Below are 111,185 nucleotides of genomic sequence, written 5' to 3'. Positions count from 1 at the left end.
GGAGACGACCGAAGAGGAAGAACGCGAGGTCGCGACCCAAGAGGCGATCGCCGACGGCGGCACGACCGCCGCCAGCGGCGACGTCGTGACGATGGTCGACGAACCGCCGGTTATCCAGGACAACACCGGCCCCGCGAAACCGTTCGAGTTCCTGCTTCGGCTGATCGATCGACCGAAGTACAGCGAACTCGACCCGACCGTCGTCTTGCTGTTGACGTTCCCGGCGTTCTACGGCTTCATGCTGGGTGACCTCGGCTACGGGATGATCTACACGGCCGCCGGCTTCCTCATGTACAGCCGATTCGACGAGGACATCATCCGCAGTCTGGGTGCGATCGGCATGTGGGCCGGCGGGTTCACGATGCTGTTCGGCGTCCTGTACGGCGAATTCTTCGGGATGCACTTCCTGGGAGACATCGTCTTCGGCGGCAGTCCGCCGCTGCACAAGGGACTCCAACCCGTGTACGCAGAGTACGGCCAGACGTGGCTACTCGTGAGTGTCCTCATCGGACTGGCTCACCTCACAGTCGGGTACATCTTCGGATTTGTCAACGATCTCGATCACGGCGTGGCCGACGCGTACTTCGAGAACGGCTCGTGGGCCCTGCTCATGATCGGCGTCTGGATGTGGATCTTCAGTCGTCAGGGAGCGAGTTCGAAACCGGACTTCCTGTTCGAAACGTTCAGCGAAGGCGGTCCGTATCCGATCGGCTTCAATGGCTTCCCGGTTATGGAAGTGTTCTCGCTACCCGAGGCCATCCCGGGGCTCGGCGGTCTCACAGTTGGCGTTCCGCTGCTGATCGCGCTGTTCGGGCTCGTGACGATGATCTATGGCGAAGTCCAGCACTACGGTGCGCTCGGCATCATCATCGGCGGCCTCGAGAGCTTCAACGTCTTCGGTGACGTACTCTCGTACCTGCGGATCGCCGCAGTCATCCTCGCGAAGGCAGGCATGGCGTTCGTCGTCAACATGCTGTTCTTCGGGGTGTACGTCGTCGAGACCGATCACGGCGCAGAGTGGCACTTCGGTACCAGCCACGCGCCCCAGCACATGCTCGAGCAGGGGACATACCACGGTCACGAAGTGACCGAGGTCATGTTCGGCGGACTGCTTCACGGCGGGATCGGACTGACCCTCCTCGGCGTGATCGTCCTCGTGCTCGGTCACATCGTGGTCCTGCTGCTCGGGATCACGAGCGCCGGGCTGCAGGGGATCCGCCTCGAGTACGTCGAGTTCTTCAATCGGTTCTACGAGGGCGGTGGGCGGACGTTCGAACCCTTCGGGATTCGATCGGACGACGAGAACTGATACTCGTCGCCCACTCTCTTGGCACCCGAAATCCGTGCTAGTTCGACTCGTATTTTCCCACCAGTATCGAAAGTGTAATACCTCCGGACGGCGAGTATCGAGGGTTATAACGGGGAAATCGGCGGTTTGGTTTGGGAAGTTTTAAGAACACGCTGGGGAGTAGTACCACCTGTCCGGTTGCAAAACCACGAGGAAAACTCAAATGACAATCGAAACTCTACCCGAAATGGCGCTCGTGCTGAACAGTCTCGCAGAGAACGCGGTCGCGCTGCAGGAAGGCGGTACTGCTGCCGGTAACGGCGGTCCCGCAATCGAGCAGGGTGCGGCAGCGGCGCTGGGCATCGGTCTGGCGGCCATCGGTGCGGGGTATGCAGAGCGAGCGATCGGTGCGTCGGTCGTCGGCGCGCTCGCCGAGGACTCCATCTCGCCGGGTATCGGGATTCTGCTGACGGTCCTGCCCGAGACGCTCGTGATCTTCGCACTGGTCGCGCTCTTCGTCTAAAGCGTCCCATCGAACTTTCTTACAATGAGTTTGGATACAGTCGTTGAGGACATTCGAGAAGAGGCTCACGCGCGTGCGGAGGACATCCGCGCTGAGGGCGAAACGCGCGCCGAAGAGATCGAATCGGCCGCCCAGGAGGACGCAGACGAGATCGTCGCCGACGCCGAAGCCGACGTCGACCGCGAGATCGAGCAGTTGCGCGAACAGCGACTCTCCAGTGCGAAACTGGAGGCGAAACAGCAGCGCCTGGAGGCACGACGTGACGTCCTCACGGAAGTCCGCGAGGCAGTCGAGGACGAGCTCGCCGCCCTCGAGGGAGACACCCGCGAGGAGCTTACCCGCGACCTGCTCGAGGCGGCGACGGTCGAGTTCGACGAGGGCGACGACGTCGCGGTCTACGGTCGGTCCGACGACGCGGAGTTGATCGAATCGATTCTCGCCGACTACGACGGCTACGAATACGCCGGTGACTACGACTGTCTCGGCGGCGTCGTCGTCGAGAGCGAGGCGTCCCGCGTCCGCGTCAACAACACCTTCGATTCGGTGCTCGAGGACGTCTGGGAAGACAACCTTCAGGAGATCAGTAACCGACTCTTCGAGCAATGAGTACGGGAGCCTCGAATCCGGAGTACGTGAACGCTCGCGTCCGCTCGCGTCGAGCGGCGATGTTGTCCGACGAGGACTACCGCAAGCTGATCCGGATGGGGCCGAGCGAGATCGCGCGGTTCATGGAGGAAACGGAGTACGAACGGGAGATCAACGCGCTCGGAACGCGGTTTTCCGGCGTCGACCTGATCGAGTACGCGCTGAACCGCAACCTCGCAAAGCACTTCGACGACCTCCTCGAGTGGTCCGAAGGGCAACTCTACGACCGCGTCGTTCGGTACCTCCGGAAGTTCGACGTCTGGAACCTGAAGACGATTATCCGCGGCATCTATACGGATTCCGACCCCGAGGAGATCAGCACCGATCTCATTCGGGCGGGCGAACTCGACGACGGCACGATCGACCGGCTGGTCGAGGTCGACTCGATCGAGGACGTCATCGAGATCCTCGAGGGGACGATCTTCGCCGAGCAGCTCGAAGACGCCTACGAGGAGTTCGAAGAGAGCGGCGCGCTGGTTCCTCTGGAGAACGCGCTCGATCGCGCGTTCTACGAGAACCTGCTCGAGGACCTCGGCCGACCCCGAGAGGGGCCGGAAGCGAAGTACGTCGAGTTCCTCGAGGCCGAGATCGACTTCCTGAACGCACGGAACGCGTTGCGCCTCGCACGGAGCGGGGCCGATCTTGACCCCGCCGCCTACTACATCGATGGCGGCGTGTTGTTCGACGAGTCGGACCTGAACCGCTTGGTTGGCGATTACGACGCGCTCGTCGACCACATCGCCGAGAACAAACGCTACGGCGACCGCCTCTCGGGGGCGCTGGATCGGCTGCGCGATGCTGACAGCCTTATCCAGTTCGAGCACGCACTAGACGCTGCGTTGCTCGAGTACGCGGATACGCTCTCGAGTGTCTACCCGACCTCGATATCGCCCGTTCTGTCGTTCATCCTCGCCAAAGAGCGCGAGGTCGAGAACATCCGCGCGATCGCGCGGGGTCGCGAGGTCGGACTCGACGAAAACGAGATCGAAGAGGAGCTGGTGATCCTATGAGCCAGGAAATCGCAGTCGTCGGCAGTCCGGAGTTTACGACCGGCTTCCGCCTTGCGGGAGTGCGACGGTTCGAGAACGTCCCGGACGACGAGAAAGACGAACGCCTCGATGACGCAGCGACGGCGGCCCTCGAAGACGAGGGCGTCGGGATCGTCGTCATGCACGACGACGACCTCGAGCACCTATCGCGGTCGGTCCGCCAAGAGGTCGAGACGAGCGTCGAGCCGGTCGTCGTCACGATCGGCAGCGGCACTGGTGGCGGCGGACTGCGCGACCAGATCAAACGCGCGATCGGTATCGACCTGATGGACGAGGACGAACAAGAGTAAACTATGAGCCAGGCAGAAGACATCGAATCCGTCGACGAAGACGGTGTAATCGAAAGCGTGAGTGGTCCCGTCGTGACCGCCACGGACCTCGACGCCCGGATGAACGACGTCGTCTACGTCGGCGACGAAGGACTGATGGGCGAGGTCATCGAGATCGAAGGGAACCTGACCACGATTCAGGTCTACGAGGAAACCTCCGGCGTCGGCCCGGGCGAACCCGTCCAGAACACGGGCGAGCCCCTGAGCGTCGACCTCGGACCGGGCATGATGGACTCCATATACGACGGCGTCCAGCGCCCGCTCGACGTCCTCGAGGACAAGATGGGGACGGCGTTCCTCGACCGCGGGGTCGACGCCCCCGGGATCGACCTCGAGAAGAAGTGGGAGTTCGAACCCACCGTCGAGGAAGGCGACACGGTCGAACCCGGCGACGCCGTCGGTGTCGTCGAAGAGACCGTCACCATCGACCACAAGGTCATGGTGCCCCCGGACTACGAGGGCGGCGAAGTCACGTCGATCGAGCACGGCGACTTTACCGTCGAGGAGACGGTCGCCGAACTGGACAGCGGCGAAGAGATCCAGATGCACCAGGAGTGGCCGGTCCGAGAGGCCCGTCCCGCCGGTGACAAGGAGACGCCGACCGAGCCGCTGGTGACGGGCCAGCGAGTCCAGGACGGTCTCTTCCCGCTCGCGAAGGGCGGGACGGCGGCGATTCCCGGGCCCTTTGGCTCCGGGAAGACCGTCACCCAGCAGCAACTCGCCAAGTGGTCCGACGCGGACATCGTCGTCTACATCGGCTGTGGCGAGCGCGGCAACGAGATGACCGAGGTTATCGAGGACTTCCCGGAACTGCCGGACCCACAGACCGGGAACCCGCTGATGGCCCGGACCTGCCTCATCGCCAACACGTCGAACATGCCCGTCGCGGCCCGTGAGTCCTGTATCTACACGGGCATCACGATCGCGGAGTACTACCGCGACATGGGCTACGACGTCGCACTGATGGCCGACTCGACCTCGCGGTGGGCAGAGGCCATGCGGGAGATCTCGAGCCGACTCGAGGAGATGCCCGGCGAAGAGGGCTACCCCGCGTATCTGGCCGCTGCGCTCTCGGAGTTCTACGAGCGGGCCGGCAAGTTCCAGCTGATCAACGGCGGCGAAGGATCGATTTCGGTCGTCGGCGCGGTGTCGCCGCCGGGCGGCGACTTCTCCGAGCCGGTCACCCAGAACACGCTGCGTATCGTCAAGACGTTCTGGGCACTCGACGCCGACCTCGCGGAACGTCGGCACTTCCCCTCGATCAACTGGAACGAGTCCTACTCGCTGTACAAGGACCAGCTCGACCCGTGGTGGGCGGACAACGTCGCCGACGACTGGGCCGAGACTCGCCAGTGGGCCGTCGACGTGCTCGACGAGGAGGACGAACTCCAAGAGATCGTTCAGCTCGTCGGGAAGGACGCCCTGCCGGAAGACCAGCAGCTCACGATGGAAGTCGCACGCTACATCCGTGAGGCCTGGCTCCAGCAGAACGCGCTCCACGACGTCGACACCTACTGCGAACCGGACAAGACCTACCGAATGCTCGGTGCGATCAAGACGTTCAACGACGAGGCATTCGACGCACTCGAGGCCGGCGTCCCGGTCGAGGAGATTCAGGACGTCGACGCCGCACCGCGGCTCAACCGGATGGGCACGGCAGAAGAGTGGGGAGAATTCATCGACGAGATCGAGAGCGACCTCGCAGACCAACTGCGCGCACTGTACTAACAATGAAAGAGTACCAGACTATCACGGAAATCAGCGGTCCGCTGGTGTTCGCCGAGGTCGACGAGCCGGTCGGTTACGACGAGATCGTCGAGATCGAGACCGAGGACGGGCGGACGCTGCGCGGCCAGGTGCTGGAATCGAGCGACGGCATCGTCTCGATCCAGGTGTTCGAGGGCACGGGCGGCATCGACCGCAACGCCTCCGTTCGCTTCCTGGGCGAGACGATGAAGATGCCCGTCACCGAGGATCTGCTCGGACGGGTGCTTGACGGCTCCGGGAACCCGATCGACGGCGGCCCGGAGATCGTCCCGGACGAACGACAGGATATCGTCGGCAAAGCGATCAACCCGTACTCGCGGGAGTATCCCGAGGAGTTCATCCAGACCGGCGTCTCCGCTATCGACGGCATGAACACGCTGGTTCGGGGCCAGAAGCTACCGATCTTCTCCGGTTCGGGGCTGCCCCACAACGAACTCGCACTCCAGATCGCCCGTCAGGCGACAGTGCCGGAAGAGGACGAGGAGGGCGAGGGCTCGGAGTTCGCAGTCATCTTCGGCGCGATGGGAATCACGGCCGAAGAGGCAAACGAGTTCATGGACGACTTCGAGCGCACCGGCGCGCTCGAGCGGTCGGTCGTCTTCATGAACCTCGCGGACGACCCCGCGGTCGAGCGGCAGGTCACGCCGCGACTCGCGCTGACCACGGCCGAGTATCTGGCCTTTGAGAAGGATTACCACGTGCTGGTTATCCTCACCGACATGACCAACTACTGTGAGGCACTGCGAGAGATCGGTGCCGCACGTGAGGAGGTCCCGGGCCGTCGTGGCTACCCCGGATACATGTACACCGACCTGGCACAGCTCTACGAGCGTGCCGGTCGAATCGAAGGCAAGGAAGGGTCGGTCACGCAGATCCCGATCCTGACGATGCCCGGCGACGACGACACGCACCCGATTCCGGACCTGACCGGCTACATTACCGAGGGCCAGATCATGATGGATCGGGACCTCAACAGCCAGGGGATCGAGCCGCCGGTCAACGTCCTCCCCAGCCTCTCCCGGCTGATGGACGACGGGATCGGCGAGGGCCTGACCCGCGAGGACCACGGCGACGTCTCCGATCAGATGTACGCCGCCTACGCGGAAGGTGAGGACCTGCGCGACCTCGTGAACATTGTCGGTCGTGAAGCCCTCTCCGAGCGGGACAACAAGTTCCTCGACTTCGCCGACCGCTTCGAGTCTGAGTTCGTCCAGCAGGGGTACGACACCAACCGCTCGATCGACGAGACGCTCGAGCTCGGCTGGGACCTGCTGTCGGCGCTGCCGAAGACGGAACTCAACCGGATCGACGAGGAACTCATCGCGGAACACTACCGCGAAGACGAGACCGAGGCCGCCGAAGTCACGGCCGACGACTAACTCGACAAACGCCTTCGTTCGGCGCGCTTTTCTTCGATCGATTATCGGCCAGCGGCAGTTCGCTCTAGTAGGATATCCGCGTTCGTTGGTCCGGTACGGCGTCGTCGGATTCGTAGTCCGGCTGTCGCGGCCGCAACCGCCCGACGATACCCCCGTTCTCAGCGGACACCGCAAGGCGAGTAACTACGAATGACTCCGAGGAAACGATTCCCCCTATCGAGGCGTTCGATAGCGGTCACGGCACAGTCGTCGTCACCGATTGCCGAACTGTCACTGCGTGCAACTGATGGAAACTATGGTATGGGCCGTCAGCGAAGCGTGGCATGTATGCACAAACCACTGCTCGTGCCGGAGTTCCTCGACCGGGCGCGAACGCACTACGGCGACGACGAGGCGGTCGTCGCCACCACGGGGGAACGGTTTACCTACGACGAACTCGGCGAGCGGGCCGACCGGTTCGCGGCGGCGCTCCAAGATCGGGGGATCGAGAAGGGCGACCGCGTCGCTGTTCTCGACCCGAACACCCACTACCACCTCGAGGCGGCCTACGGAATCATGCAGACGGGCGCGATCCACACACCGCTCAATTACCGGCTCACGCCCGACGACTTCGAGTACATCCTCTCGGATGCGGGCGTGGACGCGATCTACGCCGACTACGACTTCGCCGAGAAGATCGAGGAAATCCGCGATGAGGTGCCGACGGAGACGTTCGTGACGAACGATGCCGACGCCGTCGAGGGGGGTGAGGCCGGCGAAGCCGGGCGATCCTCGTCGGACTCGTCCGACGTAGAGTGGGAGGAGTTCGACGCTGTGCTCAAGGAGGCGGGCACCGACTACCACCGCCCCGAGATGAGCGAGGACGAGATCATCACGATCAACTACACCTCGGGGACGACGGGGGATCCGAAGGGCGTCTGTCGCACCCACCGCTGCGAGACGATCCACGCCTACCTGCTGGTCGGCCATCAGGAGATCACCGACGACGACACCTACCTGTGGACGCTCCCGATGTTCCACGCCAACGGCTGGGGCCATATCTTCGCCGTGACCGGAATCGGCGCGAAACACGTCTGTACGCGCGGGGTCGACGCCGCGGAGATTTTCGAGGCCGTGCGATCCGAAGACGTCTCCTACATGTGCGGCGCGCCGACGGTGCTGAACATGCTGGTCACCTATTACCAAGAACACGACCCAGAGACGACCGGCGAGCGGGACGTTCGGCTCGCGACCGCCGGCAGCGCGCCGCCGGAAGCGACCATCCGAACCGTCGAGGACGAGTTCGACTGGTACCTGAAACACGTCTACGGCGCGACCGAGACGGGGCCGCTGATCACGACCTCCGACGCCCGCCGCCACTTCGAGGACGGCAGCGACGACCGGTTCCGAATCAAGAAGCGACAGGGGCTGGCCTACCTCGGAACCGAAATTCGGGTCGTCGACGAGGACGGCACCGACATCCCGCGGGACGACGAAACGCTCGGTGAGGTCGTCGTCCGCGGCAATCAGATCATGGAGAAGTACTGGGAGAAACCCGACGCGACCGAGGCGGCCTTCAACGACCGCGTCGAGGGCTACTACCACACGGGCGACCTCGCAACGATCGACGACAACGGCATGATCGCCATTCAGGATCGCAAGAAAGACATCATCATCTCCGGCGGCGAGAACATCTCGAGCATCGAACTCGAGGACACCCTGTTCGACCACGATGCGGTCGCGGACGTGGCGGTGATTCCCGCGCCGAGCGACGAGTGGGGTGAGACACCCAAGGCGTACGTCGTCCCCGCGAGCGGCGACCCCGACGATCCAGGCGTGACCGAGAGCGACCTCGAGGCCTTTACGCGCGAGACCCTCGCGGGCTACAAGACCGTTCGCCGGATCGAGTTCGTCGAGGAGCTACCGACGACGGCGACCGGAAAGGTCCAGAAGTACGAACTGAGACAAGAAGAGTGGGCGGACGAAGAGCGGATGGTCGGACAGGGGTGAACAGGTCGGGTATCGGCCGCTTGACCGCCGGCCCTTTCGAAACGCTGGGCTACCGACCTCGCCGACCGGCGGCCGACGTCGCTGTCGGGCGGCCAACAGCAGCGGGTCGGCCTCGCGCGTGCGCTCGCGATCGAACACTCACGTCCCCTGCTCGACGGGGGTGGGTTCACGTCTTCGAGTCAGAGTGATCGGAGAAACGGGACAGATCGCAGCGAGAGAGTGTTACGAGCGCCGACTGCCCCACTCGTCGCGCTCGTCCCAGTCGAATCCCGCCGTCCGGTCGTCTCCCTCGTCGGATCGACCGTTGTCGTCCAAGTTGGTGTCCGTGCGGTCGTCGTCGGTACCCCGCGATGGCGAGTCCGTGGCCGACCGCGACGGATCGCGGCCGCCCTGCGCTTTGGCAATTCGTTCCGCCTCCTCACGGTCGACAACGGTTGGATTCGACGTTTCCTGATTGATCGCCAGCCAGAGGACCAGTGGGATCACGAGAGAGACGACCAAGAGGATAGCGAAGACGACGGACATGGTCGACGCATACTCGAGGGCCCAAACACAAAGAATTTGTGTATTGACAGGAACCGTTCGAGTATGAAAGACGACGATCGCGGCTGTCCGAAGTGCGACCACACGGAGACGGAGATCGACGAAATTTCGACCACCGGAGGCGGTCTCTCGAAGATGTTCGACATCCAAAACCGGAGTTTCATGGTCGTGAGCTGTACGAACTGCGGCTACTCGGAGCTCTACAAGGGCCAGTCGTCGGGCAACATGGTCGATCTGTTCCTCGGGTAGTCTCGGTCGGAAACGAAACCGACGCCGCGGAGTCACGGGAATCCGGCGCGTCGGAGCGGAGAAACTGTAAACAGTTATCCGACTGGGGGCGCTAGCCCCCCACAAGATGGCCAACGACGTCAAGCCCACCCGCAAGAACTTGATGGCGATCGAGGATCGCATCGAGCTTTCCGAGCGGGGACACGGCACGCTCGAGAAGAAACGCGACGGGCTGATCATGGAGTTCATGGACATTCTGGACAAGGCCCAGGATGTCCGCGGCGAGCTCGCCGACGACTACGAGGATGCCCAGAAGAAGATCAACATGGCCCGGGCGATGGAGGGCGACGTCGCGGTCCGCGGTGCCGCATCGGCGCTGCAGGAACACCCCGAAATCACCACCGAGTCCAAGAACATCATGGGCGTCGTCGTCCCGCAGATCGAGTCCTCGAAGGTCACCAAGAGCCTCGACCAGCGCGGCTACGGGATCATGGGCACCTCCGCCCGCATCGACGAGGCCGCCGAGGCCTACGAGGACCTCCTCGAGAGCATCATCCTCGCCGCCGAGGTCGAGACGGCGATGAAGAAGATGCTCCGCGAGATCGAGACCACTAAGCGCCGCGTCAACGCTCTCGAGTTCAAACTCCTGCCGGAGCTGTACGACAATCAGGAGTACATCGAGCAGAAACTCGAGGAACAGGAACGCGAGGAGACGTTCCGTCTAAAGAAGATCAAGGAAAAGAAGGAAGCCGAAGAGAAGGCCGAACGGGAAGCCGAAGCGGCCGCCGAGGCCGAGGCTGCCGAAGCAAAACAAGACGAGCTCGACGACGTACAGCCGGACACCGCCGCACAGTCCCCCGCGGCCAACCAGTAACGCCGTCAACTGTCTCGCGTCGTCCTCAGTCGTCCGCTCTCCCCGACTCGATTCTAATGGCCTGTTCTGCGTGTGGCTCGAGCGCGATTTCGTTTGCTGTCCCGGAGGAACACCGCCCGGATACGCCGTCGGGAGCCGCTGTCGTGTCGTTCTGTCCGCACTGTCTGACCCTCGAGCCGGCTCCTGACGACGAGACCCCCACCGACGACCCGGACTTTGCACGCGTCAGCGATCAGTTCCCGACACAGCCCGAGCGAGCGATTCCCCTCGCACTCACGATCGGTCTCTGCTCGTCGCTGGCGATGAACCGGGCGGCGATCGAATCGCTGCTCGACGCGGTCGAACGAGCCGGCGTCGATCCGTTACTGGTACTCGACCGGCTCAGTGCCGATCCGTCGGTCGAGCCGGCGGTCGACCTCGAGCGACGGCGACACCAGCTCGAGCAACTGCGCTACTGAATTTCGGCGATCGATAAAACGGCGGGTCGAGATCCGTACCCGATGAGACGTGGCGATCGAGAACGGAACGTCGGCGACCGACACGACGGCTGACGATTGACAACCGATGGGCGGTGAGTGGCTTACTTTCCAGTCGGCCGCACGTTGTTGCTGATGGCCTGTTTGACTTGGAGAGCCGCGCTTGCGGCCAGTCCGCGGGCGACTTCGTCGCGTTCGTCCGCCGTGATTACCTCTTCGGCGGCCGCTGCCTCCTCGAGGTCGGGCGTGAAGCCGGCGCTGACGGCGTGTCCCACCGGCGGTCGGACGGCGACGGTGACCTCCGGGCCGGTCATGCCGCTCGAGATATCGGCGTCGACCACGTACTCGTTCGGGAGGAACTCGCGGGTTCGGGCGGCGATCCGCGAGACGTCGCGATGGAGCAGTCGTTTCTGCGCACTCGAGAGGTCAGGAACGTCCGCCGCTGCACGCTGCCCAGCCCCAGTCTCGCCCGGTAGCCCTGCGTACGGCGTATTTCCGTTCATGAGAAGTGTGTACCCGTATCAATGTGCCGCCGGTTCAAAAGGGTTCGCTTTGGGTCAATCCGAGAGGATCGGCTCGCTGTCGCCGTAGACCGCGAGAACGACCGCCGTCGTATGCGTTCCCGACTCGGTCTGCCGGCTCTCGACGGCGGCCCGCGGGTCGGCAAACTCCCAGTCGCGGAGGTCCTGTCCCGCGGCCAGTCCCTCTCGAACTCGGCGTTCGACGTCTTCGCGGTCCATCTCTCCAGCGGTCTCGTAGAACAGGCCCGGCCCGTCGTCGACGGACTGCGCCCACGCGAGCGCCGCGCTCACGCGGCCGGGCTCGGCGGTGGTGGCTCGAGCCTCGACGACGGTCACGCGCTCGCCGGCGGGGCCGAGATCGGGTGCGGTGCCGACGGCCTCGACCTGGGTCTCCGCCGGAATCACGGAGGAAACCGAGACGAGGTTGTAGTTCTCGACGCCGGCCTCCGCGAGCGCGGCGTCGTAGGAAGCCATCGCCGTGGGTGCCGACGCAGAGCCCCAGACGACTCGAATCGTGCTCATATCCGAACTGGGGGACCAGCGGCGTAAGGCGTTGCGATTCGCCAACAGCGACGCGTGGTGTCGAACCCTCCACGCGACCGTCATAGTGAGCGACCGGTATCATTCAGCAGATTAATACGTCTTAACTGCGTTTCTAATTCTAATGAAACGAAGGGCGTACATAGCGGGCACGGTCCCCATTCTAACGGCCGGATGCACGTCATTCGCGAAGACGGATAGCTCCGGTCCGGCGTTCGTCCAGACAGACGAGTGGCCCACTGATGGATATGACTTGGCACGAACGAGTGTGAGCCCGCAGTCCGACCCGGTTTCGCTCTCGTCGGATCGGCGCTGGTCGGTCGAGATCGGCAGCGAGATACGGTCTTCGCCGATCGTCGTCGACGGACGGGTGTACGTCCACGACAGGGGTACGGGGAAAACCGCTTGCCTCGATGAACACACCGGAGAGGTGCTGTGGAAGCGCTCGACCGGCGGGAGAGACCATCTCGCAGCGCCGGCAGTCGACGGCGAGCGCGTGTACCTGAACGGACGCGGCGAGTGGACGGCACTCGCGCTGGATGCAGAGACGGGCGATACGGAATGGGCGTTCCCGACCACGCACGGGTCCCGTTCGATCGCGTGTGCCGACGGGACCGTCTTCGTCGGCAGCGACGACGAGGGAGCGGTGCTCATCGCACTCGAGGCCGAGACCGGGCAGGAGCAGTGGTCGGTCGACGTCGGTAGCGAACTCTTCGGACCGCCGGCAATCGTCGACGGAACCGTCTACGCGGGCTCGACGAACAGCCGTGTGCTCGCGCTGGACGCCGACGACGGCACGGAGCGCTGGCGGTTCGACTCGAGCGGAGGCGTCGTCGCAGCGCCGACCGTTCGCGACGGCACCGTCTACGTCGGGACCCAGAGCGGTATCGTCCACGCACTCGATCGAGAAACCGGGAGGGAGGAGTGGAACAGCGGAGCCGGCGAACTGGGAATGCTGTACCCGTCACCGGCGGTCAACGACGACCTACTGGTTGTCGGAACGTGGAACACGGGCGAGGTTCGAGCGTTCGAGCCGCACTCGGGACGAGAACAGTGGCGGGCGGACGATCTCGAGGGGATCGTGTACGTGACGGCTCCGGTCATCGCCGGCGATCACGTCTACTTCGGGTCCGACGACGGACTGCACGCCGTCGATCGCGACACGGGCGAGCACCGCGAGAAGTTGCAGGCGGATGCCGCGGGTGGAATGCAATCGTCACCTGCGGTCGTCAACGACACGGTATACGTCGGCGACAACGAGGGCACCGTCCACGCGGTCTCGAAAACGGAGTAGGCGAACGGCGACAGTCAGAGCAGAATTCGATTCGACGGGAAACTCGGTCCGGCTTTCGTTACTGATAGAAGTAACCGGCCGACGAGATCACGTCGCTCGAGTCGTCCTCTTCGATCTTCTCGAGAGCGTCGGCGAAGTCCTGATGGGCGACTTCGTTGCGCTCGTTGCGGATGGCGAACATGCCGGCTTCGGTGGCGAGGCTCTCGATTTCGGCACCGGAGTAGCCTTCGGTGTCGTCGGCGAGTGCGCCGAAGTCGACGCCGTCGGCGACGTTCATGTTCCGGGTGTGGATCTGCAGGATCTGTTCGCGGCCGTCGCGGTCGGGTTCGGGGACTTCGATCAGGCGGTCGAACCGGCCGGGGCGGAGGATAGCGCGGTCGAGCATGTCGAAGCGGTTGGTGGCGGCGATGATGCGGATCTCGCCGCGGGCTTCGAAGCCGTCCATTTCGCTCAGGAGTTGCATCATGGTCCGCTGGACCTCGGCGTCGCCGGAGGTCTTGGACTCGGTGCGGCGGGTCGCGATGGCGTCGATTTCGTCGATGAAGATGATGGCGGGCTGGCGCTCGCGGGCCATCTCGAAGAGGTCGCGGACGAGCCGGGAGCCCTCGCCGATGAACTTGCGGACGAGTTCGGAGCCGGCCATCTTGATGAAGGTGGCGTCGGTTTCGTTGGCGACGGCCTTGGCGAGCATCGTCTTGCCGGTGCCCGGCGGGCCGTAGAGCAGGACGCCGCTCGGCGGGTCGATGCCGACCTCGTTGAAGAGTTCGGGCTCGATCAGCGGCTGCTCGACGGCCTCGCGGACCTCGCGGACCTGCTCGTCAATGCCGCCGATGTCGGCGTAGGTGACTTCGGGTTTCTCCGTGATCTCCATCGACTGGGCCCGGGCGTCGGTCTCGGTATCCAAAATCGACTGGATCGCAAAGGAGTCGTTGACCGCGACGCGGTCGCCGGGCTCGACGCTGTCGACGATACGCGAGGAGACGTCGGTCAGCACTTCCTGGTTGTTCCCGTGCTGTTTGACGATGACCTGGTCGTCGTCGAGGACGTCCTCGACGGTGGCGATGTACAGCGACGAACTCTTCAGCGTCTCGTTTTCGCGTTCGACGCGGTCGACTTTCTCCCGGAGACGCTCGCGACGGTCCTCGGCGTCGTCGAGTTGGTCGGTGAGCTGGTCGTTGACGTCGACCAGATCCTCGTAGTGTCCCCGAAGCGCCTCGAGCCGCTCGTCGTCGGGGAGGTCTGAGTCGATATCGCGATGAGGTCGGTCGGGAATAGACGGGCTTCGAGACATCTTGATGTACGCCGATAGGATTTCGATAGTAAATGTGCCTTTGGGTCCCGGAGGGATTTCTCGAGGGCATATCAGCCAGCCCCTTGCATATACGGGGTCGCTCGGCGCGAGATCGGTTCCGCGAACCCAAATACCGGATCGGGCGGCCGGCCGATCAGTCGAGCAGGGACTCGAATTCGTCGAGACGCTGGCCGTAGGTCTCGAGCGCGCGGTCGATCGGGGCCGAGGAACTCATGTCGACGCCGGCGATCCGGAGGAGTTCGAGCGGGTACTCGCGGGAGCCCCGGCGGAGGAACTCGAGGTAATCCTCGGCCGCGGGCTGGCCCCGCTCGAGCACGTCGTCGACGATAGCGAGCGCGGCGGAGATGCCGGTCGCGTACTGGTAGACGTAGAAGGCCCGGTAGAAGTGGGGGATGCGCATCCACTCGCGGGCGATGCGGTCGTCGATGACCGCCGGCTTGTAGTAGTCTTCCTTGAGCCCGCGGTAGAGGTCGTCCAGCCGGTCGGCGGTGAGGGGTTCGCCCGCCTCCTCGAGGCGGTGCGTCTCGTGTTCGAACTCGGCGAAGAGGGTCTGCCGATAGAGGGTCGAGCGCACCCGCTCTAAGAACTCGTTGAGGACGTGCTTTCGGAACTCGGGGTCGTCGACGGTCTCGAGCAGGTGGTTGGTCAGCAGGGCCTCGTTGACCGTGCTGGCGACCTCGGCGACGAAGATCTCGTAGTTCGAGTAGATGTAGGGCTGTTCGTCCTTGGTGAGTTCGGAGTGCATCGAGTGGCCGAGTTCGTGGGCCAGCGTGTACATCGAGGAGATGTCCTGCTGGTAGTTCAGCAGGATGAACGGCTGGGTGTCGTAGGTGCCCCCGGAGTAGGCACCCGACTGTTTGCCTTCGTTCTCGTAGACGTCGACCCAGCGGGACTCGAGGCCTTCGGCCACCTGGGACTGGTACTCCTCGCCGAGTGGCGCGAGGGCGTCGACGACGTACTCGGTCGCCTGGTCGTACTCGAGGTCGGGGCCCTCGTCGCCGGTCAGGGGCATGTAGATGTCCCACATCTGCAGGTCGTCAACGCCGAGCGCCCGCTCTTTGAGTTCGGCGTGGTGGTGGAGCTTGTCGATGTTGTCGTGGACGGTATCGACGAGCGTGTCGTAGACCTCGACGGGGACGTTCGGGCCGTCGAGTGCGGCTTCGCGCGCAGTGTCGTAGTTGCGGGCTCGAGCGGTCTTGACGTCCGCTTTGACGCTGTTCTTGTAGGACGCCGCGACCGTGTTCCGCATCGATTCCCACTCGTCGAAGTAGCCCTCGTAGACCCGCCGCCGGAAGTCGCGCTTGGGGCGCTTGAGCAGGTTCGTGAAGTTGCTCTGGGTGATCTCGACCGCGTCCCCGTCAGGGTCTTCGACGGTCGGGAACTCCATGTCCGCGTTCGAGAGCATGTTGTAGACCTCGCCGGTCGCGCCAGTCACTTCGCTCAGATCGGCGAGCAGCGCCTCGACTTCCGCCGAGCGCGTGTGCGGTTTCATCCGGAGCACGTCGTCGACGTAGTGGTCGTAGGTCTCGAGACCCGGTTCGTCGTCGACCATCGCGTCGAACTCCTCGCGGGTCAGCTCTTGGAGCTCGGGGTCGATGAACGAAGCCGCGGACTGGGCGTCGGCCGCGAGCGACTGCGATCGGGCCGTCAGCGCCTGATACTGCTGGTTCGTCGTGTCCTCGTCACGACGCATCCGGGCGTAGGCCGCGACCGTCGAGACCTCCCGCATGACCTCGTCGCGGAGCTCGAGCACCTCGAGGAGGGTCTCGGCGTCGTCGGTGACCTGTCCCTCGTACGTCTCGAGATCCGCGACGCGCTCGGCGACTGCCTCAGCGGCGGCCTCCCAGTCGTCGTCGGTCGCGTAGATGCTCTCGAGGTCCCACGTGTATTCCTCGTCGACCTCGGAGCGGTCGGGAACGGAACTCATGGCCCGAATTTCGGAACGAAGATGGTAAAGGGTATCGGACGCCGTCACCCGCGGCAGCGAGGCGGTCGGTGTCGAACGGTCGCTACCGCGGTCGGTCCGTCGCTTCGACGCAGGTCGCGTCGGAACCGGAAGAACGAACCGCTTTTCACTCCGATTTCCCGAATCGTCTGCATGGAGAAACTCCTCGAGTCGTTGGACGACGCACCGATCATCGATAAGGACGGCTACGAGTACCTCGTCCACCCGATCAGCAACGGCGTGCCACAGCTCGATCCCACCCTGTTGCGGGAAGTCGTGACTGAGGTGATGCAAACCGCGGATCTGGACGTCGACAAGATCATCGCGCCCGAGGCGATGGGGATCCACCTCGCGACCGCGCTCTCGCTCCAGACTGACATCCCGCTGGTCGTCATCCGCAAGCGCCCCTACGGGCTCGAGGGCGAGGTCTCCTTACACCAGGAGACGGGCTACTCCGAGTCGGAGATGTACATCAACGACGTCGAAGACGGGGACCGCGTCGTGATCGTCGACGACATGCTCTCGACCGGTGGCACGCTGGCGGCGATCTGCGACGCCCTCGACGGCATCGGAGCCGATATCGTCGACATCGTCGTCGTATTGCGGAAGGTCGGCGACTCGGCGCTCGACGACACGAAGTACGACGCGACGAGTCTCGTCGATATCACGGTCGAGAACGGCGAGGTAACGGTCCACTCGAAACCGTAACCGTCCCGCGCGAACCGGGTCGATATCGATAATCGCTCCTCCGAACCGGCCGCAAATCAGCCTCGAGCCATCGGTCGACTGATCGCACCGAAGTAATCACAAACATGCATACTGTGGCCGCGAATAGCGCCGTATTGGGCTCGTTTACGAAACCTTTTATGCACCCCTCTGCAATCAGGCGGCCATACAATGTCGACGGACGAGGACGGGGGCATCCAACTCGAGTACGGAGTGGACGACAAACCGCCGTTACCGAAATCGATTCTGCTCGGCTTGCAACACGTCGCGGTGATGATCGTGCCGGCGACGGCAGTGGCCTACGTCGTCGCGGGCGGGGTCGGACTCGCTCCGGCGGACACGGCCTACATCGTCCAGATGGTCCTCCTGTTCTCCGGGCTGGCGACGATCGTCCAGGCCTACACCGTCGGCCCGGTCGGCGCTCGCCTGCCGATCGTCATGGGCTCGAGTTTCACGTTCGTGGGCGCATCGATCTCGATCGGCGCGGACTTCGGGATGGCCGCGGTGTTCGGCGCGATCCTCGTTACGGGATTCGTCGTCGAAGGCCTCATCGGCTGGCAGTTCAAGCGAATCAAACCCTTCTTCCCGCCGCTGGTGACCGGCCTCGTCGTCGTCATCATCGGCCTCTATCTCGTGCCCGTCGCCATGGACTACGCCGCCGGTGGGGCCGACGCCGCCGACTTCGGCGCGCTCCACCACATCGGTCTCGCCGGGCTCGTCCTCGCGATCGCCGTCGGTCTCAACATGTTCACGCGCGGGGTCACGCGACTGCTTTCGATCCTCGTCGCGATCGTCGTCGGCTACGTCGCCGCGCTCGCTGCCGGGCTCGTCGACTTTGGGGCCGTCGGCGACGCCGCGTGGGTCTCCCTGCCGGCACCCACCCGATTCGGCTTCGAGTTCGAACCGATCGCGATCGTCACCTTCGCCTTCCTCTTTCTCGTCTCCGCGATGGAGACGGTCGGCGACATGTCCGGCGTCACGGCCGCCGAGGGGCGAAATCCGACGAACGAGGAGTTCCGCGGCGGGCTGTTCACCGACGGGCTCCTGAGTTCGATCGGTGCCGTCTTCGCCGCGTTCCCGATCACCTCCTTCTCCCAGAACGTCGGTATCGTCAACTTCACCGGCGTGATGAGCCGGCACGTCGTCGGTATCGGCGGCGTCTTCCTCGCCGTCCTCGGTCTGAGCCCGAAGGTCGGCGCGGCCGTCACGACGATCCCCAGCGCGGTCTTCGGCGGCGCGGTCCTGCTCATGGCCGGCATGGTCGCGGCCAGCGGCTTCCGGCTAGTCATCACGAACGCCGACCTCGACCGCCGGAACACGGTCGTCGTCGCCGTCTCGCTCGGCCTCGGACTCGGCATTGCGACCACGCCTGAAGCGCTCTCGGGGCTTCCGAGCGCGGCTGAAACGTTCTTCGGACAGCCGGTCATCGTCACCGCGCTCTCGGCGCTGCTGCTCAACACGTTCGTTCCCGGCGAGCAGAGCCCGCTGTTCGACGCTCGTGTGCCCGAGGCGGACGCGGACGCAGATACCGATGCCGACGCCGCGGCCGCTGGCCCGACCGACGACTGAGGCGTCTCTACGGCCGCTCGCTCGACCAGACCGGCCGGCCGTCGGCTTGCCGACCCGCTCTTTTGTCGCTCGGCCGCGAACTCGAGAGGCGAGTCATACCGCGGATCGTTGCGGGCGATTTCCGTGGGGGACCGCTGGGGCAGGCGTACGGATCGGGCATGCACGCAGCCGAGAGTTGGCTCGATTCACGGCCGTGGCTGGTGTCGATGCCCGAGACTTTCGGTCGGACTAGTTACCGTTACGGACGTTCTCGACGGGAAACCTTTTAGCGCCGACAGTTCGGTGGCAGGGACATGGGGGACATTTCGCGACGCGCAGTGCTCGGTACGTGCGGGACGGCGCTCACACTCGGTGCCGGCTGTCTCGGTGATTCGACGGGCTCGGGCAACGAGCCGAACTCGACGGACGACGGTGGTTCGTGGGAGTCGTTCCGTGCAGGGCCGTCGAACGCGGGCATCGTCGAAACAGCGGCTCCGCGAGACGAGCCGGCGGAACGGTGGCGCATCGATCTCTCACCGGGCCCGGGGACAGCAGCGGTGTCGGACGGAACGGCCTTCCTCGCCGCTGAGTCGGCGCTACACGCGCTCGAGGTCGAGTCCGGCGAGGAGCTGTGGACGGTCGAGTTCGAGACCGAGCGGACCGGCTCGCCGGCCGTCACGGACGACGCGGTGGTCTGTCCGGTCGGTGACGGGCTGGTCGCAGTCGATCGCGACGGGGCCGAAAAGCGCCGAATTCCGTTCGATAGCGGGGAGACGAACGCGAGTCTGCTGAGCCAGCAACAGGCTCGTCCAGGACCGTCGTCGTCACCGACGGTAGTCGACGGAACGGTGTACGTCGGAACGCCGGACGGAGACCTCGTAGCGGTCTCGCTCGCGGACGAGAGCGTGACGTGGCGCTCGGCCGCGACGGCCGGCTGGACGACGTTTTCACAGGCCCAACAGTCGGAAGCCGTCGTCTCCTCACCGGCCGTGGTCGACGGCCGAGTGATCGTTGGCACCGAGGCGGGCGTCGCAGCGTTCGACGCGGCGGACGGCTCAAGCGAGTGGACCTACGGGACTGAGCGGGCAGTGCGCTCCTCGCCGGCAGTCGCGGACGGCACGGTCTACGTCGGCGGTTCGACCCCGATCGCGATATCGATGGAGAGCGGCGATCTCGAGTGGCAGAGCAACGACGCGTTCGAGACGATGAGCGGACGCCAAACGAGACCATGGGTCGATGCGGCCAACCGGCAGGAACGAACGGGGATGAAGCCCTCGGTCGCCGTCGGCGAGGACATCGTCGTCGGACACGATCCCGACGATCGCCTCGTCGCCCTCGAGCGAAGCGACGGGAGCACGCGGTGGGAAGCTCCGCTCGAGGGCGTCGAATCGATAGCGGCCGCGACTGCCGACTCGACGGCGGCGATGGGCGCGGGGTCATCGGCTCGAGTCGAACCGATGACGACCCAGTTAGCGCCGAGTTGGTCCTCGCCCGCGATCACCGGCGACGTGGTCGTCGTCGGGACCACGCAGGGGATCGTCGCCGTCTCGGTTACGGACGGCGAGGGACTGTGGCGAATCCCGACCGAGAGTCGCGTCGTTGCATCACCGGCGGTCGCCGACGGGACCGTCGTCGTCGGCGACGATAGCGGAGCGTGCTACGCACTCGACGAATCCTAACTCTCCGCGTCGACCGCGGTCCGGACGACCCGAGCGAGGCCGAGTACCGCGACGAACGTCCCGGCGAGGACGAGCATGACGAGCAACACGACGCCGAGGGCGGATGCGCCGATCTCGGGGTGGCTCCGCAGCGGCGACGTGAGGCGGAGTCCGAAGAAGACCACGAGGAGTCCGGCGGAAACGCGGATCGACGCGCGCCAGTAGGCACCGTACTCCTCCGGTGAGAGTTCCATGCGCCGACGTGTGTCCGCGGCCGTGAAAAACGCTCGTCTGCCGTTCGAGTGCGATCTCGCTCGAGTCGGGTTCCGGCCGGTCAGCGAATCCCGTCGGCCATCTGCCCGGCGACGCGAGCCCCTGTCTGCCGATCGACGCGGCGGCGGTCGAACACCGCTCGAGCGCTCGCGGCCGCGTCGTCGTCGATCTCGAAGGCGAGATCGGGGTAGTCCACGTCGGTCAGCACGAGCCGCTCCGGCGGCGCGGGCGCGACTCCCTCGTGACCGGGCAACGGCTCGGGCTCGAGGACGCGGTCGATTTTTTCGAGCGGCGACTCGCCGGTGCCGACCGCGCGAGCCAGCGAGACGAGCCGGCGGACGAGTTCTCGAGCGAAGCCGCCTGCAGCGGCGGTAACGACGAGGTAGTCGCCGTCCCGGCGAGCCCCCAGGGACAGCGAGCGCTCGGTGTTGTGATCGTCCGGCGTCAGATTGTGCAGGTCGTGGGTCCCGGACAACGCCTCGCAGGCCGCGCGGAACCGGTCATCGTCGACGGCGGGTGCGATCGGATCGGCGGCGGAATCGCGCGTCGCTTCGCCGGCAGGCGGCGCGTACAGGTGATACGTGTACTTCCGGCGGCTCGCGTGGTGGGTCGCGTGGAACCCGTCCGGAGCCTCGGCGGCCGCCCACGCCCGGATGTCCGCGGGCAGTTCGGCGTTCAGCGCTCGCGGCGCGAGCCAGTCGGGGGCCTCGAGCGCGATTGTCTGGGCGAGCGCGGATACGCCGGCATCGGTGCGACCGGCAGCCGCGTAGCCCGCGGGCTTGTCGGCATCTTCCTCGAGGACATCGAGCGCGCGGAGCGAATCGAAGATAGCGTCCTCGACGGTCGAAACGTCGGGTTGGCGCTGGAAGCCGTGGTAGTCTCTCCCGTCGTAAGCGATCCGGAACGCGCGCAGTGGCATGGTCTCGAGTCGATCCAGCGGGGCCAGCGTGTTATACGGTTCGCTGTGTCCCGGCGGCGAGCGCGGCGCTCCGTTCGGGTCCGTCTGAAGCGGAGTCCGTTTGCAGCTCCCGGTCGTCGGACCGCCGGAGCTACCGCTCGCGCTCGAGTGCCGCCAACGCGTCGAGCCGTTCGTCCGTCGGCGGGTGCGTTTCGAAGAGGTAGCGCTCGAGTCGGTGGTGCCATTTTCGAAGCACCCAGTACGACGGCTCGGTGTCGCCCTCCGGGCCGAGCATGACCTTTTCGGGCTCGGCGGGCTCGAGCGAGATGATCGACAACGAGGAGACGCTCGACGCGTCGCGGAGGTCTCGAGTCGGCGTGTCGGCGACCTCCCGGTCTAACCGCCGGAGCGCACTGGCGAGCGCGGCGGGCGAGCCGGTCACCGCCGCGGCGGCTCGATCCGCCGCTCGCTCCCTGACTCGGGAGAGGCGGGCCGTGATCGTTCGCCCGACGATCCAGACGCCCGCCGACAGAAATCCGAGCGGCACGGTGATGATCACAGCCCAGCCGGGATCGTCGATCCGATCGATCCGCGATTTCAGCCCGTCGGCGAGCACGACGGGCACGGAGACGGCCGTCATGACCATTGCGTCGCGGTTTCTGACGTGGGCGAGTTCGTGTGCGATCACCGCCTCCAGTTCCGCTTGCCCCTCGAGCGCGTCGAGCGCCCCCAGCGAGAGCACCAGATGCACCGACTCCGGTCGGAAGCCGACGGCCATCGCTTCGGGGACGTCTCTCTCGGAGACGGCGATTGTCGGCACAGGGACGCCGAGCTGGGCCGCGACCCGTGTCGTTGTCTCGTACAGCTCCGGTGCCGTCTCCCGGTCCACGGGGTGGGCGTCCGCGAGCCGCTCGATCGTCTCGAGGTGTCTGTACTCGAGATACCCGATCGTCACCAGCGTCCCGGCGGTGGTGACCGCTGCGACGTGGGACGCGAACGCGAATCCCAGAAACGAGAGCACGCCGTAGAACACGCCCCAGACACCCGCAAGTAGTCCGAGCGTGACGACCGCAAGGCCGAGGACGGCGGCGACCATCCGTGCGCGGAGACCGAACGTGGTGGCGGCCATAGTCGCTGGATTCGGGTGACCGATTAAAATGTTACCGGATCAATACATGCAGCGGCCACCGCTCGAGTCCCTGCGACCGGCATTCGATAGCGAGGCCAATCGTGCCGATAAGGACGGCAAACAGGACGAATCCGACATCAGCCCTCCGAGCTCAGTTCGAGAAAGCCGCCGAACAGCAGCACGAGTATCGCGAATCGCTGGAGGGCAGCACCGACCAGTATCGGGATCGTTGGGCGGCGCTATCGGTGGCGAATCACAGTTCGTCGCCGGTGTCGAACTCGTCGCCCTCGGCGTCGTCGAATTCGGGTTCGTCGATGTCGAACTCGTCGGTCCCGAGTTCCGATCCGGCGACGCCGACGCTGCCCTCCTGAATCTCGATGGTCACGCCCTCGTCCTCGGATGCGGGCGCGGCCCCGAGGAGGTGGGTCGTCGCCGACTCGACTTCCTCGTTGACCGACCAGACGAATCGCAGCACTGACTCGAGTTCGGTGCCGGCCTCGCGGACGCCGCGCTGGGGCGAGATCTCGCCCAGACTCCGCGCGCCCTCCGGATGGAGGAACTGGATCGGGTGGTCGGTCGGGACCTCTTGGAGGTCGACATCGAACGACCAGAGGTAGGGCAGGGCTTGAATGGCGTACCCTTGCGGTTTCGGCGCTCGCCGCCCGGCGGCGGTCAGGGCGACGTTGATCGCCGTCGATTCCGCGTCAGTGTCGAAGTACACGCCCGGAGCACCGGGAACGGAGACTCGCATACTCAAGGGAGGGGGCCCGGGACGGGTGAGTCCAGACCCGGCAGTTCCAACCTCCTTTTACGTGATTTGTGGAGTCCGACAGCCAATCCGTACCACTCAGTGGAAGGTCTCGGCGAACTTCTCTCGCGGGTTGATATCGAGTTCGCTCACGCTCGAGTGGTCCTGACTCGCGGCGAATCGGATCGCGGCGGCGATCTCCGTGGGATCGCTCGCCTCGTCCTCGTCGTACCGGTCGGCGAAGGTCTCGCCGTCGGGCGTCTCGAACTGGGTGCGCACCTCGGCGGGATTGACGATCGTGACTCCGACATCGGCGTCGCCGATCTGAGCCGCGAGGCTCTTGGCGAAGCCCCGAACCCACCACTTCGTAGCCGCGTAGACCGGGTTGGCCGGTCGCGGGTGCCGGCCGGCGAAACTGCCGACGAAGATCAGGTGGCCGTCGCGTTCGCGGACGTGGGGGATCGCCGCCCGCGTCGCGTAGAAGACGCCGTCGACGTTGGTCTCCTGCATCGTCTCGTAGTCGTCGGTCGACAGCGACTCGACCTCGCTGCCCCGGCCCAGTCCCGCGTTGTTCACCAGCACGTCGAACCCGCCGAACGTCTCGACGGTCGCCTCGATGAGCGCGTCGACGTCGTCTTCCTCCCGGACGTTCGTCGGGACGACCAGCGTCTCGACGTCGTGGGTCGCCTCGAGGTCGTCGGCGAGTTCCCGTAGTTGGTCTTCGCTGCGTGCCGCGAGAACGACGTTTGCGCCCTCGGCCGCGAGTTCGCGACAGGTCGCCGCGCCGATGCCGGAACTCGCGCCCGTAACGATCGCCGTTCCCTGCTCGAGTGAGTCGGACATGCCGGCGACTAAGGCGGCATCGACCCTAAAAACGAGGGTCGCGGAACGGTTTCGCCGGTGATCGCGGGCGAAACGAGGTCGATCGAACGGCGCTCAGTAGTCCTCGAGGTCGTACAACTCGCCGTACTTCGACTCGACGTACTCGAGGAAGTAGTCGGCTGTCAGCCCTTCGCCGGTCGCGTTCTCGATCAGGTCAGGGGTGACGTAGCGTTTGCCGTGCTGGTGGATATTCTCGCGGAGCCAGCCGTTGAGGTCGTCGAACTCGCCCTCGCGGATCTGGTCGTCGAAGGGGCCGCGATCGTCCTCGCGGTCGCCGTCGGCTCGCGCTGCGATATCGTCTTCCGCGGCGGCGTACAACTGGGCCCCGAGCACCGATCCCAGCGAGTACGTCGAGAAGTAGCCGAAGTCGCCGTGGGACCAGTGGATGTCCTGCAGGCAGCCCTCCGCGTCCGTCTCGGGGCGCACGCCGAGGTACTCCTCGTACTTGTCGTTCCAGACTTCGGGGACTTCCGCGACCTCGAGGTCGCCTCTGATCAGGTCGCGTTCGATCTCGAAGCGAATCACGATGTGGAGGTGGTAGGTGAGTTCGTCCGCCTCGACCCGAATGAGGTTGTCGTCGTGGACCTGATTCGCGGCCTCGTAGGCCTCTTCGGGGGAGACGGCCTCGAGTTCGGGGAACCGCTCGCGGGCGATCGGCAGGAAGTGCTCCCAGAAGGGGCGGGAGCGGCCGACGTGGTTCTCCCAGAGGCGAGACTGGGACTCGTGGACCGAGAGGTCCCGCGCCTCGCCGAGCGGGGTGCCGTAGCCCTCGTCGGGCAGGCCCTGCGTGTAGTTGGCGTGGCCGAACTCGTGGATGGTCGAGGTGATCGAACCCAAGAGATCGTCCTCCTCGAAGCGGGTCGTCACGCGGGCGTCGAACTGCGTGCCCGAGGAGAACGGATGCGGCGCGGTGTCGAGTCGGCCCCGATCCCAATCGTAGCCCAGCGAGTCCAGCACGTCCCGCGCGAGGGCTTCCTGATCGTCGTCGTCGAACTCGCCGGAAGACGTACCGTCTTCCGAGCCATCCGAGCGTGGCTCGGAGACGCCGGCGAAGGCCTCGGTCTCGAGGTCCGCGTCGCTCTCTTGGACGGCATCGATCAGCGGCACGAGATTCTCGCGCAGGCGCTCTAAGACCCGTTCGGCCGTCTCGAGGTCGATGTAGGGCTCGTAGTCAGCGAAGAGGACGGCGTAGGGGTCGGCGTCGGGATCGATGTGATTCGCGTACTCGCGCTTCAACTCGACCAGTTTCTCGAGGGTCGGCGCGAACTGCTCGAAGTCGTCCTCCTCTCTGGCCTGCTTCCACTTCGGGTGGGCGTTGGAGGCCGTCGCCGAGATTTCCTCGACGAGGGCCTGCGGAACGCTCGTCTCGCGGTCGTATTTCCGGCGGATCTCGCGGACGACCGCGGCCTGCTCGCCCTCGAGGTCGCCGCTCGTGTCCCCCTCTAACTCTTCGAGCAGGTCGCCGGTCTCGTCGGCGGTCAGCAGTTCGTGGCTGATCGAGGACAGCGCCGAGAGCTGCTGTGCGCGGGCCGGGGTGCCGTCGTCGGGCATCACGACCTCCTGATCCCACTGTAGGATGCCGGCGGCGTTCCCGATATTCGAGATGCGGCGCACTCGCTCTTCGAACTGCTCGTAGGTGTCGGCCTCACTCGCATCGCTCTGGGCCTGATCGGTCGCCATAGACGTACCGTTGGCCCGGAAGCGGTATCAACGTCGTGGTTCCGGCGACTCGAGTGCGAGATTACCGCCGGCAGTCACCCGAGTCGCGAAAACTGTCGACCGACGTGATAGTCAATACGCCGTTGTGGCGGCGGCGAACGCGACCCTCCCGCGGTGTCCGCGAGTCGATGAGAGCCAGACAGAACTTGCAAGCACCGGACTGTTCCGCCGATCTGACGTATGTCGTCCCTATGGCACTTACTGGACCAATCGCGTCAGCCGTCGTTTTCGTCGTGAGCCTGCTGATCGGTGCACTCGGCATCTACGCCGGGGCTCGAGTCATCGTCGGGAGAGGGGACTACGACCACGCCATCGTCACCGCCTTGATCGGGGCGATCGTCTGGGCGATCGTCGGCTTCGTCGTCGGCTGGATTCCCCTTGTCGGCCCGCTACTGGCCCTGATCGCCTACATCGGCGTCATCAACTGGCGATATCCCGGCGACTGGACTGCCGCGGCGATGATCGGGCTCGTCGCCTGGGTCACCGTCCTGATCGCGCTCTATGTCCTCGCCGTCCTCGGCGTTACCGGCTTCGAGGCGGTCGGTGTGCCGGGCGTCTGATCGGCGCTGATTCACGAGGCGAGACGGCTGCGGCGGTACTAGCGCGTTGTCGGCCACTCCCGTGCGACCCGCCGGTAGGTCTCGAGACAGCGCTCGAGTACCTCGATGGAGACGCTCTCGTCGTCGGTGTGGGCCTCGCCGGGTTCGGACGGCCCGTAGATCACGCACTCGGTACCGGCCTGTGAGAGCCAGCCTGCGTCGGTCGCGTGAGGTTTCGTCACGAGTTCGGGATCGGCGGTCTGGGCGGCGGTTGCGGCCTCGAGCACCGCGTCGGCGAACGCGTCGTCATCACACCGCATCGGCGGCAAGTCTTGATCGACCATCCACTCGATCCCCTCGAGGTCGGCGACCGACTCGAGGGCGGCGCGTTCGCCCGGTACCGTCCGTTCATCGACGGTGAACTCGCAGCGAGCGGGCACGACGTTCATCGCCGACCCGCCTTCGATTTCCGTGACCGTGAGCCGGCCCTCGAGGGTTTCGCCGGTCACGCCGACCGACGGGGGCTCGAGGTCGCGAACGCGGTCGACGGCCGCGGTGGCGCGGTAGATGGCGTTCTCGCCGGCGTCGGCCTCGCTGGCGTGGGCGGCGGTTCCGCGGGCGGTGATCGTACTCCCCCGGCGGCCCTTGTGGGCGACGGCGACGTCGGTAACGTCCGGTCCCGAGTAGTTCGTCGAGCCCTCTCCGACGACGGCGTAGTCGGGGGCGAACCCCCGCTCGATTGCGTACTGCGCGCCGACGCCGCCGACCTCTTCGCCGACGAAACTCGCGAAAACGAGTTCCCCCGCGGGATCGGCCTCGCGGAAGGCGAGCAAGGCGGCCGCGAGCGCGCCCTTCATGTCCGCCGTTCCGCGGCCGTAGAGCCGGCCATCCCGCTCGTCGACGACGTACTCGGTCGCCTCGGTGTCGTCGCTTCCGTCGGCCACCTGCGATGGGGCCGGTTCGACGACGTCGTGATGGCCGACCAGTGCGAGCGTCTCGGCTCCCGTGCCTTTCCGGGCGATCACGTTTCCGGCGTCGTCTCGCGTCACGTCGGCATCGGTCTCGCGACGGAGCCACCCCTCGAGAAAATCGCCGGCGACGGCCGCGTCGTCGTGGCTCGGGATCGAAACGAGATCGCGCGTCAGCTCGACGAGCGTCGAAGTCATAGACGGGGTATCGACGGCTGTGGTGTTCAGTGCAGCGAAACCCGTGACCGGTGGGTCCGTCGCGATCAGTCGAGTTGTTCGTAGACCGGGACGGTTTCGTCGGTACCGTCCTCGGTCAAGCGCGCGACCGACTCCCGGACCTCGCGGAGGCTGGCCGTCTGCTGTTGGCTGGCCGCCGCGGCCGACTCCGCCGCGCTCGCGACCGTGTCGGCCGACTCCGAGAGGTCGTCGAGCGTCTGTGCGGTCACCTCGACACCGCGGGCCTGCTGGTCGGCTGCCGCCGCCATGTCCTCCATCCCCGAAGCGGTCTCGCGGGCCGACTCGTGGATCTCCTCGAGCGAGTCGACGGTCTCACGGACCCGGTTCGTGCCGGCGTCGACGCGAGCGACCGTCTCCTCGGTCGTTTCGACGGTGGCCGCGGCGTCCTCCCGGACGGCCTCGACGGTGGCTTCGATCTCGGCGAGGTCCGATTTCGTCTGCTCGGCGAACGAGCGGACTTCGCTCGCGATGACGCCCATGGTCTCACCGCCGTCGGCGTCCGATCTGGTCGACTCGATCTTCGCGTTCGCGGCCAGTACCGTCGTCCGCTCGGCGAGATCGTCGAGGCGGTCGACGATTTCGTCGATCTCGTCCGTTCGTTCGGCCAGCGCGTCGGCGGCATCGGCCACGCGATCCGTCGCGTTCTCGATCGCCTCGAGTTCGTCCAACGCGTCGTCGGCCGCGTCGACGCCCTCGGCGGCGAGTCGCTCGGTTCGATCGCTCTCTTCGCTGACCTCATCGGCAACGCTCGCGACCTCCTGGACGGCGGCGCTCACGTCGTTGAGTTCGCTTGCAGCCCGCGTGATGCCGGTCGCCTGTGACTCGGTGTGCTCGCTGATCGCCTCCGCGCGCTTCGCGACGACCTCGCTCGACTCGTGGAGTTCCGCGATCGGCCCCTGCACGTCGTTTTCGACCTCTTGGGCGAGTCGTTTGCGGCGTTCGATCGACTCCTCGAGTCGCTGTGCGTAGGAGTCGACGTACGTGTCGGTCGCGACCTGCATGTCGAGATTGATGATCCGCAACAGCGAGAGGACGTCCATCATCCCGTCGTCGATGGCCTCTCTGACCGCCGTTTCGAACGAGTCCTCGAGGCCGTCGTCGGCTTCTTCGGTGCCGCCGCCGAGTCCCAGCGCGCCGACGACGCGCCCGAGGCCGCCGTCGTCGGCCTCGCGTTCTGCGGCCCACTCCTCGACGGCGTCGATGACCTGTTGCTGGACCCGATCGTTCAGTCGGGACAGGATCAGGTCGTAGTAGACACCGTACTGCCCTACGTACTGTTTCAGGGGCATATCCAGTATCTCGTGGAGTTTCCCGATCCGCGCCCGGTTCTTGAAGAACTCCCGGTCGTACTCTCCCGAGGCCAGCGAGACGAGATACGCCTGCTGGGTTCGCTTGAGGGCGTCGACGTCTTTCGGCGACCGGTCGACGATCGCTCGCGTCTGCTCGTAGTGCAACACGTTCTCGTAGAAGTCGTCGGCGATCGCCTCGGCGTTGTCTTGGACCATGGGCTCGAGGGACGACAGCCGCTGTTCGTCCTCCTCGTCGAAGCCGATGAACTCTTTTCGCCACGCGATTTCGTCCTCGTCGAGCCCGATGCGATCGACGAGGTCGTCGACGTCGAGAAACCCGTTGAGTCCCCCGCGCCCGAACGTCTCCTGCGGTTGCATGCGGGAAACGTGTTCGGGTAGTCCGTTAAGTTTCCGTGAGTGTTCCCATTGAACAGGAACACGAGACCCACATACAGTAAATGACGTGTGCGGGCTGGAACCGATTCCCGTGGATTTGCTGTGAACACCCTTATAGGCGTACGTGAACCAGTTTACGTATGAACGTCGTGCCGGATACGAGCGTGGTCATCGACGGCCGCGTCTCGGCGACTATCGAAGACGGGCAGTTCGAGGGAGCGACGATCTGCGTGCCCGAAGCGGTCGTCGCGGAACTCGAGGCGCAGGCCAACGACGGGATCGACAGCGGCTGGGACGGCTTGGAGGAACTCCAGCGGCTGGCCGACCTCGCCGATGATGGAGTCATCGAACTCCGGTACGTCGGCGAGCGGCCCAACGCCATCGAGCGCGGCCACGCCTCCGAGGGCGAGATCGACGCCTTGATCCGCGACCTCGCGGAGGACCTCGACGCGACTTTCGTCACCAGCGACGTCGTCCAGGCCGAGGTCGCACAGGCGAAGGGCCTCGATGTCGAGCACGTCTCCCCGGAGGTCCGCGAGATCGGAACTCTGGCCGTCGAGGAGTTCTTCGACGACCAGACGATGAGCGTCCACCTCAAAACCGACGCCGTGCCGAAGGCCAAACGCGGCGAACTCGGCGACATGCGCTACGAGACGATCGCCGACGAACCGCTCGACGAGGCGACGATGGACGAGTACGCCCGCGAGGTCGTCGACGGCGCGAAGGAGGCCCCCGACGGCTTCATCGAACTCTCCGAGCCCGGCATGAACATCGTCCAGTTCCGGGACTACCGGATCGCGATCGGTCGGCCGCCGTTCTCCGACGGCATCGAGATCACGGCCGTCCGGCCGATCGCCCAGACCGACATCGAGGACTACGAGCACGCCGACGAGCTGAAAGAACGCCTGCTCGAGCGCCAGCGCGGCGTCCTCATCTCGGGTGCGCCGGGAGCCGGGAAGTCGACGTTCGCACAGGCGGTCGCCCGCTATATCTCCGATCACGACAACTCGGTCAAGACGATGGAGAAACCGCGGGACCTGCAGGTCGGCCCCGACATCACCCAGTACACGGAACTGGGTGGCGAGATGGCAAAGACCGCGGACGCCCTGCTGATGGTCCGGCCGGACTACACGATCTACGACGAGGTCCGCAAGACCGACGACTTCGAGGTCTTCGCGGACATGCGCCTGGCCGGCGTCGGTATGATCGGCGTCGTCCACGCGACGCGGCCGATCGACGCGCTCCAGCGGCTCGTCGGGCGGGTCGAACTCGGGATGATTCCCCAGGTCGTCGACACCGTCGTCTACATCGAGGCCGGCGAGGTCAACACGGTCTATGACGTGAAAACGGAGGTCAAGGTCCCCGCGGGCCTCACCGAAGAGGACCTCGCACGTCCGGTCATTCAGGTCACGAACTTCCAGACCGACGAGCCAGAATACGAGATCTACACGTTCAACCGACAGGTCGTCACCGTCCCGCTGAACGACGAGGACGGCGGCCCCGGCAACGAGTCTGGCGTCGACCGCATCGCCAAACAGGAGATCGAACGGGAGATCCGCTCGATCGCGCAGGGCTACGTCGACGTCGAACTCAAGAGCCAGGACAAGGCTGTCGTCTATGTCGAAGAGAACGACATCTCGACGGTCATCGGCAAGGGCGGCGGTCGCATCACCGACGTCGAGAACCGGCTGGGGATCGATATCGACGTCCGGACCCACGACGAGAACCCCAACTACGGCGCGGGCGGCGGTTCCGGCGGTGCCAGCGCGAACGGCGGCGGCAGCGGCGGCGGTTCACAGCCCGGCCAGATGGTCCAGCCCGAGATCACCTCGCGACACATCGTCATCCCCGTCGATGGCAACCACGGCGAGACGGTCGAAGTGCAGGCCGCCGGCGAGTACCTCTTCACCGCGACGGTGAGCCGCGGCGGCGAAATTCAGGTCTCTCGCGGGAGCGCGATCGCCGAGGAACTCGAGCGAGCGATCGACCGGAAAGACCCGGTGACGATCGTGCCGTCGTAGGCAGTCGACCTGCGAGCGATGTGCGGTTCGGAGCGAACGCGGTGGACGAGAAACTTTTCTGAGTCGGGTTTTCGAGGGGCGACGAGAGCGATGTGCGAACGAATGGTCGAAGCGGAATGTGCGTGGGAGTGGCGGGACTCGAGTCTCGCGCGCGCCGAATCGCAGCGGTCCTCGAGCGGGCCGCTGCGCGCGCGAGGAAATCGGTCCGGCGAAGCGGCAGGCGAACTGAACGGCCTGTCGTATCCGTACAGAAACAGACGGGTTTCGAGCGGGTTCGATGGACGATCTGTCGGAAATAACAGCGACACCCGACCGCATGCGTGTGAACTACTACCAAAATTACAACGTGAACAAGCAATAGCTTCATATACAAGACAATCGTTTGGATGAATCGAGAACAACAGAGTGATTCCAACGTATGAGTGTAGATAGGAAGACGTTCGTCTACTCGAGTATCGAACGTGCGAACGGGCCGTTTCTCACGGACACCCGGTCGCTCGAGGCGCTTCGCGAACAAATCGTGGCCGATATCCAGACGCGGGTCGCCGACGCCGGAGCCGACGGCGTCGTCGTGGCGATGAGCGGCGGGATCGACTCGACGCTGACGGCGGCGCTGGCGGTCGACGCCCTCGGGAGCGACCGCGTGCTCGGGCTGGGACTGCCCAGTACCAAAACCGACGAGGCCCACGTCAGCGACGCCCGCACGATCGCTGAGGGAATGGGCATCGAGTTCGAGGAGGTTCAGTTGCGGCCGCTCCTCGAGGCCTTCGAAGGAACAGTTGCGAGCGCTCTCGAGCCGGACGCCGAGGACGGCACGCCGGACGAGCGGACCCACGAGATCGGGAACGTCACCGCGCGGCTGCGGATGGCCGTCGCCTACTACGCGGCGAATCGTCAGTCCCGGCTCGTCATCGGCACCGCGAATCGCTCGGAGCGACTGCTCGGCTATTTCACCAAGTACGGCGACGGTGCGGCCGACGCCTATCCGATCGGCGACTGCTACAAGACCGAGGTCCGAGCGCTTGCGAAACACATCGGGCTCCCCCGCCGGATCGTCAGCAAGGAGCCGACGGCGGGCTTTTGGGCCACACAGACCGACGCCGACGAACTCGGGGCGCGGTACGACGTCATCGATCCGCTGCTTTATCGACTCGTCGAAGAGGGATTGGCGCTCGAGGACGCCATCGGCGAACTGCGAATCGACCGCGAGACGGCCGCAGACATCGCGGCTCGCTATGCTGACACCGCACACAAACGGACGACGCCGCCGACGCCGGGAATCGCCGGCCGCGACGACGAACGGGTCGGCGATGGCACGGATTCGCTCGGATAATCGGATGGCTCGCAGTCGCGTCGGTCAGGATCGGAATCGCTCGCGGCACGGATCCGGCGGACTCACCGCTCGGCGTCGACGCTGTAGAGATCCGGATTGCGCCACCAGAACAGACCCCACGACAGGAGGAAGCCGCCGGCCATCGCGAGGACGTCCTGCAGAAAGCCGGTGAGACCGAAGCCGACGATGGCGACGAGCGTGATGGCCGAGCCAAGCGTCGCCCCCGCCACGACGAACAGCATATCGCCGACGATTCGGACCCGGGAGTGTGTCCAGTAGTGCTGTTTATCGGCGTCGTACCAGACGCCGACGTAGATCAACACCGGGGACATGGTCGCGATAACCGTAATCGATCGGTAGGCCTCGGGGAGCCCGCTCGGGAGCACGACGAGCCAGTTGAGCAGGTTCGCGATCAACGCCGCCAGAAACAGGCCGACCAGGAGCCAGCCCCACCGCGGCAGCCGCTGTTTGTCCATATCGAAACCCGATCACCGCTAGAAAATAGTCCTGGCGTTCTCGCCGTTATTCAGCGCAGCACGCGTCTTTCTTCGGGGACTCCTCGACGCCGTTCCCGTCGGCCGCGACCGGTTCCTCGAGCCGGTAGAGGCTCTGTCGGGCGTCGGCGAAATAGATATCCTCGTCGACGATCCCGATCTCTTCGAGGCGCTCGAGCGCGTATCGTACCGTTCGGGCCGAGAGCATCGATTCCTCGACGATCTGTTTCTGCGTTAGTGGCCCGTCGTACTCGAGAACCTTGAAGACGAGTTTCGCGCTCGGTGGCAAGTCTTCGATCGCCTCCCCGTCGGTCTCTGCCATATTACGAATCGAAAGGCCCCAGCAGTATAAAAGTTGAGCCTTACCGGATTCGAAATCGTACTAGATTGCGTGATGGTTTTGCCGGTAAAGTGAGCGCTGAGCCGACGAAAAGCCGAATCCGAGTTCCACGTACGATCCGTCGAAACCGGTCAAAAACGACGGGACTCACTACGAACAACCCCTTCGATCAGAATATAGTCAGGTGACTGTTACTGTCACCCTGCCCGACGGCTACGGGGCGATCACCCCTCGCCGATCATCCGATCCTCGTCGGCCCACTCGCGCTGGCGCAACTCGTACTTCTGAGTCTTGCCGGTCGCGGTCTTGGGCAGTTCTTTGACGTACTCGATTCGGCGCACGACCTTGTAGCTCGCGAGGTTCTCACGGGTGAACTCGGTCAATTCCTCCGCCGACACCGGCGGATCGGTCGGATCGCCGTTCGACGGCACGACGAACGCCTTCGGCGTCTCGCCCCACTCGTCGCTCGGCGCGGGAATCACCGCCGCGTCCGCGACCGCGTCGTGGTCGAACAGAGTGTCCTCGAGTTCGATGCTCGAGATGTTCTCGCCGCCGGAGATGATGATGTCTTTCTTGCGGTCGCGAATGGCGATCATGCCGTTGTCGTCGACGGTCGCGAGGTCGCCAGTGTGGTAGTAGCCCTCGACGCGGTCGTTGAAGGCCGCCTCGGTTTCCTCGGGCTTGTTCCAGTAGCGGTCCATGATCTGGTTGCCGCGGACGACGATCTCGCCGAGGGTCTGATCGTCGCGGGGAACGTCCTCGCCGTCCTCGTCGACGACGCGAACGTCGGTGCCCAGCACGCCCATCCCCTGCCGTTTCTTGATCTCGAAGCGGTTGTCGTCGGTCATGAGCCGCTTCGCGTCGGAGATGGTGATCAGCGGTCCCGTCTCGGTCGCGCCGTAGAGGTGTTTCAGGTACCAGCCAAAGCGGTCCTCGACGGCCCGGATCGTCGCCTCCGGCGGCGCGCTGCCGGCGGTCGTGACCCGGACCTGCTTGTCGCCCATCATCTCGGGTTCGCCCTCGCTCTCGTAGTAATCGATCAACTGGTTGAGCACCGCCGGCGCGGCACAGAGGAAGGAGACATCCTCCTCGCGGATCGACGAGACGACCTGGTCGGGGTTGACCCCGCGCGTACAGACGTGGGTGGCACCCATGCCGGTCACCGCGTAGATGTGGCCCCAGCCGTTGACGTGGAACATCGGCAGCGTCCACAGGTAGGTGTCGTCGTCGGTGATCTCGTGGTAGATCGACATCAGGTAGGCGTGGAGCGTCTCGGTCCGGTGGGTGCGACAGACGCCCTTCGGATCCCCCGTCGTCCCCGAGGTGTAGTTAATCGTGATGATCTCGTCTTCGGCCATCTCCGGCTGGTCGAACTCGGTGTCCGCCTCCTCGAGTACCGCGTCGAAGTCTTCCCATTCCCCCTCGACGGCGTTGGGATCGTTCGTCACGAACGTCTCCGTCGGCACCTCGTCGCGGATCGCCTCGATCTTCTCGGCGTACTCGTAATCGGCGAAGATCGCGTCGACGCCCGCGTCCGAGAGGATGTATTCGTAGTCGGCCGGCTCGAGCCGGTAGTTCAGCGGCGTGTGCACCGCGCCGATCTGCATCGCGCCGAAGGCCGCCTCGAGGTGGTAGTGGGTGTTCGGGTCGAGGACGGCGACGCGATCGCCCTTCTCGATGCCGCGGTCCTGCAACGCCGCGGCGAACCGGTCGGCCCGCTCGCCGAACTCGGCGTAGGTGAATCGGTCGCCGTCGGTCCCCACGATCGCTTCCTCCTCCCCGTAGTAGGCGCGTGCCTGCTCGAGGAAATCGGTGACAACGAGTGGCCGTTGCATACATCACGATTTTTGTTTATCACTATTATACCTATGTGATCCGCGGCTGGGAGACACCGGAGGAGACGAGAGTCGAGTTCAGTGGCCATGAGGACACAGCTATCGGCGAGGAAAGATCGTCTCGCTGCTTGACGGACCCGACTCCGATCCGTCCCGCAAAAACCCGCATCCAGCCACACCGTTTAGCACACGTCGCTCCGACGACGCTACAGTTGTTCCCAGACGTCCTCGTCGTCTTCGAACCCGTCCGGATCGTCGGGGGACGCGAACTCGTCTGCCGGGTCGAGTTCCGCGATCTCCTCGACGGACATCTCCCGATCGCCGTCGATGACGGCCGGCTGTTGCTCTAAGTCCATCTCCGGCCACGCGGTCTCCTCCCAGAGCCCGCGGTCGCTGTAGTAGTAGACGACGCCGTCGTTGACGACCGCGAACAGCCCCCGCTGGGTGTCGTGGACGACGCGCTCGTTGGTGTCGATCGCGACGTCGACCACGTCCTCGAGCGTATCGAGCGAGACGTGGTAGTCGCCGATCCACATCGGGATCGATCCCCGCGAGATCCACTCGGCGTACCGCTGTTCGTGGACCGCGCGGCGGGCGGCCTCGAGATCCGTCGGCGACCGGCGGGCGACGAGTATCCCGCCGGCAAGCGAAAGCGTGCCGAGCACCGAGAGCCCGCCGATGAGCGCCGGGCTTCGGGACTCAGTCGTCCGTACCGTGCCGCTCCGATGGCTGTGAGAGCCCGAATCCGACAGCGACCCGCCCAGCCAGTAGGCGTCGTCCGTGATCACCACCGGCGTCGCGGTCGTGAACGTGCCCCGATGATTCCCCGTGTCGTACTCGACGCGGAGCTCCATCGTGAGTTCGACCGAACCGATACCGCCGATTTCGCGCTCGAGTTGGCGCTGTCGCTGCTGGTAGGCCGCCATATCGATCGTCGTCTCCGAGGTCGCGACACCGTCTTCGACCGACGGCGAGTCGCGGAGCACTTGTCGGGACTCGTTCCAGAAGGTCTCGCCGTCGCGGACCGCCTCGAACCGAATCCGCAGTTCGTGGGTCACGTCCCCGTCCTCGATCGGGACGCCGCCGGTTTCGTTTCGCAGCGTCGTCTCCGGTTCGACAGTGAGTTCTGGCGAGGCGTTCAGCACGTAGACCGAACTGTCGGTGAGCCGGTCGCCTTCGGTCCAGAGCGTGCCGTTCTGGGTGACGTACGCGCTCGTCCCCGCCTCGGACGCGACGCGCTCCTCGTCGAACTGCGGCGTGGTCGTCGTCTCCGGGTTCGCGACGGCCCATCCGGTCGCGGCGATCGCGAGGACGCCGATAACGACCAGCGCGATGGCGATCGCCCGCCCCTGCTTGACGAGCAGCAACTCGAGGCGCGGATTGTCGATCATCCGTCGTCCTCCGTGAGCCGGCCGCTCCCGCCGACCGCGCCCCCTGGCCGAACCGTTCGTTTCCGAACTGGTCGGACATCGGGACAATGCATGTGTAAGTGAAAGAAATAGACTCCTATAAGGGTAGTGGCTCGAGCGGCTACTCTCGGTCCCGGAGCCACTTTCGGAGTTTCCGCTCGAGGCGGGTCGAGAGCGGGGCGTTCCCGCCGCTCGAGCGGTACCGGATGTCGCCGCTGCCGAAGAGCACGAGCACGATGGCGACGGCGATTCCGACGATGATGCCGTTGACCGCCGCGATGGCCGCAAGCGGATGCAGGGAATGCAGCCAGCTCAGCACGGACGGCGGCAACACGGCGAGATACCGGTACTCCCCGAGATGGCGCGTGTACTCGCCGGTCTCCTCGGGGGCCGACAGCGTCACCGTCGTCTCTCCGCTGTCACGGATCCCGATCGTCTGCCGCGAGGGATCGGCGCTGATCCCCCCGCTCTCCGCCTCGTGGACGACCACCACCGGGAGGTAGCCCGCGTTGTCGACGGTGCGAGAGAGTTCCGTCGTCGCGCCCGGCGCGACGATCTGCGGATCGTCGTCGGGGTTCTCGGTACTGATGAGTTCGTACTCGGTGGTCCCCGACGGGACGACCATCGCCGCGGTCGCGAACGTGACGAAGACGAGTAAGACGAGTCCCAGCGCGGCCCAGAACGCGATCACGTTCTCCCGGGACCGCGAGCGACGTGTCTCCCGCCGGCCGGGCCCGAGCCGCTCGAGCAGCGTCCCGAAGCCGAGCATGGCGACGCCGACTGCGACGAGCATGGAGCCGAGGCCGTCCGAGGACGCAGTCGTCGTCAGGCCAAGTATCGGCGCGATCGTGCCGTAGGCCCGTTCGGCGAGCCCCTGGACGCCCATGATCGCGCTCCCGAGGTACGGAACGGTCACGACGTTGCCGTTTACCTGCAAGACCTCGGCGACGATCTGGCCCTCGGTGACGTGGGGTTCGCCGCCGTCCTGATCGGTAAACGGGTTCGCGTCGCCTTTCGTGACGTACCCCTCCTCGGTCTCGCCGACGACGCGGTGGGTCGTCAGCCCGCCGTCGTGGAGCTCTCTCGCCTGAAAGACGACCACATCGCCCTCCTCGACATCGCCCGCGGCGATGCTGGGAATCGCGACGAACCCGTCGCCGGCGTCCATCGTCGGCTCCATGCTACCGGTCGCGACGTAGCCCAGCAGGATCGGTTGCCCGAGGAGTTGGCCGACCAGTAGGAGGACGACGACCAGTGCGATCGCGAGCCCGGCCCCTCGCTTTGCGAGCCCGCCAGTCATCGAACGATGGCGAAGACGATCATAGTGTAGAGACTGTTCGTCCGTATTATATCTCTACGTCGGTATAAATCTCGCGAGAGCGACGGTGGGAGCGGACGATCGGCGGAGATTCGCGACGAGGACTACCGAACGAACGCCCACCGCCGGTTCGCAGCCATCGCGAGGAACAACAGCCCCGCCGTCGCCGGTGGCGCGATCGCCGCCGTCGTCGCCGCCGACAGTTCCCGGTTCCGAATCGAGAGCGTCGGCCGCTCGTCGACGGTCACCGTCCCCGCATCGACGCCGCTGACATCGATCTCGTACGTCCCCGCCTCGTCGAACTGCCGTTCGAAGACGACCGTTCGCTCGCCGTTCGCCGGAATCGTGACGGCCCGGCTATCGACGACGATGCCGTCGATCGCGACCTCGAGCGTGCGATCGACCGCCGTGTCGGTCGGGTTCCTGACCGTCGCTCGGATAGCGGTCGATTCGCCAGCCGTGAGTTCCCCGTCGTCGATCGTCGCGTCGACGATGTCGATCGGCGGCCCCTCGACAGTCACTGATTCGGTGCCGACGCCCGCGATGCCGACATCGTAGGTTCCGGGCCACTCCATCTGCCGCTCAAAACTGACTGTCCTCGTCTCTCCCGGCTCGAGGGTGATCGACTGCTGGTCGACGACGGTCCCGTCGACGGTCAGCCGCGGCGTTATCGCCTCGGTCTCGCCGAGATTTCGGTAGGTAGCGTTCACTGTGGTTGTTTCGCCGGTCTCGAGCGTCGTCGGCGAGACAGTGAGATTCGTCCCTTCGATCGTTGGCGAGACCGAGCCACTTGTACCCCCTGACTGATTCGGATCGGTCTCGGTCTCGGTATACTGTACCGTAATTGTGAACGTCTCTGTAGTCTCTTGTACCATCCGAGTGTCGACGGTCACGCCAACAGTCTCAGTGTCACCAGCGGTGAGGGCGAGCCGCGAGTCGTTCGTAATCGCAGCACCGTCAGCATAGAAGGTCACGCCTTCGATATCGTGATCGATCCATATGGCCTCAACGTCATCGACGTTTTCACCCACCTCGACTGTGAACACCTCGGCGAACGTCGTCTCTGCGTGGTCGTTTAGCGCCGCAAACTCGAGGACGAGTTCACCGTCCTCGAGGGTCGCGTAGCCGGCGTCGACCGGCTCCAGGACAACATCGTTACTCGTGGAATCCTCACCAAGTGTGAGCGCTACAGTCGGAGCTGCAAACGCAAAGAGAAAGCAGATTGTAGCAGCAGCAGATAGAATTTTGGGAGATAGCATTCAAATGTGCTTGGAACAGTCAGATACCTGTATTTCTCATTCGATTATGAATGTCAATTTCCAACGGCTACGAGCTATCAGCAACAATTACAATACTTCCATCATCACTAGGGTCAGATACAGAAGTGTCAACGGTGATCTTGACCTTCACAGAAGAATCAGTAGAGTTGCTTCCAGTAGCCGCAGCTAACGTATTACTATCACTAGGCACTGAGAAAGTAACATCCCCTACCCCACTCACACCGATTGTTTGTTCATTACTGGAGGACCCATCTATACTCTCAGCGAATCCAATCGTTATACTATCATCCGAACCCTGGTTAGTGATGGTGAGAACGTCATTTAGAACTGTTTTCGCGTTTTCATTGAACCCATCTCCTTCTTGATCTCCATATGAGCCAAGATCAATGACAAACTCACTGGTATTACTATCTCCGTCTTGAACATAATCGCTATTTCCACTAATGCCAAGGAAGGCGCTATCATCACCAGCAGTCGTCACACTGACGGTTCTTTCTGCCTCTACACTGCTAAACGCGCCCGTTCCGAGCGCTGCTCCGCCGCCTGCGACAATCGTACCCAATCCAACTAATACGTTGCGTCGATTCATTCTCATGGTTATTGTTTCCAGTCTACGCCCCAGCACGGCCTGTAGCGGGTACCGGAGCGCAGTTCCTACTCACATCCACAAACCCCTCCCCCTTTGTATTGAGTAACCGGAACCACAGAAAGACCGGCCATACGGTCGTTCAAGCCGGTCTTGAACGCCTGATTCCAAGTCTCAGGATGAACAAGTACCATGATATAATTGGCTCCAATACCGTGAACCGGTCGACTACTGTCCTCGAGGAGTCAATGTCGAAACGGCAACTGATGAGAATCGCTCTCTGTCCCTCGAGAACTGGGTGTCAATCGCAGTCGACAGCGCATCTGTTGAAGCCGAGTTCCACTGTGCCGCCCCGATTGGAAACCAAAAACGGACAACGCAGTTCTCACGTGCGCTATCGAAAACCAGAACGGCGATATCTCCATCGAACTCTAGCACGAGATTACGATCCAGTGTGAATAGGGATGGTAACGTGCGGTATCGGACTTGTTTCGGTCCCTCGGGTTCCCCTTTCGAAGTGGGCTTTCTTGTGAGATACGAGCGGACTTCCATCGTGCGAGAAGGAACGCAGTATAATTAATCGGTTTGGTAGCGATTACATCACTCACTGGCCGATTCAGTTTTGTCTCCGTAAATTCCCACCATAACCTTCGGAAATCGGTCTCGAACAAACGTTTCAGCCGGCAACAAGCGTTATATATCAACAGCACCGATAATCAACTGAATAGGGAGATGGCGACGACCAGCGAGAGCAAACCGAGTACGGCGGGGACGACAGGTCAGAACGATCAGTCGCGGGAAGGCGAAATTTTCGATCTGTTGAGCAACCAGCGCCGCCGCTACACCATACACTACTGCAAGCAAGAGGACAATCCAGTTACGCTGGGTGACCTCGCCGAACACGTCGCCGCTTGGGAACTCGACAAGGAGGTCGAAGCAATCACCTCTGCGGAACGAAAACGAGTGTACACCTCGTTACAGCAGACACATTTGCCCACACTTGAGCGTGCGGATATAATCAAGTTCGACGACCGGACAATCGAACTCACTGACGAGGCGGCCGAGTTAGATGTCTATCTCGACATCGTCCCCGGCAATTCGGTTTCTTGGGGCATCTACTACTTGGGGCTGACCGCCGTCGGCGCGGTCGTGATAGGTGGCTTGTGGCTTGAAGTGGTTCCGACAGAGACAGTGCCTGAGCTAGGGTGGACGACGCTAGTGTTTTCGCTATTTGCCGTCTCCGCGGCCATCCATGTGGTCCAGAATCGACGGATGCGACTCGGGGAGATGGAACGACCACCATGACGAACACATTCACAAAACTTGGGGTCGTGTTCGTGTTGCTCGGGACAGTAGCAGTGCTTGGACCGGCATTCGGGATAACGTCGCTGACCGCTGACAGAGCAGTACAGGTCAATGCAGCCGAAACGCCAGCAACCGCATATCTTGGGATTGACGAAATTGAGTCTAAGGATGACATTTATCGAGACTGTATTGATACACGTTCCGGGTCCTTTTGTTACCGATATCAGAACTCAGATATAATCACATTAGAGAACAACGCCGACACATCTTTCGATGATGTAACGGTCAAAGTCAAGTCAGTGGATGGAGCTGACAATTCAATTCTGAAGGTTGCAAATAACAATGATTTTTCAGGACTTGACTCAACCGATCAGCCGCAATCAGTCGAACTTGAATGTGGGCCTGGCAGCGGTTCAGCAGATGATACGGAAGTAACACTCGTGATAGATGGATCAGGGTCCACTATTTCGGTAAGAGAAGCAACTTACACAGCAGAAGGGATCTGGTTTGACTGTATGGATGATGGAAATAGTGGCGATGGGCCTGCGAGTGAGGACCCAATTCCGATCACGGACCCGACTATCGACCTCGAGCTCGTCGACGGATCGCCGGAAAGTCGATCTCCTGACGGGTTGGGAAGGCAGGTCGACAGTGAAGTACAGTTTGACATCACTAATGGGGGATCCGACGTGACGATAACGGGTATATCGATAAGCGAGGCCGGCGATGCCGATTACCTCGAAAAGACAGCTAGAGGCTGGGATCCAGACGGGGACGAGGTTCAGATAACAGGCGGAGGTAGTGACGGAAGTCTAAACCGTGATGGACGCCTCTTGGTCGGTCCAGAAGCCCAAAGATACGATTTGGATGAGCAGGCGACGATAGAATCTAGTGAGAATGCGACAGTTGAGCTGAAACGGTTCTACGAAGAGAGACAGTGGTCTTCCGAGCATGATATGAGCGGAAAAACAGTCACGCTTGTCCTGTATACTGATTTAGACCATCCAGATTATCAGGGCAAAACCCCGGTCGAGGTCACGTTTTCCCTTCCTGCATAAGATAACTGGATTGGAGTGAGTCACCGTTGCGCCTGTGAAATCGAACAGAAGAGATCGCGCAGTCAACCCTAAATGCGAACGCCTTTTCACGGCTGATAACAGAATTCACGGTATGTCGACCGAATCGATCAGCGACCGGCGAAAGCACATTCGCTCGGTCAGCGTGACGGCGTTGTCGGCGCTGCTGGGCGTCGGTGCGGCGCTGGCGTCTGCGACCTGGGTCGGCCTATCCGACGCGGCGGCCCAGAACACGCAGGCGCTCGCGTTCGTCCTCGGCGCGATCCTCGTCCAGTACGTCCTCATCAACGCCTCGGGGATCTACGGCGACGACGAGTTCGGGGCGAAACACTACCTGTTCATCGCGTTCATGACCTTCGCGCTCTGGTTCGTGACGTGGGGAATCCTGCTCACCGCGGAGGTCTCGGGCTAACATGGCCGACGACAGCATCGCCGTCGTAGACTTAGACCGGTGCCAGCCGGATCGGTGTAGCTACGAGTGCAAGAACTACTGTCCGCCGAATCGGACGGGCAAGGAGTGTATCCCCCTCCGCGGCGAGGAAGCCGCTGAGGGCCAGCCAGAGCAGATCCACATCTCCGAGGAGATCTGTCTGGGCGAAAGCTGTGGGATCTGCGTCGAGAAGTGTCCCTTCGACGCCATCGAGATCATCAACCTGCCCCAGGAACTTCAAGACGAGCCGGTCCACCGCTACGGCGAGAACGCCTTCTCGCTGTACGGGCTCCCCGCGCCACAGGAGGGCCAGGTCACCGGGATCCTCGGCCCGAACGGAATCGGGAAAACGACCGCCGTGCGCATCCTCGCGGGCGAACTCGAGCCGAACCTCGGCCGCCACGAGGAGTCGCCGGGCTGGGACGAGGTCCTCGAGGCCTACCGCGGGACCGAACTTCAAGATTACATCGCCGACGTGCGAGATGGCGACATCACCATCGCACAGAAGCCCCAGTACGTCGATCAGATTCCGAATCAGTTTGACGGGAATACCCGCCAACTGCTCGAGCGGACCGACGAGCGCGGCGCGTTGGACCACCTGGTCGAGCGGCTCTCAATCGGTCCCGTCATGGACCAGTCGATCGACGACCTCTCGGGCGGGGAGCTCCAGCGGGTCGCCATCGCGGCGACGCTGGCTCGAGACACGGACTTCTACTTCCTCGACGAGGTCACGCCGTATTTGGACATCGGCCAGCGCGTGACCGCGGCACGACTGATCCGCGAACTCGCCGAGGAGGAAGACAAGTCGGTCCTCGTCGTCGAACACGACCTCGCGATTCTGGACCTGCTCGCGGACACGCTTCACGTCGCCTACGGTGAGCCGGGTGCCTACGGTGTCATCACCTCGCCGAAATCGGTCCGCAACGGGATCAACGAGTACCTCTCGGGGTACCTCGACAACGAGAACATGCGGATCCGACCGAACCCGATCGAGTTCGAGGAACACGCCCCGCGAGCCGCGAGCCACGCCGACGCGCTCGTTGAGTACCCCGATCTCACCAAGAGCTACGGCGACGGCGAGTTCAGCCTCGAGATCGAGGGCGGGACGATCCGCGAGAACGAGGTGCTGGGGATCGTTGGGCCGAACGGGATCGGGAAGTCGACGTTCGCGAAGCTGCTGACCGGGAATCTCACGCCCGACGAAGGCGACGCCGATCTCGACCTCGATATTTCCTACAAACCGCAGTACGTCACCATCGACCAGCACATGCGGGTCGACGCCTTCCTCTCCTCGATCACCGACCAGTTCGGCTCCTCGTACTGGAACACCGAGATCGCCCAACCGCTCCAACTCGAGCGGATCATGGAGCAGAACCTCTCGGATCTCTCCGGCGGGGAGCGCCAGCGGGTCGCCATCGCGGCCTGTCTCTCCGATTCGGCGGATCTCTACCTGCTCGACGAGCCGTCGGCCCACCTCGACGTCGAACAGCGGGTTCAGGCCACGAAGGCGATTCGGCGCTACGCCGAACAGCAAGACGCCACCGTGCTGGTCATCGACCACGACATCTACATGATGGACCTGCTTGCCGACCGGCTGATGGTCTTCGACGGCGAACCCGCCGTGCAGGGTCGTGCCGGCCAGCCCCAGTCCATGCGCGACGGCATGAACGAGTTCCTCGCGAACTTGGACGTGACCTTCCGCCGGGACGAGCGCACCTCCCGGCCGCGTATCAACAAGCCCGAGTCGCAACTGGATCGCCAGCAGAAAAGCGACGGCGAGTACTACTACGCGCCGTAAGTCGCCGACTCGAGGCGCTTGAGACTTCCGAGGATCGGTATTTCCTCGGTATCGATTCGAAGCGAAAAACGGGATTCAGCTAATCAGTCGTTGACAGCTCCCACAGAGGTTCTCTTCCTTGATATCGACTTCGCGAACGGTCGGCGAGAAGTTCATGACACAGCGGTTGTTATCGCAGTGCTCGAGGCCGTAGGTGTGGCCGATCTCGTGGACGATCTCCTTGCGGACGCGGTCCTCGAAGATGTCGGCGGCGCTTTGGTTCGAGAAGCCGCCGTCGCTCGAGGTCTGGAGCCGGTAGGTCGAGACGACGCTGCCGCTGCCGTCGAGATAGGCGAGCCCGAAGACGTAGTTGCGGCGGCGATAGAAGAGGTCGTGGGGGGTGATGGCGATGTTTTTCTGCCCGCGGCCGACCCGCTCGGCGAGCTGGATGAACGTCTCCGCTGAGTATTGGTTTCGATCGGAGTCGTAAGCTCCGTTGGGGACCGACTGCGAGTCGTTGATCGACACGTCGCAGTCGTAGACCGATCGCAACGCGGTAGAGGCCGCCCGCTTGACCGCTGCGGGGACGTTGCCGACCGGCACGATATCGACGAGCATGGCAAGGGCTATGGCCGCGGACGGCATAAACGTCCCGCCGTGGCCCACTCTCGCCGGAATCTCGAGACACTCCGTCAGTACCTCACCGAGTACGACCGAGCGGTCGAAATCGGGATCGGCCGACGGACCGAACTGGCTCGAGCGCTCGTAAAACGGGGCGTTTCCGTCACCGCGACGGACGTCCACGAGCGCGACGTGCCGGAGGACGTCCACTTCGTCCGCGACGATATCGTCGATCCCGACCCGTCGGTCTACGCCGACGCGGACGCGGTGTACGCACGGAACCTCCCGCCGGAACTTCACCGCCCGGCGCTCGAGGCGGCGCGGGAAGCCGACGCTGACTTTCTGTTTACGACACTGGGCGGTGATCAGCCGGCGGTGCCGGTCGAACGGGTGACGATCGACTCGGGGACGCTGTACGTGGCTCGCACGCTTTCGGAGTGAGTCATCGAGGTTCGCCAAGACGGTCTCACCGAGAGCTGCCGAGACGGTCGCGCGAATGAATTATCTTCTTTCGAATCATTCCAGCGGACGTGAACGCCGAGCTACTCGCGTCTCCCATCGGGCTCGTGGCTGCCGTCATCGCGCTCACCGTGGTACTCGTCGGCATCAGCACGCTCTTCTGGGGGCTGTTCCGTCTCTTTACCGTCCCCGGCGTCGTCGTCCACGAGTTCGCCCACAAGCAGGCCTGCGATCTCGTGGGCGTTCCCGTCCTCGAGGTCGCGTACTTCCGGTTCGGGGACCCGCCGGGGTACGTCCGTCACGGCCAGCCCGAGCGGTACCGGGAGTCATTCGTCGTCAGCGTCGCGCCGTTTCTGGGCAACACCCTCGTCGCGTTCGCCGCTTTCCTCGGCCTCGCCGCCCTCCTCGAGACGACCGGCGAACTGCGGACGGCGTCTCTCACGACGGTCGCGACGGCGCTCGCGCTCGGCTGGTTCGGCCTCTCGATCGGCATGCATGCGTTTCCGAGCACCGGCGACGCGAACGCGCTCTGGGATCGGTCGCGAGCGGAGTGGCGGCAGTCGCCCCGCGTGTTGCTCGGCGTTCCGTTCGTCGTCGTGATCTACGTCGCGAACCTGCTGTCGTGGCTGTGGGCGGACCTCCTCTACGCGATCGGCCTGTTCGTTCTGGCGGCGTGGGTCGTGGGGATCGGCCCGGTCTGAAATCGGGGCTCTTTATCCCCGCGGCCCCGTTCGAGCGGGTATGAACGCAGACGCCGTCATCCTCGATATCGACGGGGTGCTCGTCGACGTCGCCGACTCCTACCGACGGGCGATCGTCGAGTCCGTCGAGACGGTCTACGATCGGACGATCCGCAAGGACGACATTCAGGAGTTCAAAGACGCGGGCGGGTTCAACAACGACTGGGAACTGACCCACGCCGCCGCCCTCTACATTCTCGCGACCGAGGAGGGTTACGGCGAGTCACTGTCGGCCTTTACCGACGCAATCGCCGCGAACGGCGGCGGCCTCGAGGCGGCCGAAACCGTCGTCCGCGAGGCGATCGGCGCGCGGGCGACCCAGCGCGTGACCGGCCGCTGGGACCGCGAGCGGCTCCGCGACGTCTTCCAGCAACTGTACCTCGGCGACGAACTCTACCGCGGGCTCGAGGGCGGCGAGCCCGACCTCGAGCGCGAGACGATCGGCTTCATCCACGACGAGCCGGTGTTGCTCGAGCCCGAGGCTCGGGACCGACTGCTCGAGGGCTACGACGTGGGCGTCCTGACCGGCCGCCCGGCGGCCGAGGCCGAGATCGCCCTCGACCGGGTGGGCCTCGACGACGCGATCCCGCTCGAGCATCGGTTCACGATGGACGACTGGGAGGAGGGGAAACCACACCCGCGCGCGCTGACGACGCTCGCGGAGCGCTTCGACGCCGAATCCGTCATCTTCGTCGGTGACACGTTAGACGATATTCGGACAGCGGTCAACGCCAGCGACGCCGACCCCGATCGAGAGTATCGGGGGATCGGCGTCCTGACCGGCGGACTGACCGGCGACGAGGGGCGGCAGAAATACGAGCGCGAGGGCGCGACGGCGGTCCTCGAGTCGATCAACGCGTTGCCCGACTGGCTCGACTCGTAGGGCGATCGGAACGAGTCGGGTGGTGGTCGGGCGAGCACGGAGTTAGCGCCGCAGAGAACGGAAATCGCTCTCGTGGAACTACGCGTCGGGGAGACGAACGAACGTCAACCAGAAGTTCTCGAACGAGCGGGCGAGTTCGATGAACTCGTCCGGTTCGACCGGTTTCTGGACGTACGCGTTCGCGTGGAGGTCGTAGGAGCGGGCGATGTCCTCTTCGGTCGCCGAACTCGTCATCACGATGACGGGGATCGAGCGCAGCGTCTCCTCGGACTTGAGTTCGGAGAGCACGTCCGCGCCGTCCACGTCGGGGAGTTGGAAATCGAGCAGGATCATGTCCGGCCGGGGGCTCTCCGAATGCGCCTTGCGCTGGTGGACGAAATCGAGCGCCGCCTCGCCGTCGGTGACCGTGTGGATTCGGCTCGCGATGTTCGCGTCCTCGAACGATTCGGAGAACAGGCGCGCGTCACCGGGGTTGGGTTCGACCAACAGAATGGTAATCGCTTCCTCGATCGGTGGAGACATGCTATTGTTTGGATCGGATCGCAAAAGAACTGCACGGTTAACTCGGGAAAAATACCCAACCGTGGAGTTGGGTCGCGGCCGGCATCTTACGCCCGCCGATCGTCCAATCGGCGACAGGAATCGAACCGGTCGTCGGTCAGGTAGACGGCCCCGTCGCGAACGGTGACCGCGACGGCCTCGAGCGCGTCACCGCGACACGGCCCGGCCGTACAGACGCCGTCATCACACTCGAAGCGCGCGCCGTGTTCGTGACACACCAGTTGGTCGTCGCGGACGATCGCACCGGAGCCGGGATCGAGCCGGACCGTCGGCTTGTGCGGACAGGAGTTGCGCCACGCGGAGACTTCGCTCCCGTCCCGCCGGAGGATCAGTTCGGTTCCGCGGCGGTCGCGTCGGGCTTCACACCGGAGCGTTCCGTCCGCGGGAACGTCCGCGAGCGGCGCGATGTATCGGGGATCATCGCTCTCCGAGTCAGCGTCGGGGGAAGGGTCGTCGGCACTCTCGTCGCTCGAGTCCGCCTCGTTGTCTCCGTCGACGCTGAACCGAAACGTGGCGTCGCCGGTCGAAACGTCGCCCTCGTCGCCGTAGACCCGGGCGGCTGTCGAGTCGTCAGTCCCCTCGAGCGTTACCCGGACGGGATCGGTCATACACCCTCTTTTCGGCCAGCCTAAAAATACGTTCCGGACCGGGCGGGTGCGGGTGCAGTCAGCGAAAGCGCGCGGTATTTCTAAAGGGGAGCCGCGCGAAGAACGTGTATGGACGACGCCGAAGTCACCGTCGACGTGGAGGTCGAAGTCGAAGTGGACACCACCGAACTCGAGATGGAGGTCGGGGACGAACGCGAGTTCGAGGGCGAACTCGAGGCCGGCGGGCTGACGATCGAAGTCGAGGCGGATGTCGAAGTCGAGGGTGAGGAGGACGACCAAGCGGATGCGGAAGACGCCGGCGAAACCGACGGCGAGGAAGAAACCGACGAGACCGAAGAAGACTGAGCGGGCCGTCGAGACGCGACCCAGTGGACTGCGAGCGCTCGAGAACCAACCGCCACAGGGCGGGAGTCGGAGACGGTTTTATACTCTGGCCATGCGAACGCATGGTCATGTACCGCGTCTTGATGCCCGTCGATGCGAACGAAGAGCGCGCGCTGGCACAGGCAAACTACGTCACGTCGTTACCGAACGCCGAGAACGAGGTCGAAGCGTACATTCTGTTCGTCTTTACCGAGGACAGCAACGAACTCCCACAGGAGTTCGAGAAGTTCAAATCGGCCTCCCGGATCAGTTCCGTCCGCCGCGCACGGGAGGCCCTCGAGGACGACGGCGTCGAGGTGACGATCCTCGAGGACAGCGGCGACACGGAAGACGACATCCTCGAGGCGGCCGAGGACTACGACGTCGACTCGATCATCCTCGGCGGCCGGAAGCGCTCGCCGGTCGGGAAGGCGATCTTCGGCAGCACGACGCAGGGGATCATCCTCAGTTCGGACCGCCCGGTGGTCGTCACCGGCAGGGGCGACGCGTAACTCCCGCTCGAGCGGCCCGGTTCACGCGGGGTCGTGGCGAGGCGGCGGCCGGCAGGCCGACGGGGTGGGACCCCCAAATAAGTCCGCATGTCCCCGCCTGCAGCCATCTTATCCGGGACGATACCGAGTATCCGATATGGAGATTCGGGAACCGGAGCCGGACGAGGCCGAGCGGATTCGGGAAGTCATAGACAGTTCGATGACGACGTCGTTCAGACTCAGTCCGGGACAGATCGACGGGATGACCGACGATCAGTTCGGCGATGACACCGTCGCCGACAAGATCGGCGACGAGGGCACGCTGCTCCACGTCGTCGAGACCGGCGACGAGATCGAGGGCACGGTCATCGCCGGGTTCGTCGAAGGCCGACTCGAGGACGAGTGGGGCGAAGTGAACTGGCTCTTCGTCGATCCCGAACACCGAGGGAAGGGGATCGGGACGGAGCTCTACGAGACCGCGAGCGAGACGCTCCGCGATCGGGGGGCCGAGCACGTCTGCGCCACCGTCCTCGAGGCGAACACCGAAGGCCACCAGTTCGTCGAACGGTTCGGCCTCGAGCACAACGGGGACCGGAGCATCGAGGTCGCCGGTGAGTCCCTCGTGAAGTACGTGTACACGGACGCGGACGTCGACGTGGACCTCCCGACGGAGTCGCGAGCGGACAGCGAGGACGCGCAGGCCGACGAGTTCCCCGAGACGGAGACGACGGACGGCCAGTTGACGGCGACGACCGACGACGGCGCGACGGTGTACGTCGCCCGGGAGGAGGAAGCGGAGTCCGGCAACGCGGCACCGTTTTACGTCACCTACGAGGACGAAGCGCACACGGACCAGTACGGCTTCTACTGCGCGAACTGCGGCTCCCTCGACGTCTCGATGGCAGAGATGGATCGCCTCGAGTGCAGCGATTGCGGGAACGAGCACGCGGAACGCTCCGAGGAATCGTACGACGATTCGTACCTCTAGCCGCTCACTGCAGGGTCCTGAAATCGCGTTGGCGCTCTCGAGTCGCCCCCTCGAGCGGACCGATCAGCGACTATTTCGCGAAGATGCTGTCGGCCGTCGCCGCGCCGACGACGCTGAACACCGAGCCGACGCTCACAGCCTTGATCGTCGTCTTCACGGCCACGCTGGTCGTTTCGTCCCCGAGGAACGTATCGGGTGCGTCGAGTAACAACGCGAGCAGCGTTACCGCGCCGAACGAGACGACCATCAGCGAGATAAACCGAAGCGGGATGCCGCCGACCTCCTGTTCGTCGTCTACGTCGCGGGTCGTGTCCGCCGTGTACAGCGCCCCGTAGCCGATGCCGAACACTAGGATCACCGTTCCGATCGCCTGAAAGAGGTTCATGCTCTTCGCGAGGTCCCAGACCTCTTCGGTGACGACGAAGGGACCGGCGAGCAGGAACCCGCCGACGATCTGCTGTGCCGAGTCCGCGAGCCGGAAATCGCGCGGCCGGCGCGGCCGTCGAAGTTTCATAGCGGACGATTACAGCGAAGTAGTAAAACGCTCCCGTTCGAGGGCACCGAAACCGGCTGCAGTCGGCCACGTCGAATAGACTGAGACGACCGCCGACAGTCAGACGAACAGCAACAGCGCGGCGTAGCTTGCCGCCCCGCCCGCGAACGCCCAGAACCGGCTCTCGCGGTCGGATGGCAGTTCGTCCTTGATCGCGTTGAGAATAATGCCACCGGACAGAAACGGCACGAACACCGCGAGGAGGAGTTCGGCGTCCGCGAGGACGTACCCGCCGCCGAATCCGGCGAGTACCGCCGCCGACAACACCCACCGTCCGCGGCGGTGGTACGTCGCGCCGTGATGGGTCCGCAGGCCGTCGTCAGTGACGAGAAAGTGCAGCGCCATCGCGACGGAAACAGGACCAGGCTGCCGAGTTCGCGATCCCACAGGAGGTAGCCGACGATCCCGTTGTAGGCGGCGAACGCTCCAACGTGGACCCAGAACAGCCCCGCTCCGGCGGGCTCGTTCGTTCGTCTCCGCTCGTCGGTGGTCCACTGAGCGAGTTGCTCGAGGCCGTAGAAGACGACGAAGCCGAGGAGGGCGATCAGGTAGCCGTGGCTCTCGGCGACGGCGGTCGCGGGGCCGCGTTCGGCGAGCGTCGCCGCAGCTTCTCGGACCTCGGGGAGGAGGTGGACGAACACGTACGCGACCGAGACGCCGCCGGCGATCGACAGCCACCGGCTCCGGGGAATCCGGCCGCCGACGCCCAGCCGACCGGCGACAAGGTGAACGGCGGCGAGGATGATCGCAGCTGCGAGGGGAAGTGCCGTCTCGGAACGCAACGGACCGCTCGAGAGCATTGACAGGGACAACGACACCGACGAACGTAGCCCTGTGGCCGGCGACGTCAGTCGTCGGCGCTCTGGGGTGTCTCCCCGCCGGGCGACATCGCGTCACCGATCGTGCCCGCGGTTCGACGGACCAGCCGTCCGAACGCTTTCCGGCGGCGGACGAATAGCACCGTCCCGAGCACCATGTAGATCGTGGTGTAGACGAGCAAGAGTTCGGTACTCGAGACCGGGAGCGTGACGAACTCGCGGATGAGGGCGAACTCGAGGAAGACCTGCGAGAGGAACAGGACGAGCAGCGTGATCGCTTCCCGAACCGAGATTTCAAACCGGATCAGGAGCGAGACGGCGAAAAACGACTGCGCGGCAGTGATCCAGATCTCGGCCGACTGCTTGAAGTCGAACGCGAGCACGCCGTACTTGCCCAGCGCGAGGGAGTGGACGACGACGAGCGTTCCGATGAGCAGCGTCCACTGGTTGAGTTTCGACGAGATGAGCGCGTTGAATCCCGCCGTCGAGCGCGCCTTGTTCACCAGGTAGACGACGACGATGAGCTCCGGCGCTTCGGAGGCCAGCGGCGCGATCCACTGAATCATGAAAAAGGAGGGGATGCCGACGCTCTCGCCGAGGTACTCGAGCCCGTGGGCAAAGGGCTCGACGGCGGTGAAGATCAGGACCCCGGAGCAGGCGAAGAGGGCGAAGACGGTCGCGATCCGGCGCGGTTTGGAAAAACTCTGGAGATACGCCGGGACGCCGACGTGGTCCATGTCGGGTTCGACCTCGCCGCGGAGGATCACCGCGATGTAGCAGACGTACAGGCCGACCAGAAACAGCATGTCGTAGATATCGATCCCGCCGTTGAGGGGGACGAGGAACGCCCAGAGCGTCGCGACCAGCAGGAACACGATCTCGAGACCGATCTCCCGGTCGAGGATCACGACATCGGAGAGGAAGCCGGAGCGCTCCTCGACCGCGGGGTCGGTCGATGCGCCCGCTCGGTAGATCGTAAAGAGGGCGACGCCGGCCCAGCCGATCCCGATGAGGATCCGGTTCGCGCCGGTCATGTTGGCGACGGCCAGGTTGCCGGCCTCGATCCCGCGTTCGGTGCCCGCGAACACGCCCGCGTTCCACGCGTAGAGCGCGTCGACGGCGTACTCGGGCGCGACCGCTAACACCGCGAGCACCGCGATCGCAAAGGCCTGTGGGACGTCCTTTTCAGCCGTTTCGGCGGCCCACGTGAGGAGAAACGCCGACCCGAGGACGGCGAGGCCGGTCACGAATACCGTCCCGATGGTCGAGAGGCTGGCGAGCGCGCCCGGCGGTTGATACTCGACCCCGACAGCCGCCGCGAGCCGGGGGAGGAGGTCGGTGGCCCCTGATACGACGACCCAGGGGAGTGTCAATGCGACTGCGGCCGCTATCGCGCCGAGCACTCGTCGTCTCATGGAAATCGTAGTGAAATCCGCACTGATCTGGCGGTCATAAGTGATACGTTGCGATGGCGGTGGTGCCTGCGACTGCCCAGCCTGCGGTCGTCGGGCGGTCGGCGTGGCCGGTGTCGAATTCGGTGCCTGTCATTGGTCCTAAGCCGCGAACCGGCTCTATCGGTGCCGTCGGGCGGATCGAATAAATAGGGGCTAGATAGTGAACAGTCGGTACCGCGAGGAGGCCGACGGCGGGGTCGGACCGAGAGGCGGGACTGCTCGAGACGCTCCGCGTGCCCACTGGTCGCTGTTCGTCGAGCCGTCCTCCGGACAGCCACCCCCCGGACTTCAACGGCTTGAACGTGTAACGCGCGGGTCGAACTACGGCCGCGAAGGGAATTCGATAGATGGGACCAAGCCGCCGGACGTGGACGGTGATTCTCGTCGCGATCGTCCTGCTCGTCGCAGCCGCGGGCTACGGGCTGTTCGCGGTAGACCGACCGCAGGTCGAATCGGTCGACAACGAGTGGGGAACGGTCACGGACGAGCGCACCGAAGTGGAAACCACCGTCACCGTCGATAACCCGCGACTGCTTCGCGTCGGCGACGCCGCGGCGGACATCTCGTATACGGTCCGACTCAACGGCATCGATGTCGCGACGGGGAGCGAGGAGGGCCTGACCGTCACCGGTCGCGAGAGCGAGGTGTCCGTGTCGACGTGGATCGACAACGACGAGATCCCGGACTGGTGGACCTCCCACGTCGCCAACGACGAGACGACGACGGTGCGGATCGACCCCGAGGTCGCCGTCGACTACGCGGGTGTCCAGTATCCAGCGGACCGGTTGACGCGAACCCGGACCGTACAGACGGACCTGCTCGAGCCGTTACGAACCGACGAGCGACGCGAATTTCGAGCCAGCGGGCAGACGTTGTTCGTCGTCGAAGCGACGGACGCCCGGTGGGGCAACGCCACCGAAAACCGAACGCCGATCGACGCGTCGGCCACCGTGACCAATCCGACGGCGCTCCCGATTCCGATCGCGGAGATCGGGTACACCGTCCGGTTGAACGGGATCGTCGTGGGACAGGGCGTCGCCGGCGAACAGGTCGTGCTCTCGCCGGACAGCACCCAGACCCTCGAGGCCGGCGCGGCGATCGACACCGACGACCTCGACGAGTGGTGGGTCACGCACGTCCGAAACGACGAGACCTCGAACCTGAGCGTCGAGTTCAACGCGACCCTCGAGTACGGCGGCACTGAGCGGGAGGTCCCGCTGGACTTTCTCTCCTACGAGCAGTCGTTTCAGACGGACCTGCTCGGATCGGCAGAGACCGGCGCGACTGCCACGGAGAGCGGACGGGAGCCGGCCCAGACGGCTCCCCAGAGCGAGAACAGCAGCGTTGCGGTCCGAGCCGAACCCCGTCGTTAGGTCGGGCTTTTTCAAATTCCGCCCCGAACGGTTCGAGCATGACCGATTTCCGCGGCGCGTGGACCGAGGGCGACATCGAGGACTTCCTGCAGGAAGCAACGATCCCGGTCCGGCTCGCCACCCACAGACCGGACGGCTCGCTCTGGCTCGTCACGCTGTGGTATCGCTACCGCGACGGCTCGCTCGAGTGTGCGACGCAAGCGAACGCCGACGTGGTTCGGTTCCTGCGGAACGACCCGGAGATCGCCTTCGATATCTCGACGAATCGGGTCCCCTACCGTGGGATCAGGGGCAACGGAACCGTCGATATCTCCTCGGAAAACGCCACGGCAGTGCTGCGCGATCTCGTCGAGCGCTACCTCGGCGACACGGACTCGCCGCTCGCCGACCGGTTGCTCGACGACGACCGCGACGAGGTTCGGATCCGAATCGAGCCCCGAGAGATCTACAGTTGGGATTACACCGAGCGGATGGGGAACGGCTCGAGCGAGCGCGGAGAATAGGCTGATCACGTCAGACGGCATCGGCGCGTCCCGGCCCCTTCGAATCGCCCGCTGTCGGGCGAGACACGAGAGAATAGAAACCGATCGAACGGAGTCGACGTGGCGAGTCAGTTAGTCGTCGGCGTCGGGTGCAGCCACTTTCTTGCCGTCCGAGTCGTCGCCGCGCGGGAAGTTGTCGATCGTCTCCGACCGGAAGGCGTCCTCGTCGAACTCGTAGTCGCCGTCGAGGAACTCGAGCAGCGTGTGCGTGTCGCGCATGGCGTTTTTGAGACAGGTCGAGGCACCCGGCGACGGCGTGATGTTGAAGATGATGTCGTCGCCGACGATTTTGGCCTCGCCCATGTCCAGGGACTTGTTCTTCGTATCGACGATCTGGGGGCGAACGCCGCCGTAGCCCTTGGCGCGTTCGATGTCCTCGAGTTCGACGCTCGGGACGACCTTCTGGACGTGGGGCAGGAACTGTTTCCGGCCGACGTTCGGGAGGTCATAGACGAGGTTCCGGAGCACGTACGGCAGGAGGATGCGATCGGAGAGGATGTTGGCGTAGCTCAGGAACGCCGCCGCGTTCAGTCCGAACACGTCGAGGAAGTCCTTGACCGTCGAGATGCGGCCGCGCTCGAGGGTGGGCACGAGTTTCGCGGTCGGTCCGAACCGCGTGACGCTGCCGTCGTGGACGTCGGCGTCTCCGTGGACCGCGGCGAAGGGCAGTTTCTTCATCTGGAGCGTGTAGACCTTGCCGTTCAGGAGGTCGTCCGCGAGGAAGAAGCTCCCGGCGATGGGGAGCAAGACCTTGTCCTGGCCGTAGCCGAGTTCCTTCGCGATCTGGAGGCTGTGCGAGCCGGCGGCGACGACGGCGGCGTCGGAGTCGAACCGGCCGTCGTCGGTCTCGATCGTGTACCCGTCGAGCGTCGGCGTGATGTCCTCGACTTTCGTCCCGGTGTAGATGTCGACGTTTGCCTCCTCGCTTGCCTGCTCGACGAAGGACTTCGTCGTCTCGCCGTAGTCGACGACGTAGCCGTCCGGCGTCTGGAGCGCGAGCATGTCCTTCGAGGGATCGCGGCCCTCGACGACCTTGGGCTCGAGTTCAGCGATCTCCTCGCGTTCGATCGGTCGGAGCTTCGGATAGAGGTCGCCGAAGCCCTCCTCCTCGTATCGCTGCTCGAGTTGGTCGACCTCCTCGTCGCCAACCCCGAGCACCATCTTGCTGCGTTTCGAATGCATCTCCCGGTCGGCGTCGTGGTTCTCCAGATACCCCGCGAGGAGTTCCGCCCCCTCTTTGACCTCTTCGGCCTTCTCGAGCGTGTAATTGGTCTCGATGTCCCCGAAGTGGAGGGTCTGGGAGTTGTTCGTGTGGTGGGAGTTGATCGCTGCGATCTCCGATTCCTTCTCGATCAGCGCGATCGAGTCGATATCAGTGAACTTCGCGGTCGTGTACAGAAGCGACGCGCCACTGATACCACCGCCGACGATTACGAGGTCGTATTTACCAGACATTATTGGAGTGTGTGGGTCGGTAGTACATACGCTCGACTCCAGACTGATAACTCATATTTTTTCGATCGCGTTTTCGACACTCGTCGACATCGCAATCGACGACCGTATATTCGCAATTCACCCGGCGGGAATAAACGAACGCATCGGCTCGTAGAAACCGTCTCTCACGAGGGATTACGGGATTGTATCCCCGCCGTTACGCTAGCGGTCGAGCCCTCGACCCCATCACTGACCCCGTCCGTCTCGGCGGTTTCCGGCCGTTTTGCTATCGACAGTTGACGTACCAGCGAGCGACCGTCCTCGAGCGCGGTGGCGACGAGACATCGATTTACCAAGCCATGGGCCAGACAGTCGTTTTGGGAACAAAAGTAAACCCCCGAGTCGTTTTCGTCCGATTCGGTACTCGACGGGAAGGTGGAAGCGAGGGCGTGTTGGAAACGCCCGCTCGAGTCACTCGTTGGAATCGAACTCCTGATAGATGACGTGACCGCACGCCTTGCAGTGGGACGCGTCGCGGTCGTGCGACGACAGCCCGCAGTTCGGGCACGCGACGGAGACCTTCTCTCTATGGCTCCACTCGCGGACGATCTTGCTGGCCTGCCACGGGAGCACGATAATCCCAGCCAAGATGGCCGCCACCGTGATCCACCGACCTGCGGTCGTCAGCGGGACGATATCGCCGAATCCAACGGTCGACAGCGCGACTACGACGTAGTAGAAGGCGTCGCCGAACGTCGCGACCTCGGGGTTGGCGGCGTGCTCCGCGCTGTAGAACAGGCCGGCGGAGACGAACAGGAGCACCAGCACCGTCAGCAGCAACTTCAGCGCGCGCAAGGCGTTGTCCGAAATCGTCCCGAAGAAGAACTCCGCGTCCCGCGTGAACCGATAGAACCGGAGGACACGGACGACCCGGACCACGCGGAGAAAGCCGACGTTGGCGACCGCCGCGACCCCCGGCAAGCCCGCCGCGAGAAAGGTCGGGAGAATCGCGACCAGATCGACCATCGTATAGACGTCGGTAAACTCCGCGAGGCGATCCGCGGCACCGTACAGTCGCAGGACGTACTCCACCAGAAAGACGGCGGCGATCGCGACCTCGAGGGTCCAGAGGAGCGATCGGAGGTCCTCGGAGAGGGGATAGGTTTCCGCGACGAAGGCGGCGACGAACACGAGGTTCAGCGCCAACAGTGCGATGTCGATCGCCTTTCCCAGCGGCGTCCGGTGATCGAGCAGGTAGAAGCGGACGGTCTCCCGAAGGTCTCGGGTCTCGGGCGACGAGTCTGTAGTCATTCGACAGTGGTACTCCGCGCAGGAGACACGTAGGCCCTCGGATTATCGGTACCGTTTCCCGCCCGAAAACGGGTGCGGGTGGGGTCCTCGGCGCTCGGACCCCGCACGAAAGCAGAAGTGGCGACCGGCGGGGATCGGGCGAGTCGACTAGGCTTTAGGTGTGCGCCGAGAACCACACACGTGAATTCTAACGAGGTCCGCCGTCAGTGGGCAGAACGATCCGGCGCGTACTCGCCGGAGTATTACGCCCACTACGGGCCGGACCAGCGGAGCGAGTCGATCCACGGCATTCTCGATCGGTTCGTCGACCGAGACGCGGCCGTCCTCGAACTCGGCTGTAGCTCGGGCCGTCACCTCGCCCACCTCCACGAACAGGGCTTCGAGAACCTGCACGGCATCGACGTCAACGAGGACGCCTTCGACGTGATGGAAGAGAACTACCCCGACCTCGCCGCTACCGGCACGTTCTATCACGACACAATCGAGGACACCGTCGGCGACTTCGCGGACGACCAGTTCGATGTCGTCTACTCGGTCGAGACACTCCAGCACCTCCACCCGGACGTCGAATGGGTGCTCGAGGACCTGACCCGGATCACCGCCGACCTCCTCATCACGGTCGAAAACGAGGGCGAGAACGATGACGGCGACAGCGACGACAACCAGCCGGACTCGGACGACCTCGACGTGAGCTACGTCAACGACGACTTCCCGCTGTACCACCGCGACTGGAACCAGGTGTTTACCGATCTCGGCCTGCTCGAGGTCGAGGCCGAGTCGGGCAAACGAGATACCGTTCGCGCGTTCCGCACTGCACAGAAGTAGTCCGTCCGCGTCGCGTCTCGAGGCGGGCGCTATAGTCCGAACTCATTCGACACGGGTCCGGGTTACTCCGCGCCCGAACTCGAGGGACGCGGTTCTTCTCGGCCGTCTGAGTCCGAATCGTCCTCGTCCGTCTCGACTGCATTGGCAGCGGATTCGTCGACCGCTTCGCTGACCGTTTTCTCGACCTCCTCGCTGACAGTGTCACTGACCGTCTCCTCGACTTCCTTGGTGACCGTGTCGGTAACCGTCTCTTCGACCTGCTTGGTCACGTCCTCACTGACGGTCTCCCCGACTTTTTCCGCCACGTTGTCGACTTCCTTGCTGACGGTATCGCTGACCGTCTCCTCGACTTCTTTGCTGACGGTATCGCTGACCGTCTCCTCAACCTCTTTGCTGACCGTATCACTAACTGTCTCTTCGACTTCCTTACTGACAGTATCACTGACCGTTTCCTCGACCTCTTTGCTAACTGTCTCTCCGACTTCCTTACTGACGGTATCACTGACCGTCTCTTCGACCTCCTTACTGACCGTGTCGGTGACCGTCTCTTCGACTCGTTCGGCGACCTCGGTCGTCATCCAGTCGGGGTCGAACCGGGCCATCTTCCACACGACGTGGATGACGTAGGAGGCCAGTACTCCGAGCCCGAACGCGACGCCGACGCTGGTCTCGACCGCGACGATGAGCGCGACCGCAGCGAAAATCATAATCCCGTACGCGAGGTCGACCACGAAGTCGACGCGAGTCGGATTCATCGGACAAAACTCTCGAGCAAACTAGTATAATCGGTTTCCGAGTGCATTATCTGGTAGATGGGCTCCAACGGAAAATACCCGTCTACTCGAGTCCGAACTCACGGACGACCGTTCGGCTCGAGGAACCAGCCACTGCGGTTCGGCCGAGAGACGAATTTCCGGGCGGTTCCGTCGACGTTCCGTTCTCGCTTGCTACTGGAACCTACGATCGATCTATTAGTCGAGAATTGACGGATACTACGCGTAAACCGAAGGCCTCGGCACTCATAGGGCTCGTCACCACCGGATGCCGAGTCCGGCTCGGAGCGGGTGCATCGTCATCGGCCACGCGATCCTACCGCCGTCGCTCCAAAGACGGTTTGGGTTCGCCGGCGAAAATCGGGCGCTGTTACGAGCCGTCCGCGCTCTTGTTTGCAAAGGCCGCGTTCCACTCGTCGATCAGGTTCTCGAGTCGCCCCGTGTCTCCATGCGAGAACATCCGCTGGGCGCGATCGGTAGCCGTCCGCGGGTCCTCGAGCGGGCTCGAGCGCGGGGTTCGGATCGTGGTTCGGTCGGGTGTCGGTTCGGCGTCGGTCGTGGACTGCAGGTGTTGGGTACTCATGTCGGTCGGGTGTGGATTTCGTCGAAAAGCGGTACTCGTCGTCGCCAACGGGCTTACGCTACTACGTGTACGACCGACATCTCTACTCCACCCTATCCGCTCCTTGGTTATAAAAGTTCATGATATATAGCGGCCCTGTGGAGTGTTCACTGGAACCAATCACCGCGGGTTTAGGATCATAGTTTAGCTAGTAGAAACAGCATCTCTTTTGGCGAGTATCGACGGCTCGAGCCGTCACTCGACCGATTCACTACCGCACCCCCAACTAACAGACGGCTCTCGTCCGGTCAGCGCCCGCGGGGACGTTGGGACTCCGATAGCTTGAGAACCCGCGGTCGAGTTCTCACCGCTACGACGATGGCGAGCGACGATCGAGCGGGCGACGACGACTGCGACGTGAGTTTCGTAATCCCGGCGCGAAACGAGGCCGACTATCTTCGGGGTACTCTGGCGAGTCTCACCGCACTGGACACGAGCTACGAGTACGAGGTGATCGTCGTCGACGGCTGTTCGACCGACGAAACGCCGGCGATCGCCCGCGAGTACAGCGCGACCGTCGTCCGGGACGCCGGCTCGAGCATCGCTGCCGCTCGGAACCTCGGGGCCGAACGGGCGGCCGGCGAGTGGCTGGCCTTCATCGACGCGGACACGCGGGTGCGGGCGAACTATCTGACCGACCTGCTCGGCTTCGTCGAGGCCAACGGGCTCGCGGCCGCGAGTTCGTCCTGTCGGATCACCGGCCCGCGACGGGCGAAACTGATGGAACTGACGATCAATCACGTCTTCTCGCGGCTCGAGCGCCCGATCCTGCCGGGGTTCAACTGTCTCGTCCACCGGCGAGCGTTCGAGGAAATCGGCGGCTTTCCCCGCGTGTCGAACGAGGACACGGCCTTCAGCCGAGCGCTCGCCGGTCGGTTTCCGACGGCCTACTGTCCGACCGTCTTGGTCGAGAGTTCGGGCCGGCGGATCGCCGATCAGGGGCTGACGGGAACGTTGTGGCACTACCTCGCGCTCGACCTCGAGCGGCTCAGAGCGGACTACTGAGAGCCCCGGGGGCGGCGACGCCGCGATGGTGGCAAAAACTAGACGTTCGCTCACCGGCGCTGCCGCTATCTGTGATGGGAGTGAGAAAAGTGGCTGATCGGCGCGTTACGAGACGATCGTCAGCAGCTGGACCAGCACGCCCAGCAGCACGCCGAACGCGATGACCGTCTTGGGGTCGATACGGATGGCGTTCGAGTCCTCGGAGTCGAAGTACCGAACGAGTCCGGCACTGGACATCAGGCCACCGGTGTTCTGTCCTTTATCCATACCCGTTCCTATGGGCCCCCGAAACTAAACCTTTCGACCGATCGCGTCGCCGATCACGGCAACGTATTGGCAGTGGGAAACCCTTATGCGCGGCGCGTGGCAACTAGCGTTGACCGCATGACTGTCACACTTAAGGACTTCTACGCGGACTGGTGTGGCCCCTGCAAGACCCAGGACCCGATCCTCGAGGAGCTCGAGGACGACTGGGAGGGCCGATTCGAAGTCGAGAAAGTAAACGTCGACGAGAAACAGGACGTGGCAAACGAGTATCAGGTTCGATCGCTGCCGACGCTCATCATCGAGAACGACGACGGCATCGTCGAGCGTTTCGTCGGCGTCACCCAGCGCGACGACATCGAGGACGCCCTCGAGTCGGCCGGCGCGTAACTGACCGGTCGCTTTTCTCCTCGTGATCAGTACCGACGCGGAGCCACGCTTGCGGAGTGGCCACGAGGTGGTCTCGAGATCGAAGGCCGGTTAGAGAAGGCGGGTTGAAGTCAGGAACGGTACGCGACGGCGTCGGGCGCGTTCTCGTCCGCTCAGGTCCACTTCACGCCGACGTCGTGCATGTCCTCGTTGTACTTCGCGATGTTGATGACAAGCGGCGTGACGCTCTCGACTTCGGCCGCGTTGGCCAGCGGCCCCGCCTCGAGCGCGCGCAGCCCGTCGACCTCGTTGGCGATCGTCAGCACCGTGTCGCCGGCCGCGTCGTCGTCAGCGACGACGAGCGTGTCGAGATCGAGTTCGTTGTCGAGGTTCGACAGCGCGTCGGCCGCGAGGTTGTGGAACGCGCCGACGACCGGGACCTCGTCGGGGGCCCGCGCGGCGACGAGTTCGGTGACGCTGCCGGCATCGGGCGGGTGATAGTGTAGGCCGTCCTCGTCGCCCTGCATGCCGACCGCGGGCGTCACCAGCACGGAGTCCGCGTCAAGGCTGTCGGCGACCGCTTCGACGGTGTCGCCGACGTAGTACGGCGGGACGCTGAGGACGACGACATCGGCCCGGTCGGCCGCCATCTCGTTGCCGAAGCCCTTGATGTCGACCTCGTCGGTGCGGTCGGCGAGTTCGCCTTCGTACTCTGCGACGGCGTCACGGGCCTTCTCTGGGTCCCGGGAGCCGATGAGGATCTCGTGGCTCGTGTCGCGGGCAAGTCGGAGCGCGAGCCCCTCGCCGATGTCGCCGGTACCGCCAAGTAGTGCAATTCGCATACCGACTCCTCCGGACGGCACCCGAATAAAAGGGCCGGAGATCGGCCGATATCGCCGGGTTCTCCGACGAGCTGGAATCGGCGATCGGCCGGTTTTCGGTCGGCAGCGCCCGCCCGTACCGCTACGGCGCGTCGTCTTCGGCCGGGTTCATGGCCGCCCCCAAGCCGCTGTCGTAGGCGTCGCGTTCGGACACCTCGCGGATGCGCTGCTCGAGTCGGGTCTCGAGGTCCCGCCGCCGTTCCTCGTCGACGTCCGGGTTCGAGCCCAGATCGGCGAGGTCCTGCTTGGCTGTCCGCAGGACGGCGACGGCCTCCTCGGTCTCGAGGTCGGCCGCACGGTCGAGCGCGCGTTCGACGTCGGCGAGCGTGGTGTCGGTCATAGGGAACGTTTGCTGGACACACGGATGAACAACCGGCCGGGAAACGCCACGTCGCTACCCTGCACGAGGGCGTACTTCCATTACCCGGCCGGCCGTCGCTCCGCTATGGCCCGTCCCGCAGTCATCGCCCACCGCGGCTACGCCGGTATCGCCCCCGAGAACACCGTCGCCGCGATCGAACGCGCCGTCGAGTACGACGAGACCGCGATGATCGAAATCGACGTGCGGCCGGCCGCCTACGGGACGCCGGTGGTCGTCCACGACGACCGTCTCGAGGGAACCCGCGACGGGCGACCGCTCACCGACGGGATCGGTCTCGTCCGGGAGACGCCGCTCGAGGCCCTCCAGGAAACGCGGGTGCTCGGCACCGAGGCGACGGTGCCGACGCTCGCGGACGTGCTCGAGGCGACCCCCGAAACGGTCGGTCTCAACGTCGAACTGAAGGGGGCGGGACGGTCGGATCTCCGCGTCGGCGAGTCGCTCCCGCCGGACGAGCGCGCCGCGCGCCGCGAGGCGTGGCGGCCGTTCGTCGAGCGCGTCGTCGCCGACTGCGACGCCTTCGGCGGCGACCTCCTCTTCTCGTCGTTCTGCGAAGGAGCCATCGCGGCGCTGCGCGACGTGACGGCCGAGTACGCCGCCGCGCCGCTGCTCCGGGACGACCTCGCGGCCGGCCTCGAGATCGCGCGCCGGTACGAGTGCGAGGCGATCCACCCGCCCCAGAGCGCGATCCGTAGTGCCGACGCGGATTCTGAGAGTGCGACCGAGACCGACGACGAAATCGACGTGCTCGAGACCGCTCACGAGGAGGGGCGGGCGGTCAACGCCTGGACGGTGACGAACTGGGTCCAGTTCGACCGGCTCGCGGCCGCTGGGGTCGACGGGATCATCGCCGACTACCCCGGACTGGGCCGGGAGTCGAGTCGCCGATGATGGCGTGAACCGCGAACGGTCGGCTTCGATCGGAATTCAGCCACTGAGTCCTCAGCAGCGGTCGTAAAGCGGGACGAGAATCGCTACGTCTGGCCGTCGAAGTCCGCCATTGGAAATGTACCGCCTGCAGTCGCACCGGACACCTTGATACGGGGAATCGTCGGAGTGTGTCCAGTATGGGTTCCGCCGTCTATTCGAAGGGCCGTCCCGGCAGTCGGCTCGCGAGGGGAGCGGGGGTACCGGCCCGAAGCGACGCCGACTCGAGGCGCGCCCGGTCGGGAGGTGGTACCGAATGAGTGAGCTCCCGCCGCGGACGACCGTCAAGCGGTGGCTGGTCACGACCAATCACAAGGATGTCGGCATCCTCTACTTAGCGACCGCGATCTTCTTCCTGCTGTTCGGCGGCGTCCTCGCGCTGTTGTTCCGCACGCACATGTGGGAGTCCGGCGGGATCGGCCTCCTCGAGAATCAGGAGTTCAATCAGGCGGTGACGAACCACGGGCTGTTGATGGTCTTCTGGTACCTCTCGCCCTTTGCGTTCGGGTTCGCGAACTACCTCGTCCCGCTCCAGATCGGAGCGAAGGACCTCTCGTTCCCGCGGCTGAACGCCATGAGTTACTGGTTTTACCTGTTTTCGGGGATCCTCCTCGCGCTGGCGTTCTTTCAGGGCCGGGCCTTCGCGGGCGGCTGGTACATGTACGCCCCGCTGAACGTGCCGATGTACAACACGGCGATGGCGGCGACGTCCGGTGGGAACCTGACGATCCTCGCACTGGTCCTGTTCGTCATGTCGACGACGATCGCGACGGTCAACTTCCTCACGACGATCCACTACGAGCGCGCGGAGGGGCTCGGCCTGTGGAACATGCCGCTGTTTACGTGGTCGATCCTGCTGACCGTCTGGATGATGCTCTTTGCCTTCGCGGCGCTGCTCGCCGCCCTGCTGTTGCTGGTCAGCGATCGGATCTTACTGACCCAGTACTACGCGACCGATCAGGGCTCAAGCCTGCTATGGGCGCACCTGTTCTGGTTCTTCGGGCATCCGGAGGTGTACATCGTCTTCTTCCCCGCGCTCGGGGTCCTCTTCGAGACGTTCCAGACGTTCTGTGGCCGGCGGCTGGTCGGCCGGAAGTGGGTCATCATCGCAATGGTCCTCGTGGGGGTCCAGTCGTTCCTCGTCTGGATGCACCACATGTTCCTGACGACGATCAATCTCCCCATCAAAACGCTGTTCATGGCGACGACAATCGGGATTTCGCTGCCATTCGATCTGATGGTCTTCTCGCTGATCTACACGATGGTCAAGGGTCGGGTCCGGTTTACGACGCCGTTCCTGTTCAATCTCGGCGCGCTGGTCCTGTTCATTCTCGGGGGGATCACCGGCGTCTTCCTCGGTGCCGTCGTGCTCGACTACGAGTTCCGGGGCACCTACTGGGTCGTCGCCCACTTCCACTACGTGATGGTCGCCGGCTCGACGGCGCTAGTCGGCGCGATCTACTACTGGTGGCCGAAGATCACCGGGCGGATGTACGACGAGACGCTGGGCAAACTCCACTTCGCGGTCTACTTCATCGGGTTCAACCTGCTGTACTTCCCGATGTTCATGGCCTGGGAGACACCGCGTCGCGTCTTCGACTTCAGTTCGGAGCTGACGCTCTATCACCAGCTGGCGACGGTCGGGGCCTTCGTCCTCGGCGCGTCCTACCTCATCATGTTCTACGCGCTCGGCAAGAGTCTCGTCTCCGGTCCCGAGGCCCCCGATAACCCGTGGGCCTACTCCCGGACCGCCGAGTGGGCGACGACCTCCCCGCCGCCGCTCGAGAACTGGCCGGACCGGCCAAGCTACGCCAGCGGCCACCTCGAGTTCGTCGACGACGCGACGCCCGCGGCCGACGGTGGCGCGGCGACACACGAACGCGTCGGACAGACCGACCCGCTCGAGGCGGACCATGAGGATCACGCGAGCATCTGGCCGTTCGGCATCGGGATCGGCATGTTCGTCACGTTCCTCGGGCTGTCGGGGGTGACGCCGTGGGTCGCCACCTTCGCCGCCGAGCGCGGGGCGGAGTTCCCCGACGCCGGATCGACCGATCTCGTCCATCCGGTGCTGTTAGCCGTCGGCGTCGGGGTGCTTGGCTACACGCTCTTCGAGTACGGCCGCGAGGAGTTCGACGCGCCCGAACTGGCGATCGCCGAGCGCTGGCCGTTCGAGAACGTCGGGGGCACGAAACTCGGCGTCTGGTTCTTCCTCGCCTCGGACGTGATCGTCTTCGGTGCCGTCATCGGCGCGTACATCTTCATGCGGCTCCACACGGGCTGGAACGAGTTCGAAACCGTCCCGCCCTCCGAGCTCGTGGGGTTGGGTAACACCTATGTCCTGTTGTCCTCGAGTTTCACGGTCATTCTGGCGCTGGTGATGGCCGAACGCGAGAACAAGCGCGGGCTGCTGGCCTCGATGGGGGCCACGCTGTTGCTCGGGTTCGCGTTCCTCGGTATCAAAGGCTGGGAGTGGAGCTACGAATTCTCGCACGGAATTTACTGGTTTACCGACCTCAACTACTCGATCTACTTCGTGACGACCGGACTGCACGCGTTCCACGTGATCCTCGGCCTGCTCATCGCGGGGTTCATGATCTACCGCACCGCGACCGCCGACGCCTACCTCACGGACAGCCGGCCCGTCGAGTACTTCGGGCTCTACTGGCACTTCGTCGACATCGTCTGGGTGTTCCTGTTCCCGCTGTTCTACCTGATGTAGCGGGTCCGACGCGCGGTTTTTCGATTTGAGCGTTCACGTGTCTCCCGGCCGACTCGAGCCGGAATCACCTGCGGGATCGGTCGGAATCAGCCGGATACAAGGCGATCACCGCCGAACGAACGGCCATGGAACTCTCGACAGTCGTCGATCGACTCGACGAGGAACTGGGAACCGCCGACTACGCCGACCTCGACGCCAGCGCGAACGGCCTGCAGATCGGCCCGGACGAGGCCGAAATCGAGCGCGTCGCCGTCGCCGTCGACGGCGTCCGCGAGACCGTCGACCGCGCCGTCGAGGCCGACGCGGACCTGCTGGTCGTCCACCACGGGCTCTCGTGGGGCGGCTTCGACCGCGTAACCGGGCGGACCTACGACCGCATCGCGCCCTTGATCGACAATGACCTCGCGCTGTACGTCTCCCATCTCCCGCTGGACGGCCAGCAGGAACTGGGCAACGCCGCCGGCGTCGCCGACGTGCTCGGCCTCGAGGACCGCGCCCCCTTCGGCGAACTTGGCCCCAAGTACATCGGCCAGCGCGGGACGGCGGCCGACGCCTACGCCCCCGACGAACTGCGCGAGCAACTCGAGGAAACCCTCGAGACGGGCGGGCAGCCGGTCCAACACCTCGACTTCGGCCCCGACGAGATCGAGGACGTGGCGATCGTCACCGGCAGCGGGGTCGACTGGCTGGACGAGGCCGCCGCAACGGACGCCGACGCGCTGGTGACCGGCGAGGGGAAAGGCAAAGCCTACCACGAGGCCCAGGAGGCCGGCATCCACGTCTTCCTCGCGGGCCACTACGCGACGGAGACCTTCGGCGTGCGATCGCTACAGGAGTTAGTCGCGGAGTGGGGCCTCGAGACGGCATTCCTCGAGGTTCCGACGGGGCTGTGAGGACGGACTCGCGTCTCGATCGTCCGCACTGACGGGACCGGGAACCCGACGCGAGTATCGTCCCGTTTGCTCGGTCTGAGCACTGCGCACCGTGCTAATCAGGGACGTTATTTGTCCGGGCCGTGTTATCTCGCGTGAATGACTGAGTCTGATGGGGAAGACTCACTGACGACTGCCGCCTCGAGCGGCCACGGGGCAGCCGCTCGGTATCAGCACCTCGTCGAAAACGTACAGGACGCGGTCGTCGAGTTCGAATTCGTCGACGGGGAACCGATCGTTCGAAACGTCAACGACGCCTTCGAGGAGACGTTCGGGTACGAAGCGGGGGACATCGGCGGGGAGTCGCTCAACGACTGGATCATTCCGGCGGAGTATGCGGGAGAGGCGAGCGACATCGACGGTGCCACGAAAGACGGCGAAACGACCTCACAGCAGCTCACGCGCCGGACTGCCGACGGGCTCGGGGAGTTCCTTCACAGGAGTATCCCGTGTGACGAGTCAACGTCGATCGACGGCATCGCTCTCTATACCGACATCACCGAGCGCGAACGAGCCAAGGCAAAACGGCGACTCCTGACCGAAACCAGTCGCTGTATCGGAACGGCGGAAACGCTTCAGGACGGCTTCGAGACGACGCTCCAGTCGATCTGTGACTACACCGAGTGGGCATACGGAGAAGTGTGGCAGCCGGCGGCTGCGAGCGACGAACTCGAATTCATCGCTGGCCACACTGACGACGCCGACTGCGATCGGTTCCTCGAACGGAGCGAAGCCGTGACCTTCGCGCCCGGCTCGGGCCTTCCCGGACGCGTCTACGAGTCCGGCCGGCGAGAGTGGATCACCGACGTCTCACGGGAGCCACCGTCCGTCTTCCACCGAACCGAAACGGCCGCCGAATGTGGCCTTCGGGCCGCCCTGAGCGTCCCCGTGAAGACCGAGGACGAGGAGTCCGTCGTCGCGGTCCTCGTGTTCTTCTTACGGGACGCCCGGGACAGCGACGAAGCGCTCGTCAGGGACGTCACCGACGTCGCGAAAAACCTCGGCGGACTGGTCAAACGCAAGCAGGCCGAGGACCTGGTTCGACGCCGGAACGAACAACTCGAGCAGTTCGCACACGTCATCAGCCACGACCTCCGGAACCCGCTGAACGTCGCCTCGGGACATCTTCAGATGCTGTCCGACGACGTTGAGAACCCGCACGTCGATCGAGTGGCGGCGGCCCACGAGCGCATGCGCGAACTCATCGAGGATCTCCTGACGCTGGCTCGCCGAGGGAACGCCATCGAGGACCCGGAGCCGGTCTCGCTTGCGACGTGTGCCGCAAACAGCTGGGAGATGATCGAGACGGACACCGGAGAACTCACCGTCGAGACGACTCGAACGGTACAGGGTGACGCGAGCCGCCTCCAACAGGTGTTCGAGAACCTCTTTCGGAACGCTATCGACCACTGTCCGCCACCGGTGACGATCACGGTCGGTGACTGCGAGGACGGGGTTTACGTGGCCGACGACGGCCCGGGGATTCCCGAGGCGGACCGGGCAGCCGTGTTCGATTTCGGCCGGACGACTCGAGCGGACGGCACCGGCTTCGGCCTGCCGATCGTGAAAGAGATCGCGGAGGCACACGGCTGGTCGATCGGCGTGACCGACAGCGCTCGCGGCGGCGCGCGGTTCGAAATCGTCGGCCTCGATAAGGAGCCCTGAGCCCGGTTGCCGAAGCGACAGCAGTGACCCCGTCGGCGATTCGGTCGGCTCGAGGCGAGAAACGATCCGAACCGCGGCGTTCAAACCGTTGGCTCGCGGATGCGAAAACATGAGCGACGACCACGAGCACGGGAGCGACGACGGCGACAGCGAGGCGACAGGCGGCCACCACGAGCCCGAACGGGAGACGTTCTCGCACGATCCCGTCGGCCACGCGGAGGTCCGCGCGGGCATGACGGTCGGCGAACTCGCAGACGAGTACGGGTCGGCCGGCGTCGGCGCGGCGGACCTCCACGAGGCCGTCGACGTGACCGAGTCGATGTTCGACGACGACGTGACCGTCTTCTTCGGGCTGGCGGGCGCGATGGTCCCGACGGGGATGCGCGCGATCGTCGCCGACCTGATCCGGGACGGCCACATCGACGTCCTCGTCACGACGGGGGCGAACCTCACCCACGATTCCATCGAGGCCATCGGCGGCAAACACCACCACGGCGCGGTCCACGAGGAGGGCAAGACCGAGCGCGAACACGACGAGACCTTACGCGACGAGGAGGTCGACCGCATCTACAACGTCTACCTCCCACAGGAGTTCTTCGCGACCTTCGAGTCCCACCTGCGCGAGGAGGTCTTCCCGGTCCTCGAGGAGGACGGCGTCGTCCCGATCCAGCGGCTCACAGAGGAACTCGGCCGGGCCAACGCCGAGGTCAACGAACGCGACGACGTCGACGAGGACGCCGGCATCGCCGCGGCGGCCTACGAGAACGACGTGCCGATCTACTGCCCCGCGATTCAGGACTCCGTGCTCGGCCTGCAGGCGTGGATGTACTCCCAGACCTCCGACTTTTCGCTCGACGCGCTGGCGGACATGACCCCGCTTACGGACATCGCCTTCGAGGCCGACGAGGCCGGCGCGTTCGTCGTCGGCGGCGGCGTCCCGAAGAACTTCACCCTCCAGACGATGCTGGTCTCGCCCGACGCCTACGACTACGCCGTCCAGCTCACGATGGACCCCAAACAGACCGGCGGTCTCTCCGGCGCGACCTTAGACGAGGCCCGCTCGTGGGGCAAACTCGAGAAAGACGCCGACAACGTCTCGGTCTACGCCGACGCGACGATCACGCTCCCGCTGGTGGTCGCCGCTGCGCGCGAACGGCTCGAGAATTGATTCGCAGCGCTCGAGGTTCTGACACTACTGTTTGCCGACGCCGCATCGGTCAGGATCGACAGCGGCCTGCGGTGGCGCGCGCTGAACCGCAGTGAGCGACCGGCGAACTGCGGTTCGAAGCTGTGCGAGGGATGAGCGACGGAACGGAGTGACTGAGCGAATCGGCTGGGGAGGGTGTGGTGATTCCGTGCCGCCAGCACGAGCAGGACGCTCTTCGTTGGTGAGCATGACACCAAGCGCTCTGCTATCGTGGCAATAGTGATTTCCACGCCCTCCCCAGCCGATTCGCTCGCACGGAGCTTTGGGCTGCGGTTCACTCTTGTTCACCGCTGCCCAGCGCGCGCCACCGCATATCGGTTGCTCGAGCCGGATCGAGACGCTATCCAAACGAACCGACCGCTCACCCGCTCCGATCACGGCCCGACGGCGGTTCGAACTCGTAGCTCTCGCCGTGCTCGAGGTACTCCACCCGGTCCTCGAGCCCCGCCTTCTCCACGGCGGCCTTGAAGTTCGAGAGCGGCGACCGGAACACCTCGTAGTCGTTGTAGTGGATCGGAATCGCGGTGTCGGCGTCGATCAGGTCGACGGCCTCGGCCCCTTGTTCGGCGTCCATCGTCAGGAGGACGCCGAGAATCCGCGTCCCACCCAGATGCAACAGTGCGAGATCGATCTCGGGGTAGCGCTCGGGAATCTCCTCGAGGGCGTCGTAGACGACCGTATCGCCGGAGACGTAGAGCCGCACAAACGGTGGCTCATCCGGACCCACATCACCGGATCGGAACTCGAGCATGCTGCCCATCACCGGCGGCAGCCCCTTCGAGACGACCGGCGGGCCGTGGCGACCGGGCATCGCCGTGATCGTCAGGCGCGCGTCTCCCTTCCGGATATGACACACCTCCCACGTCTCGAGCAGGTGGGTCTCGCGAAAGCCCTTCTCCGAAAGTTCCGCGGCGGCGTGATGGGTCGTGACGATCGGCAAGTCCTTGTCGAGTTTCGCCTCGGCGACGCGGTCGAAGTGGTCGCCGTGGTAGTGTGAGAGCAAGACGAAGTCGATCGGCGGCAGGTCATCGATATCCATCGCCGGGTCGGTCCGCCGCCGGGACGTGATGCCGTAGCCGAGGTGGACGTGATCGCCGCTGTGGAGGAAATTAGGGTCCGTGAGGATCGTGAAGCCGGCGTATTCGAGGATCACCGTCGCGGTGCCGACGAAGAAGATCGAGCCGTGCTCGAGGTCGGCGTCGCCCGATTCCGTCGCGGGGAGCTCGAGGTCGATGTCGCGGAACTGGCTCATACCACCACCGCCACCGCGGACCCGTTTCAACCCCTTTCGGAACCGCGGAGACTACCAGTCCGCCTGATACGAGGAGGGGATCGCGGCCCGCTGTAGCCGCATATTCACGGCCCAGCCTCAACCCGCTGGGGGTCCGAGTGGGCGTGTCATGAGCGATCCCCTCGAGTACGAGGTCGCCGTTATCGGCGGCGGCCCCGCCGGTCTGACGACCGCGCTGTACACGACTCGGCTCGGCCACCGCACGGTCGTCTTCGAGAAGGAGGGCGGCCGTCACGCGGCGGTCACCCACGTCCACAACATGCCGGGCGTCTCGGAGACCGTCTCCGGATCGGAACTGGCAGCCCACGCCGTCGCGCAACTCGAGCACTACGGGGGTGACTTCTATCCGGACGCCGTCGAGTCCGTGACGGAACTGGGCGGCGACGAGGCCGGCACCGCTGACGATCCCCGATTTCGACTCGAGGCGACCCACGCGACGGTCGACGCCGACAGAGTCGTCTTCGCGACCGGCTTCCGCGACCGCAGCCCTGAGGTGCCGGAACTCGAGCGCTTTACCGGCCGCGGCCTGCACTACTGCTTACATTGCGACGCGTACACGCTGGGTGACGGCCCGGTTTTCGTCCTCGGTCACACCGAGAGCGCGGCCCACGTCGCGATGACGATGTGTAACTTCACGGCCGACGTCGACCTCCTGTTGAACGACCGCGAACCGGAGTGGGACGACGAAACCGAGGCGCAACTCGAGGCCCACCCGGTCGATCGGATCGACACGGCCGTCGTCTCCGCGTACGACGACGAGAGCATCGACGCGGACGAGCCGCCGTGGCTCGGCGGTCTCGCGTTGGCCGACGGGACCGAGCGGGACTACCTCGGCGGCTTCGCGATGTACGGCTCCGCGTACAACGCCGACCTCGCCGCCGACCTCGGCTGCGAACTGGACGAGGACGGCGCGATCGATGTCGACGAAAACCGGGAGACCAGTGTCGCGGGCGTCTATGCTGTCGGCGATGTCACCCACGGCCAGAACCAGACCACGATCGCCATCGGCGACGGTGCGTACGCCGGCCTCGCAATCCACAAGGACCTCCGGACGTTCCCGAAACCGGTCGACGAACTCGAGGGCGGCGACGGCGATGACGGGACTGCCGTCGAGCAGTCCGCACCGGGGACCCCCTCGGATCTCCGCGCCCGGATGCGCCGCGTCCGCGAGCTGGGGACCCACCCAGGGCTGCGCGGGCCGTCGCCGGGAAGGGATCGCGAGTAAGGACCGGCGTCGATCGCTCGAGGACGCTGTCGGTCACTCGAGGGCGTCGTCGTAGGTCCGGTAGGTCGCCGACCCGACATCGATCCGAACGAGTGTGTTGTCGGCGTAGGCGTCCGGCTCCGCGTCGTACTTCTCGTTGATCCGGCGGCGGGCTGCGGCCGTCTCCGCCTCGTCCGCGACGACCGTCGCCGTCCCGAGCAGCGACACCATCCACTGCGTCTGTCCGGCGTCGTCTTGCTGTATCGAGAGGGCGACCCGCGGGTTGTCCTTGATGTTGGCCAGTTTCCGACCGGTCGTGACGATCTCGACGACCCCGTCCGCGTACCGGTACCAGACGGCTGCGACGTGGGGCCGGCCCTCGGCACAGGTCCCCAGATGGGCCATCAGCGGCTCGCTCTCGAGCAGGCGTTCAGCCTCGGCTGGAACGGTCGACACGGTCGATTCGGGAACGGGCAGCGACAAAAGCGGCCGCCATGGCGGTGCCGGCGCGGCGGCCGCGCTCGCCGGGGACTGCCACACGGCTTATTACCTCGTCGGCCCTCTTCGCGATACATTCAGTGGTTCTTTCATGACCCGGCCGACCGCGATTCCGAACGGTGCGGACGCGACGACGGACGACAGCACCGTCGCCTACGTCGGTGGCCACCCGCCCGCGGCCGAGATCCCCCGGGCCCTCGAGCGGGCGAGCGATCGCCTTACGGTCGAATCGATCCCCGACGAAGACGCGGTACTCGAGCGGGTTCGGACGGGGCGTCTCNGAGCGATCGCCTTACGGTCGAATCGATCCCCGACGAAGACGCGGTACTCGAGCGGGTTCGGACGGGGCGTCTCGGCTGTCTCGTGAGTCGGTCCACGGCCGGGGACGTCGACGCTCGTTCGCTGCTCGAGCGGGTCCGCGAACTCGATCCCCAGCTCCCCGTGTTCCTGATCGCCGAGGACTGGGACGAGGACGCCGCCAGCGCCGCGCTCGAGGCCGGTGCGACCGGCTGTGTCTCCGTCTCGACCGCGGAACACGGGACTCGTCTCGCGATGCGAATCGAACGCGCGGTCGACGCGGCGACTGAACGCCGCGACCTCGAGGCGGCGACCGCCCGGTTTCGCGCCCTCACCGAGAACGCCTCCTTCGCCGTGATCACGGCCGACGACGACGGACGGATCCGGTACGCCAACGACGCGGTCGAATCGCTGTTCGGGCACGCGGCCGCGGATCTCGTCGGCGAACGGATCTCGACGCTCGTCCCGGGCAAGTACCGGAACAGCCACCGGGACACGATCGCCCACTTCCTGCGGACCGGCGAGCAGACGCTCGACTGGAACTGGGCCGAACTCGATGCGCTTCACGCCGACGGTCACGAGGTGCCCGTCGGGGTCTCTTTCGGCGAGGCCGCGATCGACGGGGACCATCTCTTTACCGCCGTCATCCGAGACCGCACGGATCGCAAGCGACTCGAACGGGAACGCGAGGCGACGTTGGAGCGGATCGCCGACGCCTTCGTCTCGATCGACGCCGACTGGGAGTTCACCTATATCAACGAGCAGGCGGCCGAACTGCTGGACCGTCCCCGCGAGGACCTGCTCGGAGAGTCGCTGGGAACGGCGTTCGAGGCCGTCGCGGGCACCGAGTTCGAGCGCGAACTCGAGCACGCCTTCACCGAGCAGACGACGGTCAGTTTCACGCAGTACTTCGCCGCCCTCGAGCGCTGGTTCGAGGTCCGGGCCTACCCCTCCGCGGACGGCCTCTCGATCTTCTTTACCGACGTGACCGATCGGATGCGCGCCGAGGAGGAACTCGAGGCCAGCGTCACGGCGCTACAGGCCTTATATGACATCTCGACCGGAGCCGACGCGTCGTTGGACGAGAAGATCCCCGAACTGCTGGAGCTGGGGTGTGAGTCGCTGGACCTTCCCTACGGCTTTCTCACCCGGATCAACCTCGACGAGCGGACCCAGACGGTCGTCCAGTCGTGGGGCGATCACACCTTGCTTCAGGCGGGCGAGTCCTGCCCGCTCGCGGAGGCCTACTGCCGGGAGACGATCAAGACCCACGAACTGGTCACCGTCGCGAACGCGCCCGACGAGGGCTGGACCGGCGACCCCGCCTACGAACTGTTCGAACTCGGCAGCTACGTCGGCGCGAAGGTGACCGTCGACGGCACCATCTGGGGCACCCTCTGTTTCGCCTCGAGCGAGCCCCGGGAAGGCGACGGCTTCACCGAGGCCGAGCGGACGCTGGTCAAACTCATGGCCAAATGGGTCAGCTACGAGACCGAGCGCGAGCGGTCCCGCGAAACCCTCGAGCGCCAGAACGATCGCCTCCAGGAGTTTACCAGCGTCGTCAGTCACGACCTGCGGAACCCGTTGAACGTGGCACAGGGCTCGCTGGAACTCGCACAAGAGGGCGATCACGCTCGGCTCGAGGCCTGCGACGAGGCCCTCGATCGGATGGAGCAGTTGATCGAGGAACTCCTGTCGCTCGCCGAGCAGGGCGCGACGACGGTCGACCTCGAGCCGGTTTCGGTTCGGGACTGCGCGACGAAGGCGTGGTCGATGGTCGACACCGGCGACGCCGCCCTCGACCTCGAGGGACAGTGTTGGGCCCGAGCGGATCCCGACCGGCTGCAGCAGTTGCTCGAGAACCTGTTCCGGAACGCGCTCGATCACGGGGTTCCCGACGGCGGGACCAGCGCCGACCTGACGGTGACGGTCGGCGACTGCGAGGGCGGGTTCTACGTGGCCGACACCGGACAGGGGATTCCCGAGGACGAACGCGACGCGGTCTTCGACATCGGCTTTACGACGGCCGAGGACGGAACCGGGTTCGGGCTCGGCATCGTCGAGCGGGTCGCCGAGGCCCACGACTGGGGCCTCGAGGCGACGACCGGCGAGGCGGGCGGCGCGCGCTTCGAACTGACCGGCGTCGCTCGCCCGCGCGACGGGAACTGACGCAGGGACGCGGAGACCAAAGACGACCGCGCCGACCCACGGAACCGCGGCGACTCACCGTCCATCGCTCGGCTCGTGGCGCGAACTTTTTGACGGCACCCTCCCTAGCCGTGGCCATGTCACTGACTGCGGGCGTCGTCGCGGTCCAGGGCGACGTCGAGGAACACGCGGCTGCCATCGAACGCGCCGCGGCGGCCCGTGACCGCGAGGTCACGGTCCGCGAAATTCGAGACGCCGGGATCGTCCCCGACTGCGACCTGCTCGCGATGCCCGGCGGCGAATCGACGACCATCTCCCGACTGCTGCACAGCGAGGGGATCGCCCCCGAAATCCGCGCCCACGTCGCCGACGGCAAACCGCTGCTCGCGACCTGTGCCGGCCTGATCGTCGCCGCGAGCGACGCCGGCGACGACCGGGTCGACGAACTCGAGTTGATCGACGTGGGCGTCGAGCGCAATGCGTTCGGCCGGCAGAAGGACAGCTTCGAAGCGCCCCTCGCGGTCGCGGGCCTCGAGGAGCCGTATCCGGCGGTGTTCATCCGCGCGCCGGCCATCGATTCGGTCGGCGACGCCGAGGTGCTCGCGACGTGGGACGACCGACCGGTCGCGGTCCGGGACGGCCCCGTCGTCGGCACCTCGTTTCACCCCGAACTGACCGCCGACAGCCGGATTCACGGGCTCGCGTTCTTCGAGAACGAGGTCGCTTCGGTGCCGTCGCTCGAGGACGCACAGTAGTCCTGCTGCATGCACAGCGGCGGGCCGGACAGGGCAGTATGCGGTTGTAGCGAGCGGTTATTTTATTGCGTCACATGGCGTGTACTGAAGACATATGTCGGACGAATACGAGGGCGCGGCGTACGAGATCGGTGCCAGTGACGAAACCGTACACAGCGCGTGGGACAACAGCCTCGAGCCGGTACAGACGGTCGAGTCCGGCGATGTCGTCCGCATTACCTGCAGGGACTCGACCGGCGGACAGTTCGGCCCCGACTCGACGGTCGCCGACATCGCCGACCTCGACATCGACCGAGTCCACACGCTGACCGGCCCTGTCGCGATCGAGGGCGCTCGGCCGGGCGACGTCCTCGAGGTCGAGCTACTCGCGGTCGACCACAGTGGTTGGGGGGTCACGCTGATCCTTCCGAGCGAAGCGGAGCTCGGGCTCTTGGCCGAGGAGTTCCCGGAACCCGACCTCTACGTCTGGGACCTCGAGGACGGCGTCGGTCGCTTCGCAAACGGCATCGAGGTGCCGCTCGATCCGTTCCCCGGCATCATGGGTGTCGCGCCGGCCGAAGACGGTGCTCACAGCACGTTCCCGCCGCGATCGGTCGGCGGAAACATGGACATCAAACAGCTCACGGCCGGCTCGACGCTGTATCTCCCCGTTGCGGTCGAGGACGCCCTGTTCAGCGTCGGCGACGGCCACGCCGCACAGGGGGACGGCGAGGTCTGCGGGACCGGAATCGAGGCACCGATGACCGTCACCTGCCGATTTACCCTGCGGTCGGATCTCTCGATCGACCAGCCACAGTTCGAGACGACGGGGCCGTTCACCCCGAGCGGCCGGGACGAGCCGATGTACGGGACCACGGGGATTGCGGACGACCTGCAGGAAGCCGCCAGAGATGCCGTCCGGCAGCTAATCGACCACCTCGAGGCCGAACGCGGCCTCGAGCGGCGCGAGGCCTACATGCTGTGCTCGGTGGCCGTCGATCTGAAGATCAACGAGGTCGTCAACGCGCCGAACTGGGTCGTCTCCGCGTACCTGCCGGAGGGAATCTTCCCTGCCGAGCAGCGCCGGTCGGCGTGACGACCAGTGGTACGCATTTACCCGTCGAAGCCCTACCGACGTGTATGAGTCGGAGTCGGTATCGACACCCCGAGCGAGCGACTGACCAACGCATCGAGACGGCGAGCGATCGCCTCGAGGCGGCTCTCCCGTCCCCCACCCTCGAGCGGGCGAGAGCGCGATGACGGATTCGTCGGGTGGCAGCTTTCGCGACGGCGATCCGGTCGAACGGAACTCGGACGAGGACGATAGCGAGTCGCAGGAGTCGCTTTCGGCGGACCTCGCGCGACGGTTCTTCGAGGCGTGTCCGGTCAGCGCCGTCGTGATCGATGCGACGGGCGAGATCGCCCACGCGACCGATCGAGCCGTGACGACGCTCGGCCTCCCGCGCGAGGACCTCGTCGGCCGCTCCTACGACCCGTCTGAGTGGGACCTCTTCTACGACGACGGAACGCCGGTTCCCATCGACGAACACCCCGTCACGCGGGTCTTCGAGTCGGGCGACCCCGCGTTCGGGTTCGAATACTGGATCGAACTCCCGGACGGCAGTCGGCGGTGGTTCTCGAGCAACGCCGCGCCGCTGTTCGATACGGACGGCGATGTCGAGTACGTCGCCGTCGCGTTCGAGGACGTGACGCCGTTGAAACAGCGCGAGACGCGCCTGACCAGCGACCACGTCCGACTGCTCGAGTTCCGCGCGGACGAATCGGCGGTGCCGCCGTCGCTGCGGGTCGACGACGACCGGACGTGGATCGACATCGATTCCGTCGTCTCGCTGCCGGACGGGACCACGGTCCAGTACATGGGAACGTCGGACCTCACTGCGAGCGAGTTCGTCACCGCCGTCGAAGAGGTGCCCCACTACCTCGACGCGCGGTTGCTCAGTTCGGTCGGCGGCTACAACCGCATCGAAGCCCACTCGGAATCGGAGACGGTCGCCCACGTGTTCACCGCGCTCGGCGGCCGTCCCCGCGAGATCGGTATCGCATCCGACGAGGTCAGGTTCCGCGGCGAACTCCCCGGCGACGTCGATCACCAGCAGGCCGGCGACGAAATCCGGCGGTTCCACCCCGACGCCGAACTGGTGACCGAGGAACTCGTCTACTCGCCCCAACTGCTGTACGACGTCGTCGCCGACGCGCTCACCGACCGACAACTGGCCGCCCTCGACGCCGCGTACTTCAGCGGCTACTTCGATACGCCGCGGACCAGCACCGGCGACGAGTTGGCGGCCCGGTTCGGCGTCACCCGCCAGACGTTCAACCAGCACCTCCGCAAGGCGGAACGGACCGTCTTCCAGCACCTCTTCGAGAAGTCCGGTGCGGCGGGGACTGACTAGTCAGTCCCATCCCTTACCACGACATCTGTGATAGTGGAAGCCAATGAGCGAGAACTCAGCCCACTCCAACATCTCTGCAGCTACACCTGAGGGGATCGGCGACGACAGCTCGGGCTACGACCCCACCTCGGACACGTACCACACTCGATTCGACGGCGGCTCGAACACGGTCGTCGTCGCCATCGTCGAAGCCGTCGCGGCCGTCACGAACCGCGAACCCACCGCACTGTCGCCGCTCTACGACACGGTCGATCCCGAAGCGCTCACCGACCTCGTGACGGCGGCCCGAGACCAGCCGATCGACGTCACCATCGCCTACGAGGGCTGTCACGTGACCGTCTCGAGCGACGGCAGCGTCGTCGTCGAACCGCCGGAAAACTGACCGGCTGCGAGCCCCGGGTTTCGGCGTCCCGATCCGATTTTCGAAGGCTTCGTTCGTCGTCTCACAGCCAGCTCGAGGACCGAAACCGGTCACGACCGCACCGGCGGCGGGCCTGCATGCATTCGCGACCGGACATGTTTTCTCCCTCCTTGCCGACAGTGTGGGTATGCAGGCATCTATCGACGCCGTTCGCGTCGCGGGGACTCCCCAGGGGCCGGTCCCGGTCGTCGTCCTCGCGGTCGAGGGCGAAGCCGACGTGGTCCCGATTTTCATCGGCTTCAACGAGGCCACGAGCATCGCTCGCGGCCTCGAGGCCGAAGACATCGGCCGGCCGCTGACCCACGACCTCCTGTTGGACGTCATGGAGGAACTCGGGAGCCGCATCGAGCGCATCGTCGTCACCGAGATCGAAGAACGCGACGGCGGGCAGAGCGGCACCTACATCGCCGATCTCCACCTCGAGACGCCCCGCGGCGAGACGGTCGTCGACGCCCGGCCGAGCGATTCGCTCGCGCTTGCCGCCCGGACGAACGCGCCGATCGAAGTGACCGAGGAGGTCTTCGCGGACAGCCGAGACGACAGCGAAAAGTTCGACGAACTCGAAGACATCCGCAACGTGTCGGGTGACCTCTAGATGGACGACGTACTCGAGGAGTTGTTCGCCGTGATCGAAGACCGGAAGGAAACGCTGCCCGAGGACTCCTATACCGCCTCGCTGTTTACCCACGAGAAAGGCGAGAACGCGGTCCTGGAGAAACTCGGCGAGGAGAGCACGGAACTCGTCCTGGCCGCGAAAGACGACGATCACGAGGAGATCGCCCACGAGGGTGCGGACATCGTCTACCATCTGCTCGTCTTACTCGCGATGAAGGACATGGACCTCGCCGATCTCGAGGCAGAGCTCGAGGCGCGGCGATAGCGCGACTGCGAATCGACGCTGTTTCTCTGCGGCCCATGTGGCCACGAAACCAGTCGCCGGACCTGTATTCGCATGGTGCTTGCAGCCGCCCGTGATAGCTTGATGGCGTCCACTGGTGTCGCTTCACCCGCTATGGCAGTCCAACAACTCGAGCACGCGGACGACCACATGCAGGAGTGTATCGACAACTGCCTCGAGGCCGCGCAGGTCTGCGAGTGGTGTGCGGACGCCTGTGCGGGCGAGGGCGAAGGCATGGCTCGCTGCATCCGGCTCTGTCGGGACGTGGCCGACATCGCCTCGCTGCACGCGCGGTTCATGGCCCGCAACTCGAGCTATCACGGGGAGCTGGGCGAGCTCTGTGCGGACCTCTGTGAGGAGTGTGCCGACGAGTGCGAACAGCACGATCACGAGCACTGTCAGGCCTGTGCGGAGATCCTGCCGAAGTGCGCCGAGAGCTGCCGCGAGATGGCCTCGGCCTGAAATCTACCCTACCTCGTTTTTCGACCCGATCAGGCACTCATCGCCGCGCCGACCGCGCCGGCGACCGCGCTCTCGAGGGCCATGACCAGCGAGACGGTCGCGGCGAGCGCGAAGATACCGAGCCCGGCAGCGCCGGAGATCGCGCCGCCGGCGGGGCCGAGTGCGAGTCCGGCGATGCCGACGGCGACAGCGATGAGCAGGCCGCCGATGATGCCGCCGAGGGAGCCGGCGAGCAGCCCGTGCCAGAAGCCGCTGCCGAGGGAGCCGCCGGCCATGTAGCCCGCGACGAAACCGCCGATCAGCCCCGCGGCGAGCTGACCGATTCCCGGAACGGTGAGTCCGACGATCCCCAAGACGGTCACGACGACGAAGCCGACGAAGACGGCGCGCCAGTTTGTCATACCCGATCGGACGACGGCGACGGGGATAAGCTCGCGGCGGACAACTGCCACGCGAGCTGACACGCGGACCGACCCCGCTCGCCGCGACACCGGCGCGTAACGAACGCCCTTTATGGTCGGAGGCGCTAGTGCTGGACATGATTTTCGAAGACCTTCCGACAACGCCCACGTCGGAAGAGCTGATCGACAAAGCGTTTTCGCGGGCGGCGCGGGCCGGCAAGGCCAAAGGCGGCCTCGAGGCCCAGCAGTCGATGCTCCAGACGGCGGCGAACATCATCTCGGACAACCTCGAGAACGTCGTGACGGCGTGGCCGGACTTCGAGTACGACGCCCACCCGTTCTACTACGAACTGGCGGACGCGATCGTCGACGTCGACCGGCTCCGGCAGGCGCTGTCGGAAGTGATGTGGGCCAGCCGCAAAGCCCGCGAGATCCACGAAGAGTACCAGCCGCGGCTGCGAAAGACCGACGTCGACACCGCGCGCAAGCACCGCAAGCAGGCGTTCGCCCGACTGGCGGACATCGTCGAACAGGTCGACGACCACCTGCTGTACATCAACGAATCGCGCAACGACCTGCGGGACCTGCCCGAAATCAACCCCGACGAGCCGACGATCGTCGTCGCCGGCTACCCCAACGTCGGCAAATCATCGTTCGTCAACGACGTCACCAACGCCCGCGGCGAGACCGCCTCCTACCCCTTCACGACGAAGGGCATCGGTGTCGGCCACTTCGAGCGCGATCATATCCGCTACCAGATCGTCGACACGCCCGGGCTGCTCGACCGCCCGCCAGCCGAGCGCAACGAGATCGAATCCCAAGCCGTCAGCGCCGTCGAGCACCTCGCCGACTGCATGCTCGTCATGGTCGACCCCACCGGCGACTGTGGCTACCCGACCGGCTCGCAACTCGAGCTCCGGGACTCGATCTCGGCGCAGTTCAACGAGATTCCCGTGCTCACGATCGCGAACAAGGAAGACCGCTTCGAGGACGGCGATCTGACCGAAGAGCTTGCGGCCGACTACACCATGAGCATCGAAACCGGCGCGAACGTCGAGACGGTCCTCGACGCCGCCGTCGAAGCGATCGGCTACGAGCCCGAACTTCCCTTCGACGGCTAACTCGGTGCCGAGTCGATGACGGGACCCGGCATTCTGTGGCTGCTCCAGACCGCCGCGGGGTTCTCGATGGCGGGGCCGATGTTCGTCGTCGGCGTCGGGTTCCTCCGGGATGGCCGCCTCGTCGGCGGGCTCGGCTTTCTGGCACTCGGCGCGATCGCCCTCTCTTTCCCGACGTATCTTCTCAACCGGATCGGCGGGCCGAAGACGTGGCTTCGACGAGTGGTTGGCCGCGTCCGGCGTGACACGACTGACAACGGGGCGGAGACCGACTCCGTCTCCGAGCGCGCCTCCAAAGACTCGAGCCTTCTCGAGCGACTGCAGCGCTAGCGGACTGGAAACGGCCATTCTCACGGGTCAGAGTCGGTTCGCAAACCCACGACGGACCGATGGAAAAACATCGCGTTCGCCGCGTCGGGATGGCGAACAAACTAATCTCCTCGCTCGAGGACTTCGACATATCTGACCTCGACGTTGACCGAGCCGTCGGCGTGGCGGTTGATCCGCTCGTGGAGGGTGTCGGCCAGTTCGGGTGCCGTCTCGCCGGGCGGGCCGCCGATCGTGACGATCACCCGATCGGGGTTCCGGAACGGGTAGTCGTTGTCCATCACGACTTCGAACTCGAGCAACTGGTAGCGCTCGTACTGGTCCTGTGAGAGGACCTGCTCGACCTCGTCGCGGGCGTCCTGTTCGAAGTTCCCCGTCTCGTAGGAGGCGTAGGTGATCCCGCCGAGAAACACCGCGAAGACGAGGACGATAACGACGAGTCCGACAATCCGGTGGCGAACGCGCTGTTCAGTCTCGCCGAGGGAAAACAGGTTCTCCGGCCGGTAGCCGGCGTACCACAGCGTCAACAGGCCGGCGAGGTTCACCGAGAGCAGATTGACGAGGACGAGGACCGTCGCGCCGATCGCGGCCGTCGGTTGACCCCACGCGAGGGTGATTCCCGCGACGCCGGCCGGCGGGATCAATGCCGCCGCGATCATCACGCCGACGAGCGCCACGGAGGTGCCCGTCGCGATGCTGACGACCCCCGCGATCCCCGCGCCGAGCGCGATCGCGAGCGAGAGTAAGTCGGGTGCGAGCCGCTCCGAAATCTCGCCGACGTTCGCGAGAACGAGACCCGGCGGGACGATGTTCGTCATCCGTGCCACCAGCGCGAAGACCGCCGCTGCAGCGATCGCGAGGACGACGCCGAGAATCTGGTAGGTAACACTCTCGACGAACAGCTCCTCGTCGTCGATCACCGTCCCGACGCTCGCCCCCAGCGCCGGGCCGATCAGCGGCGCGATCACCATCGACCCGACGACGACCGCGGGCGAATCCAGGAGGAGCCCGGCGGTCGCGACGACGGCGCTGATGATCGTCATCACGGCGTAGACGGGAAAGCTCGGTGTCAGGTCGTCGGCCTCCGCCTGCAGCTCCTGACGCGAAATTCGGTCCGAGCCCACATCTCCCTCCTCGTATTCCTCGCGGAGCGCCTGAAACCGACGGGAGATGACCGTTTCCGCGTCGACGACGACGGTGTACGCGTCCTCGTCGATCCCCGCGTTCTGTACCTCGTCGAGCACCGGTTCGACGGCCGCATCCGGCAGGGGGAAGTAGACGACCGCGGTGTATTTCCGACTGCTGGTCTCGTCGGTCACGACGTAGTCGATCTCCCGCTCGTCGAGGGTGTCGAGGATCGTCTCTCGCTTGCCCGTCGGTACCGTCAGCTGTACGAGCCGCACATGTGACTGTGAAATTCCCCGGGATCATAACTCCGGGGCATTCGGTCCCGCGCAGGCGGTCGATTCCGCCTCGAGCGGGCACTGATCGCCCAGTCGATTCCCGTTACAATGCGTATAAAGGTCGGTCCGCCCTACGGTCGGGTATGATCGATTTCGATACGCGCCCCAATCGGGAGGCCGAAGTCGCCCTCGTCGGCCGCTCGAACGTGGGCAAGTCCACGCTGATGCGCGAGCTGACCGGCCACAGCTTCGACACCGGCGGCAAACCCGGCGTCACCCGCTCGCCGAACCACTACGACTGGGCTCCCGAGGACTTCGTCATCACTGACCTCCCCGGTTTTGGCTTCATGAGCGGCGTCGACGAGGACCTCCGCGAGGAGATCAAAACCGAGATCGTCCACTACCTCGAGGAGTACGCCGACAACGTCCTCGTCGCCGTCCTCGTCGTCGACGGCAAGAGCGTCATCGACATCATCGACCGCCACTCCGGCCCCGACGAGATCCCCTACGACGTGGAGATGTTCCACTTCCTGCGCGAACTCGACATCCCCACGGTCGTCGCCGTCAACAAGATGGACAAGGTCGACGACGAAGACGAGCGCCTCGACGCCCTCTGTGACCGCCTCGGTCTCTATCCGCCGTGGAAACAGTGGCAAGACACCATCGCCCCCATCAGCGCGAAAAAGGGCCAACTCGAGCCGCTAAACGAAGCCGTCCGGAGTCAGCTGCACGAGCAAAATCGAGATGACTTATTCAAATTCTTCTAACGAAATTTTGCTCTGCGGTCTATCGCGCTGGCGGCTTCGCCGCACAGCGCGATGTCCCTCGGCAAAATTTCGATCAAAAGCACTCCTCCTTCCGTTCGTTCCTTTCAGTCACTCACATCAGTCGTCGGCCCGCTCGCTCCCTTCGGTCGCTCGCGGTGAGTGTCGGGTAAGTGCCTGCCCTTCCCCGGATCGCGCGACTCTCGCAGTCGCTTGAGCCGCGCTCTCGGCCATTTTACGACAGATCCATCATCAGACCACGCGGTTGTGGAACGCCTCGCCGTCCGCGAGTCGGTTGACGTTCTCGCGGACGATATCGCCCGTGTCCCGGAAGTAGTCCCGCGTGTAGGCCGCACAGTGGGGCGAGATGATTACCTCGTCCATCCCCCACAGCGGCGAGTCCTCGGGCAGCGGCTCTTCCTCGAAGACATCCACGGCTGCACCAGCGAGCGTGTCGGTCTCGAGCGCGTCGATCAGTGCCGGTTCGTCGACGACCGATCCGCGGGAGACGTTGACGAAGTAGGCGTCGTCGCGCATCGCGTCGAACGCCTCGGCGTCGAAGAGGTGGCGCGTCTCCTCGGTCAGCGGCACGGTGACGATCACGAACTCGGCGTCTTCGATCGCCTCGAGCAGCCGGTCGTTCGTGTAGATCTCGTCGAATCCGGGAACCGGATCGCCCGAGCGGCGGACGCCGGTTACACGGACGCCGAGCGCGCTGAGAGTCTTCGCGACGCCGCGGCCGAGGGTGCCGGTGCCGACGACGCAGGCCGTCGACCCCGGGAGAGTGAAGGCGTCGTCCCACTCGGGGCGCTCCCAGCGGCGCTCCTGTTGGTTCGCGACGTGGTCGTGCAACCGCCGGGCGAACATCAGCAGGTAGCCCGCGACCGTCTCGCCGACGGTCCGGTCGTGAATCCCCGTACTGTTCGTGAGAACCACGCCCTCGTCCTCGAACGCGTCGAAGGGGAACCGGTCGACCCCCGCCTGAATCGAGTGAACCCAATTCAGGTCGAGGAATGCCTCGCGGTGTTCGAGAGTGACGACCGCGTCGCAGGACGAGATCTCGTCGTCGCCGATCACCGCGACTTCGACTGGGAGGTCGATGAGATAGTCCGCTAGTTCGGCCGGCGGAAACACCGCCTCGACTGACTCGTGGACGCCGAGTCGCTCGAGTTCGAATGCCATGGGCGTCGTTACGCGCGAATCTGGGTTGAAAGTTTGCACCCCCGGAAGTCGTATCGGGGTACGTATGAATGAGGTGGCGGCTCGGGGAAATCCCTCGTCACACGGGGCTCGGTGGGGGTAACTCTTCGTCACGGCCGCCGGAGTCGGTTACTCCCTCGAGGGGTTTCGGTCTGTCGTTTCGCGACCGGTCGCTGGCTCGTCGCCCGATGTCTGCCACGCCTCGAGGTCCCGCAGTTCTTCGGCGACAGCCGTGATCTCCCCGGACTCGAGCGCGCCGCGTTCGGTCACCACCTCGTCGATGCACTCGGCGGGCGTCACGTCGAAAGTCGGGTTCAGCACGTCGATCGACGCGTCACCGTCGTAGACCGCGGTTTGGTCGCCGGACTCGAGATTGATTTCCTCGCGGGTCGAGACCTTGTCCGTCGCCGCGACGACGGAGACCGGGATCCCCTCTCGCTCGGCGGCGACGGCCAGCGCCCGCGTCCCGGTCTTGTTCACGACGGAGCCGTCGGGGAGGACGGTGTCCGCGCCGACCGCGATGCAGTCGATGTCCTCGCTCGCGAGCATGTGCGCGACCGCCGCGTCGGTGTGGACCGCGACGGTGCCGCCGATCTCTCCGGCCAGTTCTTCTGCGACACCGATACCCTCGCGGGCCGGCCGCGATTCGGCGACGAAGACGCGGGAGGGATCGGCCGTCTCGAGCGCCTCGAGGACGGTGCCCGACCGCGAGAGCGTCGCAATGGTGCCCCCGAGGCGCTCGCTCGCGGTCGCCGCGGCGTCCGCGTCGGCAGCCAACGCGCGGTCGATATTCGAGAGCGCCGACTCGAGGATGGCCGGCGCACCGGTCTGTTCGGCGTCCCGAGCCGTATCGCCCGCCTCGGCCATCGTCCGATTCACTCGATTCCGGAGGACGGCCATCGACGGCCGGGCCTCGAGCAACCGGCCCGCGAGTTCGGCGAGTTCGTCCCACTCGCCGTCGGGATCTGGACCGAAGTCCTGGCGCTCGGCGACGAGCAGGCCCGCTCGGTCGCGAAGCACTTCGAGCGCGCGCACGGACAGGTATGCGGCTCCGTGTTCGTCGTCGGCCGCGATCGAGCGGACGGTGGGAGCCACGCGCTCGTAGGCGGTCCACAGTTCGGGGACCGTCTCGCGGCCGTCACCCACGCCTTCGAGCGTCTCGGTCGGCGAGACCCACTCGAGGGCGTCGTGTTCCTCACTCAGGTCGATTTCGCGGTACTCGCAGTCGAACAGATATGGGTGGACGACCCACTCGCGCTCGAGGTCCGAATCCGTGAATTCGACCCGTCGTCCGGAACGGGCGAGCGAGACGGCGTCGTCCTCGAGACCCGTTTCCTCGCGGATTTCGACGCGGACCTGCTCGTCCGGCCGGCCTTCGGCGAACCCGGAGACGCCGCCCCACTGGCCCGGGTAGGTGCCGACCGCATCGCTCCGGCACAATAACAGGATCTCCCCGCGGTTGCGGAGGAAGGCGGTGACGACGTGGCTCGCGGTCGCCTCGTCACCGCTCTCGTCGCGCTCCGACGATGAATCGCTCATACGCGGAGCCACGACCGCGTGGAGGGAATCGTTTTCGGGTCCGGCCGCCGTACCCCCGCCCATGCAACGGATCGCGATCATCGCCGACACGCATATTCCCTCCCGCGAGAGCGCGCTCCCCGAGTGGGTCGTCGACGAACTCGAGCGAGCCGACCACACGATTCACGCGGGCGATTTCGACTCTCGGCAGGCCTCCGATCGGATCGCCGCCCTCGCGAACCGGAACCTGACCGCCGTCCGCGGGAACACGGACCCGCCGACGATCGACGCACCCCGCGCCGCAACCCTCGAAATCGGCGGCGTGACCTTCGCCGTAACTCACGGAGCCGGCTCGCCGACCGGCTGGCAGCAGCGAGTCATCGAGACCGCTCGAGCCGAAACGGCGGTGGCCGAGCCGGTCGCCGTCGCCGGCCACACCCACGAGGTTGTCGACACAACTGTCGACGGGATTCGGCTACTCAATCCCGGCAGCGCGACCGGCGCGGCCCCCGTCGATCGAGCGACGATGTACGTCGCGACCGTCGAGGACGGGGAACTAACGGTCGAACTGCAAAGCGAGTGAGCCCGTCGATCGCCGCCGTCGACCGCCAGCGATCAGCGACTGTTGCCCGCAGCCCGTCGCCGCGAGTGCGTGAACTATACCCGTCTCGGGTCCCCCCGTGAGACTATGACACAGCGTGTGACGGTATCGCTCGACGACGACTCGGCCGCGGCCCTCGAGACGCTCGTGGCCGAGACGGGTAACGGCCAAAGCGAGGTCGTCCGGCGGGCACTGACCTTCTACGCGGCGAACTTCGAAGCCGCCGACGGGGGACCGAGCGACAACCTCGAACAGTACTACCGAATGCTCTCCTCCGGGGAACACGTCCTGCTCGATATCGACTTCCTGCACGCCTTCCTCGAGTACTGCTACGACGGCGGCGACCCCGACCCGGCGTTCGTCGAAGCGGCCGACCGGGTCTCGGACTACCACGCTCGCGAGTACGCCGCCCGGTTCGACGCGGTCGGCGACCTGCTCGAGTGGCTCTCCTTCTGTGGGTTCCTCGACGTCCGCGAGGAGGGCGACGGCGTCTACCACCTCGTCTTTCCCTCGGAGGCCGTCCGCTGGTTCATGACCCGGTTCATCGAGCGCAGCACCGTCGATCTGCCGACGGAGATCGAACTCGAGGGCGGCGTCTCGAAGGTGATCGTGACCGAGCGGGCGGGCGACTGAGACGGTCACCGAACGGTCGTCGCCGCGACGGCGAGTGCGAGCGCGAGTACCCACCGGTACCGCGGCCGAAATTCATACGAGTTCATATGGATTCATACGACATCGTTACTGTCTCGAGTTGTCTGAGTGTTCGTATGTCCGGATCTTAACAACCCTTTTGTGGATTTCGAAGAGCGGTACGTGTGAATACACATCATGGAGGTTATTGACCGACTCAAAGCGATCGGACCGGGGGCGCTCGTCGCGGCGGCGTTCATCGGCCCGGGAACGGTAACGACCGCGAGCGTGATCGGGGCGGAACACGCCTATCTGCTCGTGTGGACGATCGCGTTCTCGATTCTGGCGACGATCGTCCTCCAGGAGATGAGCGCGCGGCTGGGGTTGATCACGCAGGAAGGGTTGGGGGAAGCGTTTCGAAACGAGTTCGACAATCCGATCCCGCAGACGATCACCGTCGCGCTCGTCGTGAGCGCGATCGGGATCGGGACGGCGGCGTTCCAGACGGGCAACATCGTCGGCGGCGCTGCCGGCCTGTCGACGATTACCGGTATTAGCGAGAACGTCTGGGGACCGGTCATCGGCCTGGTCGCCGCCGGGCTGCTGTGGACGGGCAGCTACAAGCTGATCGAGCGGGTCTTCATCGGTCTCGTCAGTATCATGGGCGCGGCGTTCCTGCTCAATGCGATCATGGTGCGACCGGACCTCGGCTCGCTCGCGGGCGGGCTCGTTCCGACCGTTCCCGACGGCTCGGCGTACCTCATCGCCGGCCTCGTCGGGACCACCGTCGTCGGCTACAACCTGTTCTTGCACGCGAGCACCGTCCAAGAGCGGTGGGACGGCCCCGAGGATCTCGCGGAGTGTCGCACCGACACGATCGGGATGGTCATCGTCGGCGGCCTCATCACGACGGCGATCGTCGTCACGGCCGCCGCCGTCTTCCCGACGGGGACCCAGATCACCGGCGTCGGCGAGATGGCCGACCAGCTCGAGCCCGTCTTCGGCGGCTACGCCCTGACGTTCTTCGCCATCGGCCTCTTCGCGGCCGGCTTTACGAGCGCGATGAGCGCGCCGCTGGCCGGGGCCTACGCCACCGCCGGCGCGCTGGGCTGGGAGCGGGACCTGACCTCGACCCGGTTCCGCGCGATCTGGATGACCATCCTCGGCGTCGGCATCGTCTTCTCGGCGCTCGACTACAACCCCGTGCAGGTGATCGTCTTCGCACAGGTCGCCAACGGCCTCCTGTTGCCGATTCTCGCGGTCTTCCTCATCTACGCGATGAACAACCGCGACCTGCTGGGCGAGTACACGAACAGCACCCTCCAGAACGTCCTCGGCGGGCTCGTCACGCTCGTCGTGGTCGGCATCGGCCTCCGAACGCTCTACGACGTTCTGTTCCTCTGACGACCTGCATGACCGATTTAAACGCACGCGACACGAATTCGGACGCACCGATGGACAGTCACGACGCGACCGGCGACGGCGGAACGCGGATCGGCGTCGACGTCGGCGGCACCTTCACCGACGTCGCGCTCACCGTCGACGATCGGCTCGTCACCGCGAAGGTCCCCACGACCGACGACCAGCACGTCGGCGTCCTCGAGGGGATCGAAAAGGCCTGCGAGAGCGCCGGCATCGATCCCGCCGAAATCGACGGCTTCGCCCACGCCATGACCGTCTCGGTCAACGCCCTGCTCGAGCGCGGCGGCGCCGAAACCGCACTCGTCACGACCGAGGGCTTCCGCGATGTCCTCGAGATCGGGCGACAGGACCGACCGGATCTGTACGACCTCGAGGCCGAGAAACCCGAACCACTGGTGCCTCGAGAGCGACGGTTCGAGGTCGACGAGCGGACGACCGGCGAGGGCGTCGAGCGGCCGGTCGACGAGAGCGAGGTCCGCGACCTCGCGGCGACGCTGCGCGAGCGCGGCGTCGAGGCGGTCGCGGTCTCCCTGCTGCACTCCTACGCCGACCCCGCAAACGAGCGGGTCGTCGCCGAGACGCTGCGCGAGGAACTCGCGGTCCCGGTCTCGGCCTCCCACGAGGTGCTCGCGGAGTTCCGCGAGTTCGAGCGCACCTCGACCACGGCGGTCGACGCCTACGTCCGGCCGGCGATCGACCACTACGTCGGCCGGCTGGTCGAGGAGGCCGACGACGCCGGCATCCCGGCTCCGCGGATCATGCAGGCGAACGGCGGCATCGCGGACCCCGAGACGGTCCGCGAACACGCCGTGACGACGACGCTCTCCGGCCCGGCCGCGGGCGTCGTCGGTGCCGCGGCGACCGTCGACGACGACGACGTCGAGGGGCTCGTCACCTTCGACATGGGCGGCACCTCGAGCGACGTAAGCCTCGTCCGGGACGGCCGGGCCGAGCGGACGACCGACGCCGAAGTCGACGGTATCCCGATCCGGACGCCGATGGTCGACGTGAACACCGTCGGCGCGGGCGGCGGGTCGATCGCGTGGGTCGACGCCGGCGGCGCGCTCCGGGTCGGGCCGGAGTCCTCGGGTGCCCAACCCGGACCCGCCTGCTACGGCCGCGGCGGCACCCGGCCGACCGTCACCGACGCCAACGTCGTGATGGGCTACATCGGCCCCGAGACGGCCCTCGGCGGCGAGATGACCCTCGACGTCGACGCGGCTCGCGACGCGCTCGAGGGACTGGCCGACGAGGCCGGCTTGGACGGGGCGCTCGAGGCGGCCCGCGGCGTCTACCGCGTGGCGAACGCGACGATGACGCGGACGATCCGCTCGGTGACAGTCGAACGGGGCCACGACCCCCGCGAGTTCGCGCTCGTCGCGTTCGGCGGCGCGGGACCGATGCACGCCGCGGCGCTGGCCAACTCGCTGTCGGTCGACCGCGTCGTCGTCCCGCGACCGGGCGGGGTCCTCTCCGCGTTCGGCCTGCTCGCGGCCGACGAGAGCTACGACGCCGTTCGAACCGTCGGCGTCTCCCTCGAGACAGCCGACACGGGGGGCCTCGAGTCAGTCTACGACGGCCTCGTGGCCGACGTGCTCGCCGACGCGTCCGACCGGGACGCAGCACGGGTCGAGCGGGCCGCCGACTGCCGGTACGCAGGCCAGAGCTTCGAACTGACCGTGCCCGTCGACGACGAGTTCGACGCGGCGACGGTCGCCGAGCGGTTCCGCGAGGCCCACGAGCGGGCTTACGGCTACGCGATGGACGAATCGATCGAGGTGGTCAACCTCCGCGCGACGGCGACGATCCCTGGCTCGGAGCCGACCATCCGCCACGAGGGCGAAGGCGACGCCGTCGTCGGCACTCGAGAGGCTCACTTCCCCGGCACCGGCGACGAACCGCAAGAGACGACCGTCTACGAGCGGGATCGACTCGCGCCCGGCGCGACCGTTGACGGGCCGGCGATCCTCGAGCAAGCGGAGAGCACGACCGTTGTGCCGCCCGCGTGGACCGGCGATATCCTCGCCGACGGAACGCTGGTCATGACCCGAACGGAGGACGAAGGACAATGACGACAGACTCGACGACGGACGACGCGGACGACGGTATCGACCCGGTGACCCTCGAGGTGCTGCGAAACCAACTCGAGAGCGTCGCCGAGGAGATGGGCCAGACCCTCATTCGGGGAGCGTACTCGCCGAACATCAAGGAGCGCCGGGACTGCTCGACGGCGCTGTTCGACGCAGAGGGGCGGATGATCGCCCAAGCGGAACACATCCCGGTCCACCTCGGCGCGATGCCCGCCGCGGTCGACGCCGTGCGCGAGCGCGACCCGGAACCGGGTGACGTGTTCGTGCTCAACGACCCCTTTACCGGCGGAACGCACCTGCCGGACGTGACGATGGTCTCGCCGATCGCGCCCGACGGCCAGATCGTCGGCTACGCCGTCTCTCGCGCCCACCACGCCGACGTGGGCGGGATGACCCCCGGCAGCATGCCGGCCGGCGCACAGGAGATCTATCAAGAGGGGCTGCGGCTCCCCCCGACGCGGCTCGTCGAGGGCGGCGAGCCGCGGGACGACGTCCGCTCGCTCGTGCTGGCGAACGTCCGCAACGCCCGCGAGCGCCGAGCCGATCTGCGGGCCCAGCGGGCGGCGAACGAGCGCGCCGAGGAACGGCTCGCGACGCTGTTCGTGGATCACGGCCGCGAGACCGTCCTCTCGGGGTTCGACGCCGTGATCGACTACTCCCGCGAGCGAATCACCGAGGAGATCGCGGCGCTTCCCGACGGCACCTACGAGGCGACCGACGTCCTCGAGGGCGATGGCGTGACCGACAAGGACATCGAGATTTCGGTGACGGTGACCGTCGACGGCGAGACGATCAACGTGGACTTCGCGGGAACTGCACCGCAGGTCGCGGGCAACCTCAACGCCCCGATCGCGGTCGCGACGAGCGCCGTCTACTTCGTCGTGCGCTGTATCACCGACCCGGAGATCCCACCGAACCACGGCTGCTACGACCCGGTGAGCGTCAGCGCGCCCGAAGGGTCGCTGTTGAACCCGAACCCGCCGGCCGCCGTGGTCGGCGGCAACGTCGAGACCAGCCAGCGGGTCACCGACGTGGTCTTCACCGCGCTCGCACAGGCCGCGCCCGACCGCGTGCCCGCCCAAGGGCAGGGGACGATGAACAACCTCACCATCGGCGGGCGGGACAGTTCCTTTACCTACTACGAGACGATCGGCGGCGGCTTCGGTGCACGCGCGGACCGCGACGGGATGGACGGCGTGCAGGTCGGCATGACCAATACGCTCAACACGCCCATCGAATCCCTCGAGACCGAGTATCCGCTGCGGGTCGAGCGCTACGCGCTCCGGGACGACAGCGGCGGCCCCGGCCGATTCCGCGGCGGACTGGGGCTCGAGCGTTCGGTGACCGTCGAGACCGACGCGACGGTATCGCTGCTGACCGAGCGCCGGCGGCACGCGCCGAAGGGCGTCGCCGGCGGCGGGGACGGCGCGACCGGGGAGAACCTGATCGACGGCGAGTCGGTGCCTGCGAAGACGACGGTCGACGTGGCAGCCGGGACGACGGTGACGGTCAAAACGCCCGGCGGCGGCGGCCACGGCGATCCGGAGGAGCGCGGCAACGATGGGGTCGATGACTGACGCGGACGCCGACGCTGACCGCGGCGGCCGACTGGGACTGATCGTCCCCTCGTCGAACGCGACGGCCGAACCGGAGTTTCGGGCGTTCTGCCCCGAGAGCGTCACCGTCCACGGCGCGCGGATAGCCCTCGAGTCGGTCACCGTCGACGAACTCGACGCGATGAGCGACGACGCGGCGCGGGCCGCCGAACTCCTCGGCCACGCCGACGTCGACGCGGTCGCCTACGCCTGTACGACCGGCAGCCTGATCCACGGCCCGGGGTTCGACGCCGAACTTGAGGACCGGCTGGCCGAGGCGGCCGGCGTCCCCGCGGTCGCGACGGCCCGCTCGGTCGTGCGGGCACTCGAGGCCCTCGAGGCCGACCGGATCGCCGTCGCGACGCCGTACACTGCAGATCTCGATGAACGAGAACGGGACTTCCTCGAGGCGACGGGCGTCGAGGTGGCGGCGATCGACGGCCGCGGCATCGCGGCCAACACGGCCATCGGGGAGCTAACCCCCGAGGACGCGTCCGGGCAGGTGCTCGAGCGCGTCGGTTCGGTCGACGATCTCGACGCCGTCTTCGTCTCCTGTACGAACTACTGCTCGCTCGCCGCAATCGAGGGGCTCGAGGCGGAGCTGGGAGTACCGGTCATCACGAGCAACGGCGCGACGCTGTGGGACATCTGCGGGGCGGCCGGATTCGTGGTCGATGGTCCGGGAACACTGTTCGAGTCCGAACAGCGGTAAGCGGTGGTGTCCGCCACGGGTGTACCGCGGCCGCTACTGGAAGAGCGTTAGCGACGGTTCGCTGAATCGATCCTCTCAGTCCCGGAGATAGTTATTGAGTTGATCGATCGTCTCGTCTATCGGTGGGCTCGCTATTCGACCGAACCAGTCGAGGATGTCGTCGTGAGACAGTGAGACGACACCTCACGGAACGAGGGAGCTCCGTTTCGGGAGTCCGCCGTCGAGAAAGTCGTTCTCGGTTACTGGAACTGTCTCCTCGTACCACGTGCGTGTCGCGAGCGTGACTGCGATATACTGTTCGCCATCGAACGGATGCGCAGTCGTATTGACAATCGCGAACGGCCGACTTGGCTTCTCCTCGTTGAACGGATCACCGGCTTCGACGACGTCCCCACGCTCGTATTTCATGACTCGTCGGCCTCTCGTTGGCTCGGATGGCGAGCGTCGGCTCCGGCGTCGCGCCACGCGTCCATATCCTCCGAGCCGAGCCGTTCGTCGAGCGACTCGAGGCTCCGGCTCAGATCGGTGGCGGAACGAATGCGCTGTGGGTCGCCGGCGGCCCAGTACGGCGGCTTGTGCCGAACCAAGTTTCGCTCCTTGAGACGGCTCAGTACCGCGCTGACCGCGTTTGGATCGATACCCGTCGAATCAGCGATTTCCCGGCGCTTGAACGCCTGTTCGTCGTTCGAAAGCAGGAAGGAGAGAACGCGCTCCGCGTGGGTCCGCTTGGATTCGAACTCCGTCTCCCGTTCGAAGGTATCGATATCGATCGGCATACGTTTGTTTTCGGGTTTGGAAGTTATGTCTGTTTTCCTCGTTTGTAGATATTGTCCCGTCTCGCGGCTATGAGAGAGGCCGGTGCCCGGATCTGTCGGCTATCGAGGACCCCATTCTCCGGTGACGGTGCCCTTTTGACGCGGCTTCCCCACCCTCCGGTATGGAACTCAACGGCGTGGCGGACCTGCCCGAGATCCGCCCCGGCGATGACATCGCCGCTCTCGTCGCGGATCGGGCCGAGCTGGAACCCGGCGACGTGCTCACGGTCGCGAGCACCATCGTCTCGAAGGCCGAGGGCCGAACGGCGGACCTCGAGGACTACCCGGTCAGCGGCCGTGCACAGGAGATTTCCGACCGGATCGCCGAAGTCGCCGGCGAGGAGAAGGACCCGCGGTTCGCGCAGGCGATCATCGAGGAGAGCGCGGAGCTGCTGATCGACTGTCCGTTTCTGCTGGCCGAGACCCGATTCGGCCACATCGCGCCGAACGCGGGGATCGACCGGTCGAACGTGCCGGATCACGATCTGTTGCTCCTGCCGAAGCGACCGGATGAGAGCGCCGAGCGAATTCGGTCGGGGCTCGAGGACCGGGGTATCGAAGACGTGGCAGTCGTCGTCACCGATACCTGCGGGCGGCCGTTCCGCCACGGTCAGACCGGTGTCGCGATCGGCTGGGCAGGGATGCCCGCAAGCCGCGACTGGCGCGGTGAGGAAGATCGGGACGGCCACGAACTCGGAGTCACCGTCCAATCCGTGATCGACGAACTCGCCGCCGCCGCGAACCTCGTCACCGGCGAGGGGGCCGGCGGGACGCCCGCCGTGGTCGTCCGGGACTGGGCGTTCGGGGACCACGAGGGCAGCGACGAACTCTTCCGGGGCGTTGAGGACGACCTTGTACGGCAGGCGCTACGGGAGTGGAGGTTCGAGGGATAATGAGCGACAATGCACCGGGAGGGGCGGACGGACCGACGCGAGGAATCGAACTCACGCCCGAGCACCCGCCCGAGCGGGTGGCCGATCTGGCCGCGCTCGCGGAGGACGAGGGGTTCGACATCGCCTTTGCGAGCAGCCACTACTTCAATCGGGACCCGTTCGTGGTGCTCTCGCAGATGGCCGACGCCACCGAGGAAATCCGGCTCGGCCCGGGCGTCGTCAACCCCTACGAAACCCACCCCGTGAAACTGGCCGCCCAGACGGCGACGATCGACGAGATCAGCGGCGGGCGCGGCGTCTTCGGCGTCGGCGCGGGCGACCGCTCCTCGCTGTCGAACCTCGGCGTCGAGCGCGACAGCCCGCTCCGGCGCGTCCTCGAGACGTTCGACATCGCGCGGGACCTCTGGGACGGTGAGACGGTCACCCACGAGGGAACGTTCATCGCGCGGGACGCGGCGCTCAACCTCGAGCCGCCCTCGGAGGCGATTCCGGTCTACGTCGGCGCACAGGGGCCGCATATGCTCCGGATGAGCGCGAAACACGCCGACGGCGTGCTCGTAAACGCCGCGCATCCGAAAGATCTCGAGTGGAGCGCGGAACAGGTAGCGCAGGGACTGGCCGACCGTCCAGAAGAACGCGGCGCGTTCGAGTCGCTGGCGTTCGCCAGCGTCAGCGTCGCCGCCGACGAGAGCGACGCGCGCGAGGCGGCCCGACCGCCCGTCGCGTTCATCGTCGGCGGAGCCGCCGAACCGGTTCTCGAGCGCCACGACATCGACCGGGAAGCGGCGAGCGCGGTGAGCGAGGCGCTCGAGCAGGGTGACTTGCCCGAAGCGTTCGGCCGGGTCACGCCCGCGATGATCGACGCCTTCTGTATCGCGGGGACGACGGCGACCGTCGCGGACCGGTTCGCCGCGGCGCTCGAGTACGTCGACGGGATCGTCGTCGGCTCGCCACTGGGTCCGGACCTCGAGGACGCGGTGGTGCGGGCGAGCGACGCGCTCGACCGTGCGGTCGAAGACGGCTGACCGAAAACGAAGCGGCGGTTAGTTCGCGGTGAAGAGGTCCGCGACCGCACCGAGTGTGAGGACGCCGAAGACGGCCATCGAGAACGCGACGAGGAGCCCGCCCAGCAAGACCAGTAGAGGCGCGAGACCAGCGCCCATCGCGACGTCGCTGAAGAGGCTGGTCATTTCGGTGATGTTGTCCACGATGATGTTCAGCGGTGTGACGGTGTCCATATTCGGGGGTTGTTACCGGTGCTACTTGGCCGTGCCGGTCGCGAATGAGGTGGGATTAAGCCGGTCCCTGCCGTAGCGATTCACGTGACCGACGACGCGACGCTCTCCGATTTCGATGCTGCTGCCGGTGCCGACGACGAGACACTGGACTCAGCACGAGAGGAAAGAGATTCCGCCGCCGATCCCGCCGAAGCAGCAGATGAGAGTGCGGAGGCGGGGGCGAACGACGCGCCCCACTGGACGTACGCGTGGGGCGATTACACCTGCAGCCGGTGTGACTCGCCGACCGAACGGGCGTGGCGGGCTGACGGCGAGGGGACTGATTCGGTCTGTCCCGACTGCAAATCGTGGTAATCGATAACTCGATGACTGGCGGGGGTAGCAGCTGACTTCTCGGGGTGGTGCTTGCGAGTCTCCTCCCGAAGCTTTATATCTCCGTCGTGGTTCTATGGAGATGCAATGGCGAAAGGTACGGTCGACTTCTTCAACGACACTGGCGGCTATGGATTCATCGAGACTGACGACGCGGACGAGGACGTGTTCTTCCACATGGAGGACATCGGCGGTCCTGACCTAGAGGAAGGTCAGGAACTCGAGTTCGACATCGAGGAGGCCGAGAAGGGTCCACGCGCGACGAACGTCGAGCGGCTCTAGGCCGGTCCAATCGGGGGTATCGTTTTCTGATTGTTACATTCCTGAGCGACAGCGCCGTCGAGTGGCGAGACACTGCGTCGCGCCGACCGACTCGAACTGACAGGCCGTCCAGCCGCGTCTCGCGTATCCAGCGGCGGAATCGCAACACGTCTCGGACCACCAATAATTCGTGTGACACAAAACATATGTTCCGGAGCCCCGGATGTCGTAGTAATGGATAGCTCGCCTGGGTCCCGCAGACGTCCTCGAGACGATGACTGACGCCAATCCGACACCGGAACGGAGCGCCGAACCGACGGACGACGGCGAACCCCTCCGGGTCTCGACTGTCGAACGGTTGTGTGCCGACATCGAGGCGAACGTCTCGCGCGTGATCGTCGGTCACGACGACGTGATCGAACACGTCATCACCGCGGTCCTCGGCCGGGGCCACGTCCTCCTCGACGACGTGCCCGGCGTCGGCAAGACGATGCTCGCGCGCTCGATCGCCAAGTCTGTCGACTGTACGTTCAGCCGGGTTCAGTTCACGCCCGATCTCCTTCCCAGCGATGTCACTGGCGTGAACGTCTTCAACCAGAAGACCCGCGAGTTCGAGTTCCAGTCCGGCCCCGTCTTCGGCAACATCGTCCTCGGCGACGAGATCAACCGCGCGCCGCCGAAAACCCAGAGTTCCCTGCTCGAGGCCATGGAGGAAGGACAGGTCACGACCGACGGGACGACCCGCGAACTCCCGACGCCCTTTATCGTGATCGCGACCCAGAACGCCGTGGAGCCGAACCGTACCTACGACCTGCCGTTCGCCGAGGTCGACCGCTTCATGAAGAAACTCCACCTCGGCTACCCCGATCCCGACGAGGAGGCCGAACTGCTCGGCCGCACGGTCGGGGACCACCCGATCGAATCGCTCGAGGCGGTGACCGATCGGGAGACCCTCGTCGCCGCCCGCGAGACGGTGTCGACGGTACAGGTCGCGGAGCCGGTCCGGGAGTACGCGACGCGGCTCGTGGCCGACACCCGCGAGAACGCCCACATCGGCGTGAGCCCCCGCGGGACGATATCGCTCCTCCGGGCGGCCCAAGCCCGCGCGGTCACGAACGGCCGGGACTACGCGATCCCGGACGACATCCGGGCGGAAGCACCCGTCGTGATGGGCCACCGAATCAAGACGACCGGTCACGACCGGGACGGCACCGCGGTCGTCGAGGACGCACTCGAGCACGTCCCCGTCGAATGAGACTCACGCTCCGCGGGTGGACCGTCGTCGTCGTGGTATGCGGGGCCCTCGTGCTGAGCTGGCAGTCCGGCCCGCGAGCGCTGAATGCCGTCGTCGTCCCGCTGGTCGTCGTGGTACTCGCCGGGCTCGTCACGGTCGGCCGCGCCGATCGGCCGCGTGTCACTCGCCGCCCCGTCGAGGAGGGGTTCATCCGCGAGGAACGCGCTGTCGAGGTCGAAATCGAAATCGACGACACGACCGCCGCGACCGTCCGCGATACCGTCGGCGACGGCCTCTCTGCGACGACTGAACCGCTCGCAGAGACGACTCTCGAGGGCGAGGAGACGGTTTCCTACGACGTGCGACTCGAGGCGCGCGGCGAGCGCCGAGTCGGCCCGCTTTCGATCACCGTTAGTGACGTTATCGGACTCGTCGAGCGCCGGTTTGCCTACGAGGAAACGACCGCCGTGCTCGTCTATCCGCGCGTTCGTGAGCTAGCCGGCGGCTCCGCGGCGGACGTACAGACGTTGGCCGGCCTCGCGGAGCGGCGCGATCACGAGGAGTTCGATCACCTCCGGGAGTACCGCCGCGGGGATCCGCTGCGGGACGTCCACTGGAAGTCCGCGGCCAAACGCCCGGACGACGACCTCGTCGTCGCGGAGTACGCGGACGACGCGGACGGCGGCGCGGTCACGATCGCCGCCGACTGTCTCACCGACCGCGACGACGAGATGGCGTCGGCCGCCGCCACCGTCGCGACGTTCCTGCTCGAGCAGGGTGCGACGGTCGGGATCACCGTCCCCGGCGGCACGCAGCCGCCGGGATCGGGGCAGGATCACTACCGCGATATACTCCAGCTACTGGCCGTTGCCGGGCCCGGCGAACTCGGGGAGCGGACCCGCGGGGACGCGGACGTGCTGGTCCGGACCGACGAGGGCGGGACAACGGTCGTCGTCGACGGGCACGAGATTCCCTTCGATCGGCTCTGTGGGCGCAGTAGCGATGGCGGGCGAGACAGCGAACGGACCCGAACCGAAGGTGACGGCCGAAGCGACCGCGAGACCGGCGGTCGGGGGGTTCTCGCATGAGTACGGACTCGTCCGGTCACGCCGGCGATCGAACGCTCTCGATCGACGCGGACGAGCCGGTCGGCTCCGACGCCGTCCGCCTGCTCGCACTCGGCTGTGTCCTGGTCCTGACGGGAGCGTACGTGAGCGTCCTCTACGACATAACGCGGGTCGTCGGCGGGAGTCAGTCGCTGCTCGCGCTCGTCGGCGTCATGCTCCTCGCGGCAACGGGGCTCGCGCGGACGATCCGTCCCCGAACGGCGGGTGTCCTCGCGCTAGTCGGGGCCGGGGTCGGCTTCGCCTACTACCTCACGTCGGCCGGCGTCGAACTCGGCGTCGTCTTCACGGCGGCCGACGCGCTCCTTTCGGATACCGTCGCGCTCGCCACGGGTCTCCCGATCCTCCGGATGGTGCAGGCCGGCGTCTGGACGCTCGGCTTCGCGCCCGCCCCGGTCTTCCTCTCGTGGTATCTCGCCCTGCGGGGCCGGTACGAACTCGGCGTCGTCCCCGGCGGGATCGCGCTCGGCTTTCTCGTCCTGACCGGCGATGCGGGCACGCTCGTCACCCTGGCCGGCACCCTCGCGGCCGTCGGAGCCGTCGCCTTCGGCGAACTCGAGCGCCGCGGTGGCTCGATCGCACAGGCCGACCTGCTCGCCGTGCTGTTCGCGGTGATCGTCGCCCTCTCGCTGTCGGTGACGATCGTCCCCGGCGATCCGAGCGGGCCGACCCACCTCGTCCAGGGCGAAGCCGGCTCGCTCGAGGCGACGATCGATTCCTCGCCCCAGCGGTCGGGAATCTCCGGCCAGGTCGATCTCTCGCCGGAGGTGCGGTTTACCGTCGAGTCCGACCAGCGGTCCTACTGGCGCACCGGCGTCTACGACCGTTTTACCGGCGACGAGTGGGTCCGGACCGGCCAGAGCAGCCGCTATAACGGACGGCTCGCATCGCCACCGGGCAACTACGAGACGGTCCAGCAGACCGTCACCGCGGAGACGGAACTGGGAATCATGCCCGTCGCGCCCCAGCCGCTGTCTCTCGGCGGTGACGTGACGCGGGAAACGAGCGTCTCCAGACACGGCCAGCCGCGGCCCGAAACGCCGCTGGAGCCTGGCGAGAGCTACACCGTCGAGAGCGCGAAGATCGACGCCGACCCGGCCGCGCTCCGGGCGGCGGGGACGAACTACCCCGAGGAAGTCACCGACCGCCACCTCCAGACGCCCGAAGACACCTCGAGCGAGTTCCGAGAACGCACCGCCGAGATCACGGCCGAGGCGGACACCCCCTACGAGAAAGCGGCCGCGATCGAGAGCCACCTCCGCTCGTCGAAGGACTACTCGCTGGAGGTCACCCAGCCCGCCGGCAACGTCGCCGAAGGGTTCCTACTCGAGATGGACAAGGGCTACTGCGTCTACTTCGCGACGACGATGACCCAGATGCTCCGCGAGGAGGGCGTCCCGGCCCGCTACGTCACCGGCTACACGAGCGGCCAACAGGTCGACGACGACGAGTACGTCGTCCGCGGGCTCGACGCCCACTCGTGGGTCGAGGTCTACTTCCCCGACCACGGCTGGGTCCGGTTCGACCCGACGCCCGGCGGCTCCCGCGACGACGTCCACACCGACCGGCTCGAGGAGGCTCGTGCGAACGGCAACGAGGCGGCGGATACCGAGGACAGCGAGGACGTGCCGATCGATGAAGACGACGGCGAGTCGCCCGCGTCCGATCCGAACGAGCCGATCGGCTCGCCGTCCGATCCGAACGAGGACAACGGCACGGATCCGGGAACCGATCCGAACAACGGCACGGAGCCCGATGACCCGGACAACGGGACGGCTCCCCCGGACGACCCCGGGGACCGAATCGACGGAACCACGTCGGACGAGACGTCACTCAGCGAGCACCTCGTCGGGATCGTCCGCGAAACGGGGGCGATCGGGCTCATCGCCCTCGTCGGACTCGCCGCGGGCGCGCGGCGGACCGGCGCGGCGACGCGGCTCCGGCGCGGCGTCGGCGTCTACTGGCACGGGTTCCGCGCCGAACCCGACCAGGACGCCGAGCGCGCCTTCCGCCGGCTCGAGCGACTCCTCGCGCGGGAGTACCGGCCGCGCCGTGGGTCGGAGTCGGCACGGGCGTACCTGACGGCGCTCTCGGCGGCCGAAACCGAGGCCGAGAGCGCGACCCCGCTCGATCCGCGGGTCGAGCAGGTGCTCGAGTCCTACGAACGGGCGGTCTACGGCGACGGCGTGAGCCGAGCGGCGGCCGACGAGGCGATCGAGATCGTCGACGACCTCGCCCGGAGTCGGCTGCCGATCCTCGGCCGGCTTCGATGACGCCGCGACCGCAAGCGCCGACTCGAGTTCTGTCACCGGCCTCGAGTGCGGTCACCGGCCGCATTTCCCCGTAAATCCGGCCCCTGCACTCAAAAAGAACCACGCGAGGGCATGCGGGTCCCGATAGTGTTTAATATGCCCGTTTCATAGCTACGAACGTAATGTCGGAAGTCTGCTCGACGTGCGGGCTGCCCCAGGAACTCTGCGTCTGCGAGGACGTGGCGAAGGGCCAACAGCAACTCAACATCCGCATTGACGAGCGCAGATACGGGAAAGAGGTAACGATCGTCGAAGGATTCGACCCGAAGGACGTCGATCTCGACAGTCTGTCGTCGGATCTCAAGTCCAAATTCGCCTGCGGCGGGACGGTCGAAGACGACCAGATCGAACTTCAAGGAAACCACACCGGCCGCATCGAAGAGTTCCTTCGAGACCGCGGCTTCAACGTCGCCTGATGCCCGCAATGCTCTGAGACGACTTCCGAACCCGCGATCGCGTCACAGAACGCTCGTTTTTTGACCCGGGTACCGGCCAGTCGCATCACCGTCTCCGAGAGCGACCGGTGCTCTCGAGCAATCGGCCCAGAGCGACGTGGCTGCGGGCCGGTTCTGACTGAATACGCCGCAGGATAGCGAGCGACCGGTTAGAACGGGGATTCGCGTTCGGCCTGCTCGTCGTCTTCTTCCTCGCGGACGAGTCCGAACTTCATGCCGTACTTATCGAGGCCGCCTTCCATGCTCTCGACCCGCGCGTCGGCGGTGCCGTCGTAGGACCCGATGAGTTGTGCGGCTTGTACGCTCGCCTTGCCGTGGGGGCAGACGGTGACGATGTGCTCTTCGCCCTCGAGTTCGTCGACGCGGTTCGTGAGTTCGTGGAACGGGATGTTCTCGCTCCCGGGGATGTGGCTGTGTTCGAAATTCCGCTCGTCACGGATGTCGACGATGCGAACGTCGGCATCGTCCTCGAGGAGTTCCTTGACCTCGTCGGTGGTGATTTCGCCGTCCATTACCGTCGCGTTAGGTCGCGGGCTGAATAAGGGTACGGGTACACCCGCGAACGGCGCGGCTGGTGCGACGGCGCTGGTCTCACAGCAGGCCGTCCTCTTTCGCCAACAGCAATCCCGACAGCGTCGCGTCGTTCGTCGGCTGTCCGCGAACCCGCTCGAGCGCCTCGCTGACCGGCACCGTCGTCACCTCGAGGAACTCGTTGTTATCGAGTTCGCGCTCGCCCGGCTCGAGCCCCTCGGCGTAGACGATGGCGCGGTCGTGGCGCAAGACGCCGGTAGAAACGGCGTACTCTTGGAGGAGTGCGGTGCTCGTCGGTCGAAAGCCGGTTTCCTCCTCGAGTTCTCGCGTCGCGGCCTGCGTGTAGGACTCGCCGTCCTCGACGATCCCCGCGGGGAGTTCGAGATGGGTCTCGCGGATCGTCGGCCGGTACTGTTCGACGAACAGGAGACGATCTTTGCCGGCACCAGCATCGCCGTCGCCGTCGCGGTCACCGTCACTGGCGTCAGTACTGCCCTCCGCATCTGCGAGAACGCTGCCGTCGATCCGTGCCACTACGACGACCGCGGCCGGCAGCTCCGCCCAGTAGTAGCGTTTCTCCGTCCCGTCGGGCTGTTCGAGCAGGTCGTAGCCGCCGTCGTACCAGCCCGTCTCGTACTCGGTCCGTTCCTCGAGTAGCTCCCACTCGTCGGGTGCAGTCATCGTCGGAAAATGGAGTCTCGAGCGGATAATAGATGACGGTCGGTCGGTCGGTGCCTCGCGGGAGAGCTACACCAGCTCTCGATACAGCCGTCCGAACGCCTGCCGCCGCAGCGTCGCGACCGCCGCGTCTTCCTCGTTCTGGAAGGTCGCCGCGACGGCCTCGCTCTCCGGTCCCACGTGCCAGACGACGTGATCGACGTCCTCGTGGCCCGTCTTCATCACTTCCCCGTCGTAGCTCTCGAGCCACTCCTCGAACTCCTCGCGGCTCCCGATGCGGACCTCGAGCAGGCTGGCAAAGAGCGCATCTCGAGCCGTCTCGACGACATCGCCGGTGACGCGTTCGTCGTACTCCTCGCGCTCGAATTCCATCGCCTTGGCTACCTCGCGGACAACCGTCTGGGCCGCGGGCCCGACCGACTCGTACTGTGCTCGCGCGGCTTCGGCCGATTCGAAGGTGAACGTCCCCACCGTGTGCATAGGGGGACAGTCGGCCGACGGGCAGTTACGCGTTTCCGTTCCCGTTGCCGTCAGCACCGCCGGCGTCGTCAGTCGAAGCCGACCCGTCGGCCGTCTCGCCCGCTTCGCTCGAGTCCTGCATCTCGCGGGTCAACTCCGCGGCCTCCCGCAGGACGTTCTCGGTTTCGGCAGTCATCGATCCCCGGCCGGGCTGGCGGCTCTGGCGGGAGATCCCGGCCTCGAGCGAGTCGGGTCGGCCGGGCTCGTGACCGTGACTGTGGCCGCGGCCGCTGTCCTCGAACTCCGGGGTATCGATTTCCTCCGCGTGCGGGCTGACGAGTTCGCCGAGTTCCTCGGGGCTGCACTCGCCCCAGTCTGGGGCGTGTTCCTCGAGCCACTCGCGGTGGGCCTCGCGACCGAGCGAGGCGGTGATCGCGAGGTGGTTCGCGAGGTGTACCGCGTCGGCCTCTTCGGCGTCACAGACCGGACAGGCGTATCCCATAGGAAAGAGTACGGGCGAGAACGGTAAAACGTCCCGCAACCGACCGGCCGGGTTAGCCGAGTTTCCGGATCATCACGATCGCGTCCTCGCCGTCGCCGTAGTACTGGGGGACCCGCCGGAGCGGATCGAAGCCAAACTCCTGGTAGAGGCGTTTCGCCCCGTCGTTCGACCGCCGGACCTCGAGTTTGACCGTCTGTGCACCGCGGGCCGCGAGCACGCCGAGCGAACGGGACAGGAGCGTGGAACCGACGCCGTTCCCGCGGTGGTCGGGATGGACGGCGATGTCCTTGACGTGGCCGAGCGCGCGACCGACCTGCTGGGTCACGTCGGCGACGATGTAGCCGGCGACCTCGCCGTCGTGCTCGGCGACGAGAAATCCCGGCTCGCCGAGAAACCGTTCGAACGCGTCGTAGGGCCACGGCTGGGAAAACGACACGTTCTCGATACGAACGACCGCGAGCAGATCCGCGCGCTCCGCGAGTCGGATCGTCACTTCCTCGCCATCCTCCGGCGCGGGCGTTGTCACACACGGCAGTAACGCACCGAACAGTAAAAGCCGTACGCGTCTCGGCAGCCGTCATCGACATCGGGCAATCGTGTCGTGTCGGCTCGAGCCAGCAGCAAACGGTCCGAAACGGAGAGCGACTCGTCAGTCCCGCGGCTTACTCGGCCGGGATCGCATCCATCTCAAATTCCTCGGTCAGTTCCGTCAACTCCTCGAGGGCGTCTTGCTCCTCTCGAAGGTTCTCTTCGAGGAGATCCGCCGCTTCGTCCATGCCGAGCTGGTCCGCAAGAGGAATCAGATTCCCATAGGCGGCGATCTCGTAGTGTTCGGTCTTCTCCGCGGCCGCCATGTTGTGGTAGTCCATCACGTCCTGGGCGGGATCCATCGACGCGAACTCCTCGTACTCCTCGAGCAGCCCCTCGATACCCTCACACTCCTCTTTCTCCGGCGGCTCGCCGAACATATCGAAGACCTCCTCGAGTCGATCGATCTGGTCTTGGGTTTCCTCGCGGTGCTCCGAGAACGCCTGCGAGATCTCCTCGCGTTCGGTGTTTCCTTCGAGTTCCTCGAGCGCATCGAGGAGTTGATGCTCCGCGTGATAGATGTCTTCCAAGCCGTGTTCGAACAGATCCTGAATCGTGTCCATGCTCATAGCGAATCCACTCGAGCGTTCACTGGGCGAGCGAAAAAGCCGGGAGCCTGCGACGGCAGGTGCCCAAGCGGTCCTGTCGCCGCACCCGCTTTCGGCTACTCGGTCGTGTCTTCGACACGGTCTGCGTGTTTCTCGAGATCGGCGGCCAGCGCGCGGGCCTGCGTCGGTGTCAGCTCGAGTTCGTCCATATGTTTCGGCAGATGCTCCTCGGCTAGGTTATCCAACTCGAGTTGAAGCCGGACCCCCTCGGGGTCCTCGCGGTCGGCGGTCGCGTTCACGACGCCGACCGACTCCCACTCGAAGGTCTCGCCCACCGCCTTCCCCTCGACGTAGTCCAGCGTCGTGTACGCGTTGACCGTCATCAGTCGATCGGACATGTCGGTTCGACACTCGCGGCGCGCTCACTTATACTGGTGGCTGTTCCAATCGAACCACACCGGAGCCATGACGGTCTCAACGATAATCGCGGCCTCGAGAATCCGTAACCAGCGCCCCAACGAATTCCGCACCGATCCGCTACTCAGTACTGGTCCCAATCTCGAACACGCCTCGATAGTGAGTACTGAGACCGACCGCAACGGCCGGATTCAATGACACCGAACTACCCACCATACTTACCGGCTTTTTTTGCCACAACACTCTCGCGAGAAATCGACCACCCGTTCGAGTCGAATAGACAAACGATATCGAGAGGCGAAAATTTCCTCGCGAGCACCCAGTAGTCGACGGAATCAGTGACCACGTACTCGTGACACTCGGTTCGACTATCAATCGCTGGCAGCTCACGCGACTAGAAACGAACTATCGATCGCTGAGTGACGGAACTGAACTGGTGTGTACCCGTTCGGAGAGCACCTTTGCTATCAAATATGTTCACCCCGGGCAGCTTCTATCGAGCCATCCGGTACCCGATATATCCGTCTCGCGGCCCAGATCCGTCAGAGATAGCGGCATAATCAACCCATAAGACAGAGCACGGGTATCGTTTGCAGCCGAGGCGATACTTATGCCGACGGGGTCCCAATAGCCGGCAATGACTGATACAGCCGAATGCAAACCAGAGCCGGTCGAGCAGGAATCCGAGGAGCGCGATGATGCTCACCTCGACGACATCGAGGAAGGGGCCGGCTGTACGGAAATCTGGGAGCACCTCGCAGAGCAGCGCGAGGAGTAACCCGACAATTTCGCCACGGCAACGACCTTTTTGACTGCGAGACCCGTACAGAGGTGCATGACCGACAACCGGCCCGGTGATCGTTCGCACCGCCGCGGCGAGAACGGTCGATCGATCCCGACGGACCGCGAATCTCCCGTCGGTGCACCAGTTATCCGGGGCGACGAATCGGTCGCCGGGACCCGCGCCCGCGAGGCCGTCCAATTCGACCCCGACGATCCCGACAGCCTCGCCGACGCCGCCGAAACCGTCCGTCAATTCGCGGGCGGCAACACCAACGACGACCACCTCTATATGCTCCGCGGCGCAGCCGCCTGCGCCGCGCTCGTCCGCGGCGAAGGCTCCTACAAGGCCGCCGCGGAACGCGCCGGAGGCGACGCCACCGTCTCGTTCATCCGCAAATGGGCCCGCGTCCACGACCTCCCGAGATCGGTCCGCAAACAGGTCGCGATCGGCCAGATCGCCCCGACCGCCGCCAAACACATCGCCCGGGTCGGCGGTGAAGCGCGACTCCTCCTCGCGTGGGCCACCCTCGATGGGAACCTCACCGTCCGCGACGTCCGCAGCGTCGCCAGTTCGATCAACGATGGCACACCCATCGACCAGGCACTCGCCGAGTACGATATCACCCTCGGTCAACTCGAGCTCACCCTCTCACCGCACACCTACCGCGATCTCCGCCGTCGTGCCTCCGTCGAGGACATCGACCCCGGCCAGCTCGTTACCGAGGCACTCGAGCAGTACCTCGAGTGAATTCGTCTCAAACTACCGAGACACATCCGTCGCGGAGAAAGAAACGTTTAACCGCTACTCCCCGAAAAGGGAAACCACGGGGCCGGTAGCTCAGTTTGGCAGAGCGTCTGGCTTTTAACCAGACGGTCGCGTGTTCAAATCGCGCCCGGCCCGCTACTCTGCTGCGAACAAATTCGTGAGCAGCAGGTCGCTGAACCGAGGGGTTTGAACGCAGGGAGGTCGCGCGCAGCGAAGCGAAGCGAGCACGTCCGACCGTGTGTTCAAATCGCGCCCGGCCCGCTTTTGCGACGACCGATTTCGTGACGAGCAACGCTTCCGGAGCGATTTGCTTATAGGAGAGTACACCCCACGAGCGAAGCGGTAAGGAAACGATCGACGGTGTGTTCGATCAGGATGCTGATCGGCCGTCTATATCTATATCAACAACAACGATAGGGGTGTACCGACATAACCGGTTCCCCTGGCGATTGTTCGCGACGGGATCGTTATTCGGTCTGTGGTGTTTCGAGGTTTTCCTCGAGGTACCCCCAGTCATCGAAGTCATTCGGTGAAGACCCACCAGTCGAGTACCCATAGTAGTTATTAGGCCGATTGTAGTTCATCATGCTTGGATACTCCCGGTGTGAATACTGTCTCGAGTCAATTCCGTCATGAACATCAGTCAACCCGAGGGAATGACCCAGTTCGTGCATCGCAGTAGTACCCGTAATATCGCTCCACTCGTAGTGGCGGACCATCATCGCACCGCTTGATCCGCTTGCAGCAGTGCCGCCAACGCTCCTTCCGTCGTGTACGGCGGTCTCAACTAGAAGCAGATAGTGGTAGCCCGTCCCGTTCCGATCTCGATATTCGTCCCGGTACTCCTCATACGACCCCTCCCACTCCGTCCGTGGCTCTGAAGGGACGGTCTCGTCGTACTCGAAGTGTAGCGAAATACCGGTCGAGCCGTCCGGATTGTCGATCGGTGCGTCTTCGAACTGTTGGACGATTTTGTCTGTTTCCCGCTTCGGTAAGTCGGTCCCCTCCATTTCGTCGACCTCGACGAAGACATCAGTTCGAAGCGGATCCGCGCTCGGATATTGATCTGACTGGTTTACCTCTGTACCATCAGAAAGTCCGTCGCCGTCCGTGTCCTCATCCGTCGGGTCAGTCTCGGACTCGAGAATCTCCACTCCGTCAGTAAGCCCATCGCCGTCGGAATCCGAATCGTCGGGGTCCGTCCCATAGTCATCGACCTCGGATAGATTGTCGACCCCATCGCCATCGGTGTCGGTATCGACGCTCGTTGGATCGGTCTCGAGAGTATCGATCTCGTCAGCATCGTCAAGCCCATCACCGTCGGTATCGGCACTCGTTGGCTCAGTCTCGTAGGTCTCTATCTCATCGCCATCACTGAGTCCATCGTCGTCCGTATCGCTTCGAGTGGGATCAGTCCCGTACTCGTTACTCTCGAGACCGTCGCCGATTCCATCGCCATCAGTATCAAAGTCTATCGGGGAGGTCCCATACTCTTCGATTTCTTCTCGATCAGATAGTCCGTCTTCATCAGTATCAGTGGCCGTCGGCTTAGTGCCGTGGTCGGAGACTTCATTCCCGTCTGAAAGTCCATCACTATCCGTATCAATATCTCTCGGACTCGACTCGTGTTCTCGCACTTCAGCTAGATCGGTCAGACCGTCTCCATCGGAGTCTGTATCGGAGGGATCCGTCTCGAACTCGTTCACCTCTTGACCGTCTTTTAACCCATCACCGTCGGTATCCGCATCAGTTGGATTGGTCCCGTATTGTCTCTCTTTCCCGTCATCGAGGCCGTCTTCGTCAGTGTCGCCAGACAAGGGATCAGTGTCCCCTCTTACTTCACTCAGTGCAGATTCTCCATCCCCATCAATATCGACGACCGTAGTCCCGCTAACAATACCTGCAGAGAGTATCGACACGACTAGCACACCCACTGTCACTGCCCTTCTAGAAATCATCCGTCTCCCACTTTTCACTATGGGTATAATTACATTCTGGCTGTCTCTAGTATCCTCTTATCGTCACATTCTGGGTCCGATATAGGCCCTGTGATAAGTAGGGAAACGTCCGATCAAGTATGATACTGAATATTTGATCACCTCGAATTCTTTAGAATCGGGAATCGAAGCGGTCACAGATTGGTCTTCGCCACCCTCGTCAAGCACTCTTCATCTGGGATATGCTGGTCGAAGGCGGCAATCAAACTGCCAGAGAAGACCACGCCAATCACGACACAACACTTCCGGTAGCCGTCGCTATCGCGAGGTGAGATTTCTGATGCTTCTCGGAAGTATCGAAAACTGCGTTCCAACCGTCGTTCGTGACGACTGGTACCTACAATCCGTGCGTATTGTAAGGGATTTGGTGAAAGCCAA

At 65.1% G+C, this 111,185-nt stretch carries 116 protein-coding genes, 1 tRNA gene and 2 pseudogenes (1 of these 119 running past the window's edge); 68 read left to right on the top strand and 51 right to left on the bottom strand.

The features are described from left to right. The 9 genes and pseudogenes from C489_RS06670 to C489_RS22560 form a co-directional block, all read left to right on the top strand. Positions 1–1,309, top strand: the 3' portion of a protein-coding gene (locus C489_RS06670; protein WP_049890662.1) for a V-type ATP synthase subunit I. 989 nt of this gene lie to the left of the window's left edge; the window shows 1,309 of its 2,298 coding nt (coding positions 990–2,298); its start codon lies off the left edge, out of view; it ends in the stop codon at positions 1,307–1,309. 226 nt (positions 1,310–1,535) lie between these two features. Continuing rightward, positions 1,536–1,811, top strand: a complete 276-nt coding sequence (locus tag C489_RS06665) for a hypothetical protein (RefSeq protein ID WP_006430415.1) — start codon at positions 1,536–1,538, stop codon at positions 1,809–1,811. A 24-nt stretch (positions 1,812–1,835) separates the two neighbouring features. Further along, a complete protein-coding gene (locus C489_RS06660; protein ID WP_006430414.1) occupies positions 1,836–2,417 on the top strand; it encodes a V-type ATP synthase subunit E in 582 nt (193 codons plus the stop codon). Continuing rightward, entirely contained in the window at positions 2,414–3,466 is a 1,053-nt protein-coding gene (locus C489_RS06655; protein WP_006430413.1) for a V-type ATP synthase subunit C, read from the top strand. Before C489_RS06660 ends, C489_RS06655 begins: the two co-directional genes overlap by 4 nt. Then, entirely contained in the window at positions 3,463–3,795 is a 333-nt protein-coding gene (locus C489_RS06650; protein ID WP_006430412.1) for a V-type ATP synthase subunit F, read from the top strand. Before C489_RS06655 ends, C489_RS06650 begins: the two co-directional genes overlap by 4 nt. A 3-nt stretch (positions 3,796–3,798) precedes the next feature. Then, entirely contained in the window at positions 3,799–5,562 is a 1,764-nt protein-coding gene (locus tag C489_RS06645; RefSeq protein ID WP_006430411.1) for an ATP synthase subunit A, read from the top strand. A gap of 2 nt (positions 5,563–5,564) precedes the next feature. Beyond that, positions 5,565–6,980, top strand: coding sequence for an ATP synthase subunit B (locus C489_RS06640; protein WP_006430410.1), 1,416 nt, complete (start codon positions 5,565–5,567; stop codon positions 6,978–6,980). A gap of 327 nt (positions 6,981–7,307) precedes the next feature. Continuing rightward, positions 7,308–8,969: a long-chain-fatty-acid--CoA ligase gene (locus C489_RS06635; RefSeq protein WP_006430409.1), complete on the top strand. Its 1,662-nt coding sequence runs from the start codon at positions 7,308–7,310 to the stop codon at positions 8,967–8,969. A gap of 54 nt (positions 8,970–9,023) precedes the next feature. Continuing rightward, positions 9,024–9,125 (top strand): annotated as a pseudogene (locus tag C489_RS22560) (ATP-binding cassette domain-containing protein); the annotation flags it as partial. A 66-nt stretch (positions 9,126–9,191) separates the two neighbouring features. Here C489_RS22560 and C489_RS06630 read toward each other — a convergent pair. Further along, positions 9,192–9,494 carry a hypothetical protein gene (locus C489_RS06630; RefSeq protein WP_006430408.1) on the bottom strand — a complete coding sequence of 101 codons (303 nt, stop codon included), beginning with the start codon at positions 9,492–9,494 and terminating at the stop codon, positions 9,192–9,194. Positions 9,495–9,557: 63 nt separating this feature from the next. On the opposite strand from C489_RS06630, the gene C489_RS06625 reads away from it, so the two are divergent. From C489_RS06625 to C489_RS06615, 3 genes are all read left to right on the top strand, one after another. Continuing rightward, a complete protein-coding gene (locus C489_RS06625; protein WP_006430407.1) occupies positions 9,558–9,761 on the top strand; it encodes a zinc ribbon domain-containing protein in 204 nt (67 codons plus the stop codon). Between the two features lie 106 nt (positions 9,762–9,867). Next, positions 9,868–10,614 (top strand): V-type ATP synthase subunit D, encoded by a 747-nt coding sequence (locus C489_RS06620; RefSeq protein ID WP_006430406.1) that lies wholly within the window; start codon positions 9,868–9,870, stop codon positions 10,612–10,614. Between the two features lie 56 nt (positions 10,615–10,670). Next, on the top strand, positions 10,671–11,072 hold the full coding sequence (locus tag C489_RS06615) for a DUF6276 family protein (protein WP_006430405.1): 402 nt from the start codon (positions 10,671–10,673) through the stop codon (positions 11,070–11,072). A gap of 122 nt (positions 11,073–11,194) precedes the next feature. Here the strand turns inward: C489_RS06615 and C489_RS06610 are convergent, their stop codons facing one another. Both C489_RS06610 and C489_RS06605 read right to left on the bottom strand, forming a co-directional pair. Further along, on the bottom strand, positions 11,195–11,593 hold the full coding sequence (locus C489_RS06610; RefSeq protein WP_006430404.1) for a DUF5811 family protein: 399 nt from the start codon (positions 11,591–11,593) through the stop codon (positions 11,195–11,197). A 54-nt stretch (positions 11,594–11,647) separates the two neighbouring features. Further along, positions 11,648–12,133 (bottom strand): pyruvoyl-dependent arginine decarboxylase, encoded by a 486-nt coding sequence (locus C489_RS06605; protein WP_006430403.1) that lies wholly within the window; start codon positions 12,131–12,133, stop codon positions 11,648–11,650. A gap of 286 nt (positions 12,134–12,419) precedes the next feature. On the opposite strand from C489_RS06605, the gene C489_RS06600 reads away from it, so the two are divergent. Then, the gene (locus C489_RS06600) at positions 12,420–13,445 is read left to right on the top strand and encodes an outer membrane protein assembly factor BamB family protein (protein ID WP_006430402.1); all 1,026 of its coding nucleotides are present in this window, start codon (positions 12,420–12,422) and stop codon (positions 13,443–13,445) included. A gap of 58 nt (positions 13,446–13,503) precedes the next feature. Here the strand turns inward: C489_RS06600 and pan2 are convergent, their stop codons facing one another. Further along, on the bottom strand, positions 13,504–14,736 hold the full coding sequence (gene pan2, locus C489_RS06595) for a proteasome-activating nucleotidase Pan2 (RefSeq protein ID WP_006430401.1): 1,233 nt from the start codon (positions 14,734–14,736) through the stop codon (positions 13,504–13,506). Positions 14,737–14,890: 154 nt separating this feature from the next. After that, complete coding sequence (gene pepF / locus C489_RS06590; RefSeq protein WP_006430400.1) at positions 14,891–16,684, bottom strand: oligoendopeptidase F; 1,794 nt, start codon at positions 16,682–16,684, stop codon at positions 14,891–14,893. Between the two features lie 171 nt (positions 16,685–16,855). On the opposite strand from pepF, the gene hpt reads away from it, so the two are divergent. The 3 genes from hpt (at position 16,856) to C489_RS06575 (ending at position 20,655) form a co-directional block, all read left to right on the top strand. Beyond that, on the top strand, positions 16,856–17,410 hold the full coding sequence (hpt, locus tag C489_RS06585; RefSeq protein WP_006430399.1) for a hypoxanthine/guanine phosphoribosyltransferase: 555 nt from the start codon (positions 16,856–16,858) through the stop codon (positions 17,408–17,410). A 189-nt stretch (positions 17,411–17,599) separates the two neighbouring features. Then, positions 17,600–18,997 (top strand): uracil-xanthine permease family protein, encoded by a 1,398-nt coding sequence (locus C489_RS06580; RefSeq protein WP_006430398.1) that lies wholly within the window; start codon positions 17,600–17,602, stop codon positions 18,995–18,997. Positions 18,998–19,290: 293 nt separating this feature from the next. Beyond that, positions 19,291–20,655 (top strand): outer membrane protein assembly factor BamB family protein, encoded by a 1,365-nt coding sequence (locus C489_RS06575; protein WP_006430397.1) that lies wholly within the window; start codon positions 19,291–19,293, stop codon positions 20,653–20,655. On the opposite strand, the gene C489_RS06570 is transcribed toward C489_RS06575, so the two are convergent. From C489_RS06570 to C489_RS06545, 6 genes are all read right to left on the bottom strand, one after another. Next, on the bottom strand, positions 20,652–20,888 hold the full coding sequence (locus C489_RS06570; protein WP_006430396.1) for a hypothetical protein: 237 nt from the start codon (positions 20,886–20,888) through the stop codon (positions 20,652–20,654). The genes C489_RS06575 and C489_RS06570 overlap by 4 nt on opposite strands. Positions 20,889–20,968: 80 nt before the next feature. Continuing rightward, a complete protein-coding gene (gene truA / locus C489_RS06565) occupies positions 20,969–21,826 on the bottom strand; it encodes a tRNA pseudouridine(38-40) synthase TruA (protein WP_006430395.1) in 858 nt (285 codons plus the stop codon). Positions 21,827–21,956: 130 nt separating this feature from the next. Beyond that, positions 21,957–22,901: a M48 family metalloprotease gene (locus C489_RS06560; protein WP_049890671.1), complete on the bottom strand. Its 945-nt coding sequence runs from the start codon at positions 22,899–22,901 to the stop codon at positions 21,957–21,959. 286 nt (positions 22,902–23,187) lie between these two features. Then, positions 23,188–23,685 carry a hypothetical protein gene (locus tag C489_RS06555; protein ID WP_006430393.1) on the bottom strand — a complete coding sequence of 166 codons (498 nt, stop codon included), beginning with the start codon at positions 23,683–23,685 and terminating at the stop codon, positions 23,188–23,190. A gap of 96 nt (positions 23,686–23,781) precedes the next feature. Further along, complete coding sequence (locus C489_RS06550; protein WP_006430392.1) at positions 23,782–24,525, bottom strand: SDR family oxidoreductase; 744 nt, start codon at positions 24,523–24,525, stop codon at positions 23,782–23,784. Between the two features lie 93 nt (positions 24,526–24,618). Then, positions 24,619–26,244 carry a carboxypeptidase M32 gene (locus C489_RS06545; RefSeq protein ID WP_006430391.1) on the bottom strand — a complete coding sequence of 542 codons (1,626 nt, stop codon included), beginning with the start codon at positions 26,242–26,244 and terminating at the stop codon, positions 24,619–24,621. Positions 26,245–26,474: 230 nt separating this feature from the next. On the opposite strand from C489_RS06545, the gene C489_RS06540 reads away from it, so the two are divergent. Further along, on the top strand, positions 26,475–26,843 hold the full coding sequence (locus tag C489_RS06540; protein WP_006430390.1) for a hypothetical protein: 369 nt from the start codon (positions 26,475–26,477) through the stop codon (positions 26,841–26,843). 38 nt (positions 26,844–26,881) lie between these two features. Here C489_RS06540 and C489_RS06535 read toward each other — a convergent pair whose 3' ends face one another. Beyond that, positions 26,882–27,988, bottom strand: a complete 1,107-nt coding sequence (locus C489_RS06535; protein WP_006430389.1) for a M20 family metallopeptidase — start codon at positions 27,986–27,988, stop codon at positions 26,882–26,884. 65 nt (positions 27,989–28,053) lie between these two features. Further along, positions 28,054–29,694, bottom strand: a complete 1,641-nt coding sequence (locus C489_RS06530) for a globin-coupled sensor protein (protein WP_006430388.1) — start codon at positions 29,692–29,694, stop codon at positions 28,054–28,056. Positions 29,695–29,852: 158 nt separating this feature from the next. Here C489_RS06530 and C489_RS06525 point away from each other — a divergent pair, with 158 nt between their 5' ends. Both C489_RS06525 and C489_RS06520 read left to right on the top strand, forming a co-directional pair. Beyond that, on the top strand, positions 29,853–31,733 hold the full coding sequence (locus C489_RS06525; protein ID WP_006430387.1) for a PINc/VapC family ATPase: 1,881 nt from the start codon (positions 29,853–29,855) through the stop codon (positions 31,731–31,733). 418 nt (positions 31,734–32,151) lie between these two features. After that, on the top strand, positions 32,152–33,066 hold the full coding sequence (locus tag C489_RS06520; protein ID WP_006430386.1) for an NAD+ synthase: 915 nt from the start codon (positions 32,152–32,154) through the stop codon (positions 33,064–33,066). A gap of 62 nt (positions 33,067–33,128) precedes the next feature. On the opposite strand, the gene C489_RS06515 is transcribed toward C489_RS06520, so the two are convergent. From C489_RS06515 to C489_RS20715, 7 genes are all read right to left on the bottom strand, one after another. Then, entirely contained in the window at positions 33,129–33,542 is a 414-nt protein-coding gene (locus tag C489_RS06515; protein ID WP_006430385.1) for a hypothetical protein, read from the bottom strand. A gap of 46 nt (positions 33,543–33,588) precedes the next feature. Then, positions 33,589–33,882, bottom strand: coding sequence for a MarR family transcriptional regulator (locus C489_RS06510; RefSeq protein ID WP_006430384.1), 294 nt, complete (start codon positions 33,880–33,882; stop codon positions 33,589–33,591). A gap of 242 nt (positions 33,883–34,124) precedes the next feature. Beyond that, the gene (locus C489_RS06505; RefSeq protein WP_006430383.1) at positions 34,125–35,735 is read right to left on the bottom strand and encodes a long-chain-fatty-acid--CoA ligase; all 1,611 of its coding nucleotides are present in this window, start codon (positions 35,733–35,735) and stop codon (positions 34,125–34,127) included. Between the two features lie 206 nt (positions 35,736–35,941). Beyond that, a complete protein-coding gene (locus tag C489_RS06500) occupies positions 35,942–37,126 on the bottom strand; it encodes a DUF5305 domain-containing protein (RefSeq protein ID WP_006430382.1) in 1,185 nt (394 codons plus the stop codon). A gap of 139 nt (positions 37,127–37,265) precedes the next feature. After that, a complete protein-coding gene (locus C489_RS06495) occupies positions 37,266–38,444 on the bottom strand; it encodes a signal peptidase I (RefSeq protein WP_006430381.1) in 1,179 nt (392 codons plus the stop codon). Between the two features lie 122 nt (positions 38,445–38,566). Further along, on the bottom strand, positions 38,567–39,721 hold the full coding sequence (locus C489_RS06490; RefSeq protein WP_006430380.1) for a CARDB domain-containing protein: 1,155 nt from the start codon (positions 39,719–39,721) through the stop codon (positions 38,567–38,569). Positions 39,722–39,788: 67 nt separating this feature from the next. Next, positions 39,789–40,331, bottom strand: coding sequence for a hypothetical protein (locus C489_RS20715; protein ID WP_204366745.1), 543 nt, complete (start codon positions 40,329–40,331; stop codon positions 39,789–39,791). 729 nt (positions 40,332–41,060) lie between these two features. On the opposite strand from C489_RS20715, the gene C489_RS06485 reads away from it, so the two are divergent. The 4 genes from C489_RS06485 (at position 41,061) to C489_RS06475 (ending at position 44,937) form a co-directional block, all read left to right on the top strand. Continuing rightward, a complete protein-coding gene (locus C489_RS06485) occupies positions 41,061–41,633 on the top strand; it encodes a DUF7344 domain-containing protein (protein WP_006430379.1) in 573 nt (190 codons plus the stop codon). Continuing rightward, positions 41,630–42,691, top strand: a complete 1,062-nt coding sequence (locus C489_RS21505; protein WP_152423119.1) for a hypothetical protein — start codon at positions 41,630–41,632, stop codon at positions 42,689–42,691. Before C489_RS06485 ends, C489_RS21505 begins: the two co-directional genes overlap by 4 nt. A 112-nt stretch (positions 42,692–42,803) precedes the next feature. Then, positions 42,804–43,121 carry an EMC6-like membrane protein gene (locus C489_RS06480; RefSeq protein WP_006430377.1) on the top strand — a complete coding sequence of 106 codons (318 nt, stop codon included), beginning with the start codon at positions 42,804–42,806 and terminating at the stop codon, positions 43,119–43,121. A 1-nt stretch (position 43,122) separates the two neighbouring features. Then, positions 43,123–44,937, top strand: a complete 1,815-nt coding sequence (locus tag C489_RS06475; protein WP_006430376.1) for a ribosome biogenesis/translation initiation ATPase RLI — start codon at positions 43,123–43,125, stop codon at positions 44,935–44,937. 75 nt (positions 44,938–45,012) lie between these two features. Here the strand turns inward: C489_RS06475 and C489_RS06470 are convergent, their stop codons facing one another. Beyond that, positions 45,013–45,534, bottom strand: a complete 522-nt coding sequence (locus C489_RS06470) for an archaemetzincin family Zn-dependent metalloprotease (protein ID WP_006430375.1) — start codon at positions 45,532–45,534, stop codon at positions 45,013–45,015. Positions 45,535–45,573: 39 nt separating this feature from the next. Here C489_RS06470 and C489_RS06465 point away from each other — a divergent pair, with 39 nt between their 5' ends. The 3 genes from C489_RS06465 to C489_RS06455 all read left to right on the top strand — a co-directional run bounded on the left by C489_RS06465 (position 45,574) and on the right by C489_RS06455 (position 47,619). Beyond that, positions 45,574–45,978 (top strand): UPF0146 family protein, encoded by a 405-nt coding sequence (locus tag C489_RS06465; RefSeq protein WP_006430374.1) that lies wholly within the window; start codon positions 45,574–45,576, stop codon positions 45,976–45,978. A gap of 89 nt (positions 45,979–46,067) precedes the next feature. Further along, entirely contained in the window at positions 46,068–46,697 is a 630-nt protein-coding gene (locus tag C489_RS06460) for a metalloprotease family protein (RefSeq protein WP_006430373.1), read from the top strand. A 40-nt stretch (positions 46,698–46,737) separates the two neighbouring features. Further along, positions 46,738–47,619 (top strand): TIGR01548 family HAD-type hydrolase, encoded by an 882-nt coding sequence (locus tag C489_RS06455; protein ID WP_006430372.1) that lies wholly within the window; start codon positions 46,738–46,740, stop codon positions 47,617–47,619. 78 nt (positions 47,620–47,697) lie between these two features. Here the strand turns inward: C489_RS06455 and C489_RS06450 are convergent, their stop codons facing one another. Together C489_RS06450 and C489_RS06445 are read right to left on the bottom strand one after the other, a co-directional pair. Further along, the gene (locus C489_RS06450; RefSeq protein ID WP_006430371.1) at positions 47,698–48,141 is read right to left on the bottom strand and encodes a response regulator; all 444 of its coding nucleotides are present in this window, start codon (positions 48,139–48,141) and stop codon (positions 47,698–47,700) included. 86 nt (positions 48,142–48,227) lie between these two features. After that, the gene (locus C489_RS06445; protein WP_006430370.1) at positions 48,228–48,788 is read right to left on the bottom strand and encodes a Rieske (2Fe-2S) protein; all 561 of its coding nucleotides are present in this window, start codon (positions 48,786–48,788) and stop codon (positions 48,228–48,230) included. Positions 48,789–48,896: 108 nt separating this feature from the next. Between C489_RS06445 and C489_RS06440 the strand changes: the two genes are divergently transcribed. The 3 genes from C489_RS06440 to C489_RS06430 all read left to right on the top strand — a co-directional run bounded on the left by C489_RS06440 (position 48,897) and on the right by C489_RS06430 (position 50,630). Next, complete coding sequence (locus C489_RS06440) at positions 48,897–49,133, top strand: hypothetical protein (RefSeq protein WP_006430369.1); 237 nt, start codon at positions 48,897–48,899, stop codon at positions 49,131–49,133. Between the two features lie 107 nt (positions 49,134–49,240). After that, positions 49,241–49,663, top strand: a complete 423-nt coding sequence (locus tag C489_RS06435) for a universal stress protein (protein WP_049890670.1) — start codon at positions 49,241–49,243, stop codon at positions 49,661–49,663. Between the two features lie 136 nt (positions 49,664–49,799). Further along, entirely contained in the window at positions 49,800–50,630 is an 831-nt protein-coding gene (locus C489_RS06430) for a GNAT family N-acetyltransferase (RefSeq protein WP_006430367.1), read from the top strand. Positions 50,631–50,700: 70 nt separating this feature from the next. Here C489_RS06430 and C489_RS06425 read toward each other — a convergent pair whose 3' ends face one another. The 3 genes and pseudogenes from C489_RS06425 to C489_RS06415 all read right to left on the bottom strand — a co-directional run bounded on the left by C489_RS06425 (position 50,701) and on the right by C489_RS06415 (position 53,416). Continuing rightward, positions 50,701–51,144, bottom strand: coding sequence for a DUF2391 family protein (locus C489_RS06425; RefSeq protein WP_006430366.1), 444 nt, complete (start codon positions 51,142–51,144; stop codon positions 50,701–50,703). A gap of 99 nt (positions 51,145–51,243) precedes the next feature. Further along, positions 51,244–51,983: pseudogene (locus tag C489_RS06420) on the bottom strand (hypothetical protein). Positions 51,984–52,030: 47 nt separating this feature from the next. Beyond that, positions 52,031–53,416: a sodium:calcium antiporter gene (locus C489_RS06415; RefSeq protein WP_049890661.1), complete on the bottom strand. Its 1,386-nt coding sequence runs from the start codon at positions 53,414–53,416 to the stop codon at positions 52,031–52,033. Positions 53,417–53,802: 386 nt separating this feature from the next. Here C489_RS06415 and C489_RS06410 point away from each other — a divergent pair, with 386 nt between their 5' ends. Together C489_RS06410 and C489_RS06405 are read left to right on the top strand one after the other, a co-directional pair. Then, the gene (locus tag C489_RS06410; protein ID WP_006430363.1) at positions 53,803–54,828 is read left to right on the top strand and encodes an LEA type 2 family protein; all 1,026 of its coding nucleotides are present in this window, start codon (positions 53,803–53,805) and stop codon (positions 54,826–54,828) included. A 38-nt stretch (positions 54,829–54,866) separates the two neighbouring features. Next, the gene (locus C489_RS06405) at positions 54,867–55,331 is read left to right on the top strand and encodes a pyridoxamine 5'-phosphate oxidase family protein (RefSeq protein ID WP_006430362.1); all 465 of its coding nucleotides are present in this window, start codon (positions 54,867–54,869) and stop codon (positions 55,329–55,331) included. A 111-nt stretch (positions 55,332–55,442) separates the two neighbouring features. Here the strand turns inward: C489_RS06405 and C489_RS06400 are convergent, their stop codons facing one another. Both C489_RS06400 and C489_RS06395 read right to left on the bottom strand, forming a co-directional pair. After that, positions 55,443–56,825, bottom strand: coding sequence for an FAD-dependent oxidoreductase (locus C489_RS06400; protein WP_006430361.1), 1,383 nt, complete (start codon positions 56,823–56,825; stop codon positions 55,443–55,445). A gap of 450 nt (positions 56,826–57,275) precedes the next feature. Next, on the bottom strand, positions 57,276–58,115 hold the full coding sequence (locus tag C489_RS06395) for an ion transporter (RefSeq protein ID WP_006430360.1): 840 nt from the start codon (positions 58,113–58,115) through the stop codon (positions 57,276–57,278). 180 nt (positions 58,116–58,295) lie between these two features. On the opposite strand from C489_RS06395, the gene C489_RS06390 reads away from it, so the two are divergent. Next, entirely contained in the window at positions 58,296–58,940 is a 645-nt protein-coding gene (locus C489_RS06390) for a class I SAM-dependent methyltransferase (RefSeq protein ID WP_006430359.1), read from the top strand. A gap of 62 nt (positions 58,941–59,002) precedes the next feature. Here C489_RS06390 and C489_RS06385 read toward each other — a convergent pair whose 3' ends face one another. Both C489_RS06385 and C489_RS06380 read right to left on the bottom strand, forming a co-directional pair. Further along, positions 59,003–59,695 carry a hypothetical protein gene (locus C489_RS06385; RefSeq protein WP_006430358.1) on the bottom strand — a complete coding sequence of 231 codons (693 nt, stop codon included), beginning with the start codon at positions 59,693–59,695 and terminating at the stop codon, positions 59,003–59,005. Positions 59,696–60,083: 388 nt separating this feature from the next. After that, positions 60,084–60,296 (bottom strand): hypothetical protein, encoded by a 213-nt coding sequence (locus C489_RS06380; protein ID WP_006430357.1) that lies wholly within the window; start codon positions 60,294–60,296, stop codon positions 60,084–60,086. Positions 60,297–60,653: 357 nt separating this feature from the next. On the opposite strand from C489_RS06380, the gene C489_RS06375 reads away from it, so the two are divergent. Beyond that, positions 60,654–61,340 carry a glycosyltransferase gene (locus C489_RS06375; protein ID WP_006430356.1) on the top strand — a complete coding sequence of 229 codons (687 nt, stop codon included), beginning with the start codon at positions 60,654–60,656 and terminating at the stop codon, positions 61,338–61,340. 105 nt (positions 61,341–61,445) lie between these two features. Here C489_RS06375 and C489_RS06370 read toward each other — a convergent pair whose 3' ends face one another. Next, on the bottom strand, positions 61,446–61,607 hold the full coding sequence (locus C489_RS06370; protein WP_006430355.1) for a preprotein translocase subunit Sec61beta: 162 nt from the start codon (positions 61,605–61,607) through the stop codon (positions 61,446–61,448). 117 nt (positions 61,608–61,724) lie between these two features. Here C489_RS06370 and C489_RS06365 point away from each other — a divergent pair, with 117 nt between their 5' ends. Next, a complete protein-coding gene (locus C489_RS06365) occupies positions 61,725–61,994 on the top strand; it encodes a thioredoxin family protein (protein ID WP_006180412.1) in 270 nt (89 codons plus the stop codon). 152 nt (positions 61,995–62,146) lie between these two features. Here the strand turns inward: C489_RS06365 and npdG are convergent, their stop codons facing one another. Together npdG and C489_RS06355 are read right to left on the bottom strand one after the other, a co-directional pair. Continuing rightward, complete coding sequence (npdG, locus tag C489_RS06360; protein ID WP_006430354.1) at positions 62,147–62,815, bottom strand: NADPH-dependent F420 reductase; 669 nt, start codon at positions 62,813–62,815, stop codon at positions 62,147–62,149. 121 nt (positions 62,816–62,936) lie between these two features. Next, positions 62,937–63,194, bottom strand: a complete 258-nt coding sequence (locus tag C489_RS06355; RefSeq protein WP_006430352.1) for a hypothetical protein — start codon at positions 63,192–63,194, stop codon at positions 62,937–62,939. A 105-nt stretch (positions 63,195–63,299) separates the two neighbouring features. Here C489_RS06355 and C489_RS06350 point away from each other — a divergent pair, with 105 nt between their 5' ends. From C489_RS06350 to C489_RS06330, 5 genes are all read left to right on the top strand, one after another. Continuing rightward, positions 63,300–64,124 (top strand): glycerophosphodiester phosphodiesterase, encoded by an 825-nt coding sequence (locus tag C489_RS06350; protein ID WP_006430351.1) that lies wholly within the window; start codon positions 63,300–63,302, stop codon positions 64,122–64,124. A gap of 292 nt (positions 64,125–64,416) precedes the next feature. Next, positions 64,417–66,882, top strand: a complete 2,466-nt coding sequence (locus tag C489_RS06345; protein WP_006430349.1) for a cbb3-type cytochrome c oxidase subunit I — start codon at positions 64,417–64,419, stop codon at positions 66,880–66,882. Between the two features lie 125 nt (positions 66,883–67,007). After that, positions 67,008–67,775 (top strand): Nif3-like dinuclear metal center hexameric protein, encoded by a 768-nt coding sequence (locus C489_RS06340; protein ID WP_006430348.1) that lies wholly within the window; start codon positions 67,008–67,010, stop codon positions 67,773–67,775. A 138-nt stretch (positions 67,776–67,913) separates the two neighbouring features. After that, a complete protein-coding gene (locus C489_RS06335) occupies positions 67,914–69,479 on the top strand; it encodes a GAF domain-containing sensor histidine kinase (RefSeq protein WP_006430347.1) in 1,566 nt (521 codons plus the stop codon). Between the two features lie 109 nt (positions 69,480–69,588). Beyond that, positions 69,589–70,647 carry a deoxyhypusine synthase gene (locus C489_RS06330; RefSeq protein ID WP_006430346.1) on the top strand — a complete coding sequence of 353 codons (1,059 nt, stop codon included), beginning with the start codon at positions 69,589–69,591 and terminating at the stop codon, positions 70,645–70,647. A 400-nt stretch (positions 70,648–71,047) separates the two neighbouring features. Here the strand turns inward: C489_RS06330 and C489_RS06325 are convergent, their stop codons facing one another. Next, the gene (locus C489_RS06325) at positions 71,048–71,938 is read right to left on the bottom strand and encodes an MBL fold metallo-hydrolase (RefSeq protein ID WP_006430345.1); all 891 of its coding nucleotides are present in this window, start codon (positions 71,936–71,938) and stop codon (positions 71,048–71,050) included. Positions 71,939–72,086: 148 nt separating this feature from the next. On the opposite strand from C489_RS06325, the gene C489_RS06320 reads away from it, so the two are divergent. Next, positions 72,087–73,202: an NAD(P)/FAD-dependent oxidoreductase gene (locus C489_RS06320; RefSeq protein ID WP_006430344.1), complete on the top strand. Its 1,116-nt coding sequence runs from the start codon at positions 72,087–72,089 to the stop codon at positions 73,200–73,202. A 33-nt stretch (positions 73,203–73,235) separates the two neighbouring features. Here the strand turns inward: C489_RS06320 and C489_RS06315 are convergent, their stop codons facing one another. Then, positions 73,236–73,637: a pyridoxamine 5'-phosphate oxidase family protein gene (locus tag C489_RS06315; RefSeq protein WP_006430343.1), complete on the bottom strand. Its 402-nt coding sequence runs from the start codon at positions 73,635–73,637 to the stop codon at positions 73,236–73,238. 405 nt (positions 73,638–74,042) lie between these two features. Here C489_RS06315 and C489_RS06310 point away from each other — a divergent pair, with 405 nt between their 5' ends. From C489_RS06310 to C489_RS06275, 8 genes are all read left to right on the top strand, one after another. After that, positions 74,043–76,145 carry a PAS domain S-box protein gene (locus C489_RS06310; protein ID WP_006430341.1) on the top strand — a complete coding sequence of 701 codons (2,103 nt, stop codon included), beginning with the start codon at positions 74,043–74,045 and terminating at the stop codon, positions 76,143–76,145. 116 nt (positions 76,146–76,261) lie between these two features. Continuing rightward, positions 76,262–76,879, top strand: coding sequence for a pyridoxal 5'-phosphate synthase glutaminase subunit PdxT (gene pdxT, locus C489_RS06305; protein WP_006430340.1), 618 nt, complete (start codon positions 76,262–76,264; stop codon positions 76,877–76,879). Between the two features lie 94 nt (positions 76,880–76,973). Continuing rightward, complete coding sequence (locus C489_RS06300) at positions 76,974–77,954, top strand: acetamidase/formamidase family protein (protein WP_006430339.1); 981 nt, start codon at positions 76,974–76,976, stop codon at positions 77,952–77,954. A gap of 160 nt (positions 77,955–78,114) precedes the next feature. After that, a complete protein-coding gene (locus C489_RS06295) occupies positions 78,115–79,272 on the top strand; it encodes a helix-turn-helix domain-containing protein (protein ID WP_006430338.1) in 1,158 nt (385 codons plus the stop codon). A gap of 43 nt (positions 79,273–79,315) precedes the next feature. Further along, positions 79,316–79,654, top strand: a complete 339-nt coding sequence (locus tag C489_RS06290; RefSeq protein ID WP_006430337.1) for a HalOD1 output domain-containing protein — start codon at positions 79,316–79,318, stop codon at positions 79,652–79,654. A 166-nt stretch (positions 79,655–79,820) separates the two neighbouring features. Further along, positions 79,821–80,288: a bifunctional nuclease family protein gene (locus C489_RS06285; RefSeq protein ID WP_006430336.1), complete on the top strand. Its 468-nt coding sequence runs from the start codon at positions 79,821–79,823 to the stop codon at positions 80,286–80,288. Further along, positions 80,289–80,573, top strand: coding sequence for a phosphoribosyl-ATP diphosphatase (gene hisE / locus C489_RS06280; RefSeq protein WP_006430335.1), 285 nt, complete (start codon positions 80,289–80,291; stop codon positions 80,571–80,573). A gap of 132 nt (positions 80,574–80,705) precedes the next feature. Next, the gene (locus C489_RS06275; RefSeq protein ID WP_006430334.1) at positions 80,706–81,053 is read left to right on the top strand and encodes a four-helix bundle copper-binding protein; all 348 of its coding nucleotides are present in this window, start codon (positions 80,706–80,708) and stop codon (positions 81,051–81,053) included. Positions 81,054–81,082: 29 nt separating this feature from the next. Here C489_RS06275 and C489_RS06270 read toward each other — a convergent pair whose 3' ends face one another. Further along, the gene (locus C489_RS06270; protein ID WP_006430333.1) at positions 81,083–81,454 is read right to left on the bottom strand and encodes a DUF5518 domain-containing protein; all 372 of its coding nucleotides are present in this window, start codon (positions 81,452–81,454) and stop codon (positions 81,083–81,085) included. 137 nt (positions 81,455–81,591) lie between these two features. Between C489_RS06270 and C489_RS06265 the strand changes: the two genes are divergently transcribed. Continuing rightward, complete coding sequence (locus tag C489_RS06265; protein WP_006430332.1) at positions 81,592–82,575, top strand: NOG1 family protein; 984 nt, start codon at positions 81,592–81,594, stop codon at positions 82,573–82,575. A gap of 15 nt (positions 82,576–82,590) precedes the next feature. Beyond that, a complete protein-coding gene (locus tag C489_RS06260; RefSeq protein WP_006430331.1) occupies positions 82,591–82,902 on the top strand; it encodes a hypothetical protein in 312 nt (103 codons plus the stop codon). 101 nt (positions 82,903–83,003) lie between these two features. Here C489_RS06260 and C489_RS06255 read toward each other — a convergent pair whose 3' ends face one another. Beyond that, a complete protein-coding gene (locus C489_RS06255) occupies positions 83,004–84,302 on the bottom strand; it encodes a TIGR00341 family protein (RefSeq protein ID WP_006430330.1) in 1,299 nt (432 codons plus the stop codon). A gap of 143 nt (positions 84,303–84,445) precedes the next feature. Between C489_RS06255 and engB the strand changes: the two genes are divergently transcribed. Next, the gene (engB, locus tag C489_RS06250) at positions 84,446–85,069 is read left to right on the top strand and encodes a GTP-binding protein EngB (protein ID WP_006430329.1); all 624 of its coding nucleotides are present in this window, start codon (positions 84,446–84,448) and stop codon (positions 85,067–85,069) included. Between the two features lie 249 nt (positions 85,070–85,318). Here engB and ddh read toward each other — a convergent pair whose 3' ends face one another. Continuing rightward, positions 85,319–86,248: a D-2-hydroxyacid dehydrogenase gene (ddh, locus tag C489_RS06245; protein ID WP_006430328.1), complete on the bottom strand. Its 930-nt coding sequence runs from the start codon at positions 86,246–86,248 to the stop codon at positions 85,319–85,321. Positions 86,249–86,395: 147 nt separating this feature from the next. Beyond that, entirely contained in the window at positions 86,396–87,805 is a 1,410-nt protein-coding gene (locus C489_RS06240; RefSeq protein ID WP_049890657.1) for an NUDIX domain-containing protein, read from the bottom strand. Positions 87,806–87,866: 61 nt separating this feature from the next. Between C489_RS06240 and C489_RS06235 the strand changes: the two genes are divergently transcribed. The 6 genes from C489_RS06235 to C489_RS06210 all read left to right on the top strand — a co-directional run bounded on the left by C489_RS06235 (position 87,867) and on the right by C489_RS06210 (position 94,834). Beyond that, a complete protein-coding gene (locus C489_RS06235) occupies positions 87,867–88,367 on the top strand; it encodes a metallophosphoesterase family protein (protein ID WP_006430326.1) in 501 nt (166 codons plus the stop codon). A gap of 105 nt (positions 88,368–88,472) precedes the next feature. Next, on the top strand, positions 88,473–89,018 hold the full coding sequence (locus tag C489_RS06230; RefSeq protein ID WP_006430325.1) for a ribbon-helix-helix protein, CopG family: 546 nt from the start codon (positions 88,473–88,475) through the stop codon (positions 89,016–89,018). Positions 89,019–89,213: 195 nt separating this feature from the next. Beyond that, a complete protein-coding gene (locus C489_RS06225) occupies positions 89,214–90,419 on the top strand; it encodes an Nramp family divalent metal transporter (RefSeq protein WP_006430324.1) in 1,206 nt (401 codons plus the stop codon). Between the two features lie 8 nt (positions 90,420–90,427). Continuing rightward, complete coding sequence (locus C489_RS06220; RefSeq protein WP_006430323.1) at positions 90,428–92,509, top strand: hydantoinase/oxoprolinase family protein; 2,082 nt, start codon at positions 90,428–90,430, stop codon at positions 92,507–92,509. After that, positions 92,506–94,104, top strand: a complete 1,599-nt coding sequence (locus tag C489_RS06215; RefSeq protein ID WP_006430322.1) for a hydantoinase B/oxoprolinase family protein — start codon at positions 92,506–92,508, stop codon at positions 94,102–94,104. Before C489_RS06220 ends, C489_RS06215 begins: the two co-directional genes overlap by 4 nt. Then, positions 94,097–94,834, top strand: a complete 738-nt coding sequence (locus tag C489_RS06210; RefSeq protein ID WP_006430321.1) for a maleate cis-trans isomerase family protein — start codon at positions 94,097–94,099, stop codon at positions 94,832–94,834. Before C489_RS06215 ends, C489_RS06210 begins: the two co-directional genes overlap by 8 nt. Before the next feature lie 183 nt (positions 94,835–95,017). Here C489_RS06210 and C489_RS06205 read toward each other — a convergent pair whose 3' ends face one another. Next, on the bottom strand, positions 95,018–95,242 hold the full coding sequence (locus C489_RS06205) for a hypothetical protein (RefSeq protein ID WP_006430320.1): 225 nt from the start codon (positions 95,240–95,242) through the stop codon (positions 95,018–95,020). After that, on the bottom strand, positions 95,239–95,610 hold the full coding sequence (locus C489_RS06200) for a MarR family transcriptional regulator (RefSeq protein ID WP_006430319.1): 372 nt from the start codon (positions 95,608–95,610) through the stop codon (positions 95,239–95,241). Before C489_RS06200 ends, C489_RS06205 begins: the two co-directional genes overlap by 4 nt. Positions 95,611–95,771: 161 nt before the next feature. On the opposite strand from C489_RS06200, the gene C489_RS06195 reads away from it, so the two are divergent. Both C489_RS06195 and C489_RS06190 read left to right on the top strand, forming a co-directional pair. Beyond that, the gene (locus C489_RS06195) at positions 95,772–96,542 is read left to right on the top strand and encodes a coenzyme F420-0:L-glutamate ligase (protein WP_006430318.1); all 771 of its coding nucleotides are present in this window, start codon (positions 95,772–95,774) and stop codon (positions 96,540–96,542) included. Then, on the top strand, positions 96,542–97,567 hold the full coding sequence (locus C489_RS06190) for a 5,10-methylenetetrahydromethanopterin reductase (protein ID WP_006430317.1): 1,026 nt from the start codon (positions 96,542–96,544) through the stop codon (positions 97,565–97,567). Before C489_RS06195 ends, C489_RS06190 begins: the two co-directional genes overlap by 1 nt. Before the next feature lie 18 nt (positions 97,568–97,585). Here C489_RS06190 and C489_RS06185 read toward each other — a convergent pair whose 3' ends face one another. Next, complete coding sequence (locus C489_RS06185) at positions 97,586–97,780, bottom strand: hypothetical protein (RefSeq protein ID WP_006430316.1); 195 nt, start codon at positions 97,778–97,780, stop codon at positions 97,586–97,588. Between the two features lie 84 nt (positions 97,781–97,864). Here C489_RS06185 and C489_RS06180 point away from each other — a divergent pair, with 84 nt between their 5' ends. From C489_RS06180 to yciH, 6 genes are all read left to right on the top strand, one after another. Then, positions 97,865–98,134 (top strand): DUF7573 domain-containing protein, encoded by a 270-nt coding sequence (locus C489_RS06180; protein ID WP_006430315.1) that lies wholly within the window; start codon positions 97,865–97,867, stop codon positions 98,132–98,134. 105 nt (positions 98,135–98,239) lie between these two features. Further along, a complete protein-coding gene (locus C489_RS06175; RefSeq protein ID WP_006180449.1) occupies positions 98,240–98,434 on the top strand; it encodes a cold-shock protein in 195 nt (64 codons plus the stop codon). Positions 98,435–98,687: 253 nt separating this feature from the next. Continuing rightward, complete coding sequence (locus C489_RS06170; protein ID WP_006430314.1) at positions 98,688–99,668, top strand: AAA family ATPase; 981 nt, start codon at positions 98,688–98,690, stop codon at positions 99,666–99,668. Next, positions 99,665–100,735: a DUF58 domain-containing protein gene (locus tag C489_RS06165; RefSeq protein ID WP_006430313.1), complete on the top strand. Its 1,071-nt coding sequence runs from the start codon at positions 99,665–99,667 to the stop codon at positions 100,733–100,735. The genes C489_RS06170 and C489_RS06165 overlap by 4 nt, the downstream gene beginning before the upstream one ends. Beyond that, positions 100,732–103,044, top strand: a complete 2,313-nt coding sequence (locus tag C489_RS06160) for a DUF3488 and transglutaminase-like domain-containing protein (protein ID WP_006430312.1) — start codon at positions 100,732–100,734, stop codon at positions 103,042–103,044. Before C489_RS06165 ends, C489_RS06160 begins: the two co-directional genes overlap by 4 nt. Positions 103,045–103,205: 161 nt before the next feature. Beyond that, positions 103,206–103,499: a stress response translation initiation inhibitor YciH gene (yciH, locus tag C489_RS06155; protein WP_006183677.1), complete on the top strand. Its 294-nt coding sequence runs from the start codon at positions 103,206–103,208 to the stop codon at positions 103,497–103,499. Positions 103,500–103,687: 188 nt separating this feature from the next. Here the strand turns inward: yciH and C489_RS06150 are convergent, their stop codons facing one another. From C489_RS06150 to C489_RS06120, 7 genes are all read right to left on the bottom strand, one after another. After that, entirely contained in the window at positions 103,688–104,050 is a 363-nt protein-coding gene (locus C489_RS06150; protein ID WP_006430311.1) for a rhodanese-like domain-containing protein, read from the bottom strand. Between the two features lie 79 nt (positions 104,051–104,129). Then, complete coding sequence (locus C489_RS06145; protein WP_006430310.1) at positions 104,130–104,750, bottom strand: NUDIX hydrolase; 621 nt, start codon at positions 104,748–104,750, stop codon at positions 104,130–104,132. Between the two features lie 66 nt (positions 104,751–104,816). After that, complete coding sequence (locus C489_RS06140) at positions 104,817–105,227, bottom strand: DUF5809 family protein (RefSeq protein ID WP_006430309.1); 411 nt, start codon at positions 105,225–105,227, stop codon at positions 104,817–104,819. Positions 105,228–105,252: 25 nt separating this feature from the next. After that, positions 105,253–105,708, bottom strand: coding sequence for a DUF5810 domain-containing protein (locus C489_RS06135; protein ID WP_006430308.1), 456 nt, complete (start codon positions 105,706–105,708; stop codon positions 105,253–105,255). 52 nt (positions 105,709–105,760) lie between these two features. Then, positions 105,761–106,234: a ribosomal protein S18-alanine N-acetyltransferase gene (rimI, locus tag C489_RS06130; RefSeq protein WP_006430307.1), complete on the bottom strand. Its 474-nt coding sequence runs from the start codon at positions 106,232–106,234 to the stop codon at positions 105,761–105,763. Positions 106,235–106,370: 136 nt separating this feature from the next. Continuing rightward, entirely contained in the window at positions 106,371–106,865 is a 495-nt protein-coding gene (locus tag C489_RS06125; protein WP_006430306.1) for a ferritin-like domain-containing protein, read from the bottom strand. A gap of 95 nt (positions 106,866–106,960) precedes the next feature. Further along, complete coding sequence (locus C489_RS06120; RefSeq protein ID WP_006430305.1) at positions 106,961–107,242, bottom strand: DUF6360 family protein; 282 nt, start codon at positions 107,240–107,242, stop codon at positions 106,961–106,963. A 656-nt stretch (positions 107,243–107,898) separates the two neighbouring features. On the opposite strand from C489_RS06120, the gene C489_RS22115 reads away from it, so the two are divergent. From C489_RS22115 to C489_RS06110, 3 genes are all read left to right on the top strand, one after another. Continuing rightward, positions 107,899–108,039 (top strand): hypothetical protein, encoded by a 141-nt coding sequence (locus tag C489_RS22115; RefSeq protein ID WP_006430304.1) that lies wholly within the window; start codon positions 107,899–107,901, stop codon positions 108,037–108,039. 57 nt (positions 108,040–108,096) lie between these two features. Beyond that, positions 108,097–108,792, top strand: a complete 696-nt coding sequence (locus tag C489_RS06115) for a DUF7119 family protein (RefSeq protein ID WP_006430303.1) — start codon at positions 108,097–108,099, stop codon at positions 108,790–108,792. A gap of 79 nt (positions 108,793–108,871) precedes the next feature. Further along, positions 108,872–108,945 (top strand) — tRNA-Lys (locus C489_RS06110). A gap of 332 nt (positions 108,946–109,277) precedes the next feature. Here the strand turns inward: C489_RS06110 and C489_RS06105 are convergent. Continuing rightward, positions 109,278–110,768, bottom strand: coding sequence for a zinc metalloprotease (locus C489_RS06105; protein ID WP_006430302.1), 1,491 nt, complete (start codon positions 110,766–110,768; stop codon positions 109,278–109,280). A 173-nt stretch (positions 110,769–110,941) separates the two neighbouring features. Beyond that, positions 110,942–111,185: hypothetical protein (locus C489_RS22460; protein WP_204366744.1), on the bottom strand; the 244-nt coding region annotated here is incomplete at its 5' end.

It is taken from the genome of Natrinema versiforme JCM 10478 (genome assembly GCF_000337195.1).
Lineage (GTDB): Archaea > Halobacteriota > Halobacteria > Halobacteriales > Natrialbaceae > Natrinema > Natrinema versiforme.
Note: the sequence above shows the minus strand (reverse complement) of the source record. Positions and strands in the feature narration are given on the sequence as shown.

What these genes read in the sequence shown, in the direction of transcription:
- C489_RS06665 (WP_006430415.1), top strand. Translation starts at nt 1,536, where the DNA reads ATGGCGCTCGTGCTGAACAGTCTCGCAGAGAACGCGGTCGCGCTGCAG.
- C489_RS06660 (WP_006430414.1), top strand. Translation starts at nt 1,836, where the DNA reads ATGAGTTTGGATACAGTCGTTGAGGACATTCGAGAAGAGGCTCACGCG.
- C489_RS06655 (WP_006430413.1), top strand. Translation starts at nt 2,414, where the DNA reads ATGAGTACGGGAGCCTCGAATCCGGAGTACGTGAACGCTCGCGTCCGC.
- C489_RS06650 (WP_006430412.1), top strand. Translation starts at nt 3,463, where the DNA reads ATGAGCCAGGAAATCGCAGTCGTCGGCAGTCCGGAGTTTACGACCGGC.
- C489_RS06645 (WP_006430411.1), top strand. Translation starts at nt 3,799, where the DNA reads ATGAGCCAGGCAGAAGACATCGAATCCGTCGACGAAGACGGTGTAATC.
- C489_RS06640 (WP_006430410.1), top strand. Translation starts at nt 5,565, where the DNA reads ATGAAAGAGTACCAGACTATCACGGAAATCAGCGGTCCGCTGGTGTTC.
- C489_RS06635 (WP_006430409.1), top strand. Translation starts at nt 7,308, where the DNA reads ATGCACAAACCACTGCTCGTGCCGGAGTTCCTCGACCGGGCGCGAACG.
- C489_RS06630 (WP_006430408.1), bottom strand. Translation starts at nt 9,494, where the DNA reads ATGTCCGTCGTCTTCGCTATCCTCTTGGTCGTCTCTCTCGTGATCCCA.
- C489_RS06625 (WP_006430407.1), top strand. Translation starts at nt 9,558, where the DNA reads ATGAAAGACGACGATCGCGGCTGTCCGAAGTGCGACCACACGGAGACG.
- C489_RS06620 (WP_006430406.1), top strand. Translation starts at nt 9,868, where the DNA reads ATGGCCAACGACGTCAAGCCCACCCGCAAGAACTTGATGGCGATCGAG.
- C489_RS06615 (WP_006430405.1), top strand. Translation starts at nt 10,671, where the DNA reads ATGGCCTGTTCTGCGTGTGGCTCGAGCGCGATTTCGTTTGCTGTCCCG.
- C489_RS06610 (WP_006430404.1), bottom strand. Translation starts at nt 11,593, where the DNA reads ATGAACGGAAATACGCCGTACGCAGGGCTACCGGGCGAGACTGGGGCT.
- C489_RS06605 (WP_006430403.1), bottom strand. Translation starts at nt 12,133, where the DNA reads ATGAGCACGATTCGAGTCGTCTGGGGCTCTGCGTCGGCACCCACGGCG.
- pan2 (WP_006430401.1), bottom strand. Translation starts at nt 14,736, where the DNA reads ATGTCTCGAAGCCCGTCTATTCCCGACCGACCTCATCGCGATATCGAC.
- pepF (WP_006430400.1), bottom strand. Translation starts at nt 16,684, where the DNA reads ATGAGTTCCGTTCCCGACCGCTCCGAGGTCGACGAGGAATACACGTGG.
- hpt (WP_006430399.1), top strand. Translation starts at nt 16,856, where the DNA reads ATGGAGAAACTCCTCGAGTCGTTGGACGACGCACCGATCATCGATAAG.
- C489_RS06580 (WP_006430398.1), top strand. Translation starts at nt 17,600, where the DNA reads ATGTCGACGGACGAGGACGGGGGCATCCAACTCGAGTACGGAGTGGAC.
- C489_RS06575 (WP_006430397.1), top strand. Translation starts at nt 19,291, where the DNA reads ATGGGGGACATTTCGCGACGCGCAGTGCTCGGTACGTGCGGGACGGCG.
- C489_RS06570 (WP_006430396.1), bottom strand. Translation starts at nt 20,888, where the DNA reads ATGGAACTCTCACCGGAGGAGTACGGTGCCTACTGGCGCGCGTCGATC.
- truA (WP_006430395.1), bottom strand. Translation starts at nt 21,826, where the DNA reads ATGCCACTGCGCGCGTTCCGGATCGCTTACGACGGGAGAGACTACCAC.
- C489_RS06560 (WP_049890671.1), bottom strand. Translation starts at nt 22,901, where the DNA reads ATGGTCGCCGCCGTCCTCGGCCTTGCGGTCGTCACGCTCGGACTACTT.
- C489_RS06555 (WP_006430393.1), bottom strand. Translation starts at nt 23,685, where the DNA reads ATGCGAGTCTCCGTTCCCGGTGCTCCGGGCGTGTACTTCGACACTGAC.
- C489_RS06550 (WP_006430392.1), bottom strand. Translation starts at nt 24,525, where the DNA reads ATGTCCGACTCACTCGAGCAGGGAACGGCGATCGTTACGGGCGCGAGT.
- C489_RS06545 (WP_006430391.1), bottom strand. Translation starts at nt 26,244, where the DNA reads ATGGCGACCGATCAGGCCCAGAGCGATGCGAGTGAGGCCGACACCTAC.
- C489_RS06540 (WP_006430390.1), top strand. Translation starts at nt 26,475, where the DNA reads ATGGCACTTACTGGACCAATCGCGTCAGCCGTCGTTTTCGTCGTGAGC.
- C489_RS06535 (WP_006430389.1), bottom strand. Translation starts at nt 27,988, where the DNA reads ATGACTTCGACGCTCGTCGAGCTGACGCGCGATCTCGTTTCGATCCCG.
- C489_RS06530 (WP_006430388.1), bottom strand. Translation starts at nt 29,694, where the DNA reads ATGCAACCGCAGGAGACGTTCGGGCGCGGGGGACTCAACGGGTTTCTC.
- C489_RS06525 (WP_006430387.1), top strand. Translation starts at nt 29,853, where the DNA reads ATGAACGTCGTGCCGGATACGAGCGTGGTCATCGACGGCCGCGTCTCG.
- C489_RS06520 (WP_006430386.1), top strand. Translation starts at nt 32,152, where the DNA reads ATGAGTGTAGATAGGAAGACGTTCGTCTACTCGAGTATCGAACGTGCG.
- C489_RS06515 (WP_006430385.1), bottom strand. Translation starts at nt 33,542, where the DNA reads ATGGACAAACAGCGGCTGCCGCGGTGGGGCTGGCTCCTGGTCGGCCTG.
- C489_RS06510 (WP_006430384.1), bottom strand. Translation starts at nt 33,882, where the DNA reads ATGGCAGAGACCGACGGGGAGGCGATCGAAGACTTGCCACCGAGCGCG.
- C489_RS06505 (WP_006430383.1), bottom strand. Translation starts at nt 35,735, where the DNA reads ATGCAACGGCCACTCGTTGTCACCGATTTCCTCGAGCAGGCACGCGCC.
- C489_RS06500 (WP_006430382.1), bottom strand. Translation starts at nt 37,126, where the DNA reads ATGATCGACAATCCGCGCCTCGAGTTGCTGCTCGTCAAGCAGGGGCGG.
- C489_RS06495 (WP_006430381.1), bottom strand. Translation starts at nt 38,444, where the DNA reads ATGACTGGCGGGCTCGCAAAGCGAGGGGCCGGGCTCGCGATCGCACTG.
- C489_RS06490 (WP_006430380.1), bottom strand. Translation starts at nt 39,721, where the DNA reads ATGCTATCTCCCAAAATTCTATCTGCTGCTGCTACAATCTGCTTTCTC.
- C489_RS20715 (WP_204366745.1), bottom strand. Translation starts at nt 40,331, where the DNA reads ATGAATCGACGCAACGTATTAGTTGGATTGGGTACGATTGTCGCAGGC.
- C489_RS06485 (WP_006430379.1), top strand. Translation starts at nt 41,061, where the DNA reads ATGGCGACGACCAGCGAGAGCAAACCGAGTACGGCGGGGACGACAGGT.
- C489_RS21505 (WP_152423119.1), top strand. Translation starts at nt 41,630, where the DNA reads ATGACGAACACATTCACAAAACTTGGGGTCGTGTTCGTGTTGCTCGGG.
- C489_RS06480 (WP_006430377.1), top strand. Translation starts at nt 42,804, where the DNA reads ATGTCGACCGAATCGATCAGCGACCGGCGAAAGCACATTCGCTCGGTC.
- C489_RS06475 (WP_006430376.1), top strand. Translation starts at nt 43,123, where the DNA reads ATGGCCGACGACAGCATCGCCGTCGTAGACTTAGACCGGTGCCAGCCG.
- C489_RS06470 (WP_006430375.1), bottom strand. Translation starts at nt 45,534, where the DNA reads ATGCTCGTCGATATCGTGCCGGTCGGCAACGTCCCCGCAGCGGTCAAG.
- C489_RS06455 (WP_006430372.1), top strand. Translation starts at nt 46,738, where the DNA reads ATGAACGCAGACGCCGTCATCCTCGATATCGACGGGGTGCTCGTCGAC.
- C489_RS06450 (WP_006430371.1), bottom strand. Translation starts at nt 48,141, where the DNA reads ATGTCTCCACCGATCGAGGAAGCGATTACCATTCTGTTGGTCGAACCC.
- C489_RS06445 (WP_006430370.1), bottom strand. Translation starts at nt 48,788, where the DNA reads ATGACCGATCCCGTCCGGGTAACGCTCGAGGGGACTGACGACTCGACA.
- C489_RS06440 (WP_006430369.1), top strand. Translation starts at nt 48,897, where the DNA reads ATGGACGACGCCGAAGTCACCGTCGACGTGGAGGTCGAAGTCGAAGTG.
- C489_RS06435 (WP_049890670.1), top strand. Translation starts at nt 49,241, where the DNA reads ATGTACCGCGTCTTGATGCCCGTCGATGCGAACGAAGAGCGCGCGCTG.
- C489_RS06430 (WP_006430367.1), top strand. Translation starts at nt 49,800, where the DNA reads ATGGAGATTCGGGAACCGGAGCCGGACGAGGCCGAGCGGATTCGGGAA.
- C489_RS06425 (WP_006430366.1), bottom strand. Translation starts at nt 51,144, where the DNA reads ATGAAACTTCGACGGCCGCGCCGGCCGCGCGATTTCCGGCTCGCGGAC.
- C489_RS06415 (WP_049890661.1), bottom strand. Translation starts at nt 53,416, where the DNA reads ATGAGACGACGAGTGCTCGGCGCGATAGCGGCCGCAGTCGCATTGACA.
- C489_RS06410 (WP_006430363.1), top strand. Translation starts at nt 53,803, where the DNA reads ATGGGACCAAGCCGCCGGACGTGGACGGTGATTCTCGTCGCGATCGTC.
- C489_RS06405 (WP_006430362.1), top strand. Translation starts at nt 54,867, where the DNA reads ATGACCGATTTCCGCGGCGCGTGGACCGAGGGCGACATCGAGGACTTC.
- C489_RS06400 (WP_006430361.1), bottom strand. Translation starts at nt 56,825, where the DNA reads ATGTCTGGTAAATACGACCTCGTAATCGTCGGCGGTGGTATCAGTGGC.
- C489_RS06395 (WP_006430360.1), bottom strand. Translation starts at nt 58,115, where the DNA reads ATGACTACAGACTCGTCGCCCGAGACCCGAGACCTTCGGGAGACCGTC.
- C489_RS06385 (WP_006430358.1), bottom strand. Translation starts at nt 59,695, where the DNA reads ATGAATCCGACTCGCGTCGACTTCGTGGTCGACCTCGCGTACGGGATT.
- C489_RS06380 (WP_006430357.1), bottom strand. Translation starts at nt 60,296, where the DNA reads ATGAGTACCCAACACCTGCAGTCCACGACCGACGCCGAACCGACACCC.
- C489_RS06375 (WP_006430356.1), top strand. Translation starts at nt 60,654, where the DNA reads ATGGCGAGCGACGATCGAGCGGGCGACGACGACTGCGACGTGAGTTTC.
- C489_RS06370 (WP_006430355.1), bottom strand. Translation starts at nt 61,607, where the DNA reads ATGGATAAAGGACAGAACACCGGTGGCCTGATGTCCAGTGCCGGACTC.
- C489_RS06365 (WP_006180412.1), top strand. Translation starts at nt 61,725, where the DNA reads ATGACTGTCACACTTAAGGACTTCTACGCGGACTGGTGTGGCCCCTGC.
- npdG (WP_006430354.1), bottom strand. Translation starts at nt 62,815, where the DNA reads ATGCGAATTGCACTACTTGGCGGTACCGGCGACATCGGCGAGGGGCTC.
- C489_RS06355 (WP_006430352.1), bottom strand. Translation starts at nt 63,194, where the DNA reads ATGACCGACACCACGCTCGCCGACGTCGAACGCGCGCTCGACCGTGCG.
- C489_RS06350 (WP_006430351.1), top strand. Translation starts at nt 63,300, where the DNA reads ATGGCCCGTCCCGCAGTCATCGCCCACCGCGGCTACGCCGGTATCGCC.
- C489_RS06345 (WP_006430349.1), top strand. Translation starts at nt 64,417, where the DNA reads ATGAGTGAGCTCCCGCCGCGGACGACCGTCAAGCGGTGGCTGGTCACG.
- C489_RS06340 (WP_006430348.1), top strand. Translation starts at nt 67,008, where the DNA reads ATGGAACTCTCGACAGTCGTCGATCGACTCGACGAGGAACTGGGAACC.
- C489_RS06335 (WP_006430347.1), top strand. Translation starts at nt 67,914, where the DNA reads ATGACTGAGTCTGATGGGGAAGACTCACTGACGACTGCCGCCTCGAGC.
- C489_RS06330 (WP_006430346.1), top strand. Translation starts at nt 69,589, where the DNA reads ATGAGCGACGACCACGAGCACGGGAGCGACGACGGCGACAGCGAGGCG.
- C489_RS06325 (WP_006430345.1), bottom strand. Translation starts at nt 71,938, where the DNA reads ATGAGCCAGTTCCGCGACATCGACCTCGAGCTCCCCGCGACGGAATCG.
- C489_RS06320 (WP_006430344.1), top strand. Translation starts at nt 72,087, where the DNA reads ATGAGCGATCCCCTCGAGTACGAGGTCGCCGTTATCGGCGGCGGCCCC.
- pdxT (WP_006430340.1), top strand. Translation starts at nt 76,262, where the DNA reads ATGTCACTGACTGCGGGCGTCGTCGCGGTCCAGGGCGACGTCGAGGAA.
- C489_RS06300 (WP_006430339.1), top strand. Translation starts at nt 76,974, where the DNA reads ATGTCGGACGAATACGAGGGCGCGGCGTACGAGATCGGTGCCAGTGAC.
- C489_RS06295 (WP_006430338.1), top strand. Translation starts at nt 78,115, where the DNA reads ATGACGGATTCGTCGGGTGGCAGCTTTCGCGACGGCGATCCGGTCGAA.
- C489_RS06290 (WP_006430337.1), top strand. Translation starts at nt 79,316, where the DNA reads ATGAGCGAGAACTCAGCCCACTCCAACATCTCTGCAGCTACACCTGAG.
- C489_RS06285 (WP_006430336.1), top strand. Translation starts at nt 79,821, where the DNA reads ATGCAGGCATCTATCGACGCCGTTCGCGTCGCGGGGACTCCCCAGGGG.
- hisE (WP_006430335.1), top strand. Translation starts at nt 80,289, where the DNA reads ATGGACGACGTACTCGAGGAGTTGTTCGCCGTGATCGAAGACCGGAAG.
- C489_RS06275 (WP_006430334.1), top strand. Translation starts at nt 80,706, where the DNA reads ATGGCAGTCCAACAACTCGAGCACGCGGACGACCACATGCAGGAGTGT.
- C489_RS06270 (WP_006430333.1), bottom strand. Translation starts at nt 81,454, where the DNA reads ATGACAAACTGGCGCGCCGTCTTCGTCGGCTTCGTCGTCGTGACCGTC.
- C489_RS06265 (WP_006430332.1), top strand. Translation starts at nt 81,592, where the DNA reads ATGATTTTCGAAGACCTTCCGACAACGCCCACGTCGGAAGAGCTGATC.
- C489_RS06260 (WP_006430331.1), top strand. Translation starts at nt 82,591, where the DNA reads ATGACGGGACCCGGCATTCTGTGGCTGCTCCAGACCGCCGCGGGGTTC.
- engB (WP_006430329.1), top strand. Translation starts at nt 84,446, where the DNA reads ATGATCGATTTCGATACGCGCCCCAATCGGGAGGCCGAAGTCGCCCTC.
- ddh (WP_006430328.1), bottom strand. Translation starts at nt 86,248, where the DNA reads ATGGCATTCGAACTCGAGCGACTCGGCGTCCACGAGTCAGTCGAGGCG.
- C489_RS06240 (WP_049890657.1), bottom strand. Translation starts at nt 87,805, where the DNA reads ATGAGCGATTCATCGTCGGAGCGCGACGAGAGCGGTGACGAGGCGACC.
- C489_RS06235 (WP_006430326.1), top strand. Translation starts at nt 87,867, where the DNA reads ATGCAACGGATCGCGATCATCGCCGACACGCATATTCCCTCCCGCGAG.
- C489_RS06230 (WP_006430325.1), top strand. Translation starts at nt 88,473, where the DNA reads ATGACACAGCGTGTGACGGTATCGCTCGACGACGACTCGGCCGCGGCC.
- C489_RS06225 (WP_006430324.1), top strand. Translation starts at nt 89,214, where the DNA reads ATGGAGGTTATTGACCGACTCAAAGCGATCGGACCGGGGGCGCTCGTC.
- C489_RS06220 (WP_006430323.1), top strand. Translation starts at nt 90,428, where the DNA reads ATGACCGATTTAAACGCACGCGACACGAATTCGGACGCACCGATGGAC.
- C489_RS06215 (WP_006430322.1), top strand. Translation starts at nt 92,506, where the DNA reads ATGACGACAGACTCGACGACGGACGACGCGGACGACGGTATCGACCCG.
- C489_RS06210 (WP_006430321.1), top strand. Translation starts at nt 94,097, where the DNA reads ATGACTGACGCGGACGCCGACGCTGACCGCGGCGGCCGACTGGGACTG.
- C489_RS06205 (WP_006430320.1), bottom strand. Translation starts at nt 95,242, where the DNA reads ATGAAATACGAGCGTGGGGACGTCGTCGAAGCCGGTGATCCGTTCAAC.
- C489_RS06200 (WP_006430319.1), bottom strand. Translation starts at nt 95,610, where the DNA reads ATGCCGATCGATATCGATACCTTCGAACGGGAGACGGAGTTCGAATCC.
- C489_RS06195 (WP_006430318.1), top strand. Translation starts at nt 95,772, where the DNA reads ATGGAACTCAACGGCGTGGCGGACCTGCCCGAGATCCGCCCCGGCGAT.
- C489_RS06190 (WP_006430317.1), top strand. Translation starts at nt 96,542, where the DNA reads ATGAGCGACAATGCACCGGGAGGGGCGGACGGACCGACGCGAGGAATC.
- C489_RS06185 (WP_006430316.1), bottom strand. Translation starts at nt 97,780, where the DNA reads ATGGACACCGTCACACCGCTGAACATCATCGTGGACAACATCACCGAA.
- C489_RS06175 (WP_006180449.1), top strand. Translation starts at nt 98,240, where the DNA reads ATGGCGAAAGGTACGGTCGACTTCTTCAACGACACTGGCGGCTATGGA.
- C489_RS06170 (WP_006430314.1), top strand. Translation starts at nt 98,688, where the DNA reads ATGACTGACGCCAATCCGACACCGGAACGGAGCGCCGAACCGACGGAC.
- C489_RS06165 (WP_006430313.1), top strand. Translation starts at nt 99,665, where the DNA reads ATGAGACTCACGCTCCGCGGGTGGACCGTCGTCGTCGTGGTATGCGGG.
- C489_RS06160 (WP_006430312.1), top strand. Translation starts at nt 100,732, where the DNA reads ATGAGTACGGACTCGTCCGGTCACGCCGGCGATCGAACGCTCTCGATC.
- yciH (WP_006183677.1), top strand. Translation starts at nt 103,206, where the DNA reads ATGTCGGAAGTCTGCTCGACGTGCGGGCTGCCCCAGGAACTCTGCGTC.
- C489_RS06150 (WP_006430311.1), bottom strand. Translation starts at nt 104,050, where the DNA reads ATGGACGGCGAAATCACCACCGACGAGGTCAAGGAACTCCTCGAGGAC.
- C489_RS06145 (WP_006430310.1), bottom strand. Translation starts at nt 104,750, where the DNA reads ATGACTGCACCCGACGAGTGGGAGCTACTCGAGGAACGGACCGAGTAC.
- C489_RS06140 (WP_006430309.1), bottom strand. Translation starts at nt 105,227, where the DNA reads ATGCACACGGTGGGGACGTTCACCTTCGAATCGGCCGAAGCCGCGCGA.
- C489_RS06135 (WP_006430308.1), bottom strand. Translation starts at nt 105,708, where the DNA reads ATGGGATACGCCTGTCCGGTCTGTGACGCCGAAGAGGCCGACGCGGTA.
- C489_RS06125 (WP_006430306.1), bottom strand. Translation starts at nt 106,865, where the DNA reads ATGAGCATGGACACGATTCAGGATCTGTTCGAACACGGCTTGGAAGAC.
- C489_RS06120 (WP_006430305.1), bottom strand. Translation starts at nt 107,242, where the DNA reads ATGTCCGATCGACTGATGACGGTCAACGCGTACACGACGCTGGACTAC.
- C489_RS22115 (WP_006430304.1), top strand. Translation starts at nt 107,899, where the DNA reads ATGACTGATACAGCCGAATGCAAACCAGAGCCGGTCGAGCAGGAATCC.
- C489_RS06115 (WP_006430303.1), top strand. Translation starts at nt 108,097, where the DNA reads ATGACCGACAACCGGCCCGGTGATCGTTCGCACCGCCGCGGCGAGAAC.
- C489_RS06105 (WP_006430302.1), bottom strand. Translation starts at nt 110,768, where the DNA reads ATGATTTCTAGAAGGGCAGTGACAGTGGGTGTGCTAGTCGTGTCGATA.